At 71.7% G+C, this 111,642-nt stretch carries 117 protein-coding genes and 2 pseudogenes (1 of these 119 cut by a window edge); 81 read left to right on the top strand and 38 right to left on the bottom strand.

Annotation, left to right across the window (positions count from 1 at the left end; all coding sequences use genetic code 11):
* Positions 1–792, bottom strand: partial view of a hypothetical protein gene (locus AC07EG_RS14050; protein ID WP_478253465.1) — the 5' portion only. 339 nt of this gene lie to the left of the window's left edge; the window shows 792 of its 1,131 coding nt (coding positions 1–792); the start codon lies at positions 790–792; its stop codon lies beyond the left edge, outside the window.
* A 328-nt stretch (positions 793–1,120) separates the two neighbouring features.
* Here AC07EG_RS14050 and AC07EG_RS14045 point away from each other — a divergent pair, with 328 nt between their 5' ends.
* Complete coding sequence (locus AC07EG_RS14045) at positions 1,121–1,669, top strand: RNA polymerase sigma factor (protein ID WP_478253464.1); 549 nt, start codon at positions 1,121–1,123, stop codon at positions 1,667–1,669.
* Here AC07EG_RS14045 and AC07EG_RS14040 read toward each other — a convergent pair.
* Positions 1,658–2,824 carry a pyridoxal phosphate-dependent aminotransferase gene (locus AC07EG_RS14040; protein ID WP_478253463.1) on the bottom strand — a complete coding sequence of 389 codons (1,167 nt, stop codon included), beginning with the start codon at positions 2,822–2,824 and terminating at the stop codon, positions 1,658–1,660. The genes AC07EG_RS14045 and AC07EG_RS14040 overlap by 12 nt on opposite strands.
* A gap of 29 nt (positions 2,825–2,853) precedes the next feature.
* On the opposite strand from AC07EG_RS14040, the gene AC07EG_RS14035 reads away from it, so the two are divergent.
* Positions 2,854–4,140 (top strand): DUF445 domain-containing protein, encoded by a 1,287-nt coding sequence (locus AC07EG_RS14035; RefSeq protein ID WP_478253462.1) that lies wholly within the window; start codon positions 2,854–2,856, stop codon positions 4,138–4,140.
* 358 nt (positions 4,141–4,498) lie between these two features.
* Here the strand turns inward: AC07EG_RS14035 and AC07EG_RS14030 are convergent, their stop codons facing one another.
* Positions 4,499–4,975: a CGNR zinc finger domain-containing protein gene (locus AC07EG_RS14030; protein WP_478253461.1), complete on the bottom strand. Its 477-nt coding sequence runs from the start codon at positions 4,973–4,975 to the stop codon at positions 4,499–4,501.
* Between the two features lie 77 nt (positions 4,976–5,052).
* On the opposite strand from AC07EG_RS14030, the gene AC07EG_RS14025 reads away from it, so the two are divergent.
* The 3 genes from AC07EG_RS14025 to AC07EG_RS14015 are packed head-to-tail and all read left to right on the top strand — an operon-like array spanning position 5,053 to position 6,503.
* Complete coding sequence (locus AC07EG_RS14025) at positions 5,053–5,418, top strand: VOC family protein (RefSeq protein WP_478253460.1); 366 nt, start codon at positions 5,053–5,055, stop codon at positions 5,416–5,418.
* Between the two features lie 41 nt (positions 5,419–5,459).
* Positions 5,460–5,867 (top strand): TFIIB-type zinc ribbon-containing protein, encoded by a 408-nt coding sequence (locus tag AC07EG_RS14020; protein ID WP_478253459.1) that lies wholly within the window; start codon positions 5,460–5,462, stop codon positions 5,865–5,867.
* Positions 5,868–6,503, top strand: a complete 636-nt coding sequence (locus tag AC07EG_RS14015) for an AAA family ATPase (protein WP_478253458.1) — start codon at positions 5,868–5,870, stop codon at positions 6,501–6,503.
* Here the strand turns inward: AC07EG_RS14015 and tgmC are convergent.
* Positions 6,492–7,643, bottom strand: a complete 1,152-nt coding sequence (gene tgmC, locus AC07EG_RS14010) for an ATP-grasp peptide maturase system methyltransferase (protein ID WP_478253457.1) — start codon at positions 7,641–7,643, stop codon at positions 6,492–6,494. The genes AC07EG_RS14015 and tgmC overlap by 12 nt on opposite strands.
* A gap of 144 nt (positions 7,644–7,787) precedes the next feature.
* Here tgmC and AC07EG_RS14005 point away from each other — a divergent pair, with 144 nt between their 5' ends.
* The 6 genes from AC07EG_RS14005 to AC07EG_RS13980 all read left to right on the top strand — a co-directional run bounded on the left by AC07EG_RS14005 (position 7,788) and on the right by AC07EG_RS13980 (position 12,225).
* Entirely contained in the window at positions 7,788–8,168 is a 381-nt protein-coding gene (locus AC07EG_RS14005) for a helix-turn-helix domain-containing protein (protein WP_478253523.1), read from the top strand.
* Between the two features lie 2 nt (positions 8,169–8,170).
* Positions 8,171–8,872: a hypothetical protein gene (locus AC07EG_RS14000; protein ID WP_478253456.1), complete on the top strand. Its 702-nt coding sequence runs from the start codon at positions 8,171–8,173 to the stop codon at positions 8,870–8,872.
* Between the two features lie 82 nt (positions 8,873–8,954).
* Positions 8,955–9,251, top strand: coding sequence for a DUF2516 family protein (locus tag AC07EG_RS13995; protein ID WP_478253455.1), 297 nt, complete (start codon positions 8,955–8,957; stop codon positions 9,249–9,251).
* A gap of 123 nt (positions 9,252–9,374) precedes the next feature.
* The gene (locus AC07EG_RS13990; protein ID WP_478253454.1) at positions 9,375–9,917 is read left to right on the top strand and encodes a YbaK/EbsC family protein; all 543 of its coding nucleotides are present in this window, start codon (positions 9,375–9,377) and stop codon (positions 9,915–9,917) included.
* On the top strand, positions 9,914–10,921 hold the full coding sequence (locus tag AC07EG_RS13985; protein WP_478253453.1) for an ornithine cyclodeaminase family protein: 1,008 nt from the start codon (positions 9,914–9,916) through the stop codon (positions 10,919–10,921). Before AC07EG_RS13990 ends, AC07EG_RS13985 begins: the two co-directional genes overlap by 4 nt.
* A complete protein-coding gene (locus AC07EG_RS13980; protein WP_478253452.1) occupies positions 10,918–12,225 on the top strand; it encodes an aromatic amino acid lyase in 1,308 nt (435 codons plus the stop codon). Before AC07EG_RS13985 ends, AC07EG_RS13980 begins: the two co-directional genes overlap by 4 nt.
* On the opposite strand, the gene AC07EG_RS13975 is transcribed toward AC07EG_RS13980, so the two are convergent.
* Complete coding sequence (locus AC07EG_RS13975) at positions 12,179–12,913, bottom strand: ABC transporter permease (RefSeq protein WP_478253451.1); 735 nt, start codon at positions 12,911–12,913, stop codon at positions 12,179–12,181. The genes AC07EG_RS13980 and AC07EG_RS13975 overlap by 47 nt on opposite strands.
* Complete coding sequence (locus tag AC07EG_RS13970) at positions 12,910–13,593, bottom strand: ABC transporter permease (RefSeq protein WP_478253450.1); 684 nt, start codon at positions 13,591–13,593, stop codon at positions 12,910–12,912. The genes AC07EG_RS13975 and AC07EG_RS13970 overlap by 4 nt, the downstream gene beginning before the upstream one ends.
* A 118-nt stretch (positions 13,594–13,711) precedes the next feature.
* On the opposite strand from AC07EG_RS13970, the gene AC07EG_RS13965 reads away from it, so the two are divergent.
* From AC07EG_RS13965 to AC07EG_RS13950, 4 genes are all read left to right on the top strand, one after another.
* The gene (locus tag AC07EG_RS13965) at positions 13,712–14,629 is read left to right on the top strand and encodes an ABC transporter substrate-binding protein (protein ID WP_478253449.1); all 918 of its coding nucleotides are present in this window, start codon (positions 13,712–13,714) and stop codon (positions 14,627–14,629) included.
* 74 nt (positions 14,630–14,703) lie between these two features.
* The gene (locus AC07EG_RS13960; RefSeq protein ID WP_478253448.1) at positions 14,704–15,135 is read left to right on the top strand and encodes an SRPBCC family protein; all 432 of its coding nucleotides are present in this window, start codon (positions 14,704–14,706) and stop codon (positions 15,133–15,135) included.
* 3 nt (positions 15,136–15,138) lie between these two features.
* Complete coding sequence (locus AC07EG_RS13955; protein ID WP_478253447.1) at positions 15,139–16,137, top strand: NADP-dependent oxidoreductase; 999 nt, start codon at positions 15,139–15,141, stop codon at positions 16,135–16,137.
* On the top strand, positions 16,130–16,369 hold the full coding sequence (locus tag AC07EG_RS13950; protein WP_478253446.1) for a glutaredoxin domain-containing protein: 240 nt from the start codon (positions 16,130–16,132) through the stop codon (positions 16,367–16,369). The genes AC07EG_RS13955 and AC07EG_RS13950 overlap by 8 nt, the downstream gene beginning before the upstream one ends.
* Here the strand turns inward: AC07EG_RS13950 and purU are convergent.
* From purU to AC07EG_RS13930, 4 genes are read right to left on the bottom strand one after another with little or no spacing between them, the layout of a single operon-like run.
* On the bottom strand, positions 16,366–17,232 hold the full coding sequence (purU, locus tag AC07EG_RS13945; protein WP_478253445.1) for a formyltetrahydrofolate deformylase: 867 nt from the start codon (positions 17,230–17,232) through the stop codon (positions 16,366–16,368). The genes AC07EG_RS13950 and purU overlap by 4 nt on opposite strands.
* A complete protein-coding gene (locus AC07EG_RS13940; protein WP_478253444.1) occupies positions 17,205–17,834 on the bottom strand; it encodes a DedA family protein in 630 nt (209 codons plus the stop codon). The genes purU and AC07EG_RS13940 overlap by 28 nt, the downstream gene beginning before the upstream one ends.
* A gap of 52 nt (positions 17,835–17,886) precedes the next feature.
* Positions 17,887–18,684: a class I SAM-dependent methyltransferase gene (locus tag AC07EG_RS13935; protein ID WP_478253443.1), complete on the bottom strand. Its 798-nt coding sequence runs from the start codon at positions 18,682–18,684 to the stop codon at positions 17,887–17,889.
* The gene (locus AC07EG_RS13930; RefSeq protein WP_478253442.1) at positions 18,666–19,163 is read right to left on the bottom strand and encodes a DUF2505 domain-containing protein; all 498 of its coding nucleotides are present in this window, start codon (positions 19,161–19,163) and stop codon (positions 18,666–18,668) included. Before AC07EG_RS13930 ends, AC07EG_RS13935 begins: the two co-directional genes overlap by 19 nt.
* A 25-nt stretch (positions 19,164–19,188) precedes the next feature.
* Here AC07EG_RS13930 and AC07EG_RS13925 point away from each other — a divergent pair, with 25 nt between their 5' ends.
* The 8 genes from AC07EG_RS13925 to AC07EG_RS13890 all read left to right on the top strand — a co-directional run bounded on the left by AC07EG_RS13925 (position 19,189) and on the right by AC07EG_RS13890 (position 27,846).
* A complete protein-coding gene (locus AC07EG_RS13925) occupies positions 19,189–20,262 on the top strand; it encodes a UDP-N-acetylmuramate dehydrogenase (protein WP_478253441.1) in 1,074 nt (357 codons plus the stop codon).
* A 103-nt stretch (positions 20,263–20,365) separates the two neighbouring features.
* Positions 20,366–21,544, top strand: a complete 1,179-nt coding sequence (locus AC07EG_RS13920) for a L,D-transpeptidase (RefSeq protein WP_478253440.1) — start codon at positions 20,366–20,368, stop codon at positions 21,542–21,544.
* 10 nt (positions 21,545–21,554) lie between these two features.
* Positions 21,555–22,385: an alpha/beta fold hydrolase gene (locus AC07EG_RS13915; protein WP_478253439.1), complete on the top strand. Its 831-nt coding sequence runs from the start codon at positions 21,555–21,557 to the stop codon at positions 22,383–22,385.
* Positions 22,386–22,414: 29 nt separating this feature from the next.
* Positions 22,415–23,710, top strand: coding sequence for a D-inositol-3-phosphate glycosyltransferase (gene mshA / locus AC07EG_RS13910; protein ID WP_478253438.1), 1,296 nt, complete (start codon positions 22,415–22,417; stop codon positions 23,708–23,710).
* Positions 23,707–24,219: a type III secretion system chaperone family protein gene (locus AC07EG_RS13905; protein WP_478253437.1), complete on the top strand. Its 513-nt coding sequence runs from the start codon at positions 23,707–23,709 to the stop codon at positions 24,217–24,219. The genes mshA and AC07EG_RS13905 overlap by 4 nt, the downstream gene beginning before the upstream one ends.
* A 55-nt stretch (positions 24,220–24,274) precedes the next feature.
* Positions 24,275–25,204 carry a DUF4349 domain-containing protein gene (locus AC07EG_RS13900; protein WP_478253436.1) on the top strand — a complete coding sequence of 310 codons (930 nt, stop codon included), beginning with the start codon at positions 24,275–24,277 and terminating at the stop codon, positions 25,202–25,204.
* Between the two features lie 806 nt (positions 25,205–26,010).
* Positions 26,011–26,754 carry a phosphoglyceromutase gene (locus tag AC07EG_RS13895; RefSeq protein ID WP_478253435.1) on the top strand — a complete coding sequence of 248 codons (744 nt, stop codon included), beginning with the start codon at positions 26,011–26,013 and terminating at the stop codon, positions 26,752–26,754.
* Between the two features lie 180 nt (positions 26,755–26,934).
* Positions 26,935–27,846: a GNAT family N-acetyltransferase gene (locus AC07EG_RS13890; RefSeq protein WP_478253434.1), complete on the top strand. Its 912-nt coding sequence runs from the start codon at positions 26,935–26,937 to the stop codon at positions 27,844–27,846.
* A gap of 69 nt (positions 27,847–27,915) precedes the next feature.
* Here the strand turns inward: AC07EG_RS13890 and AC07EG_RS13885 are convergent, their stop codons facing one another.
* Both AC07EG_RS13885 and AC07EG_RS13880 read right to left on the bottom strand, forming a co-directional pair.
* Positions 27,916–28,809: a hypothetical protein gene (locus tag AC07EG_RS13885; protein ID WP_478253433.1), complete on the bottom strand. Its 894-nt coding sequence runs from the start codon at positions 28,807–28,809 to the stop codon at positions 27,916–27,918.
* On the bottom strand, positions 28,806–29,432 hold the full coding sequence (locus AC07EG_RS13880) for a DNA-binding response regulator (RefSeq protein WP_478253432.1): 627 nt from the start codon (positions 29,430–29,432) through the stop codon (positions 28,806–28,808). Before AC07EG_RS13880 ends, AC07EG_RS13885 begins: the two co-directional genes overlap by 4 nt.
* Positions 29,433–29,498: 66 nt before the next feature.
* Here AC07EG_RS13880 and AC07EG_RS13875 point away from each other — a divergent pair, with 66 nt between their 5' ends.
* From AC07EG_RS13875 to AC07EG_RS13815, 13 genes and pseudogenes are all read left to right on the top strand, one after another.
* Complete coding sequence (locus AC07EG_RS13875) at positions 29,499–30,353, top strand: oxidoreductase (RefSeq protein WP_478253431.1); 855 nt, start codon at positions 29,499–29,501, stop codon at positions 30,351–30,353.
* Positions 30,354–30,460: 107 nt separating this feature from the next.
* Positions 30,461–31,672, top strand: coding sequence for a sensor histidine kinase (locus AC07EG_RS13870; protein WP_478253430.1), 1,212 nt, complete (start codon positions 30,461–30,463; stop codon positions 31,670–31,672).
* Positions 31,669–32,358, top strand: coding sequence for a response regulator (locus AC07EG_RS13865; protein WP_478253429.1), 690 nt, complete (start codon positions 31,669–31,671; stop codon positions 32,356–32,358). The genes AC07EG_RS13870 and AC07EG_RS13865 overlap by 4 nt, the downstream gene beginning before the upstream one ends.
* Before the next feature lie 60 nt (positions 32,359–32,418).
* A complete protein-coding gene (locus AC07EG_RS13860) occupies positions 32,419–33,417 on the top strand; it encodes a Ppx/GppA family phosphatase (RefSeq protein ID WP_478253428.1) in 999 nt (332 codons plus the stop codon).
* Complete coding sequence (locus AC07EG_RS13855) at positions 33,414–35,009, top strand: hypothetical protein (protein WP_478253427.1); 1,596 nt, start codon at positions 33,414–33,416, stop codon at positions 35,007–35,009. The genes AC07EG_RS13860 and AC07EG_RS13855 overlap by 4 nt, the downstream gene beginning before the upstream one ends.
* Before the next feature lie 12 nt (positions 35,010–35,021).
* The gene (locus tag AC07EG_RS13850) at positions 35,022–35,813 is read left to right on the top strand and encodes a sugar phosphate isomerase/epimerase family protein (RefSeq protein ID WP_478253426.1); all 792 of its coding nucleotides are present in this window, start codon (positions 35,022–35,024) and stop codon (positions 35,811–35,813) included.
* Between the two features lie 67 nt (positions 35,814–35,880).
* Positions 35,881–36,800, top strand: a pseudogene (locus tag AC07EG_RS13845) (proline dehydrogenase family protein).
* Complete coding sequence (locus AC07EG_RS13840) at positions 36,797–37,618, top strand: thioesterase family protein (RefSeq protein ID WP_478253425.1); 822 nt, start codon at positions 36,797–36,799, stop codon at positions 37,616–37,618. The pseudogene AC07EG_RS13845 and the gene AC07EG_RS13840 overlap by 4 nt, the downstream one beginning before the upstream one ends.
* Positions 37,619–37,641: 23 nt before the next feature.
* Entirely contained in the window at positions 37,642–38,448 is an 807-nt protein-coding gene (gene proC / locus AC07EG_RS13835) for a pyrroline-5-carboxylate reductase (protein WP_478253424.1), read from the top strand.
* A 205-nt stretch (positions 38,449–38,653) separates the two neighbouring features.
* Complete coding sequence (locus AC07EG_RS13830; RefSeq protein WP_478253423.1) at positions 38,654–38,875, top strand: helix-turn-helix domain-containing protein; 222 nt, start codon at positions 38,654–38,656, stop codon at positions 38,873–38,875.
* A gap of 119 nt (positions 38,876–38,994) precedes the next feature.
* A complete protein-coding gene (locus AC07EG_RS13825) occupies positions 38,995–39,096 on the top strand; it encodes a 30S ribosomal protein bS22 (protein WP_017986394.1) in 102 nt (33 codons plus the stop codon).
* A gap of 323 nt (positions 39,097–39,419) precedes the next feature.
* The gene (locus AC07EG_RS13820; RefSeq protein ID WP_478253422.1) at positions 39,420–40,469 is read left to right on the top strand and encodes an NAD-dependent epimerase/dehydratase family protein; all 1,050 of its coding nucleotides are present in this window, start codon (positions 39,420–39,422) and stop codon (positions 40,467–40,469) included.
* Positions 40,466–41,539, top strand: a complete 1,074-nt coding sequence (locus AC07EG_RS13815; RefSeq protein ID WP_478253421.1) for a lysophospholipid acyltransferase family protein — start codon at positions 40,466–40,468, stop codon at positions 41,537–41,539. The genes AC07EG_RS13820 and AC07EG_RS13815 overlap by 4 nt, the downstream gene beginning before the upstream one ends.
* Before the next feature lie 74 nt (positions 41,540–41,613).
* Here AC07EG_RS13815 and AC07EG_RS13810 read toward each other — a convergent pair whose 3' ends face one another.
* The 3 genes from AC07EG_RS13810 to AC07EG_RS13800 are packed head-to-tail and all read right to left on the bottom strand — an operon-like array spanning position 41,614 to position 44,427.
* Positions 41,614–42,603 (bottom strand): HAD family hydrolase, encoded by a 990-nt coding sequence (locus tag AC07EG_RS13810; RefSeq protein ID WP_478253420.1) that lies wholly within the window; start codon positions 42,601–42,603, stop codon positions 41,614–41,616.
* A gap of 59 nt (positions 42,604–42,662) precedes the next feature.
* The gene (locus AC07EG_RS13805) at positions 42,663–43,706 is read right to left on the bottom strand and encodes a DUF5667 domain-containing protein (protein WP_478253419.1); all 1,044 of its coding nucleotides are present in this window, start codon (positions 43,704–43,706) and stop codon (positions 42,663–42,665) included.
* Positions 43,707–43,746: 40 nt separating this feature from the next.
* On the bottom strand, positions 43,747–44,427 hold the full coding sequence (locus AC07EG_RS13800) for a sigma-70 family RNA polymerase sigma factor (RefSeq protein WP_478253418.1): 681 nt from the start codon (positions 44,425–44,427) through the stop codon (positions 43,747–43,749).
* A 151-nt stretch (positions 44,428–44,578) separates the two neighbouring features.
* Here AC07EG_RS13800 and AC07EG_RS13795 point away from each other — a divergent pair, with 151 nt between their 5' ends.
* The 3 genes from AC07EG_RS13795 to AC07EG_RS13785 are packed head-to-tail and all read left to right on the top strand — an operon-like array spanning position 44,579 to position 47,996.
* Complete coding sequence (locus AC07EG_RS13795; protein WP_478253417.1) at positions 44,579–46,180, top strand: AMP-binding protein; 1,602 nt, start codon at positions 44,579–44,581, stop codon at positions 46,178–46,180.
* A 10-nt stretch (positions 46,181–46,190) separates the two neighbouring features.
* Positions 46,191–46,427: a glutaredoxin family protein gene (locus AC07EG_RS13790; protein ID WP_478253416.1), complete on the top strand. Its 237-nt coding sequence runs from the start codon at positions 46,191–46,193 to the stop codon at positions 46,425–46,427.
* Positions 46,428–46,484: 57 nt separating this feature from the next.
* Complete coding sequence (locus AC07EG_RS13785) at positions 46,485–47,996, top strand: molybdopterin-dependent oxidoreductase (protein ID WP_478253415.1); 1,512 nt, start codon at positions 46,485–46,487, stop codon at positions 47,994–47,996.
* 38 nt (positions 47,997–48,034) lie between these two features.
* On the opposite strand, the gene AC07EG_RS13780 is transcribed toward AC07EG_RS13785, so the two are convergent.
* From AC07EG_RS13780 to AC07EG_RS13760, 5 genes are read right to left on the bottom strand one after another with little or no spacing between them, the layout of a single operon-like run.
* Positions 48,035–48,727, bottom strand: coding sequence for a hypothetical protein (locus tag AC07EG_RS13780; protein ID WP_478253414.1), 693 nt, complete (start codon positions 48,725–48,727; stop codon positions 48,035–48,037).
* On the bottom strand, positions 48,724–49,041 hold the full coding sequence (locus tag AC07EG_RS13775) for a type VII secretion target (protein WP_478253413.1): 318 nt from the start codon (positions 49,039–49,041) through the stop codon (positions 48,724–48,726). Before AC07EG_RS13775 ends, AC07EG_RS13780 begins: the two co-directional genes overlap by 4 nt.
* 58 nt (positions 49,042–49,099) lie before the next feature.
* Complete coding sequence (locus AC07EG_RS13770) at positions 49,100–49,288, bottom strand: hypothetical protein (RefSeq protein WP_478253412.1); 189 nt, start codon at positions 49,286–49,288, stop codon at positions 49,100–49,102.
* Complete coding sequence (locus AC07EG_RS13765; RefSeq protein ID WP_478253411.1) at positions 49,285–49,575, bottom strand: YbaB/EbfC family nucleoid-associated protein; 291 nt, start codon at positions 49,573–49,575, stop codon at positions 49,285–49,287. The genes AC07EG_RS13770 and AC07EG_RS13765 overlap by 4 nt, the downstream gene beginning before the upstream one ends.
* A 36-nt stretch (positions 49,576–49,611) precedes the next feature.
* Positions 49,612–52,281 carry an AfsR/SARP family transcriptional regulator gene (locus AC07EG_RS13760; protein WP_478253410.1) on the bottom strand — a complete coding sequence of 890 codons (2,670 nt, stop codon included), beginning with the start codon at positions 52,279–52,281 and terminating at the stop codon, positions 49,612–49,614.
* Positions 52,282–52,549: 268 nt separating this feature from the next.
* On the opposite strand from AC07EG_RS13760, the gene AC07EG_RS13755 reads away from it, so the two are divergent.
* The 15 genes from AC07EG_RS13755 (at position 52,550) to AC07EG_RS13685 (ending at position 66,961) form a co-directional block, all read left to right on the top strand.
* Positions 52,550–53,362 (top strand): redox-sensing transcriptional repressor Rex, encoded by an 813-nt coding sequence (locus AC07EG_RS13755; RefSeq protein WP_478253409.1) that lies wholly within the window; start codon positions 52,550–52,552, stop codon positions 53,360–53,362.
* Positions 53,359–54,681, top strand: coding sequence for a glutamyl-tRNA reductase (locus AC07EG_RS13750; RefSeq protein ID WP_478253408.1), 1,323 nt, complete (start codon positions 53,359–53,361; stop codon positions 54,679–54,681). The genes AC07EG_RS13755 and AC07EG_RS13750 overlap by 4 nt, the downstream gene beginning before the upstream one ends.
* Positions 54,678–55,619, top strand: coding sequence for a hydroxymethylbilane synthase (gene hemC, locus AC07EG_RS13745; protein WP_478253407.1), 942 nt, complete (start codon positions 54,678–54,680; stop codon positions 55,617–55,619). Before AC07EG_RS13750 ends, hemC begins: the two co-directional genes overlap by 4 nt.
* Before the next feature lie 57 nt (positions 55,620–55,676).
* Entirely contained in the window at positions 55,677–57,209 is a 1,533-nt protein-coding gene (locus AC07EG_RS13740) for a bifunctional uroporphyrinogen-III C-methyltransferase/uroporphyrinogen-III synthase (protein ID WP_478253406.1), read from the top strand.
* Between the two features lie 178 nt (positions 57,210–57,387).
* Positions 57,388–58,359, top strand: coding sequence for a porphobilinogen synthase (gene hemB / locus AC07EG_RS13735; RefSeq protein ID WP_478253405.1), 972 nt, complete (start codon positions 57,388–57,390; stop codon positions 58,357–58,359).
* Positions 58,360–58,369: 10 nt separating this feature from the next.
* Complete coding sequence (locus tag AC07EG_RS13730) at positions 58,370–58,810, top strand: hypothetical protein (RefSeq protein WP_478253404.1); 441 nt, start codon at positions 58,370–58,372, stop codon at positions 58,808–58,810.
* Positions 58,807–59,265, top strand: coding sequence for a hypothetical protein (locus tag AC07EG_RS13725; protein WP_478253403.1), 459 nt, complete (start codon positions 58,807–58,809; stop codon positions 59,263–59,265). Before AC07EG_RS13730 ends, AC07EG_RS13725 begins: the two co-directional genes overlap by 4 nt.
* Positions 59,258–59,602 carry a hypothetical protein gene (locus AC07EG_RS13720; RefSeq protein WP_478253402.1) on the top strand — a complete coding sequence of 115 codons (345 nt, stop codon included), beginning with the start codon at positions 59,258–59,260 and terminating at the stop codon, positions 59,600–59,602. Before AC07EG_RS13725 ends, AC07EG_RS13720 begins: the two co-directional genes overlap by 8 nt.
* 31 nt (positions 59,603–59,633) lie before the next feature.
* Positions 59,634–60,935 (top strand): glutamate-1-semialdehyde 2,1-aminomutase, encoded by a 1,302-nt coding sequence (gene hemL, locus AC07EG_RS13715; protein WP_478253401.1) that lies wholly within the window; start codon positions 59,634–59,636, stop codon positions 60,933–60,935.
* Positions 60,932–61,558 (top strand): histidine phosphatase family protein, encoded by a 627-nt coding sequence (locus AC07EG_RS13710; protein ID WP_478253400.1) that lies wholly within the window; start codon positions 60,932–60,934, stop codon positions 61,556–61,558. Before hemL ends, AC07EG_RS13710 begins: the two co-directional genes overlap by 4 nt.
* Complete coding sequence (locus AC07EG_RS13705; protein ID WP_478253399.1) at positions 61,555–62,121, top strand: TlpA family protein disulfide reductase; 567 nt, start codon at positions 61,555–61,557, stop codon at positions 62,119–62,121. Before AC07EG_RS13710 ends, AC07EG_RS13705 begins: the two co-directional genes overlap by 4 nt.
* 47 nt (positions 62,122–62,168) lie before the next feature.
* On the top strand, positions 62,169–62,942 hold the full coding sequence (locus AC07EG_RS13700) for a cytochrome c biogenesis CcdA family protein (protein ID WP_478253398.1): 774 nt from the start codon (positions 62,169–62,171) through the stop codon (positions 62,940–62,942).
* Positions 62,939–64,594, top strand: coding sequence for a cytochrome c biogenesis protein ResB (resB, locus tag AC07EG_RS13695; RefSeq protein ID WP_478253397.1), 1,656 nt, complete (start codon positions 62,939–62,941; stop codon positions 64,592–64,594). Before AC07EG_RS13700 ends, resB begins: the two co-directional genes overlap by 4 nt.
* A 2-nt stretch (positions 64,595–64,596) precedes the next feature.
* A complete protein-coding gene (gene ccsB / locus AC07EG_RS13690) occupies positions 64,597–65,580 on the top strand; it encodes a c-type cytochrome biogenesis protein CcsB (RefSeq protein ID WP_478253396.1) in 984 nt (327 codons plus the stop codon).
* Positions 65,581–65,632: 52 nt separating this feature from the next.
* Positions 65,633–66,961 (top strand): MinD/ParA family ATP-binding protein, encoded by a 1,329-nt coding sequence (locus AC07EG_RS13685; protein ID WP_478253395.1) that lies wholly within the window; start codon positions 65,633–65,635, stop codon positions 66,959–66,961.
* A gap of 32 nt (positions 66,962–66,993) precedes the next feature.
* Here AC07EG_RS13685 and AC07EG_RS13680 read toward each other — a convergent pair whose 3' ends face one another.
* Positions 66,994–67,182 carry a hypothetical protein gene (locus AC07EG_RS13680; protein WP_478253394.1) on the bottom strand — a complete coding sequence of 63 codons (189 nt, stop codon included), beginning with the start codon at positions 67,180–67,182 and terminating at the stop codon, positions 66,994–66,996.
* A 147-nt stretch (positions 67,183–67,329) separates the two neighbouring features.
* Positions 67,330–67,539, bottom strand: a complete 210-nt coding sequence (locus tag AC07EG_RS13675) for a BldC family transcriptional regulator (protein ID WP_209663863.1) — start codon at positions 67,537–67,539, stop codon at positions 67,330–67,332.
* Positions 67,540–67,715: 176 nt separating this feature from the next.
* Between AC07EG_RS13675 and AC07EG_RS13670 the strand changes: the two genes are divergently transcribed.
* From AC07EG_RS13670 to cds1, 3 genes are read left to right on the top strand one after another with little or no spacing between them, the layout of a single operon-like run.
* Positions 67,716–68,189: an Lrp/AsnC family transcriptional regulator gene (locus AC07EG_RS13670; RefSeq protein ID WP_478253393.1), complete on the top strand. Its 474-nt coding sequence runs from the start codon at positions 67,716–67,718 to the stop codon at positions 68,187–68,189.
* Positions 68,190–68,215: 26 nt separating this feature from the next.
* Positions 68,216–68,488: a DUF4229 domain-containing protein gene (locus AC07EG_RS13665; RefSeq protein ID WP_478253522.1), complete on the top strand. Its 273-nt coding sequence runs from the start codon at positions 68,216–68,218 to the stop codon at positions 68,486–68,488.
* Complete coding sequence (gene cds1 / locus AC07EG_RS13660; RefSeq protein WP_478253392.1) at positions 68,485–69,564, top strand: L-cysteine desulfhydrase Cds1; 1,080 nt, start codon at positions 68,485–68,487, stop codon at positions 69,562–69,564. The genes AC07EG_RS13665 and cds1 overlap by 4 nt, the downstream gene beginning before the upstream one ends.
* On the opposite strand, the gene AC07EG_RS13655 is transcribed toward cds1, so the two are convergent.
* Genes AC07EG_RS13655 through AC07EG_RS13640 form a run of 4 tightly spaced genes read right to left on the bottom strand, consistent with a single transcriptional unit; the run spans position 69,561 to position 73,681 of the window.
* Positions 69,561–70,436 (bottom strand): 1,4-dihydroxy-2-naphthoate polyprenyltransferase, encoded by an 876-nt coding sequence (locus AC07EG_RS13655; protein ID WP_478253391.1) that lies wholly within the window; start codon positions 70,434–70,436, stop codon positions 69,561–69,563. The genes cds1 and AC07EG_RS13655 overlap by 4 nt on opposite strands.
* A gap of 44 nt (positions 70,437–70,480) precedes the next feature.
* Complete coding sequence (locus AC07EG_RS13650) at positions 70,481–71,587, bottom strand: hypothetical protein (RefSeq protein WP_478253390.1); 1,107 nt, start codon at positions 71,585–71,587, stop codon at positions 70,481–70,483.
* Positions 71,588–71,642: 55 nt separating this feature from the next.
* Positions 71,643–72,758 carry an o-succinylbenzoate--CoA ligase gene (gene menE / locus AC07EG_RS13645; RefSeq protein ID WP_478253389.1) on the bottom strand — a complete coding sequence of 372 codons (1,116 nt, stop codon included), beginning with the start codon at positions 72,756–72,758 and terminating at the stop codon, positions 71,643–71,645.
* Positions 72,758–73,681 carry a 1,4-dihydroxy-2-naphthoyl-CoA synthase gene (locus AC07EG_RS13640; protein ID WP_478253388.1) on the bottom strand — a complete coding sequence of 308 codons (924 nt, stop codon included), beginning with the start codon at positions 73,679–73,681 and terminating at the stop codon, positions 72,758–72,760. Before AC07EG_RS13640 ends, menE begins: the two co-directional genes overlap by 1 nt.
* Before the next feature lie 57 nt (positions 73,682–73,738).
* Between AC07EG_RS13640 and menD the strand changes: the two genes are divergently transcribed.
* Positions 73,739–75,403 (top strand): 2-succinyl-5-enolpyruvyl-6-hydroxy-3-cyclohexene-1-carboxylic-acid synthase, encoded by a 1,665-nt coding sequence (gene menD, locus AC07EG_RS13635; RefSeq protein ID WP_478253387.1) that lies wholly within the window; start codon positions 73,739–73,741, stop codon positions 75,401–75,403.
* 308 nt (positions 75,404–75,711) lie between these two features.
* On the opposite strand, the gene AC07EG_RS13630 is transcribed toward menD, so the two are convergent.
* Positions 75,712–76,464: a LamB/YcsF family protein gene (locus AC07EG_RS13630; RefSeq protein ID WP_478253386.1), complete on the bottom strand. Its 753-nt coding sequence runs from the start codon at positions 76,462–76,464 to the stop codon at positions 75,712–75,714.
* A 113-nt stretch (positions 76,465–76,577) separates the two neighbouring features.
* On the opposite strand from AC07EG_RS13630, the gene AC07EG_RS13625 reads away from it, so the two are divergent.
* Positions 76,578–78,149 (top strand): M1 family metallopeptidase, encoded by a 1,572-nt coding sequence (locus AC07EG_RS13625; protein WP_478253385.1) that lies wholly within the window; start codon positions 76,578–76,580, stop codon positions 78,147–78,149.
* A gap of 60 nt (positions 78,150–78,209) precedes the next feature.
* Complete coding sequence (locus AC07EG_RS13620; protein WP_478253384.1) at positions 78,210–78,704, top strand: DUF3592 domain-containing protein; 495 nt, start codon at positions 78,210–78,212, stop codon at positions 78,702–78,704.
* Between the two features lie 609 nt (positions 78,705–79,313).
* On the opposite strand, the gene AC07EG_RS13615 is transcribed toward AC07EG_RS13620, so the two are convergent.
* Entirely contained in the window at positions 79,314–80,192 is an 879-nt protein-coding gene (locus AC07EG_RS13615; RefSeq protein ID WP_478253383.1) for an inositol monophosphatase family protein, read from the bottom strand.
* Positions 80,193–80,337: 145 nt separating this feature from the next.
* On the opposite strand from AC07EG_RS13615, the gene AC07EG_RS13610 reads away from it, so the two are divergent.
* The 18 genes from AC07EG_RS13610 to nuoN all read left to right on the top strand — a co-directional run bounded on the left by AC07EG_RS13610 (position 80,338) and on the right by nuoN (position 100,796).
* On the top strand, positions 80,338–81,456 hold the full coding sequence (locus AC07EG_RS13610; RefSeq protein WP_478253382.1) for a glycosyltransferase family 4 protein: 1,119 nt from the start codon (positions 80,338–80,340) through the stop codon (positions 81,454–81,456).
* Positions 81,457–82,563, top strand: a complete 1,107-nt coding sequence (locus tag AC07EG_RS13605) for a glycosyltransferase (protein WP_478253381.1) — start codon at positions 81,457–81,459, stop codon at positions 82,561–82,563. It begins immediately after the preceding gene.
* 17 nt (positions 82,564–82,580) lie between these two features.
* Positions 82,581–83,285 carry a demethylmenaquinone methyltransferase gene (locus AC07EG_RS13600; RefSeq protein WP_478253380.1) on the top strand — a complete coding sequence of 235 codons (705 nt, stop codon included), beginning with the start codon at positions 82,581–82,583 and terminating at the stop codon, positions 83,283–83,285.
* Complete coding sequence (locus tag AC07EG_RS13595; RefSeq protein WP_478253379.1) at positions 83,282–84,565, top strand: geranylgeranyl reductase family protein; 1,284 nt, start codon at positions 83,282–83,284, stop codon at positions 84,563–84,565. The genes AC07EG_RS13600 and AC07EG_RS13595 overlap by 4 nt, the downstream gene beginning before the upstream one ends.
* Positions 84,566–84,966: 401 nt before the next feature.
* Positions 84,967–85,389, top strand: coding sequence for an NADH-quinone oxidoreductase subunit A (locus AC07EG_RS13590; protein ID WP_478253521.1), 423 nt, complete (start codon positions 84,967–84,969; stop codon positions 85,387–85,389).
* A 9-nt stretch (positions 85,390–85,398) separates the two neighbouring features.
* Entirely contained in the window at positions 85,399–85,947 is a 549-nt protein-coding gene (locus AC07EG_RS13585; RefSeq protein ID WP_478253378.1) for a NuoB/complex I 20 kDa subunit family protein, read from the top strand.
* 5 nt (positions 85,948–85,952) lie between these two features.
* The gene (locus AC07EG_RS13580; RefSeq protein ID WP_478253377.1) at positions 85,953–86,711 is read left to right on the top strand and encodes an NADH-quinone oxidoreductase subunit C; all 759 of its coding nucleotides are present in this window, start codon (positions 85,953–85,955) and stop codon (positions 86,709–86,711) included.
* On the top strand, positions 86,708–88,102 hold the full coding sequence (locus tag AC07EG_RS13575) for an NADH-quinone oxidoreductase subunit D (RefSeq protein ID WP_478253376.1): 1,395 nt from the start codon (positions 86,708–86,710) through the stop codon (positions 88,100–88,102). The genes AC07EG_RS13580 and AC07EG_RS13575 overlap by 4 nt, the downstream gene beginning before the upstream one ends.
* Positions 88,099–88,968 (top strand): NADH-quinone oxidoreductase subunit NuoE, encoded by an 870-nt coding sequence (gene nuoE / locus AC07EG_RS13570; protein ID WP_478253375.1) that lies wholly within the window; start codon positions 88,099–88,101, stop codon positions 88,966–88,968. Before AC07EG_RS13575 ends, nuoE begins: the two co-directional genes overlap by 4 nt.
* Before the next feature lie 9 nt (positions 88,969–88,977).
* Positions 88,978–90,258, top strand: coding sequence for an NADH-quinone oxidoreductase subunit NuoF (gene nuoF / locus AC07EG_RS13565; RefSeq protein ID WP_478253374.1), 1,281 nt, complete (start codon positions 88,978–88,980; stop codon positions 90,256–90,258).
* Positions 90,255–92,717, top strand: a complete 2,463-nt coding sequence (locus AC07EG_RS13560; RefSeq protein ID WP_478253373.1) for an NADH-quinone oxidoreductase subunit G — start codon at positions 90,255–90,257, stop codon at positions 92,715–92,717. The genes nuoF and AC07EG_RS13560 overlap by 4 nt, the downstream gene beginning before the upstream one ends.
* Positions 92,714–94,045, top strand: coding sequence for an NADH-quinone oxidoreductase subunit NuoH (nuoH, locus tag AC07EG_RS13555; protein ID WP_478253372.1), 1,332 nt, complete (start codon positions 92,714–92,716; stop codon positions 94,043–94,045). The genes AC07EG_RS13560 and nuoH overlap by 4 nt, the downstream gene beginning before the upstream one ends.
* Positions 94,032–94,559, top strand: coding sequence for an NADH-quinone oxidoreductase subunit NuoI (nuoI, locus tag AC07EG_RS13550; RefSeq protein ID WP_478253371.1), 528 nt, complete (start codon positions 94,032–94,034; stop codon positions 94,557–94,559). Before nuoH ends, nuoI begins: the two co-directional genes overlap by 14 nt.
* A complete protein-coding gene (locus tag AC07EG_RS13545) occupies positions 94,556–95,422 on the top strand; it encodes an NADH-quinone oxidoreductase subunit J (protein WP_478253370.1) in 867 nt (288 codons plus the stop codon). Before nuoI ends, AC07EG_RS13545 begins: the two co-directional genes overlap by 4 nt.
* A complete protein-coding gene (gene nuoK, locus AC07EG_RS13540; protein WP_113695753.1) occupies positions 95,419–95,718 on the top strand; it encodes an NADH-quinone oxidoreductase subunit NuoK in 300 nt (99 codons plus the stop codon). The genes AC07EG_RS13545 and nuoK overlap by 4 nt, the downstream gene beginning before the upstream one ends.
* A gap of 67 nt (positions 95,719–95,785) precedes the next feature.
* Positions 95,786–97,681, top strand: coding sequence for an NADH-quinone oxidoreductase subunit L (gene nuoL, locus AC07EG_RS13535; protein WP_478253369.1), 1,896 nt, complete (start codon positions 95,786–95,788; stop codon positions 97,679–97,681).
* Positions 97,678–99,228, top strand: a complete 1,551-nt coding sequence (locus AC07EG_RS13530; RefSeq protein ID WP_478253368.1) for an NADH-quinone oxidoreductase subunit M — start codon at positions 97,678–97,680, stop codon at positions 99,226–99,228. Before nuoL ends, AC07EG_RS13530 begins: the two co-directional genes overlap by 4 nt.
* Entirely contained in the window at positions 99,228–100,796 is a 1,569-nt protein-coding gene (gene nuoN, locus AC07EG_RS13525; protein WP_478253367.1) for an NADH-quinone oxidoreductase subunit NuoN, read from the top strand. Before AC07EG_RS13530 ends, nuoN begins: the two co-directional genes overlap by 1 nt.
* Before the next feature lie 51 nt (positions 100,797–100,847).
* On the opposite strand, the gene AC07EG_RS13520 is transcribed toward nuoN, so the two are convergent.
* Positions 100,848–101,867 carry a CU044_5270 family protein gene (locus tag AC07EG_RS13520; protein WP_478253366.1) on the bottom strand — a complete coding sequence of 340 codons (1,020 nt, stop codon included), beginning with the start codon at positions 101,865–101,867 and terminating at the stop codon, positions 100,848–100,850.
* Positions 101,860–102,450, bottom strand: coding sequence for an RNA polymerase sigma factor (locus AC07EG_RS13515; protein ID WP_478253365.1), 591 nt, complete (start codon positions 102,448–102,450; stop codon positions 101,860–101,862). Before AC07EG_RS13515 ends, AC07EG_RS13520 begins: the two co-directional genes overlap by 8 nt.
* A gap of 116 nt (positions 102,451–102,566) precedes the next feature.
* Between AC07EG_RS13515 and AC07EG_RS13510 the strand changes: the two genes are divergently transcribed.
* A complete protein-coding gene (locus AC07EG_RS13510; RefSeq protein ID WP_478253364.1) occupies positions 102,567–103,496 on the top strand; it encodes a serine hydrolase in 930 nt (309 codons plus the stop codon).
* On the opposite strand, the gene AC07EG_RS13505 is transcribed toward AC07EG_RS13510, so the two are convergent.
* From AC07EG_RS13505 to AC07EG_RS13470, 8 genes are all read right to left on the bottom strand, one after another.
* Positions 103,475–104,512, bottom strand: a complete 1,038-nt coding sequence (locus tag AC07EG_RS13505; protein WP_478253363.1) for a hypothetical protein — start codon at positions 104,510–104,512, stop codon at positions 103,475–103,477. The genes AC07EG_RS13510 and AC07EG_RS13505 overlap by 22 nt on opposite strands.
* Positions 104,505–105,620 carry a hypothetical protein gene (locus AC07EG_RS13500; protein WP_478253362.1) on the bottom strand — a complete coding sequence of 372 codons (1,116 nt, stop codon included), beginning with the start codon at positions 105,618–105,620 and terminating at the stop codon, positions 104,505–104,507. The genes AC07EG_RS13505 and AC07EG_RS13500 overlap by 8 nt, the downstream gene beginning before the upstream one ends.
* Positions 105,613–105,930 carry a hypothetical protein gene (locus AC07EG_RS13495; RefSeq protein ID WP_478253361.1) on the bottom strand — a complete coding sequence of 106 codons (318 nt, stop codon included), beginning with the start codon at positions 105,928–105,930 and terminating at the stop codon, positions 105,613–105,615. Before AC07EG_RS13495 ends, AC07EG_RS13500 begins: the two co-directional genes overlap by 8 nt.
* The gene (locus AC07EG_RS13490) at positions 105,927–106,460 is read right to left on the bottom strand and encodes a YbaB/EbfC family nucleoid-associated protein (protein WP_478253360.1); all 534 of its coding nucleotides are present in this window, start codon (positions 106,458–106,460) and stop codon (positions 105,927–105,929) included. The genes AC07EG_RS13495 and AC07EG_RS13490 overlap by 4 nt, the downstream gene beginning before the upstream one ends.
* Before the next feature lie 61 nt (positions 106,461–106,521).
* A complete protein-coding gene (locus AC07EG_RS13485) occupies positions 106,522–107,271 on the bottom strand; it encodes an ESX secretion-associated protein EspG (protein ID WP_478253359.1) in 750 nt (249 codons plus the stop codon).
* A 5-nt stretch (positions 107,272–107,276) separates the two neighbouring features.
* Complete coding sequence (locus tag AC07EG_RS13480; protein WP_478253358.1) at positions 107,277–108,530, bottom strand: PPE domain-containing protein; 1,254 nt, start codon at positions 108,528–108,530, stop codon at positions 107,277–107,279.
* Positions 108,530–109,159 carry a DUF3558 domain-containing protein gene (locus AC07EG_RS13475; RefSeq protein WP_478253356.1) on the bottom strand — a complete coding sequence of 210 codons (630 nt, stop codon included), beginning with the start codon at positions 109,157–109,159 and terminating at the stop codon, positions 108,530–108,532. The genes AC07EG_RS13480 and AC07EG_RS13475 overlap by 1 nt, the downstream gene beginning before the upstream one ends.
* Positions 109,160–109,588: a hypothetical protein gene (locus AC07EG_RS13470; RefSeq protein WP_478253355.1), complete on the bottom strand. Its 429-nt coding sequence runs from the start codon at positions 109,586–109,588 to the stop codon at positions 109,160–109,162.
* Between the two features lie 370 nt (positions 109,589–109,958).
* Here AC07EG_RS13470 and AC07EG_RS13465 point away from each other — a divergent pair, with 370 nt between their 5' ends.
* On the top strand, positions 109,959–110,957 hold the full coding sequence (locus AC07EG_RS13465; protein ID WP_478253354.1) for a polyprenyl synthetase family protein: 999 nt from the start codon (positions 109,959–109,961) through the stop codon (positions 110,955–110,957).
* 82 nt (positions 110,958–111,039) lie between these two features.
* Positions 111,040–111,642: pseudogene (locus AC07EG_RS13460) on the top strand (hypothetical protein); the annotation flags it as partial.

The following is a 111,642-nucleotide window of genomic DNA, read 5'->3' as shown; positions in this document are numbered from 1 at the left end:
CGCCGGAGCGGCCCGGACGGGCTCGGCCACCTCGACCGTGGTTTCGCCGGTCTCACCGGCAGCAGCCTTCTGCAGCGCCGCCAGCACCTCGGGCGCGGCCACCGTGCCGGTGGTGCCGCGCGAGTCCGCGGTGACGGGCGCGGGCCAGGCGTCGACGCCGTTGTCCAGTTCGGGCAGGGTCACCACGGCGTCGGGACCGGGGCAGTGGTCGATCGGCCGGATGATCGGCGCGAGGATCGGCTTGAGCACCGCGTCGCCCACCGAGCCGACCGTGGTGGTGACGGTGGTGGTGACCGCGTCGAGCACCCCGCCCACGGTGTCGACCAGCCCGCCGAGCAGGCCACCGGACGGCTTCGGCGCGGCGGGGACCTCCGCTTCGGCGGCCATGGTGGTCACGGCGGCCATGGGGGCCATGGTGGTCATGGGGGCCATCACCTCGCTCGCCGAGGTGACCGGTGGCGCGGTGTACTTGGTCTTCTTCGCCGGCTGGGCCGGCGGAACCGGCTCGGGCTCGGGCTGTGGTCCGGCCACCGGTTCGGGGGCGGCCGGTTCGGCGGCGTGGGCCTCGGTGCTCGCCGGGCTGGCCGGGCTCGCCGTGGTGACCGCGGCCGTGGTGGTGGTCTGGCCGGTGCCGCTGGTGGTGGTGCTGCTGTCGTCGGCCTGGGCGACCGAACCGAAGGCGAGGGTGAGCGCGGCGCCCGCGACGGTGAGCCCGGCGGTGACCAGCGCGCGGCGCGTGAGCGCGGCGAAGGCGGAGCGGTGCTCCGGGTTCGTCGTGCTCTGCACCGCCATCACCACCGTCCTGGCCCGGGTACCCGGAAGATCGTCGGTTCGCTGGGGACGGGGGAAGCGATCGCTGCGACGGACCCCCGGGTTCGCCTTATTTCTAGCATTCGTGTGCAGTGTTTCATCCCGATCGCAGGCGATCCACCCCGGAAGGCGGAACGAAGCCACCGGCACTGGTGGCTCTCCGTGGACCGTCGATCACACACCGTTGATCACCTGATCGTACCGAGTGTAACTACCCGATCCGGTTCCCGGCCCGCATTTCCCGGATCCGGCCCGCCGAGCGTGTCGTCTGATCCGCCGGACGTCATCGGCCCGCGGAAGGGGGAGCACGGTGTCCGGATTGGACTTCGGCGGCGTGGTGCCGCGGGCGCGCACCGGCGAACGCGGTGCGCTGGACCTGCTGGCCCGCGCCTGCTTGCGGCTGGCGCTGCGGGTCGCGCGGGCCCACCGGCTCGGCGACGCCGACGCCTGGGACGTCGGCCAGGACACCTGGCTCGCGCTGGCCGCCCGCCTCGGCACCGTCCGCGAACCGGCGCGGCTGCCCGGCTGGCTGGTCACCACCGCCCGCCGCCACGCGCTGCGCCTGCTCGCCTGCCGCCGTCGCGAAGTGCTCTGCGTGCTGCCGGACCGCCCCGACGCCGCGCCGACCCCGGAAGCCCAGGTGCTCGACGTCGAGCGGCGGCGCGCCTTCTGGGGCCTGGTGCGGCGGCTGCCGGACCGGCACCGGCTGCTGCTGTGCCTGCTCGCCGACCGCCCCGAGCTGACGCACGCCCAGCTCGCGGCCGCACTGGGCATCGCGACCGGCAGCGTCGGCCCGCTGCGGCGGCGGTGCTTCGACCGGATGCGCCGGTTGTGCGTCGCTGAAGGGTTACACCGATAACTTGTGCAGGCGTTCGATCGCCTCGTCGAGCACCTCGTCCCGTTTGCAGAACGCGAACCGCAGCACGTGCTGCCACTCGTCCGGGTGATCGGTGAACACCTTGACCGGCACGGCCGCCACGCCCACCCGTTCCGGCAGCTGCCAGGCCAGTTCGGCGGCGTCGGTGAAGCCGAGCGGCCGGACGTCGGCGCAGATGAAGTAGGTGCCCGCGCTGGGCCGCACGGCGAACCCGGCCTCGGCCAGCCCGGCGGCGAGCCGGTCCCGCTTGCCAGCCAGCGACGTGCGCAGCTGTTCCACCCAGTCCAGCTCGTGCTCCAGCGCGTAGGCCACGGCGGGCTGCAGCGGACCGCCGGAGACGAAGGTGATGAACTGCTTGGCCGCCTTCACCGCGCCCACCAGTTCCGGCGTCGAGCAGACCCAGCCGATCTTCCAGCCGGTGCAGTTGAACGTCTTCCCGGCGCTGGAGATGGCGACCGTGCGCTCGCGCATCCCGGGGAAACCGGCCAGCGGCAGGTGCTCGGCGTCGTCGAAGACCAGGTGCTCGTAGACCTCGTCGGTGATGGCGAGCAGGTCGTGCCGCACGCAGAGGTCGGCGAGGGCGGCCAGTTCGGCGCGGGTGAACACGGTGCCGGTCGGGTTGTGCGGGGAGTTGACCAGCACCGCGCGGGTCTTCGGGGTGATCGCGGCGCGCACGGCCTCGGGGTCCAGCGCGAACCGGCCGTCCCGCTCGACCAGTGAGACCACCCGGCGGGTGGCCCCGGCGAGCGCGACGGCGGCGGCGTAGGAGTCGTAGTACGGCTCGATCACGATCACCTCGTCGCCGGGCTCGGTGAGCGCCAGCAGGCTGGCCGCGATCGCCTCGGTGGCGCCGGCCGTGACGAGGATCTCGCGGTCGGGGTCGTACTCGAGGCCGTAGCGGGCGCGGTGGGCGCTGATCGCGCGGCGCAGCTCCGGCCGCCCGGGGCCCGGCGGGTACTGGTTGGCGCCGCCGAACAGGGCGTCCTTGGCCGCGTCGAGCATCGCGGCCGGGCCGTCGGTGTCCGGGAAGCCCTGGCCGAGGTTGACCGCGCCGGTGGACACCGCCAGCGCGGTCATCTCGGCGAAGATGGTCGAAGTGAACGGCTGCAGGCGTGGGACGAGAGCTGGTTCGCGCACGAGGGTGAATCTTCACGGAGAATGGCGGTGTGGAGCAACTGACGACACCCGCTGATCCCCCGGGTGGGCTGGCAGGCGAGGCGGCCAAGCGCGCCGGGTTGCGGAAGATGAAACTGGTCGCGCTGTCCTTCCTGGGTGGCGCGTTCGTGCTCTTCCTGCTGTCGAGCTGGGCGCAGTCGGCGGGCTGGCCGGGGTGGGTCGGGTACGTCCGGGCGGCCGCCGAGGCGGGCATGGTCGGCGCGCTGGCCGACTGGTTCGCCGTCACCGCGCTGTTCCGGCACCCGCTGGGGATCAAGATCCCGCACACGGCGATCATCCCGAACAAGAAGGACGTGCTGGGCAAGAGCCTCGGTGAGTTCGTCGGCAGCAACTTCCTGTCCGAGGCGGTGGTCCGGGACAAGCTGCGCCGGGTCGGCATCGCCTCGCGGTTCGGGGGCTGGCTTTCGCAGCCGGAGAACGCCGAGCGGGTCACCTCGGAGCTGGCCACGGTGCTGCGCGGGGCGGTGACCGTGCTGCGGGACGACGACGTGCAGGCGGTGGTCGAGCAGGCCGTGGCGAAGCGCCTGCTGGACCGGCCGTGGGGACCGCCGCTGGGCAGGCTGCTGGCCTCGGTGTTCGCCGACGGGGCGCACCACAAGCTGGTCGACCTGCTGTGCGACCGCGGGTACGAGTGGGTGCGGGACAACCACACGTCGATGCTGCGGGTGGTCTCGGACCGGGCGCCGAGCTGGTCGCCGAAGTTCGTCGACGAGATGCTGGCGGACAAGGTCTACGGCGAGGTGCTGTCGTTCGCCTGGGCCATCAAGACCGACGTGAACCACCCGATGCGGTTGTCGCTGGACAAGTTCCTCGCGGAGTTCGCGCAGGACCTGCAGACCGATCCGAAGACGATGGAGCGCGCGGAGCAGGTCAAGCAGCAGGTGATCGAGCACCAGGAGGTGCAGAAGCTGATCGGCTCGGCGTGGGCGACGGCGAAGGGCATGCTGCTGACCGCCGCCGAGGACCCGTCGAGCGAACTGCGCAAACGCGTGCGCGACGGCCTCCTGAGCCTGGGCGAGAAGCTGGTCACCGACGACGCCCTGCGGGCCAAGGTCGACGGCTGGATCGAGGGTGCGGCGGCCCACGTGGTGCTGAACTACTCGACCGAGATCACCACGATCATCACCGACACCGTGGAGCGGTGGGACGCGGAGGAGACGTCGCGGAAGATCGAGCTGCAGGTGGGACGGGACCTGCAGTTCATCCGGATCAACGGCACGGTGGTGGGGGCGCTGGCCGGGCTGCTGATCTACACGCTGGCGCAGGTGCTGTTCTAGGTTCGCGGGGGCTTCCGGGGGAGCGCGGCGCCCACCGGCGGTCCGCGAGGTCGCCCGAACGCGGTCCGGCGCCTGAACGGGGCAGCCCGCGGAGTTTCGACTCGCAAGTCAGCTGGGTGAGCTGAGGCTGCTGCGCGAACCGGGGTCACTGAGGCGTGCGGTTCGAGTGGTGGGAGCGGGGCGGCTGCGGTGAGCTGGGTGCCGGCACCGAACCAGGCTGGGTGAGGACGGTGTTTCCGCCGGCCTCACCCGAGTGGTCGTTGAGAGCCGTCTGGGGGGCGTTTCTCACCCGGAGTTATCCACAGAAAGCCGAGTTATCCCCCGGGTTGTCCACAGGGGTGGACAATGTGGTACGGCCTCACGGCCGGGGGGTGCTGCGCCGGCGCCAGGCCCGCGCCTTCTCCCGGTTTCCACAGGCGCTCATCGAGCACCACGAACGCGAACGGTTCCGCGAGCGGTCGTAGAACGCCCACCGGCAGTTGCCCGCGGGGCAGATCTTGATCCGCTCGAACTCCCCGAGCAGCGAGAGCCGGGCCGTGGCGGCCAGCACCGAGCCGATCGCCGTGTCCGCCACCAGCGCCGCCCCCGCCGGGGTCACTTCCACGCGCACGGGCGCGTCGAACGCACCGCCCGCGGCCTCCGGGTCCCCGGCCACCGAGCGCAGGGACGAACGGGCGGCCCGCGCCTCCCCCACCGGGCCCGGCCGCAGGTCCCGCGCCGCCGCCCAGGCCCGCCACGCGTCCGCGGTTTCCAGCGCGTCGGCGCCCGAATCGACGTCGAGGGTGTTGAGGAAGTCGAGCACCAGCGTGACGTCGGCTTCCGTGGTGGTGCGCACACACCCAGTGTAGGTTGTGACCTCCGGCACTAACCGCCATAATGGCAACGCTGGTTACTCCAACGGGAAGGAACGCCATGACCACCGCGGTACCCGCCTTCGGCTCGGTCGTGCTCGACTGCGCCGACGCGCCCGAACTGGCCACCTTCTACGCCAGGCTGCTCGACTGGCCGGACGCCGACGGCGACGAGCGGTGGATGAGCCTGCCCAACCCGGTCGGCGGCCCCAAGATCGAGTTCCAGCGGGTGGCCGACTTCCGCGCCCCCGAGTGGCCGTCCGCCAAGAAGCCGCAGCAGTTCCACCTCGACCTGACCGTGACCGACCTGGAAGCCGCGCACGAGCGCGCGCTGCGCCTCGGTGCCCGCCTGCTCGACGACAGCAACGACGCCTTCCGCGTCTACGCCGACCCGGCCGGCCACCCGTTCTGCCTCTGCGCGTGTTGAGGCTCACCCATGCGGGGGCGGTTATGCGTAGGCTGTGACACGTGATTTGTCCGAAGTGCCAGAACCAGATGAGGACGCTCGACAAGAACGGCGTCCACCTCGAACAGTGCGACGGCTGCCGCGGCATCTTCCTCGACCGCGGTGAACTCGAGCAGATCGTCGCGGCCGAGGGCTCCTACTACAGCGGCCACGGCGCCCCGCCGCCGTACGGGGGAGGCCACGCACCGCGCTACGGCGACTCGCCGAAGCCGTTCCGGGGCGGGCACGGGGATTCGCCGAAGCCGTTCCGCGGTGGACACGGTGACTCGCCGCGGCCGTACGGCGGTCACGGTTACTCGGACTCGCCCCGCGGTTACCGCGGCGGGCACGGTTACGGCGACTCGCCGCGTGCCTACGGCGGGCACGGCCACAAGCGCCGGAAGAGCTTCCTCGAGAACCTCTTCGACTGAGTGCTCGACCTGAAGATCTGCCCGGGGTGCGGTGACCGGGACGACCACCCGGTCACCACCACCCGGCAGCTGGAGTGCGCCCGCTGCGGCCACCGCTGGACCTTCCGCCGGTTGCCGTTGTTCGCGCTCACCGGGCCCAGCGGCGCCGGCAAGTCCACCGTCGGACCGCGGCTGGCCGCGCGGCTGGGCAGCCGGGTGGTCGCGCTGGAGCAGGACGTGCTCTGGACCGGGGTGCTGCGCGAGAGCTCGCCGGACGGCTACGGCACCGGCGCCTTCCGCTCCACCTGGCTGCGGATGGCCGCGATGATCCACCAGAGCGGGCGCCCGGTGGTGCTCTGCGGCACGGTCGCGCCCCCGGAGTTCGAGCCGCTGCCCGAACGCGCCTACTTCGACGGCATCCACTACCTGGCGTTCGTCGCCGAACCGGAGGCGCTGGCCAAGCGCCTGCGCGCCCGGCCGGCCTGGCGGGAGTGGGACGAGCCGCGGATCGCGGAGATGCTGGAGTTCAACGACTGGCTCCGCGGCTCGGCGGCCACCCTGGACCCGCCGGTGGAGTTGTTCGACACCACCGGCGCCACCATCGACGAGGCCGTGGACCACGCCTGCGCCTGGGTCGAGGCGCGGCTACCCGGCTAGCGGCCACCGGTGCGGGCTGTCCGGGTCGTCCAGCCAGAACTCCTGGTGGTCGCCGTCGACGGTCACGCCGAACCGCGCGCGACCCGGTTTGCCGAGCTTGCGCCAGCGGACGCGGGCCTGCTCGGCGAGGTCCCACAGGTTCCGCGGTCCGCCCTGCGCCACCACGTACCGCCCGTGCTGCTCGGTGTGCCGCACCCACGAGCCGTCCGGGTGCAGCAGGTAGACCACGCCCGCGTCGCCCGGGTACGCCGGGAGGACGCCCGCCAGTTCCAGACCGGCGAAGAACTCCAGCGGGCTCGACGGGCTGAGCACCGCGGACACCGGCAGCGAGGTCCGGTGCCGCTTGCGCGGTTCGGCGTCGCGCACCTCCGCCAGCAGGGTGTCGGGGTCGGTGAGCCGGTGGGCCCGCAGCGGCATGAACCGGCCGTCCTGCGGCAGCACCCGCCCGTGCGCCCTCGTGCCCTCCTCGGCGACCAGGCGCACCAGACCGGCGCCGATCGGCCGGTTCAGCGTGGTGAGCACCAGTCCGCCCGGCCGGGTCTGCGCCACCCAGGCCGGCGGGATGCCGGAGACCGCGCAGGTGCACAGCACGCGGTCGTACGGGGCACCGCCGGGCAGGCCGAGCGCGCCGTCGCCGGTGACGCACTCCGGCTGGTACCCGGCTGCGGCGAGGGCGGCGGTGGCCGTGCGCACCAGTGCTCCGTCGATGTCCACAGTGGACACGTTCGCGTCGCCGAGGCGGTGGCACAGCAGGGCGGTGTTGTACCCGGTGCCGGTGCCGATCTCGAGCACCCGCGTGCCGTCGGTGGTGCGCAGCTCCTCGAGCATGATCGCCATGATCGTGGGCATGCTGGAGGAGCAGGTCGGCGTGCCGGGCACCGCGCCGCCCGCCCGCGCCCGGTCCCAGGCGGACTCGTCGCCGTCGAGCTGGGTGACCAGCACCTGGTCGGTGTAGACGTGGTCGAGCCAGTCGTCGTCCCCGCGGGCCACCGCGCGCCAGCCACCGCCGGTCGGCACGAAGAACCGGCTGAGGAAGGTCTCCCGGGGCACCGAGCCGAACGCGGCGAGCCAGGCGGGCTCGTGCAGCGCACCCGACCGCCGCATCCGGGAGGTCAGCGCGGCACGCCGGTTCAGGGCCATCGACCCAGGTTAACGCGGTGAGGCAGAGCTCACCCGATGGTTGCAAGCAGAGTGCTTGCAATAGCTAGCACCGCGGCGTAGCGTCGGTGGTGTCGAGAGGAGGGGTTCGGGCGGATGACCGACCAGGGCGAGCACAGCAAGCCGATGGAGAAGGTCGCGGACATCGCTTCCGACATCGGCGAGTACATCCGCCAGCAGCGCAACAGCGCGAAGATCTCGCTGCGCCAGCTGTCGAAGCTCGCCGGGGTGTCCAACCCGTACCTCAGCCAGATCGAGCGCGGCGTGCGCAAGCCGAGCGCGGAGATCCTGCAGCAGATCGCGAAGGGCCTGCGCATCTCCGCCGAGGCGCTCTACGTGCAGGCCGGAATCCTCGACCTGCCGAAGGGCGGCCCGGTCGGCGACGCCATCCGCGCCGACACCGAGCTGACCGAGCGGCAGAAGCAGGTCCTGCTCGACGTGTACGAGTCGTTCCGCCGAGAGAACCGCGTGGCGGAGGCGACCGCCAAGCCACCAGCCGAGGAGTGAGCATGAGCACCCCCACCACCAACCGCACCGAAGAAGCCCGCAAGAACCTCAACACCGCGCTGGAGCAGGTGCGCACCCCGCTGCTCGCCGCGCTGGGCGCGGGCAACCTGGCCGCCGAAGCCGTGGCCGACGCGGTGAACAAGGCCAAGGCCCGGGTGAGCGAGAGCAGCGAGACCGCCCGCAAGAACCTCGAGGAGCTGCCCCACGACGTGGAGAGCCTCCGCGAGAAGCTGGACCCGGCCGAGCTGCGCAAGGTGATCGACGAGTACACCGAGGCCGCGCTGAAGCTGTACCACAAGCTGGCCGAGTCCGGTGAGCAGGCGTGGGACCGCTTCGCCGCCCAGCCGCAGGTCAAGAAGGCCATCGACCAGCTGGAGGAGGCCGTGCACACGGCGTCCGAGCGCGTCGAGGGCGTCAGCGTCGAGACCCGTGAGCGCGTCGAGGACGTGCTGGGCAAGGTGACCCGCAAGACCCGTTCCGTGGGTGAGAAGACCGCCCGCCGGGTGGAGCGGGTCGCCGACGAAGCCGCCGAGACCGTCGAGGAGTTGGGCGACGACGTGGCGCACGAGGTCCGCAGCGCGAGCCGCAAGGCCGCCAATCGCACCTCGCCGAAGCCGGCCGCCACCCCGCGCGGGACCACCGCCACCGGCAGCGGCACCGCCAAGAAGAGCAGCAACTCCGCGACCCCGAAGACCGACAAGTAGGGTCACCGGTCCCCATCGGGCCCCGGCACCCGCGAGGTGCCGGGGCCTGAGCCGTTCGCCCGGTTTGCCGTACCCTGGCAGCGTGCCGTTAATCGCAGCCTGGATCGTCGACATCATCCACTGGGCCGGGGTGGTGGCGGGCGCGTTCGCCTTCCTGCACTCGCTGACCCAGCGGGCCGACGCCTACACCGCGGCCGACCGCAAGACCAAGCCGATCTGGATGGCCATCACCGGCGGCAGCACGGCGGCCATGGCGTTGTTCGGCTTCTACGGCCCCGGCATGATCTTCTGGCTGGCCGGGCTGGTCGCCTCCCTGGTCTACATAGTGGACGTCCGGCCGAAGCTGATCGAGGTCCAGCGCGGCGGCCACAACTGGTGAACAGTCTGGCCGGCCCCTCGCCCACCGCCGCCCTCAACGGACGCGCTTCGCGCGGCTAGTCTGGCCGGCCCCTCGCCCGCCGCCGCCCTCAACGGACGCGCTTCGCGCGGCTAGTCTGGCGGGGTGACCCAGACCTGGACGATCGCCGGTTCCCTGTCCGTCGAACCGGCTGCGCAGCGCACCGAACTGCTCGCCGAGCCCGTGGCCGAGGCACTGGCTGCGATCGACGGGCAGGTGGGCGTCGCCGCCATCGATCCCGAGCTCGCCGACACCGCCGCCTTCTGCGAGGCGTACGGCTCCCCGCTCGCCGCCTCCGCCAACTGCGTGGTGGTCTCCGGCAAGCGCGCCGGCGAGGTCCGCTACGCCGCCGCGATGGTGCTCGCCACCACCCGCGCGGATGTGAACAACGTCATCAAGCGCCGCCTCGACGTGCGCAAGGCCAGTTTCGCGCCGATGGCCGAGGCGGTGGAGCTGACCGGCATGGAGTACGGCGGCATCACCCCGGTCGGCCTGCCGGGGGGCTGGCCGATCCTGGTCGACCGGGCCGTGGCCGAGGCACCCGAGCTGGTGATCGGCAGCGGCATCCGCGGCAGCAAGCTGCTCGTGTCCGGGGCGCTGCTCGCCGCCCTGCCCGGTGCGGAGGTCATCGAGGGCCTGGGCAGGTGACCCCGGTCTGGCTGCGCTACCTCAACGCCGCCGACATCGATTCGCTCGGCGTGACCGGCGCGGACATCGTCGGCGCGGTCGAGGACGTGCTGCACGACCACGGCAACGACCGCGTGGTCTTCGAGCCGCGCACGCACCTGGTGCCCGACAACGGTGGCAAGGGTCACTTCAACGTGCTGCGCGGGCACCTGTCGGCGCAGCGGGTCAGCGGAGTCAAGGTGGTCGGCGACTTCGTCGGCAACTTCGAGCGCGGGCTGCCCAGCGAAATGGCGTTGATCCTGCTGCTCGACCCGGACACCGGGATGCCGAGGGCGATCGTCGACGGCACCATGATCACCGACGCGCGCACCGGTGCGATGACCGCGGTCGGCGCGAAGCACCTGGCGCGCCGGGACGCCGGGGTGCTCGGGCACATCGGTGCGCGGGGCACCGCCTGGTGGAACGTGGTGCTGCTGGACTCGCTGTTCGACTTCGCCGAGATCCGGGTGACCAGCAAGCGGCCGGAATCGCGCGAGGCGTTCGGGGAGCGGTTGAGCAAGCACCTCGGCAAGCCGGTGCGGGTGCTCGACAACGCGGCGGACACCCTGGACGGCGCGGACATCATGGTCGAGGCGTCCCGGCTGGTCGAACCGGAACCGCTGGTGCGCAAGGAGGTCCTGCGCCCGGGCAGCTTCCTGGTGCCGTACGGCACGATCAGCGCGCTGGAACTGGACCTGCTCGACGCGGTGGACAAGGTCGTGGTGGACAACTGGCGTGAATCGCGTTCGGGGAACCCCCGGTTCGGGGCGTTGCGGCCGCAGCTCGACGCCGGGCTGCTGACCGAGGACCGGGTGCACGCCGAGATCGGCGAGGTGGTGGCCGGCAAGCGACCCGGCCGGGAGCACGACGGCGAGCGCATCCTGTTCTGGCACCGTGGACTGTCCACAACGGACCTTTCCGTGGCGAACATGATCCTGGAGCGCGCCGAGGCCGCCGACGTCGGCACCATGCTGCCGTACCGATGATCACCGCTCCGGAGGACCTCGACGCCGCGGCGATCATCGCGGTGGCCGAAGGGAAACGGGTCGATCTGGCGCCCGAGCTGCTGGCGTCGGTGGCGGCGAACCGCGCACGGGTGCTCGACGCGCTGACCACCGCCGCCCGCCCGGTCTACGGGGTGAACACCGGCATGGGGCGCATGGTCGACGTGGTGCTCTCCGCCGAGGCGCAGGCCGGGCACCAGCGGCGGCTGCTGATCGGCCGGGCCGTCGGCGGACCGCCGTGGCTGCCGGAACGCGACGTCCGCGCGTTGTTCGCGGTGCGGCTGCGTGGCCTGCTGCTGCCGTCCACCGGAGCGAGCGCCGAGGCCGTGTCGTTCCTGGTGGACCGCCTCGGCGACGGGTTCGTCCCGGCCGTGCCGCGGGACGGGATCGGTTGTGCGGGCGAGATCATCCCGTTGAGCCACGCCTTCCAGACCTTTCTCGGCATCGGCCGAATGCTCGACGGGCGGTCGGCGGCGGACGCGCTCGCGGATCGGGGTGCCGAGCCGTACGCACCCGGTCCGAAGGAGGGGCTGACCTTCATCCAGGGCGCACCGCTCGCCACCGCGCACGCGATCCTCCGTGGGGCCGAGGCGAGCCGGGTGCTCGACCTGGTCGAGGCGGCGGAGTTCCCGGTGCGGCCGGGCGTCGTGCAGCCGCCGGTCTCCGTGCGGGTGGGGGCGCGGGCGGTCGCCCATGCCCGGCGGGTGCTGGCCGAGTTGGCGGAGGAGGTCGAACGCACCTTCGCCGTCACCGATTCGCCCGCCCACGTCGGCGGCGAGTTCGTCTCCACGGACGCCTTCCACGCCGTGGACCTGGGCCTGCGGATGGACGCGGTGAGCGCGGCGCTCGCGCACGTCGGGGAGATCGGCGTGCAGCGGCTGCACCGGCTGCTCGACGAGCGCTTCAGCGGGCTGAACCCGCAGCTGGCCGTGGACCCCGGACCGCAGGCCGGGCTGACGCCGCTGCACAAGCGGGCCGTCGGTGAACTGCACGCGCTGCGACGGCTCACCACCCCCGCCACGCTCGGCTCCATCGACACGTCCGGCGGTCAGGAGGACGTGCAAGCGTTTGCGTGTGCGGCCGGGGAGCAACTGCGGGAGGCCGTCGAGCGCCTGCTGACGATCACCGCCTGTGCGCACATCGGCCTGTCGCAGGCGGCTTTCCTGCGTGGTGGACCGAGCCCGCTGATCGAACCGCTGACCGAGGACCGGCCGCTGGGGCCGGAGGTCGAACGGCTGGTCAGGCGGTGGTCGCCTTGGCGCGACCCGGCAGTTCGGTCCGGCTGACCCGCAGCCCGCGCGGCACCGAGAACCGGGTGATCAGCGAGAACGCGGCTTCGCAGGCCAGCGCGAGCACGATCACCGCGATCCCGCCGCCGAGGATTTCGCCGTAACCGCCGGCGCCCTGCGCGAAGCCGTCGACGATGTAGCGCCCGAGGCCGCCGCCGTCGTTCACGATCGCGCCGATCGCCACGGTGGCCACCAGCTGCAGGAACGCCACGCGCGCCCCGGCCAGCACCACCGGCAGGGCCAGTGGCAGTTCGATGCGCAGCATGAGCTGGCCCTCGGTGTACCCGGTGCCGCGAGCGGCGTCCACCGGCGCCTGGTCGAGGCTGCTCACCCCGGCGTAGGTGTTGGTGAACAGCGGTGGCAGCGCGAGCGCGACCAGCGCGACCAGCAGGGGCCAGAAGGTGGTGTCCACCTCCCAGCGGCTGGCCAGGAACCAGCACAGGATGATCAACCCGAAGCTCGGCACCGCGCGGCCGATGTTGACCGCGCTGGAGGCGAGGAACGCGGCCCGGCGGTAGTGCGCCAGCCACAGCGCCAGCGGAATGGTCAGCACCGCGGCGATCACCAGCGACAACACGGAGAAGGTCAGGTGCTCGACCGTGCGGTACGGGATGCCCGCCGGATCGGTGAAGCTCCAGCGGCCAGGTTGGCCGAACCAGGCGGCGAGCTGGTCGAACACGGTCATCGGCCGGCCTTCCGCGTCCAGGGCGCGAGTGCGCGTTCGCTCAGCCACAGCAGCAGGTCGACCAGCACGGCGAGCAGGATGGACAGGCCGATGCCGACGATGATCGCGGTCGGGTTCGGCGTGGTGGTCTGGATGCCCTGGCGGATGAAGAAACCGAGGCCGCCCATGCCCAGCATGGAGGTCACGGTGACCAGGCCGATGGTGGTCACCGCGGCCACCCGCAGCCCGGCGATCACCACCGGCAGCGCCAGCGGCAGCTCCACCCGGAACAGCAGGTCCGCCCTGGTGAAGCCCATGCCGACGGCGGCTTCGCGGACCTCGGCCGGCACCTGCCGCACACCGGTGACGATGTTGCGGACCAGGATGAGCAGCGTGTAGGTGGCCAGCGGGATGACCGCGGTGGTGAACGACAGCCCGGTGAACGGCACCAGCAGCGCGAAGGCGCCGAGGCTGGGGATCACGTACAGCGCTCCGGCCGCGCTCAGCGCCACCGGGTAGAACCAGCGCCAGCGCAGGGAGAGCACGGCCAGTCCGACGGAGAGCACCAGGCCGGCGCCGAGCGCGGTGGCGGTCAGGGAGAGGTGCTCGGTGAAGCGGGTGACGATGTTGTCCGCGTTGCGCTCGACCCAGCGCCATTCGAAGATCGGCCGGTCGCTCTGAGCTGCGAAGGGTGTTCGCACCGCGTGAGCCTACCCCGAACGGGTGCGTGTTCTCGGCTGCTGGAAGCCGATCCCGGGATGTGGATGGGTGTCGTGGCAGCCGGTTAGCGTGGCCTCCTCCGGATGAAAAGGACTTCCCATGCGCAGGACACTCCGACTGGCTGCCGTGCTGGCTGCCGCCACCCTCGGCCTGGCCGCCTGCGGCGGCGGTGGCGGTGATGGAGCCGCGCCCGCCGCCGAGAGCAAGGGCGGCGCGCCGATCGTGCTCGCGTCGTTCAACTTCACCGACAGCGTGATCCTCGCCGAGCTGTACGGCGCGGCGTTGGAGGCGAAGGGCTATCCGGTGGAGCGCAAGCTGAACATCGGCTCGCGGGAGCTGATCTACCCGTCGCTGCAGAAGGGCGAGCTGCAGTTCATCCCCGAGTACCAGGGCGCGGCGATCGTCAACGGCTTCAACGAAACCGCGCCGAAGGACGCCGCCTCCGAGCACGCCAAGCTCGCCGAGCTGTTCGCGCCGTCGAACATCGGGCTGCTGGACTACGCGCCCGCCGAGAACAAGAACACCTACCTGGTCAAGGCCGAGCTGGCGCAGCAGCACGGGCTGAGCAAGATCAGTGATCTCAAGCACGTGCCGAACGTGGTGATGGCCGGTGGGCCGGAGTGCGAGAAGCGGTCGACCTGCTTCGCCGGGTTCCGCGACACCTACGGCATCGACGCCACCTTCCAGGCGGTGCAGGAGGCCGGGCCGCGGGTGGAGCAGCTGCGCTCGGGCGCGGTCACGGTGATCCCGGTGGACTCGGTGAACCCGCTGGTCGGCGATCCGGCGTTCAAGGCGCTGGAGGACGACCTGGCGATCGTGCCGACGGAGAACGTGGTGCCCGCGGTGGCGAAGAAGGTGCTCGACGAACGCGGCCCCGACTTCGCCGCGGTGGTCAACGCGGTCAGCGCGAAGCTGACCACCGAGGAACTGCGGAACCTGAACAAACTGGTCGACTCCGACGGTGAGCTCCCGGCCGATGTCGCGAAAGAGTGGCTGGCCGACCAGGGGCTGGTTTAAGGGGCAGAATGGGCCTCGGACCCGTGACCTCGCCGCCGCGCCGGAGGCGCGGCCAAAGGAACAGGAGTGAACTGATGGGGAAGGTCACCGCCACCGCGGAGCGCAAGATCGACGCGCCGGTGGAGAAGGTGCGGCAACTGGTCGCCGACTACACCGCGCGGCCGAAGATCCTCACCGAGCAGTACCGCGACTACCAGGTGGTCGAGGGCGGCAACGGCGCGGGCACGGTGGCCAGGTGGAAGCTGCAGGCGACCTCGAAGCGCGTGCGCGACGTGGCGGCCACCGTTTCCGAACCCGAGCCGGGCACCCTGGTGGAGACCGACGCCAACTCGACCATGGTGACCACCTGGACCGTGCGCGAGGTCGGCCAGAGCAGCCTGGTCCGGATCGAGACCAGCTGGTCCGGGGCCGGCGGCATCGGTGGTTTCTTCGAAAAGACCTTCGCGCCCGCCGGGCTCAAGCGGATCTACGGCGGCGTGCTGGAAAACCTGGAAAAAGAGGTCTGAGCCTTGACCGCGACCGAAATCCGGCTCGCCGCCCGCCCGCACGGGCGGCCGACGCACGCCGACTTCTCCATCGTGGACACCGACGTCCCGTCGCCGGGACCGGGCCAGTTGCTGGTGCGCAACGAGTTCATCAGCGTCGACCCGTACATGCGCGGCCGGATGTCGGAAGCCAAGTCCTACGCGGAGCCGTACGAACTGGGCAAGGTGATGCACGGCGGCGCCGTCGGCGAGGTCATCGAGTCCACTGTGGAGGGATTCGCGGCCGGGGACAAGGTGGTGCACCAGCTCGGCTGGCGCACCCACGCCGTGGTCGACGCGAAGAAGGCGGCGAAGGTGGACGCCGGGCTGGCGCCGCTGAGCACCTATCTCGGCGTGCTCGGCATGACCGGCTTCACCGCCTGGGCCGGGCTGCACGAGATCGCGCACTTCACCGCCGACGACTCGGTGTTCATCTCGGGCGCCGCGGGTGCGGTCGGTTCGGTCGCCGGTCAGCTGGCGAAGCTCGGTGGGGCCGAGCGGGTGGTCGGCAGCGCGGGTTCGGCGGAGAAGGTCCGGTACCTGACCGAGGAACTCGGTTTCGACGCCGCGTTCAACTACAAGGACGGTCCGGTCGCCAAGCAGCTGGCCGAGGCCGCGCCCGACGGCATCGACGTGTACTTCGACAACGTCGGCGGTGAGCACCTGGAAGCGGCGATCGAGTCGGCGAACCTGCACGCGCGGTTCGCGGTGTGCGGGATGATCTCCACCTACAACGACACCGAAGCCGTGCCCGGCCCGCGGAACCTGATGAAGATCGTCGGCAAGCGGCTGAACATCCACGGTTTCCTGGTCGGCGACCACTACGCCAAGCAGCCGGAGTTCGTCGCCGGCGTGGCGCCGCTGGTCACCTCCGGGCAGTTGAAGTACCGCGAAACCGTGGTCGACGGGATCCGCCAGGCCCCGCAGGCGTTCATCGACCTGCTGGGCGGCGCCAACACCGGGAAGATGCTGGTCCGTGTCTGAACTGATCGTGTACGGGGCGGGCTGGTGCCCCGATGTCCGCCGGAGCCGCACCCTGCTGGACCGCGAGGGCGTGGCGTACCGCTACGTCGACGTGGAAGCCGACGCCGAGGCGGAGGCCAGGGTGCGGGCGCTGCAGGACGGCGCCCGCCGCATCCCGACCGTCGTCTTCGACGACGGCTCGTTCCTGGTCGAACCCTCCGACGAAGCGCTCGCCGCCCGCTTGACCAGTTAGAAGACCACGGTCCGGTTGCCGTGCACCAGCACCCGGTTCTCCAGGTGCCAGCGCAGGCCCTTCGCCAGGGTGAACTTCTCGATGTCACGGCCCTTGCGCACCATGTCGGTGACCGAATCGCCGTGGCCGACGCGGATGACGTCCTGTTCGATGATCGGCCCGGCGTCCAGGTCGGCGGTGACGTAGTGGCAGGTCGCGCCCACCAGTTTCACGCCGCGGGCGTGGGCCTGGTGGTACGGCCGCGCGCCGATGAACGACGGCAGGAAGCTGTGGTGGATGTTCAGCGCGCGCCCGGCCCACGCTTCGCAGAGGTCCGCGGGCAGGATCTGCATGAACCGCGCCAGCACGACCGCGTGCGGGTCGTGGGCGTCGACCAGCCGCCGCACCTCGGCGAACGCCTCCGCCTTGCCGTCCGCCGGGAACGGCACGTGGTGGAACGGGATGCCGTGGGCGCGGGTGATGTCGGCGAGCGAGTCGTGGTTGCCGATCACCGCGCTGACGTCCACGTCCAGCTCCCCGGAGGCGACCCGGCCGAGCAGGTCGTAGAGGCAGTGCCCCTCCTTCGAGACCAGGATCACCACGCGGCGGCGCTCGGCGGTGTCGGCGACCGTCCAGTCGGTGTCGCTGCCCAGTGAGCGCGCCACCCCGGCGAACCGGGCACGCAGTTCGTCGACGTCGAACGGCAGCGAGTCGGCCCGCACCTCCTGCCTGGTGAAGAACCAGCCCGTCTCCGGGTCGGTGTGGTAGGCGGCCTCGACGATCCAGCCACCCGCCTCGGCGAGGAAGGCGGCGATGCGCGCGACGATCCCGGTGCGGTCGGGACAGCCGAAGGTGATCACGTATCTGCGTTCTGGGGCTGGCACGGTTGCCCATCCTTCCCCGTGCGCGCCAGCGGGGCGCGGCGGGCCACCTCCAGCACCGCCACCACGAGAAGCCCCAGCCCGGAGGCCAGGAGCAGCCCCTTCAGCGGTTCACCGCCGAACTGGGCCCCGCCGAGGAAGCCGAGCAGCACGCTGTACACCGCCCAGATGGCTGACCCCAGCGCGTCCAGCGCGGCGAACCGCCGCAGCGGGTAACGCGTGGTGCCGGTGGCCAGCGCGGTCGCCACCCGGCCGCCGGGCAGGTACCGCGCGCCGATGATCAGCAGCGCGCCGCGCTCGGTCACCTTGCGCTCGGCCCAGGCGTACCGGCGGGCGCCCTTCTCGCCGCGCCGCAACCGGGAGACCACCGCGGGCCCCGCCGTGCGGCCGATGGTGTGGCCGAGCAGGTCACCGCCGAACGCCCCGGCCGCGGCCACCAGGGTCAGCAGCGCCAGCTTGCCGAAGTCGGACCCGACCAGCACCGCCAGCCCGACCACCGCCGTCTCGCTCGGCATGAACGGCAGCAGCGCGTCCAGTGCGGACACCGCGAAGACCAGCAGCCACAACCACGGCGACCCGAGCGCGGCCTGCAGGAATTCGAGCACGCCCCCATCGTCGGCGGCGGTGGTGAAGCGCCGGGATGATCGGGGTGAACATTCAGCGGGGTGCGACGCTCGAATAGGGCACGGTCACCTCACCCCACCGCCAGCGCGGCCACCGGTCGAGCACCGGCCAGCGGGCGGCGAGCAGCCGCACCGCCTCGGCCCAGCGGGCCCGGGCGCCGAAGGCCCGGTGCCCGGCGGCGGTGTCCCAGCAGGCGTCGAACAGCGAGAGGAACTCGTGCACCGGCTCCCCGGGCACGTTCCGGTGGATCAGCGACTTCGGCAGCCGTTCCGCGACGCCGGACGGCCGGTCCAGGTGCGCCGCGTGGCAGGAGAGGGTGAGGGTTTCCGGGCCGGCCGCGGACAGGGTGACCCACGCGCACCGCCGCCCGATCTCGTCGCAGGTGCCCTCAACCAGCAGCCCGCCGGGCGCCAGCTGGTCCAGCACGGACTGCCAGGCCCGCGGCACCGCCGACTCGTCGTACTGCCGCAGCACGTTGAACGCCCGGACCAGCACCGGCCGCGTCCCGGCCAGTTCGAACCCGCCACGCCGGAACTCCAGCCACGGCGGCTCGGCGGCGGCCGCGGCGGCGGCCACGCGCTCGGGGTCCAGTTCCAGCCCCAGCACCCGCACGTCCGGGCGGACCGAGCGCAGCCGCCGCACCAGTTCCACCGTGGTCACCGGTGACGCGCCGTAACCCAGGTCGACGACCAGCGGATCTTCCGCCGCCCGCAGCGCGGCGCCGATCGACGGCGTGCCGGTCAGCCAGCGGTCGATGCGGCGGAGGCGGTTCGGATTGGTGGTTCCCCTGGTTGGTGCGCCGACCGGGACGGTCAGCCGTCCGCGAGCCACTTCGCGGTGAACTCCGCTTCCCGCACCAGCAGCTTCGTCACCTGCTCGGCGATCACCTGCTCCAGCTTGCCGCCGACCAGCGGGATGCGCACGCGCACCTCACCGCTGGTGATCAGCGTCGCCCCGGTGCCGTTCGGCACCAGTTCGGTGCGCGCGGTGATCTCCCCCGGCACGCCCTGCACGGTCGCCTTCGCGGTGCCGGTGTAGCGGTCGCCGGTGTGCTCCCACACCTGCTCGCGGTGCACGATCAGGTCGCCCCGGTGGATGGTCCGGACCGCCTGCGGCAGCTCCTCCGCGCCGATGCCCTGGACCAGCTTGTACGCCGCCCGGTGCTCGTCGGCGGTGTGCTCCGGCAACCCGGCGTGCTTGCCGCCCAGCAGGTCGAGGCGGGCGAGCAGGGCCTCTTCGGCCGACTGCGCGTCGTAGACCTCGTCCACGCTCTGCGCGAACTCCGCGCGGTGCTCGATACGGGATGCCATGAGCGGGACAGTACCGTTCGAGGGCGTGAGCACTCTCGAAACTCCCACCCAAGCGGGCCTGAGCGAGCACACCACCCTGCGCCTCGGCGGCCCGGCGCGCCGCTTCGCCGAGGCCGCGACCAGCGGTGACCTCATCGACGCGGTGCGGGCCGCGGACGCCGCCGGTGAGCCGCTGCTGCTGCTCGGGGGTGGCTCCAACCTGGTCGTCGCCGACGAGGGCTTCGACGGCGCGGTGCTCAAGATCGCCACGAAGGGCCGCTCCTTCCGGCAGGACGGCCCGGTGGTGCACGTCACCGCCGAAGCGGGGGAGAACTGGGACGACTTCGTCGAGTGGACGGTGCGCACCGGCCTCGGCGGCCTGGAGTGCCTTTCCGGCATCCCCGGCCTGGTCGGCGCCACGCCCATCCAGAACGTCGGCGCCTACGGCTTCGAGATCGGCGACCTGCTGCGCTCGGTGCGCCTGCTCGACCGCCGCACCGGTGACGTGCGCACGCTCAACAAGGAGCAGCTGCGGCTGGGCTACCGCACCAGCGTGCTCAAGGGCACCGACCACGGTGTGGTCCTCTCCGTCGACGTCGACCTGCACGGCGACGGCCTGTCCAGCCCGATCCGGTACGCCGAACTGGCCAGGGAGCTCGGGGTGGACATCGGCGCCAGGGTGCCCGCCGGCACCGTGCGCGAAGCCGTGCTGGAACTGCGCCGCGGCAAGGGCATGGTGCTCGACCCCGCCGATCACGACACCTGGAGCGCCGGTTCCTTCTTCACCAACCCGATCCTGCCGGAAGCCCGCGTCGCCGCGGTGCTGACGCGGATCGCCGAGGTGGTCGGCGAAGACGTGCCGGTGCCGCAGTACCCGGCCGACAACGGCGTGAAGCTGTCCGCGGCGTGGCTGATCGAACGCGCCGGTTTCGGCAAGGGGCACCCCGGCCCCGGAAGCCGGGTTTCCTTGTCCACCAAGCACACCCTGGCGCTGACGAACCGCGGCGCGGCCACCACGGCCGACCTGCTGGCGCTGGCGCGTGACGTGCGCAACGGGGTTGAGAAGAGCTTCGGCGTGGAACTCCACCCCGAACCCCTGCTGATCAATTGCGAGCTGTGAGCTGGGCCACGAGCAACCGCGGGCGGTCCGGCGGCGTCTAGGGGACGAGTGGGTTCTCCCAGCGGGCAGGGACCGGGGAGGACCGGGGACATGGAGGTGTGCGGTGTTCGAACGGCGGAAGGTCCTGCGAGCGGCGGTGGTGACCCCGGTGGTGCTCTCGCCCATCGCGCTGGCCGCCTGCTCCGGTGACGAGGGCGGCGGAACCGGTACCAGCGGTGGTGAACCGCCCGCGGCGGCCCCGCCGAAGGCCGTGCTCACCGCCGAACCCGCCGCGGACGCCAAGGACGCACCGGTGGCCAAGCCGGTGACCGTGCGGGTGACCGACGGCACGCTGACCGAGGTCAAGCTGACCAACTCCGACGGCAAGGCGGTCGAGGGCGCGCTCAACCCGGAGAAGACCATCTGGACCAGCTCCGAGCAGCTCGGGTACGGCAAGTCCTACACCTACGCGGCGAAGGCCACCGGCAGCGACGGCAAGCCGGTGGAGCTGGCCGGGAAGTTCGACACCGTCAAGCCGGCCAAGGTGATCCGCGCCACGCTGAACCCCGGTGACGACGCCGAGGTCGGCGTCGGCATGCCGATCAGCGTGAAGTTCGAGGCCGCGGTCGGCGACCGCAAGGCCGCGCAGGCCGCGCTGGAGGTCAAGACCTCGAAGCCGGTCGAGGGCGGCTGGGCCTGGCTGTCCGACCGGCAGGTGGACTGGCGGCCCAAGGAGTACTGGCCGGCCGGCACCGAGGTCGAGGTCTCCGCCAAGCTCTACGGCGTGGACCTGGGCAAGGGCGTCTACGCCAAGGCCGACGTGACCACGAAGTTCAAGATCGGCCGCAACCAGGTGGTCAAGGTGCACACCCCGGACCACGTGATGAAGGTCTACCGCGACGGGTCCGAGCACGCGAGCTACCCGTGCAGCAACGGCAAGGACGCCGACCCGAACCTGAACACGCCCAACGGCACGCTGATCGTGATGACCAAGGAACCCACCTCGATCTTCGACAACGCGCGCTACGGTTACACCAACGTCAAGAAGAAGTGGTGCTGCCGCATCTCCAACCACGGCGAATTCATCCACGAGAACGAGGAGAACCGCGGCAACATCGGCAAGGCCAACACCTCGCACGGCTGCGTGAACCTGCTGGAAGCGGACGCCAAGGCGTACTTCGACTCGGCGCTGATCGGCGACCCGGTGGAGATCACCGGCTCGAAGGCGGATATGCCGACGACCTCCGATGTGATGGACTGGTTGCTCGACTGGAAGACTTGGCAGTCCAAGTCGGCGATCTAAGGACCGGCCCTTGCTCACCGAAGTCATCGGTGCCGGGGGCGTGCGGCTCGGCCTGCGCGTAGCGGGTGCGGCGAACGCCTCGGCCATCGTTTTTGTGCACGGCTGGGCGCAGTCGTCCCTGGCCTGGTCGGCGCAGCTGGCCGATGCCGGGCTGAGCAGCCGCTACCGGCTGGTGGCGGTGGACCTGCGCGGGCACGGCAACTCCGACGTGCCCGCGCTCGGCTACGACGACCCGCGGGCGTGGGCCGAGGACCTGGCCGCGGTGCTCGACTTCGCCGGGGCGGGCGCGCCGGTGCTGCTGGTCGGCTGGTCCTACGGCGGCCTGGCGATCACCGACTACCTGCGGGTGCACGGCACCACCAACGTCATCGGCGTGGTGCTGGCCGGGGCGATCACCGAGATCGGCCGGAACCGGCCGGGTGGCCGCATCGGCCCGGCCATGCGAGCCGCGTTGCCCGCCGCCCTGTCCGACGACCCCGCCGAGGCCGTGCCCGCGTTGAGCGCGCTCTGCGACGGCATGTCCACGCGGCCGGTGGACGGCCCGTTCACGCAGTCGCTGCTCGGCACCAGCCTCTCCGTGCCGCCCGCGGTGCGTGCCGCGTTGTTCCGCCGCGACGTGGACAGCTCCGTGGTGCTCGGCGGCCTCGACGTCCCGGCCCTGGTCATCCACGGTACGGAGGACCGGGTGGTGGATCTCTCCGCGTCGGAATACGCGGCGGGGAAGATAGCGGGTGCCCGAACGCGTTGGATGCCAGGGACAGGGCACCTTCCGTTCGTCGAGGCGGCCGCGGAGTTCAACTCGGCGCTCGATCAGTTCGCCGGCGAACGCTTCGCCCACTGAGCCGCGCGGAGTGAACAAGGAGCGACCACGTGACGGTCACGTTGCACAGGGCCACGCGCTGGCCACGCCGGGTGGCGGTGTTGTCGGTGCACACCTCGCCGCTGGAGCAGCCGGGCACCGGTGACGCCGGTGGGATGAACGTCTACATCAGCCAGACCGCCACCGAGATGGCCCGTCGCGGGATCAACGTCGAGGTGTTCACCCGCGCCACCTCCTCCGACCAGCCGCCGGTGGCCGAGCTGACGCCGGGGGTGCTGGTCCGGCACGTGCCCGCGGGCCCGTTCGAACCGCTGGGCCGGGACGAGCTGCCCGCGCAGCTGTGCGCGTTCACCTCGGGCGTGCTGCGGGCCGAGGCGTTCCACGAGCCGGGGCACTACGACGTGATCCACTCGCACTACTGGCTGTCCGGGCAGGTCGGCTGGCTGGCGCGCGACCGCTGGGGCGTGCCGCTGGTGCACACCGCGCACACGCTGGCCAAGGTGAAGAACGCCGCGCTCGCCGAGGGGGACACCCCGGAGCCGCGGACGCGGGTGATCGGTGAGGAGCAGATCGTCGCCGAGGCCGACCGGCTGGTGGCGAACACCGCGGTCGAGGCCCGGGAGCTGGTCAGCCTGTACGGCGCGGCACCGAGGGCGGTGCACACCGTGTCGCCGGGTGTGGACCTGGACCGCTTCACCCCCGGGTCGAAGGAGGCCGCGCGGCGGTCGCTCGGCCTGCCGCGGGACGCCGTGGTGCTGGCGTTCGCCGGGCGCATCCAGCCGTTGAAGGCACCCGACGTGCTGCTGCACGCGGCCGCGGCCATGCTGCGGCGCGACCCCGGGCTGGCCGACCGGCTGGTGGTGCTGATCGTCGGCGGGCCGTCGGGCAACGGGCTGGAGCAGCCGAGGGCGCTGCGGGAGCTGGCGGTCACGCTCGGCATCGAGCGGCAGACGCGGTTCCTGCCCCCGCAACCCGGTCCGGCGCTGGTGGAGGTTTACCGGGCGGCCGACGTGGTAGCCGTGCCCAGTCACAACGAGTCGTTCGGGCTGGTGGCGGTGGAGGCGCAGGCCTGCGGCACGCCGGTGGTGGCGGCCGAGGTCGGCGGGCTGCCGGTGGCGGTGGCGCACGGGGTCTCCGGACTGCTGGTGCCGACGCACCGCGCGCGGGACTGGGCCGGGGCACTGGCCTCGGTCGCGCTGAAGCCGGAGCGGCACGAGGAGCTGGCGGCGAACGCCGTGCAGCACGCGCGCCGCTTCTCCTGGCGGCGCACCACCGACGCGTTGCTCGACGCCTACGCCGAGGCGGCGGTGTCGGTCGACGCGTTGCGGACGGAGGTAGCGGTTTGACCGTCGACGGTGTCATCAAGTCCACTTTGGACGCTGCGGGCCTGGAGTACGAGCGCAAGGGGGACGGCAAGTACTTCGTCACCCTGCCGGGGACCAAGAAGCTGCAGACCAACTGCTGGCTGGTGGCCGGTGAGCACGCCTTCTCGGTGGAGGCGTTCGTCTGCCGCCGCCCGGACGAGGCGCACGAAGAGGTCTACCGGTACCTGTTGCGCCGCAACGCGAAGCTGTATTCGGTGCACTACACGGTGGACGCCATCGGGGACATCTACCTGGTCCGCAGGCTGGCGCTGGACGCGGTGACCGAGGCCGAACTGGACAAGATCCTCGGGCAGGTGCTGGAGGCCGCCGACGGCGACTTCAACACGCTGCTGGAGATCGGCTTCGCCACCTCGATCAAGCGGGAGTGGGACTGGCGGGTCTCGCGCGGGGAGTCGCTGGCGAACCTGCAGGCGTTCAAGCACCTGGTGGAGCCGGAGCAGGTGTCGACCGGACCGGTGACGGATTCGTGATGCCCGGCGTGCAACTGTCCTGACCCGGTGACCCGTCTACTCGCCCATGAAGCGCATGGGACAGAGACGTTATGCGACAGCGGCGCTCGTGCTGGGGGCCATGGTGCTGGGCGGGTGCACCGCCGAGAAGTCGGGGTCGACCGGGAGTTCGGCGCCGGAGGTGGCGGCGCCCGCCGCGCCTGCTGCGCCGAACGCCAAGCCGGGCACCGCGCCGGACCAGGGCGAGGCCAAGCCGCGGGCGGGTGAGCCCGCGCCCGCGGACGGGGTGCCGTCCGGGCAGGCGGTGGCGATCACCGACCGGAAGCTGGCGCGCACGGCGCAGTTGTCGATCAGCTCGCCGGATGTCGCCGGGACGGTGCAGAAGGCGACGCAGATCGCCGTCGCCGCGGGTGGTTACACCGGGCAGGAGCGCACCGACGACAAGCAGGCTTCGCTGAGCATCGTGGTGCCCGCCGAGAAGCTGGACCAGGTGCTGGCCGAGTTGTCCGGCACCGGCGAGAAGGTGCTGCGGCGGGAGTTGCAGACCAAGGACGTCACCGAGGAGGTGGTGGACGTCGAATCGCGGCTGACCACGCAGCGGGCCAGCGTGGAACGGGTCCGGGCGCTGCTCGGGCAGGCGGGTTCGATCAGCGAGATCACCTCGATCGAGCGCGAGTTGACCGAGCGGGAAGCGGAGCTGGAGTCCCTGCAGGGGCGCCAGAAGGCACTGGCGGGGAGCGTGGCGATGGCGACTGTTTCGCTGACCGTGAGCACGGTGGCCGGGGGTCCGGCCACGGTCGAAGAGGACCGCGGTTTCGTCGGCGGCCTGGCGGGTGGCTGGGACGCCTTCCTCGACTTCGGCAGCGGGCTGCTGACGGTGCTGGGTGCGGTCCTGCCGTTCGCGGTCCTGCTGGGGGTGCCGCTCTACCTGGCGGTGAGGTACTTCCTGCGGCGCCGGACCGCGGCTGCTCCTGCGGCTCCGGTGGTGCCGTCGGAGAATTCCTGAACCACCCCGGTTTGCCAGTGTGACTACGGCGGGGATCGAGTTGTCAAGGCGGGAAAGATGCCTTGACGACTCGATCCCCGCCGTGTTTTGGCTTTGGACCGGGATGGGGCAGGTGAGGTCAACTCTGCTGTTCGCTTCCCGCTCCCGGCTTCCGGTTCGCATCCGGGTTGGGGCAAGCTGTCTCGCCCTGCTTCGGTGAGGTGGCGAAGCCACGAACCTTGCGAATGCCCCGGTCACCATGCTGGTTCACACTCGACGTGCCCAGCGCCCGCCAGGGTGAGGAGCTCGCACCGTGGGGGTCCGGGGGCTCGGCCCCCCGGGTCGGCACCCGGACCGCCGCGCGCGGGGAAGTGGCGAAGCCACGAACACGCGCGCAGGAAGGCGGGACGGCTCGAGGGAGGGGGGAGTCGCGAACTCGAGCCGCCCCGCATAACGTTCCCGCCGCTAGTGGACCCGGTGACGAGGGGGGTGCCAACGGGGCCGGCGGGGCCGCAGCTCGGCAGGGGGGAGACGAGCTGCGTCCTTGACCGCTCAGGCCGGGGAGTGCGTGGAATCCAGCCGAGCGAGTCGATAGCCAACTTGGCAGAAGCGGGTCTGTAATCACAAGACTACTGGCTACTCCATTCGAGTGAACTTCTTCCACTGGGCTAACTGCCTGCAGTTCAGCGGGCAACTAAAAGCGGACCTGCGTGTCATCGACGGCATTCGGGTGTACGTCTACCCGGCGGTAATGAACTTTGGGTAGAACCCTGTTCACCACGCACCCGAGGGTGACCGCCCGGGGACCGGCTGGCAGGCTGACCACCATGGCCGATCTAGGGACCTTGGTGCTCCTCCGACACGGGCAGAGCACGTGGAATGCGGAAAACCTGTTCACCGGCTGGGTGGACGTGCCGCTGTCCGAGCAGGGCGCCGCGGAGGCGAAGCGCGGTGGGGAGTTGCTCGCCGAGGCGGGGCTGCTGCCCGACGTGGTGCACACCTCGCTGCTCCGCCGGGCGATCTCGACCGCGAACCTCGCGCTCGACGCCGCGAACCGGCACTGGATCCCGGTCCGCCGGGACTGGCGCCTCAACGAACGCCACTACGGCGCGCTGCAGGGCAAGAACAAGAAGCAGACGCTGGAGCAGTTCGGTGAGGAGCAGTTCATGCTCTGGCGCCGGTCGTACGACACCCCGCCGCCCGAGATCGACCCCGCCGACGAGTACAGCCAGGCCGGGGACGCGCGCTACGCCGGTATCGACGCGCCGCTGACCGAGTGCCTCAAGGACGTGGTCGAGCGGTTCGTCCCGTACTGGGAGGCCGAGATCGTGCCGGACCTGCGGGCGGGCAGGACGGTGCTGGTCGCCGCGCACGGGAACTCGCTGCGGGCGCTGGTCAAGCACCTCGACGACATCTCCGACGCCGACATCGCCGGGCTGAACATCCCCACCGGCATCCCGCTGCGCTTCGACCTGACCGAGGACCTGAAGCCGATCACCGCGGGCGGCACCTACCTCGACCCGGAAGCCGCCGAGGAGGCCGCGGCCGCGGTCGCCAACCAGGGGCGCTGACAAATGGCTTGACGGGCGTCACGGACCTCGGGATACGGTGTCCGTGACGCCCGCTGGGACGAGGAAGAGGTGAGAACGATGAGTCCGACCCGATTCAGCGTTCCCGCCGCCACCGGGCGTCGTCAGCTTGCCGACCGCTGACCGGGAGCGCGTCCTGCACCGCTCTCGAAAGGCAGTTACTTGACCGACCTGGTCACCCGCCCGCTCCGCGCGGGCGAAGGTTCCCTGTTCGACACCCTCGACGTGCCGCAGCTGGTCGGGTTCGGCGTCTTCGGCCGGAACTTCGCCGAGATGTGGGCCAAGGGCGAATACCGCCCGGACTGGACCTGGGTCGCCCTGCGTGAGGGGCGCGTCGTCGCCCGTGCCGCGTGGTGGGGCGGGCCCGAGGACACCGAGCCGGTGGCACTGGACTGGTTCGACTTCACCGAGCACGAGGCGGGCGTGGCCTTGTTGCGTACGGCCGGGCTCACCGCGGAGTACGAGCTGGCGTTGCCCGCGGACTGGCGGTCGCGCCCGGAGGTCGCCGCCGCCCGGCAGGCCCGCATCGACGCGGCGGTCGACGCCGGGATGCGCCCGCTGGTCGACCGGTTCCGCTACACCTGGAACCTCGACGACGGCCTGCCCGACCGGCCCGGCCGCCTGGACTTCCGGCCGAACCCGGACGACGGCGCGTTCCACGCCGTGCTCGAACGCGTCCACGAGGGCACGCTGGACGCCCACGCCCAGCGAGCCATCGCCCGGGGCGGCCTGCAACAAGCCGCCGACGAGGAACTCGGGTTCCTCCGCTGGCTGCCCTCACCCCGCGAGTGGTGGCGCCTGGCCTACACCCCCGGCGGTGAACTGGCCGGCCTCACCGTGCCGGGCCGCAACTACTCCGGCGCCGTGGTCGGCATCATCGGCGTGGTCCCGGCACACCGCGGCCACGGCTACGGCTACGACCTGCTGGTCGAATGCACCCACCTGCTGGTCGAGGCAGGCGAAACCCGGGTGCTGGCCGCCACCGACGTCGGCAACAAGCCCATGGCCGCCGCGTTCGCCCGAGCCGGCTACCCGGTGACGCAGGAACGCGCCGTCCTGGAGTGGCCGGGGTGAGCGGCAGCCCCAGCTTGTTCCGGGCGGTTGGCGTCGCACCCAGCTGCCGGTGTCCGTAGCGGGCCCGGCTCAGGCGACCGGGAGCTGCTCGAGGGCGCGGAACCGCCAGCCTTCGGGCAGCCGGACCAGGTCGAACCGCAGGCGTGAGACCTTTTCCGTGGGTTGGGCGCCGCCGTTGGACACCGTGGTCTTCACCACGGCCAAGCCGGTCACCAGGTTCGGCTCGGCCGCCTTCGCGGCGACTGCCGGGTCCGGTGCGACGGTCACCTGGGTGCGTTGTTCGCGCACCGCCTGCGCGACGCGCGGCTGGGACTGGCGCAGCTGCGTCAGCATCGGCTCGGTGACGACCGTCAGCTGGCGGGCCAGCGAGCCCTCGACGTCGTTGCCGTCGACGGCCAGCAGGGTGACCAGGCCGGAGCGCGCGGCGGCCAGTGCGGAGTCGCGCGCTTCGGCGACCGGGCCGCCCGGCGACGCCGGGATGGGTGCCGGTGAGGGGTTGGCCACGATTTCGGCGAGGCGCCACGTGCCGCCGTCGCGCTGGGCGAGCGCCAGCACCGCCGCCCCGGAACTGTTGGTCTGCCCACCCGGGATCCGGGTGCTGGTCTGGTCGAGCATCAGCAGCACCCTGGCCGAACTCGCGGACAGCTCGGCCACCGCGGCGTCGGCGACCTCGGTGGTGAGCCGCGCCCCGGCGTCGCGCACCGGCCCCAGCAGGGTCACCACCTGCGCTTCCGCCAAGCCGGTCAGGTGCCGTTCCGCGGCTGCGGTCTGACCGGCCGGATCGGCCGGGTCGAAGCTGAACACCGCCTCGATCGCGGTCCTCGACGCGGTCAGCACGTCCTCGGTGGCGGCGGTGTCGACCAGCGCCAGGTTCGACGGAACGGGCGGCGGCGCGGGCGTGCCCGGCACCGCCTGCGTGCACCCGGCGAGCAGCGCCAGGCACAGCAACGGCCAAGTCCTCAAAGCAACCCCAGTTCTCCCGCGCGGACCCCGGCCTGGAACCGCGAAGTGGCACCCAGCGCGTCCATCAGTTCGGCCACCCGCCGCCGGTAGGTCCGCAGGCCCAGACCGAGCGAGCGGGCCGCGGTCTCGTCCTTGCAGCCGGACGCGAGCATGTCCAGGATGCGCGGCGCCAGCGCGCGGATCTCCGCCACCCGCGCGTCGAACACGGCCAGTTCGGTCGCGCCGCGCCAGGCCGCCTCGAACAGCGACACCACGCCCTGCACGGTCTCCTCGCCGGTCAGCACGCTGTACGCGCGACTGCCCGCGACGGGGTCACCGGCCAGGACGACCACCCGCCGGTCCAGGATGATCGTCTCGTTGATCTCGTCCGCGCTGATCCGGACGTCGGCGCCGAGGCGCACCAGCTCGGCGAGGTGCCCGGAGGCGGCCCGGTCCAGCAGCAGCGCCGGCCGGTAGATCTTCCGCACCCGCTTCGCCCGGTAGTCGCCGGTCGGCGCGGGGCCGTGGCGGGACGCGGCGAAGGTGTTGAGGTCGGCGGCGGCGCAGGCCACCTCGGTGGCGCCCGCGAACAGGTGCGCGGTGCGCGCGAACAGCTCTTCCTCACCCTTGACCACGGTGATCACCGCCCAAGTCTGGCAGCAAGTTGCCGAAGGTGGCCGGAGAATCGACGACTCCGCAGGCTGGGGGCCATGACGATCTCCCAGACCTGGAAACTCGGCGACCGGCTCGTGCACCGGCTCGGCTTCGGGGCGATGCGCCTGGCCCTCGGGCCGAACGGCGCCGAACGCGACCCCGAGGAAGGCGTGGCCGTGCTGCGCCGGGCCGTCGAACTCGGGGTGGACCACCTCGACACGGCCGCCTTCTACTTCCACGGCAGCGTGTCCGCCAACGAGCTGATCCGGCGTGCGCTCGCCCCCTACCCCGACGACCTGGTCATCGCCACCAAGGTCGGCCCCAGCCGGAACGCGGCGGGCGAGCACCAGCCGGAAGCCCGGCCCGAGCAGTTGCGCGGGCAGGTCGAGCAGAACCTGCGTGAACTCGGCCGCGACCACCTCGACCTGGTCTACCTGCGGATCGGCCAGTCGCTCGACCGCGGTTCCGGCTCGCTGGCCGACCGGTTCGGCGTGCTCGCGGAACTGCGCGAACAGGGCCTGGTCCGGCACCTCGGCATTTCCAACGTCGGCCGGGAACACCTGGCCGAGGCGAGCGGGATCGCCCCGGTGACCGCCGTGCAGAACTGGTATGGACTGTCCAAACGGGAGGACGACGACCTGCTGGACGCCTGCGCGGAACGGGAAATCGCCTTCGTCCCGTTCTTCTCGGTGCAGAGCGGTGCCCCCGGCGGTGCGGTCGCCGAGGTCGCCGCCGCGCACGGCGCCACCGAGGCGCAGGTCCTGCTCGCCTGGACCCTGCACCGGGCACCGAACGTGCTGGCCATTCCGGGCACCGGCAGCGTCACGCACCTGGAGGAAAACGTCGCCGCAGCGGCGGTCGAACTCGGAAGGGAGGAACTCGATCGACTGAATTCGGCTACGAAAGCGTGAACAAGCACTGAAGCAGGCGCGAACAAACCGCCCAAAGGTGTCGCGGGCGTCACGACGAGGCAATCAGCACTAGGCCGAACGGCCACCTTCCTGCTTACGATTCCCCCGTGACCGTGCCTGCTTCACTCGTTTTGGCCATCGGTGCACTCGTGGTCGGCGCGGTTGCCGGATTCGTCGCGGCCTCGCTGCGCCGCCGCCGGGCCGTGCGCCGCCGCCCGGCCGGCCCCACCGTGGCCGAGCTGCTGTCCCGCCTGATCCACTCCTCGAACAACGGGGTGGTGGTGCTCAACCGGTTCGGCGACATGGTCTTGCACAACCCGCGTGCCGAGGAACTCGGCCTGGTCCGGGACAACCGGGCCGATGCCAGGGCGCGCAAGGCCGCCGAGCAGGTGGTGGAGACCGACGACCCGCTGGAGATCGACCTCTCCCCGCTGGAGACCCGCGGCCGCCAGCCGGAGGCCGTGCTGGGCCAGGTGCGCCCGCTCGGCGACGGCTTCACCGCGGTCGAGGCGGTGGACCACTCCGACGCGGTCCGGCTCGAAGCCACCCGGCGGGACTTCGTGGCCAACGTCAGCCACGAGCTGAAGACCCCGGTCGGGGCGATCGCGCTGCTCACCGAAGCCGTGCTCGACGCCGCGGAGGACACCGCGGAGGTCCGCCGCTTCGGCGGCAAGATCCTGCGTGAATCGACCCGGCTGGGGCAGCTGGTGACCGAGCTGATCGCGTTGTCGCGGCTGCAGGGCGCCGAGCGGCTGCCCGACCTCAACGTGGTCGAGGTGGACGCGGTGGTGCGGGAGGCGCTCGGCCGGGTGCGGCTCTCGGCCGAGTCCGCCGAGATCGCGGTGACCACCGACCAGCCCAGCTCGCTGCTCATCGAGGGCGACCGCACGCTGCTGGTCACCGCGTTGTCCAACCTGCTGGAGAACGCGATCAACTACTCCTCGCCGGGCAGCCCGGTCTCGGTCAGCCGCCGGCTGGTCGACGGCGCGGTCGAGATCGCGGTGACCGACCGCGGCATCGGCATCGAGGAGGCGGACCAGCAGCGGGTGTTCGAGCGCTTCTACCGCGCCGACAAGGCCCGCTCGCGGGCCACCGGCGGGACCGGCCTCGGCCTCGCCATCGTCAAGCACGTGGCCGCCAACCACGGCGGTGAGGTGCGCCTGTGGAGCAGCCCCGGCACCGGCTCCACCTTCACCCTGCGCATACCCGCGCACACACCGGAGAACGGCCGGCCGGCCGGCCGGGCCGAAATTCCCCCCGAGCGGAGTTCCCGCCTCGTGGTTGCCCAGGACGCCACCGATCATGGAGGACAGTTGTGACCAGGGTGCTCATCGTCGAGGACGAGGAGTCGTTCGCCGACCCGCTGGCCTTCCTGCTGCGCAAGGAGGGTTTCACCGCCGCGGTGGCCACCACCGGCCAGCAGGCGCTGGAGGAGTTCGACCGCAACGGCGCCGACATCGTGCTGCTCGACCTGATGCTGCCGGGCATGAGCGGCACCGACGTGTGCAAGCAGCTCCGCCAGCGCTCCGGCGTGCCGGTGATCATGGTGACCGCGCGGGACAGCGAGATCGACAAGGTGGTCGGCCTGGAACTGGGCGCCGACGACTACGTGACCAAGCCGTACTCGGCGCGCGAGCTGATCGCGCGGGTGCGCGCGGTGCTGCGGCGCGGTGGGGAGCCGGGCGCCGAGGGTGAGCTGGCGCCGCTGGTGCTGGCCGCCGGCCCGGTGCGGATGGACGTCGAGCGGCACGTGGTGACCGTGGACGGCGAGGAGGTCTCGCTGCCGCTGAAGGAGTTCGACCTGCTCGAGTACCTGCTGCGCAACGTCGGCCGGGTGCTCACCCGCGGCCAGCTGATCGACCGGGTGTGGGGCGCGGACTACGTCGGCGACACCAAGACGCTGGACGTGCACGTCAAGCGGTTGCGGTCGAAGATCGAGCCGGACCCCGGTTCCCCGCGGCACCTGGTCACCGTGCGTGGTCTCGGCTACAAGTTCGAGTCATGATCTCGGTTTAATCTCGGTTGCCGACCAGCGGGTCTGCTCCGGCGGGTACCGTTTACCCCCGTGCGCCTTGGGGTCCTCGACGTCGGTTCCAACACCGTCCACCTGCTCGTGGTGGACGCGCACCGTGGTGCCCACCCGCTGCCGATGCACTCGGAGAAGACCGTGCTGCGGCTCGCCGAGCAGATCACCCCGTCCGGTGACCTGAGCAAGGCGGGCGCGGACGACCTGGTGCGCGCGGTGGAGTCGGCGAAGGCGGCGGCCGCGCGGCTGGACTGCCGCGAGGTGATGGCCTTCGCCACCTCGGCCGTGCGCGAGGCGAAGAACTCGGCCAAGGTGCTGCGGAAGGTCACCGAGGAAACCGGCGTCGACCTGCAGGTGCTCACCGGGGTGGACGAGGCGCGGCTGACCTTCCTCGCCGTCCGCCGCTGGTTCGGCTGGTCGGCGGGCAAGCTGCTGGTGCTCGACATCGGCGGTGGCTCGCTGGAAGTGGCGATGGGCATGGACGAGGAGCCCGAGCTGGCCGAGTCGCTGCCGCTGGGGGCCGGGCGGATCACCCGCACCCGGTTCAAGAACGACCCGCCGAGCCGGTCCGAGCTGATCGCCACCTCCGCCTGGCTGGAGGAGCAGCTGGCCGGGCTGGCGAAGAAGGTGGCGAAGCTGGGGCTGCCCGACCGGGTGGTGGCCACCTCGAAGACCTTCCGCTCACTGGCCAGGCTGACCGGTGCGGCGCCGTCGGCGGACGGACCCCGGGTCCGCCGCGCGCTCACCGCCACCGCGTTGCGGCAGCTGATCGCGTTCGTCTCGCGGATGCCGTCCGGCGATCTGGCGCAGCTGGAGGGGGTCAGCGCCGGCCGGGCCCACCAGCTGGTGGGCGGGGCGCTGGTGGCGCAGGCCGCCATGCGAGCTTTGTCACTGCAGGAACTCGAGATCTGCCCGTGGGCGTTGCGGGAGGGAGTGATCCTGCGGCGGCTGGACCATTCCAACGGTGCCGAGCACACTGCACTGGGCGGACGGGGACTGGACTTCGACGACGGGCGACAGGCACGGTGGAAGGGATGACCCAAGACAGCGGTGGCGAGCAGCACCAGAAGACGGTGGCCGAACTGCTCGCCCAACACGGTGGCCAGGGCGGTGGCTCACGCCGCCGTCGTCGTCGTGCCGATGACGAGGAAGAAGCTCCGCGGCGCGACATCAGCGACACCGCTCCGCAGGCGATCATCGAGCGCGTCCAGGGCGACACCCCGCCCCCGGCGAACCGGCGCAACGGCGCCCCCCGCCGCTCCGGCTCGCGGCACGACTCGGGCGCGCTGCCGCGCCCGCCCCGGCAGGACTCCGGCGCGCTCCCGCGGCCCCCGCAGCAGCCGCCCCAGGATTCCGCCGCGTTGCCCCGGCCCCCGCAGGAGTCCGGCGCGCTGCCGCGGCCCCAGGATTCCGCTGCTTCGCCGCGACCGCAGGAGTCCGGCGCGTTGCCCCGGCCGCAGGATTCGGCCGCGCTGCCGCGCCCGCCCCAGGAGTCGGGTGCCTTGCCGCGGCCGCAGGATTCGGCGGCGCTGCCGCGGCCCCCGCAGGAGTCGGGTGCGCTGCCCCGGCCGCCGCAGGACGAGCTGCCCGCGCGGGCCCCGCGCCGTCGTGGGGCCCCCGAGGCCGAGTCCCCGGTCGACCCGCCCACCCGGCGCGTTCCGGCCCGGGGTCGCCGCCAGCCACCCCCCGCTGCGGCGCCGCCACCCGGCGCCCTCTCCGCCCGCCTGGACGGGCTGGACGAGGCCGAGGCCGCCCCACCGGCCGAGCCGGAGCCCGGCCCGCCGCCGACCGGCGGTTACCCGGTGCCGCCGCGTGCCCCGCGCCGTCGTGGCGGGCCGGTCCGCCGTCCCGTGCCGCCGAAGCAGGAGGACCACACCGAGCAGATCCCGGTGGTGCCAGACGAGCCGGAAAGCGGCCCGCCGAGCGGCTACAGCAGCGGTTATTCGAGCGGGTACGCCAGCGGTTACTCCAGCGGGTTCACCCCGCGCCCGCCGCAGCCGCCGGAACCGGCCCCCGACGAGCCGCCCGCCGGCCTGGCGGGCTGGCGCGAGCGCCGGGAGCAGGCGCGCCTGGAGGACACCCAGGCCGCGATGACCCCGGTGGACGACGACGACCCGTACGCCAGCGGTGAGTTCGCCTCCGGCCGGTTCAGCACCGGTGACTTCGAAGCCGTGCAGCGGCCGGTCGCCGGGGAACTCGGCGGGAACGCGTACGCCGACGACTTCGACGAGCCGCCCCGCCGCATCCGCTCGGCCGAGTACGACGACAGCTTCGAAGCCGAGATCGACGAGCTGGACGACCCGTACCACGGCGTCGCCGGGGTCGAGGCGCTGGACGGTGCCGATGACGACCTGCACGAGGAGGCGTCGCCCGGCAAGCAGTGGCTGGTGATGGCCGCGCAGCTCGCGCTGGGCGTGATCGGCGGCGCCGGGGTCTGGCTGGGCTTCAACTGGCTGTGGGGCAGGCTGCCCGCCGCCGCGCTGATCGCCGCGCTGGTGGTGATCGTCGCGCTGGTCTGGATCGTCCGGAAGATCCGCCGCGCCGACGACCTGCAGACCACCGTGCTGGCCGTGCTGGTCGGCCTGGTGGTCACCGTGTCCCCCGCCGCCCTGCTGTTGTTGTCCAAATAGGACAATGCTGGCGTGACGATCCCGATCGGCCTGTCCACCGCTTCGGTGTGGCCGCTGAAAGCCGGGGCGGGCTTCGAGCTCGCCGCCGACCTCGGTTACGACGGGGTCGAGGTGATGGTCTGGGTGGACCCGGTCAGCCAGGACGTGGCGGCGCTGCGCCGGTGGTCGCGGTCCACCGGCGTGCCGGTGCTGTCGGTGCACTCGCCGTCGCTGCTGATCACCCAGCGCGTGTGGTCACCCGATCCGGTGGTCCGGCTGCGGAAGAGCGTGGAGGCCGCGCAGGAACTCGGGGCGCGCACGGTGGTGGTGCACCCGCCGTTCCGCTGGCAGCGCCGCTACGGCGACGGTTTCGCCGACCTGGTCGCCGAGCTGGAGGACGCCAGCGGGGTGGCCATCGCGGTGGAGAACATGTTCAAGGTGCGGCCGCCGGGGCGGAACCGGGACGCGCGCTTCTCCGCCTTCCGGCCGTCCATCGACCCGACCGACGTCGGCTACCGCCACTACACGCTCGACCTGTCGCACACCGCCGCCGCCGGGATGGACCCGCTCGCGCTGGCCGAGCGGATGGGGGCCGGGCTGACCCACGTGCACCTGGCCGACGGCACCGGCGTGCCCAAGGACGAGCACCTGGTGCCCGGCCGCGGTGGGCAGCCGTGCGCCGAACTGCTCGAACTGCTGCTGCGCACCGGGTTCGACGGCCAGGTGGTGCTGGAGGTGAACACCCGGCGGGCGGCCGAACCCCAGCGGCGGGTCAAGGACCTCGCCGAAGCGCTGCTGTACGCGCGCCTGCACCTCGGCCAGTGAGGTCCAAGATCAACTTCACCGGCTCGGCGGTTCGGTTTCCCGGAGCCGAACCCGTAAGGTTCCCGGCGTGAACCCCCTGCGCTCCACGATCCTCGCCGCCGCGGGCAGCGACCGGCTGCGCCGGCTCGTGGCCACCGCGCCGGGCACGCGCGGGGTGGTCCGGCGCTTCGTCGCCGGGGAGGACCTCGACCGCGCCGTCGCGGTGGTGCGCGAGCTGGCCGACGACGGCCTGTCCGCCACCCTGGACCACCTCGGCGAGCACACCACCGACACCGAGCTGGCCGAGCGCGCCGTGTCGACCTACGTGGCGCTGCTGGACCGGCTGCACGACGAGGGCCTGGCGCCGCACGCGGAGGTCAGCGTCAAGCTGTCGGCCGTCGGGCAGCAGCTGGACCCCGGGCTGACGCTGGACAACGCCGCTCGCATCTGCGCCGCCGCCGAGCGGTGCGGCACCACGGTGACGCTGGACATGGAGGACCACACCACCACCGACGCCACCCTCGGCACGCTCGCGGAACTGCGCCGGCGGTGGCCGTGGGTGGGTGCGGTGCTGCAGTCGTACCTGCGCCGGACCGAGGCGGACGCGGTCGCGCTGGCCGGTTCGCGCGTCCGGCTGTGCAAGGGGGCGTACGCGGAGCCGGAATCGGTCGCCTACACCACCGCGGCCGAGGTGGACCGCAGCTACGTGCGCGCGGCGAACGCGCTGCTGGCGGGCGGCGGCTACCCGATGTTCGCCACCCACGACCCGCGGCTGGTGGCCGTCCTCGGGGAGCGGGCGCGCTGGTACGGGCGGGAAAGGGCACCTACGAGTTCCAGATGTTGTACGGGATCCGGCCGGCGGAGCAGCGCCGGCTGGCTGGGGAGGGGGAGACCGTGCGGGTGTACGTCCCGTTCGGACAGCAGTGGTACGGCTACCTGATGCGGCGGCTGGCCGAGCGGCCCGCGAACCTCGGCCTCTTCCTGCGCGCGCTGGCCAGCCGTTCGTGAGCGCAGCAGAGGAGGCCGTGCCGTTCGGCGCGGCGGTTTCCACCCGCTCGCTCGGGGACGGCACCTTCACCGCCGACCTGCGGCCGGAGTGGGCGATCGGCACCCACCCGCACGGCGGGTTCCTGCTGGCCCTGCTGGCCAGGGCCGCGCAGGCGTCGCTGGCCGAACGCGGTGAGGCGCAGGCCGAGCCGCTGGTGGTCAGCGCCGAGTTCCTGCACCCACCGGCCATCGGCCCGGTGCTGCTGCGCACCGAACTGCACAAGCTGGGCCGCCGCGCCACGGTCGTCGGCGTGCGGCTGGAGCAGCGCGGGCGCAGTTGCGTCGAGGCCAGGGTGACCACCGGCAAGCTGCCGGTCCGGCGGCCGGAGTGGACCGACGTGCCGCCGATCCCGGCCGAACCCCCGCCGGGGGCGATCCCGGTCGGCGGCACCACCGCCGAAGGCGCGTTCAACCTGGCGAAGGCGTGCGACGTGCGGCTGGACCCGGCGACCGTCGGCTACCTGGCCGGGCGCACCTCGGACGCGCCGCGCGTGCGGCTGTGGGTGCGGCCGCGCACCGGGCAGCCGGACCCGCTGTTCGCCCTGCTCGCCGGGGACGTGAACCCGCCGGTGGTGTTCAACCTCGGCAGGCTGGGGTGGACGCCGACGGTGCAGCTGACCGCGTTGATCCGCTGCCGCCCGGCCCCCGGCTGGCTGCGCGTGCAGGTCGACTGCCGCGCCGTGCACGAATCCTGGTTCGACTCGGACGCCACCGTGCTCGACTCCGCCGGCCGGCTGGTCTGCCAGGCGCGGCAACTCGCCCTGGCCCCGGGCCCCTGAGCCGGCGCGGTGATAATCGGGGCATGGCTGTCATCGCGGTGCTCGGAGCGGGCAAGATCGGGGAGGCCCTGCTGTCGGGGCTGCTGCACGGCGGGCGACGGCCCGGTGAGCTGCTGTTCACCGAGCGGTACCCGGAGCGCGTCGACGAGCTGACCCAGCGCTACGGCGTGCGCGGGGTCGACGTGCCCGAGGCCGCGAAGCTGGCCGACGTGCTGATCGTCGCGGTCAAGCCGCAGGACATCGAGCCGCTGCTGGACGAACTGGGGCCGCTGCTCCGGCCGGAGACGCTGGTGGTGTCGCTGTGCGCCGGGCTGCCGACGGCGTTGTACGAGCGGCGGCTGGCCGAGGGCACCCCGGTCGTCCGGGTGATGCCGAACACACCGATGGTGGTCGGCGAGGCGATGAGCGCGATTTCACCCGGTCGGTACGCCACCGCCGACCACTTGGCGCTCGTCGAGGAGCTGCTGGCGTGCGTGGGCAGCGTCGTCCGGGTGCCGGAATCGCAGCAGGACGCGGTCACCGCGTTGTCCGGCTCCGGCCCGGCCTACTTCTTCTTCCTGGTCGAAGCCATGATCGACGCGGGCATCCTGCTCGGGCTGCCGCGCAACATCGCCGAGAAGCTGATCGTGCAGTCGGCCGTCGGCGCGGCGAAGATGCTCGCGGAGACCGGCGAGCATCCCGTCACCCTGCGTGAGGCCGTCACCTCCCCGGCGGGCACCACCATCAACGCCATCCGCGAACTGGAGAACCACGGCGTCCGCGCGGCCCTGCTCGCGGCCATCGAAGCAGCTCGGGACCGGTCGGTGGAACTGGGCAGGGCCCACGACTGACCTGCCCCGGGTGGGGGGATTCGCCCACCCGGCTGGCCAGCAAACGGGCGAATGTTGGCGATATCGGGCCTGGTTGGCGCCATTTCCGGTGACAGGCGTCGCATTAGTCCCACCGGCACCGCTACTCTCGCTAGAAGCACGTGCGTGTCGGTACCGCCGGTGGGGAAGCCGCGCGGCGCGACACGTGTCGAAGGACGCGGTGACTATGCCGACGAAGAAGAAACAAGAAGAACCAACAACAACACCACGCCAGGTCCAGTTCCTGACCGTCGCCGAGGTGGCCACGCTGATGCGGGTCTCCAAGATGACCGTCTACCGCCTCGTGCACTCGGGTGAACTCCCGGCTGTCCGGGTGGGGAAATCGTTCCGGGTGCCGGAGAAGGCGGTGCACGAATACCTGGACAGCGCCTACTACGACGTGGGATGACACCTCCCCCGCCGACCGGTCGCCCTCCGGCCACCGGTAACCTAGTAGGCCGCTCGTCCTTGTTGCGCCGAAGACCGCGCCGGGCCGGGTGATCACTGACGAGAGGTTAAGGAGCACCTGTGGGCTCGGTCATCAAGAAGCGCCGCAAGCGCATGTCCAAGAAGAAGCACCGCAAGCTGTTGCGCCGCACGCGGATGCAGCGTCGCAAGCAGGGCAAGTGAGCGGCGAACCACAGGTTCCATCGGCTGCGCGCCCAGCGCAGCGAACGGCCCGTCCGGCTCAGCCGGGCGGGCCGCCGCCATTCGTGTGGTCTGTCCCCGGAATCGGTTGAGCGGCGTTAACAGCAGGTAAGAGGCCTTCCGGCCCGCTCGCGGCGGGGTAACATCTCGGGTGCGCCAGCGCGATACGGTCTGATGGAAACCCGGGGCGCCACCCCCGGAGCCCCGAAAGGTGCCAGAGCCAGCCGCGCACTGAGTGACAGCGTCCGGAGCTGCGGCTGTCCACCCGTGAACAGATGCCCGCACACACCCGTCCAGGGGGCCGAATGCCGTCCAAGATCGTGCTCGTCACCGGAGTCGGTGGGGAACTGGGCGGGCGACTGCTCGCCCGCCTCGGCTGCAACCCCGACTTCGAGCGCGTGATCGGCGTCGACACCACCTCACCGGCCAAGTCCGTGCTCCAGCGCATGGGCCGCGCCGAGTTCGTGCGCGCCGACATCCGCAACCCGCTGATCGCCAAGGTGATCAGCACCGCCGGGGTGGACACCGTGGTGCACGCGTCCACCACCTGCCACCCGGCCGCCCCCGGTCGCCGCACGGCGATCAAGGAGGTGAACGTGATCGGCACCATGCGGCTGCTCGCCGCGTGCCAGCGTTCGCCGAAGGTCCGCAAGCTCGTGGTGAAGTCCTCCGCCGCGGTCTACGGCGCCAGCTCGCGCTCGCAGGCGGTGTTCACCGAGGACTCGGAACTGATCCCCACCTCGACCAGCGGGTACGCCAAGGACGCGGTCGAGATGGAGGGCTACGTGCGCGGGCTGTCCCGCCGCCGCCCCGACATCATCGTCACCATGGCGCGGTTCACCAACCTGATCGGCCCCGAGGTCGACACCGTGCTCTCGCGCTACTTCTCGCTGCCGGTGGTGCCGACCGTGCTCGGGTACGACGCGCGGATGCAGCTGCTGCACTCCTCCGACGCGCTCGCCGTGCTGGAACAGGCCACCATCGAGGACAAGCCCGGGGTGTTCAACGTCGGCAGTGAAGGGGTACTCACCCTGTCGCAGGCCATTCGCCGGGCGGGCCGGGTCGAGTTGCCGATGCCGCGCGGTGTGATGCCGTCGGTCGGGCGGATGCTGCGCGGGGCGCGGCTGGTCGACTTCTCCGCCGACCAGGTGCGGCTGCTGAACTTCGGCCGGGTGGTGGACACCACGAAGCTCAAGCAGGAGTTCGGCTACGTCCCGCGCTGGACCACGCGGGAGGCGTTCGACGACTACGTGCAGGGGCGCGGCCTGCGGCCGGTGCTCGACGGGCCGCGGCTGGCCAAGCTGGCGAGCAAGGTGGCCGTCGCCGCCGTCACCGGTCAGGCCGGCGGGCGATGAGCCGCGCGGACGGGGTCAGGGAGACCAGAAGGGAAGGCAGGGCGCAGGAAGTGACCACGAGCACGAGCGCGCAGGTGATTCCGCTGCACGGACCGGGCCGGGAGAAGGCCCCCGACGCTTCGGCCGCGGTTCCCCGGCCGGAGGGCGCCGCGGAGGAAGCGACCAGGCTCACCGACGCGCCGATCTTCCCGTTCCCGACGGCGCGGCCGTCGGTCGACGAGGTCGAGGCCGAGCTGCCGAACGCGCTGGTCAACCTGCTGAAGTTCGTGCGCAACCGGCTCACCGGCGACTACGTCGTCGACGAGTTCGGGTTTGACGCCGAGCTGACCGACGCGCTGCTGATGCCGCCGTTCCGCCTGCTGTACGAGAAGTGGTTCCGGGTGAGCACGCACGGCGTGCACAACCTGCCGGTCGACGGCGGTGCGCTGCTGGTCAGCAACCACTCGGGCACCATCCCGCTGGACGCGCTGATGACCGCGGTCGCCGTGCACGACGAGCACCCCGAGCACCGGCACCTGCGTGGGCTGGGCGCCGACCTGGTGTTCCGGATGCCGCTGGTGGGTTCGCTGGCGCGCAAGTCGGGGCAGACGCTGGCCTGCAACCCCGACGCCGAGCGGCTGCTGCGCGCCGGTGAGCTGGTCGGCGTGTGGCCGGAGGGGTTCAAGGGCATCGGCAAGCCGTTCTCGTCGCGGTACAAGCTCCAGCGCTTCGGGCGCGGCGGTTTCGTTTCGGCGGCGATGCGGGCCGGTGTGCCGATCATCCCGTGCTCGATCGTCGGCGCCGAGGAGATCTACCCGAAGATCGGGGACGTCAAGCTGCTGGCGCGGTTGCTGGGGCTGCCGTACTTCCCGGTGACGCCGTTCTTCCCGCTGCTGGGGCCGCTGGGCGCGATCCCGCTGCCGACGAAGTGGCACATCGAATTCGGCGAGCCGATCCGCACGGACCAGTTCGGCCCGGACGCCGAGGACGACCCGATGCTGGTGTTCAACCTCACCGACCAGGTGCGGGAGTCGATCCAGCAGACCCTGTACCGGCGCCTCGCGCAACGCCGGAGCGTCTTCCGGGACTGACCCGGTTGCCCCTTGCGGGTGCCTGCCCGGGTGGCGGCGTGCGGCTCGTGTGCCCGAGCGAGCGGTTCCGGGGTTCAGCGGCGCCGGTAAGCCAGGCCCGCGGCGACCGCCCCGGCGACCGCGCCCGCGCCCAGGACCGAGGGCACGCCGATCTTGGCGGCCTTCCGGCCCGTGCGGAAGTCGCGGATTTCCCAGCCCCGGGCCCGCGCGACCTCCCGGAGGCTCGAGTCCGGGTTCACCGCGACCGAGGTGCCCACGGCCGACAGCATCGGGATGTCGTTCGACGAGTCCGAGTACGCGGTGCACCGGCGCAGGTTGAGACCTTCGCGCGCGGCCAGCGCCCGGACGGCGTGTGCCTTCGCGCGCCCGTGCAGCAGGTCGCCGACCAGCCGTCCGGTGTAGACGCCGTCCACGCTTTCGGCGACCGTGCCGAGCGCACCGGTCAGGCCCAGCCGCCGCGAGATGATCGCGGCCAGTTCCACCGGGGTGGCGGTGACCAGCCAGACCCGCTGCCCGGCGTCCAGGTGCATCTGCGCCAGCGCCCTGGTACCGGACCAGATCTTCTCGGCCATCAGCTCGTCGTAGATCTCCTCGCCGACGTCGACCATCTCCTGCACCGTGCGACCGGCCACAAAGGACAGGCCCTTTTCGCGGTGGGACTTGATGTCGTCGTGGTTCTCGCGGCCGCCGATCCGGAACTTCAGCTGCTGCCAGGCGAAACCGGCCAGGTCGGAGGTGGTGAAGAAGTTCCGCGAGGCCAGCCCGCGGACGAAGTGGAAGATCGACGCGCCCATCATCATCGTGTTGTCCACGTCGAAGAAGGCGGCGGCGGTCAGGTCGGGCGGGGCGGCGGCAGCGGGCGGCTCGACCTGGTCGACCTCGGCCGGACCGGCGACCGGCTCCGGCGGCACCACCCCGGCGGCCAGGTCCTGCGCGGGCACGGTCAGGACGGCGGACGGAGCCTGCTCCATCGCGACGGCGGCCTCGGCGGAGGCCTCACCGGCCATCTCCGCGAGCCGCTCAAGCTCCTGACTCTTGTCCTTCCCCCACCGCGCCACGCTCACCGCCTCCGAATCGTGGGAAACGCCTGTGCACAGGGTAGCGAGCCGGGGTGGCCGACGGGTTACCAGCCGACCCTCACCTCGGGCAATCCCGGCAGCAGTGGGGGAAGTCTCAGCAGTTCACCAGGTGGCGGCGGGGTGATCGGCGGCCGGGGGCGGACCACCGGCGGCGGTACCTCCGTCACCGGCGGTGCCGGTGCGCCCGGTTCGACGAGCACCGGCGTGGCGGTTTCCGGGCGGTGGTCCACCGGCGGGCTGGTCACCACCCGGGACCCCGGCCGGTCGGCCGGCACCCGTGCCGGTTCCCCTGGTTCCGCGGTGACCGGCGGCACCGGATCGGCCTGCCCGCAGCCGCCCGCGGCGGGCAGCGCGCCCAGGTCGTCGTGCTGCCCGGAGGTGATCTGGTAGCAGGCCATCCGCCCGGCGAGCGCCGACGCGCGCTGGTCGACCCGGCCGACCAGGGCGACAGCGTTGTCATAGGCGGTACCGGCCCCGTCCGGCACCCGCGGCCGCAGTTCACCCAGCAGCCGCGACTGCTCGGCGGCCCAGCCCCGGAGGCCGGTCAGCTGCACGCCGGAGGTGCCGGTGGCGACCGCGGTCAGCTCGGCGGTGCCCAGCCGGGCGGCCTCGCCGAAGCTGTCCAGCGCGGTCCGGAACTCGACGGCCCCGCCGCCGCTGATCTGCCGCAGTTCCGCGAGCCTGGCCTCGGCGTGGTGCAGGCGCTTGCCCGCGCGGGCCTCGTCGTCGAAGGTCAGCCCGACCGCGGCGGTCTCGCCCGCCAATTTCACGCCGTAGAGGGAATCTCCGGGCAGGGCGTCGGCGGCGAGCACCACACCGAGACCACCCAGCACCAGCACCCCGGCGAGACCACCCGCCACCGCGGGGCCCAGGCGCATCCGGCGGCGCGGCGGGGCGGGCGGGTCCGGGCGCGCGGCGATGGCCGCGGCGATCCGCGCCTTCGCCGCCGGATCGGGCGAAGCCGTGCTGCCGAGCCGGCGCAGTTCGCCGACCAGGTCGAGTTCGCGGCGGAACTCGTCGTCACCCGACGACGGGTCCTCCACAGCACGCGCGAACCGGTCGTGGTCGCGCTCCCACGGCAACTTCACGGCTGGCTAACGAACAGCCGGCGACGACAGTTACGGAGAACTACCGCAAACCACTCGGCAGGAGCTGGGCCAGCCGCCGGACCGCCCGGTGCTGCAGCGCCTTGATGGCGCCTTCGTTGCGGTTCATGATCTCCGCGGTCTCGGCCACCGAGAGCCCCTGCATGAACCGCAGCAGGATGCATTCGCGCTGGTCACTGCCCAGCTGGTCGATGCAGCGGAACAGCTCGGAGCTGGTCGCGCGGCTGATCACCTGCTGCTCGGGACCCGCCGGGGCCTGCGCGGTGGCCCCGGGGAACGGGCTGGCGCCGCCCTCGGACACCTCGTCGGTGACCACTTCGAGCCGGAACCGGCTGGACTTGACGTGGTCGAGGATCAGGTTGCGGGCGATGGTGACGAACCAGGCGCCGACGTCCCGGCCCTGGTAGCTGACCGAGGTGATGCGGCGCAGGGCGCGCAGGAAGGTCTCGCTGGTCACGTCCTCGGCCAGGTCGCGGTCGCCGAGGCGGAACAACACGTACCGGTAGACCATGTCCACGTACCGGTCGTAGAGCTTGCCGAAGGCGCCCGCGTCACCCTGCTGGGCGGCGTGCACCAGGTCCCAGGCTTCGGCTTTGACGGCTTCGGCCTGCGCGGTGCGGTGCCCGGCGGCCTCGCGGCGGCTCGGCACGCCCGCGACGGCGAACGGCGGTGTTCCGCCGGCCACAGCGACTTGCAGGCCCATCGTCTTCGCACCTCCCAGGCCCTTTGCCGAGCCTTCGAGTGATCAACACCACCCCCAGGACCAGTGCAGCATACGTGTTGTTACCGCGAAGTAGGTAGTGGTGTTCCGCAGACTTGAGGCCCACGAACGGGTGATATCCCCGGTACGGGGGATGGGGATGACAGACTGGCTACGGTGTGGGTCCGCACGCGGAAGGGGTTGGGATTTGTCGTCCGAACAGGGGAATCTTCAGGGCCACCGGGGCGCGGCCGTGGCCGCGGGCAACGTCTCGGCGCTGGTTTCCGCGGCCGCCGGCCGCTGGCCGGATTCGCTCGCACTGATCGATTCAGGAAGCGGCCGGAAGCTGACCTGGGCCGAAGTGGACCAGGCCGTGCACGCCGAAGCGCGGCGCCTGCTCGACGCCGGGCTGTCCGCGGGCGACCGGGTGGTGCTGCGGCTGCCGACCTCCTGCGCCTTCGCGGTGGCGTTGTTCGGTGTGCTCCGCGCGGGTGGCATCGCCGTGCCGCTGTCCCCGCAGGCCCCGGACGCCGAGATCCAGCCGCTGCTCGAGCACTGCGGCGCGAAGCTGCTGATCAGCCACGACCCCGGGGCCGAGGAGGTGCCGGAGGGCGTCACCGTGCTCACCGCCGGTGACTGCGCGGCCGACGGTGAGCCGGTCGAGCCGATCGGGTCCGGTGAGGACACCGCCGTGGTCTCCTACACCTCCGGCACCACCGGCCCGCCGCGTGGCGTGATGCTGTCGCACCGGGCGCTGCTGGCCAACGTCGAGCAGATCTCCTCGATCCGGCCGCCGGTGCTGGAGCACTTCGACCGGGTGTTCATCGCGATCCCGCTGTTCCACGTCTACGGGCTGGGCCCGGGGCTGCTGCAGTCGGCTTCGGCGGGCGCCACCGTGCTGCTGTCCGAGCGGTTCGACGCGCGGCGCGCGCTGGCCGACTGCACCGAGTACCGCGTCACCTCCATCGTCGGGGTGCCCGCGATGTACGCCGAGTTCGCCGCGCTGGACGCCGACGAACTGGGTGCCGGGTTGAGCACCGTGCGCCGGATGACCTCGGGCGCGGCCCCCCTGCACCCGAAGGTGCTGGCGGCCATCCGGTCGGCCACCGGCCTGGACGTCTACGAGGGCTACGGGCTGACCGAGGCGGCGCCGGTGGTGACCACCACGCTGGTCACCGGTTACCCCAAGCCCGGTTCGGTCGGGCGCCCGCTGCCCGGGGTGGAGCTGCGGCTGGTGGACAGCGACGGCTCGGCCGGGCCGGTGCTGTCCGATCCCGAGGACCTGGTGGACAGCTTCGACGAGGAGGACGGCGGCACCGGGCTGGTCGCGCTGCGCGGCGCGAACCTGTTCTCCGGTTACTGGCCGGACGGCGCGCACGGCCCGGACGCCGAGGGCTGGTTCCGCACCGGCGACGTCGGTTACCTGGACACCGACGGCGACCTGCACCTGGTCGACCGCGCCAACGACCTGATCATCGTCAACGGGTTCAACGTGTACCCGAACGAGGTGGAGACGGTGATCGCCGAACTGCCCGAGGTGGTCGAGGCGGCCGTGGTCGGGGTGCTCGACGAGCGCAGCGGTGAGGCGGTGAAGGCGGTCGTGGTGGTCGCGCCGGGTGCTTCGCTGTCCGCGCAGCAGGTGGTCGACCACTGCGCCGGGCGGCTCGCCGGGTACAAGATCCCGCACACCGTGGAGTTCGCCGAGAGCCTGCCGCATTCGGCGACCGGCAAACTGCGGCGGCTGCGGCTCCGGTAGGAAAGGTGCCATGGCGCAGGAAGTGACGGTCGTGACCAGGCAGGGGTGCTCGGCGTGCGTGCGCGCGGAGGCCGACGTGGCGCGCATCTGCGGTGAGCTGGGCGTGGCCTGGAAGACCTTCGACGTGGACAGCGACGCCGAGTGGCGGGCCGAGTACGGCGACCGCGTGCCGGTGATCCTGATCGACGGCGACGAGCACGGGTACTGGTCGGTCGAGGAGGACCGGTTGCGCGCGGCGCTCGCGTAAGGCATCCGTAAGGGCGTCCCGGCGGACTTCCGGTGTCGCGCCGACGACGATGGGGGCATGCGCACCAGCCCTTCCCGCGTCCACGCGGCCGCGATCGGAGTGGTCGCCGTCGGCGCGGCCGCCGCGGCCGGGCACCTGCTCTCCGCGTTCCTGGGGCGGAACTCGTCCCCGGTGGTCGCGGTGGGTGCCACCATCGCGGAGTTCTCGCCGAGCTGGCTGACCGAGTTCGGCAAGGACACCTTCTACCTCCACGACAAGCTCGCGCTGTTCGTCGGCATGGGCCTGGTGATGCCGGCGCTCGCGGCGGTGGCGGGCCTGCTTTCGCGGCACTCGCGGACGCCGGGGCTGGTGCTGATCGGGTTCTTCGGCGTGCTCGGGGTGCTGGCCGTGCTGCGGCGGCCGGACCTCGGGCAGCTGGCGGTCCTGGCGCCGCTGGTCACCTTGCTGACCGGGTGCTGGGTGTTCTCGTGGCTGCACGGGCGGGCTTCGCGGGAGGAGTTCGACGGTGGCGGGCTGAGCCGGCGGGGGTTCCTGGTCGCCGGGGCCGGTGCCGGGGTGGCCGCGATCGCCGGTGAGGTGATCGGCGTGAGCCGGGACGCGGAGGTTTCGCGGACCGCCGTCGGCGAGCTGGTGCCCGCCCGGCCCGCACCACCGATCCCGGCCGACGCCGACTTCAGCAAGCTCGGCACGCCCGCGTTCCGCACGCCGAACGCCGAGTTCTACAAGATCGACACCACGCTCGCGCTGCCCCAGGTGCGGGCCGAGGACTGGCGGCTGCGGGTGCACGGCCTGGTCGACCGCGAGGTGAGCTTCGGTTACGCCGACCTCCGCGGCCGTCCGCTGGTCGAGCGCGCGGTGACGTTGTGCTGCGTGTCCAACGAGGTGGGCGGGGACCTGATCTCCACGGCCACCTTCGTCGGCGTCGACCTGCGGGACCTGCTCCTGGAGGCGGGTGTGCGGCCGGGGGCCGAGCAGCTGTACTCCACCAGCGCCGACGGCTGGACCTGCGGCACCCCGCTCCCGGCGGTGCTCGACCCGGGGCGCGGCGCGATGCTGGCGCTCGGCATGAACGGCGAACCGCTGCCGGTCAAGCACGGCTTCCCGGCCCGGCTGGTGGTCCCCGGGTTGTACGGCTACGTGTCGGCCACCAAGTGGGTCACCGACCTGGAGGTGACCACCTGGGCGGCGCGGCGGGCGTACTGGCTGGACCGGGGGTGGTCGCGGGAGGGGCCGGTGAAGACCCAGTCGCGGATCGACGTGCCGAAGCCGTTCTCCACGCGGGCGGCGGGGAAGACGGTGGTGGCCGGGATCGCCTGGGCGCAGCACACCGGCATCGAGCGGGTCGAGGTGCGGCTGGACCAGGGCCCGTGGCGGCCTGCCACGCTGACCGCCGAGGTGAACGCGGACACCTGGCGGATGTGGTGGGTGGAGCTGGACGTGCCGCCGGGGCCGCACCGGGTGTCCTGCCGGGCGGTGGACCGGTCCGGTCAGGTGCAGACCGGCGAGGTCGCCGGCACCGTGCCGGACGGCGCCACCGGCTGGCACTCGATCTCGATCACGGCTGCCTAGGCGCCGCCCGGCGGGCCACGACCGTTGGGCGGGTGCCCCTAGTCCGGGGTGGCGCCGGACGGTCCGGGCTGAGGCGCCCCGCCGGACCGGGAACCGCTGTCGGGGCCGCTTTGGGCGGCGCCGCTGCCGGGGCTTTGCTGACCGGCTCCGGCTTCGGCGTTGCCCGTCACCCCGGCTTCGCTGACCGCCTCGGTCAGCTGCGTGAACTCGTCCCGCAGGCGCTGCACCTCGCTCTGGAAGCGTTCCGCGAGCCGGATGACCTCGTCGACGGCCTTGATGACGTGGTCCTCGGCCTCAGCCGACGCCGAACCGCCCGTCACCTCGTGCGCGGCCGTGGCGGCGGCGTTCGCCACCCCGGTGATCTGGTTCGCGGCCTGGGTGACCAGCCGGTCCAGCTGCCCGGCCAGCTCCGCGATCCGGTCGGCGAACAGCGCCACCCCGGCCCGGTCCTGCTCCAGCTCGGCCAGTTCGCCGCGGGCCGCGTCCAGCGCCTCGGCGGTGCCCTCGCCTTCGCTGCCCCCCAGCTCGGCGATGTCCGACTTCTGCTGCTCGATCGCCTTGTCCAGGTCGGTCAGCGAAGTGCGGAGCTGGTCGGCGTAGGCGGTGATCGCCTGCGGGTCGCAGTCGACGTGCTGGAGGACTTCGACCGGATCGGCGGCGCCGAGCTGCTTCGCCGCCGCGGCCAGTGGCTGGCAGGCGGCGACGGCCTGGTCCAGTGCGGGGTGCGTCATGCCCGGCCTCCCGCGGCCCGCAGGTCGTCCCGGCTTTCGGAATCGGCGCGGTCGTACTCGTCGGCCGCGGTGTCGAGCTTCCCGGCGAACTCCCCGATGCGCGTGTGCCGCGTGCGCAGCCGGTCCAGCCGCTGCCCGACGGCCGCCTCGATGTCACGGGCCAGTTCCGGCCCCGGCCCCGAGATGCCGAAGGCCGCGATGGGCACTTCGGCCGCCGAAATCGCCCGCACCGCCGTGCCGACGAACTCACCGCTCTCGCGGAATCCGGCGGCCGTGCGGCGGATCCTCCCGGTGTCGACGCGGAATCCGGTCATCGTGTCCCCCTTCGTGCTGGTGCGGCCCAGCGTGCCCGCCGCCGCTTTCCCGGCGCTTTCACCGCGGCGGCAGGTCGAAGGAGGGCACCAGCCAGGTGGACGGCGGCTCGTCGCCGTCCTGGTTCGCCGCGACCCCGGCCGGGGGAACCGGCTCGGCACCGTCCGCCCGGACCCACACCGGTTTCCCGGCCGACGGCACCCGGACCGGCAGCGGCTCCCCGAGGTGCGCGCGGACCCAGGTGCTCATCCGAGGTGGTGGGCGCGGCGTGCCGCGGTCAGTTCGGCGGCGGCGCGCTGGGCGACGGTGGTGGCCTGGAGGATCGCGTTCGCCAGCGTCCTGGCGTCGACCTTGCGCACCAGCGTCGCGTTCACCGACACCGCGACCACCTTCCCGCCCGCGTCGGCCTCCACTTCGACCAGCTCACCGCGGTCCCGCGCGGTGACGGTGCGCTGCGCGAGGTCCTTCCGCAGGGCCAGCAGGCCCTCGTCGGCGCGGTTGTTCCTGGCGGCCAGCGCGCTCAGCGAAGAGACCATGGCGCCAGCCTGCCCGGTGCCGCTTTCAAGACGGTTTCACCCGATTTCCGCGAGCAGCTCCCGCACGCCCGCGGCTTCCGGATCGCCCTGCCTGGTGAACGCCTCCAGCGCCTCACGCAGGTACTCGCGGGCCTCGCCGTCGCGGCCCATCGAGTGCAGGGCCGAGCCGATGCGGGCCTGGAACCGCGCGACGCGCCAGTCCTCGCCGAGCGACCGGCTGATCTCCAGCGCCTCCCGGTACGGCTCCAGCGCGCGTTCCGGCGCCCCGGCGTCGCGGTGCAGGTCACCCAGCGTGCAGAGGGTGAAGCGGCGGGCGGGGACGTCGGCCGCGCGGCGGTGCACGTCCATCGCCGCACGCAGGTACGACTCGGCCTCGGCGAAGGACCCCAGCTGCCGGTACACGTCGCCGAGGTTGTTCAGGCAGTAGCCCTCGCCCCGCGGGTCGCCGAGTTCGCGGAACCGGCGCATGCCCTCGCGGTAGCACTCGGCGGCCTCGACGAACCGCTTCGCGTTGTCGTAGGCCACGCCGAGGTTGTTCTGGTTCCACGCCCCGGCGAGCCCCTGACCCGTCTCGTCGAACAGCTTCGCGGCCTCGACGTGGCATTCGATCGCCCGTTCCCGGTCGTGCAGGTCGTCGTAGGCGACACCGAGGCCGTTGAGCATGTGCGCGCGGCCGGCCGCGTCGGCGACGGCGAGCGCGGCCCGGTGCGTGCCGAACCAGTCGTCCCACTGGCGGCAGGAGAAGAAGTACATCAGCAACGCGGAGGCCAGCTGCCAGGCGATCGTGGCGTGCCCGCGGGCCACGGCGTCGCGCACGGCCGCGCTCAGGTTCGGCCGTTCCAGGTCGAACCAGGCCAGCGCCGCGTCGCGGTCTTCGAAGGCGGGCAGGTGCGGCGGCGCGTCGACCGCGTCCGTCCACATCGGACGGGCGTGCGGGTCGAGCACGGCCCGCGCGTTGATCGCCGAGTGCAGGTACCAGCCGAGGATCCGCCGGGTGGCGGCGTCGTCCTCACCGGCCGATTCACCGGCGTACGCCCGCAGCAGGTCGTGCATGGCGTACCGGCCGTCGGCGCTCGCCTCGACCAGGTTCGCCCGCCGGAGCTGCCCGAGCGCCCGCCGTGCGGTGCGCAGATCGGTCTCCGCCAGCGCGGCGACCGCCTGCTCGCCGGTGTCGTGCCCGGGGTGCAGGCCGAGCAGCCGGAACACCCGCGCGGCCTCGGCCGGCAGGTGGTGGAACGACCAGGAGAACGCCGAGCGGACCGCGGCCCGCGGATCACCGTCGGCGTCGAGCAGGTCGAGCCGCGCCCGCTCGTCGGCCAGCTCCTCGACCAGCGCGGCGATACCGCGGGACGGCCGGTCGCGCACGGACTCCGCGGCGATCCGCAGCGCCAGCGGCAGCCGCGCGCACAGTTCGATCAGCTCCGCCGCGGCCGCCGGTTCGGCGTCGACCCGGTCGCCGGTCAGCTCGCGGAGCAGGGTGAGCGAGGCCGCCGCGGGCAGCCGGTCCAGCGCCAGCCGCCGGGCGCCGTCCAGGGTGACCAGGCCGGTCAGCGTGTCGCGGCTGGTGACCAGCACCACGCAGGAGCCGCTGCCGGGCAGCAGCGGGCGCACCTGCTCCGCGGTCCTGGCGTTGTCCAGCACGATCAGCAGCCGCCGTCCGGCCACCAGCGTGCGGAACCGGGCCGCGCGCTCGGCGAGCACCGGGGTCAGCGCGGCGCCGTCCACGCCGAGCGCCCGCAGGAACCCGGCCAGCACGTCCGCCGGATCGGCGGGCTGGTCCGGGCCGTAGCCGTGCAGGTCGGCGTAGAGCTGGCCGTCGGGGAAGCGCTCCCGCGCGCGGTGGGCCCAGCGCAGCGCGAGCGCGGTCTTGCCCGCCCCCGCGGTGCCGGTGACCACCGACAACGGGGCGAGTTCGTCCAGTTCGGCGAGTTCCGGCTCCCGGCCGGTGAAACCACGCACCCGCGCCGGGAGCTGGGCGGGCACCGGCGTCGCCTCGGCGGGTCCGGTCTCGCGGCCCTGGAGGATGGCCTGTTCGAGGTCACGCAGCTCGGCGCCCGGTTCCAGGCCCAGTTCGGCCCGCAGCACCCGGCGGGTGGCCCGGCAGGCGGCGAGCGCTTCGGCCTGCCTGCCACCGCGGTGCAGCGCCCGGATGAGCAGGGCCTGCAGCCGTTCGCGCAACGGGTGCGCCCCGGCCAGCGCGCCGAGTTCCCCGACCGCCGACAGGTGCCGCCCGGCCGCCAGTTCCGCCTCGAACAGCGTCTCCAGCAGGTTCAGCCGGATCTCGGCCAGCCGTCGCGCCTCGTCCGTGAGCAACGGCACGTCGAGCCCTTCGAACGGCGTGCCCCGCCACAGGTCCAGGGCTTTCCTGGCCAGCCCGGGGTCTTCGGCGGCCTCGGCGGCGAGTGATTCGAATCGCTCCGCGTCCAGTTCCCCCGGCAGCACGCGGAGCAGGTAACCGCCGGAATCGAAGCGCAGGCGGTCCGGTTCGAGCAGCCCGCGCAGCCGGTGGACGTGCAGCTGGAGCTTCGGCGCGGCCCGCCGGTCGGCGCCGCCACCCCACAGCGCGTCACCCAGCTGGTCCACGGGGACCAGGCGGTTCGCCCTGGTCAGCAGCACCCCGAGGAGGATCCGCTGCAGCTTCCCCGCCGGTGCCGCCGACCCGGCACCGCGGCGGACGCGCAGCGGGCCGAGCACCTCGAATTCCATCTGGTCACCCCCTGATCGCCAGTGTGACCTGGAACACCGGTGCCCGGGGACCGTTTTCGGTGGGTGGAAACGCCCGTCCGACGGGCGGGTAACCTCGTTCCAGTGGCTCTACCAGTCACTTTGTGCATGCGTTCACAAGTGGCTACCGTAGTGCCATCGCCCCGCGCGGCGCCGGGTATCGAACACCGTAGCGCCCGCCGGGTCAAGGGTTGATTTTTCAGCCCCGTTCCAGCAACAGGTCCGACCGGTGTTGACGAGGAGATCAGGCGTGGTCGCACAGCGGGGCCGCCGAGGTGGCGCGGCCAGGCAGGCGGACACCCCGGACGCCGACAACGCCCCCACCGCCGAGATGCCGGCGGTGCCCGACGCACCGGTCAACGGCAACGGCCCCGACCCGGTCCGCGCCAGGAACATCCCCGAGGCCGCCGTCGCCCGCCTCGCCGTCTACCTGCGGGTGCTCTCCGCGATGGCCGAGCAGGGCGCGACCACGGTGTCCAGCGAGGAGCTGTCCGCGGCGGCCGGGGTCAACTCGGCGAAGCTGCGCAAGGACCTGTCCTACCTCGGTTCCTACGGCACCCGCGGCGTCGGCTACGAGGTCTCCGTGCTGGTCGGCCACATCGAGCGCACGCTCGGGCTGACCCGCAAGCACAAGGTGGCCGTGGTCGGCATCGGCAACCTCGGCCACGCGCTGGCCAACTACGGCGGTTTCCCCGGCCGCGGTTTCCCGGTGGAGGCGCTGTTCGACCTCGATCCCGACCTGATCGGCGTGCCGGTCGGCGGGCTGCCGGTGTCGCACCTGGACGAGATCCCGGAGGTGTGCGCCGAACGCGAGATCTCCATCGGCGTGATCGCCACCCCGCCGACCGCGGCGCAGTCGGTGTGCGACCGGCTGGTGGCCGGTGGCGTGCAGTGCATCCTCAACTTCGCGCCGGTGGTGCTCCAGGCTCCACCGCACGTCGAGGTGCGCAAGGTAGACCTGGCGGTCGAGCTGCAGATCCTGTCGTTCCACGTGGCGCGCAGGGCCGACGAAGAAGCAGGTGTCAACGGCGTGGCGAACAACGGCATGGTGGTGCGATCGTGAGCATTCTGGCCATCGGGCTCTCCCACCGGACCGCGGACCTGACCACGCTGGAGCGGGCCGCGGTGCCCGCCGCCGAGCTGGGCAAGGTGCTGCACGAGCTGCAGCAGGCACCGCACATCGCCGAGGTCATGGTGCTGTCCACGTGCAACCGCATCGAGGTCTTCGCGGTGGTCGACGCCTTCCACGGCGGGCTGTCCGACGTCTCCGCGGTGCTCGCGCGCCAGGCCGGGGTCGAACCGGCCACGCTGTACGAGCACCTGTACGTGCACTACGCCGGTGCCGCCGTCGAGCACATGTTCTCGGTGGCCGCCGGGCTGGACTCGATGGTGATCGGCGAGTCGCAGATCCTCGGCCAGGTCCGCACCGCCTACGCCACCGCCCGCGAGGCGGGCACCGTCGGCCGCGTGCTGCACGAGCTGACCCAGACCACGCTGCGCGTCGGCAAGCGCGTGCAGACCGAAACCGGCCTCGGCGAGCTGGGTGCTTCGGTGGTGTCCGAGGCGCTGCGTGCCGCCGGTGAACTGGCGGGCAAGCACGCGCTGGTGGTCGGCGCCGGTTCGATGGGCGCGCTGACCGGGTCCCACCTGCGCAAGGCCGGGATCGGCTCGATCACCGTGGCCAACCGCACCACCGCCAACGCCCGGCGACTGGCCGCCTCGATCGCCGAGCAGGGCGTGCCCGCCACCGCCGTGGCGATGAGCGAGCTGGCCGCCGCGGTGGCCGAGGCCGACGTCGTGGTCACCAGCACCGGTGCCGCCGACGCCGTGCTCGATCCCTCCCACGTGCTCCCGCGCGACGGCCGTGAGCTGGTCGTCTGCGACCTCGGGCTGCCGAGGGACGTCGACCCGGCCGTCGGTGAGCTGCCCGGGGTGCGGGTGGTCGACCTGGAGACCGTCCGCCGCCGGATGAGCGCGGCCACCGGCACCTCCGAGACCGACCGGCAACTCGCCAAGGCCACCGGCATCGTGCTGGACGAGGTGCGCGAGTACCTCGCCGGTCAGCGCAGCGCCGAGGTCACCCCGACCGTCACCGCCCTGCGCAAGCGGGCCGCCGAGGTGGTCGACGCCGAACTCCTGCGGCTGGACAACCGGCTGCCGGAGCTCGACACCGCGGTCCGCGAAGAGCTGGGCCGCACCGTCCGCCGCGTGGTGGACAAGCTCCTGCACGCGCCGACCGTGCGCGTGAAGCAACTCGCCGGACAGGACGCCGGGACCGACTACGCCAGCGCGCTGCGCGAGCTGTTCGAGCTGGACCCCGCCGCGCCGCAGGTGGTCGCGCGCCCGTCCGACACTCCAGAGAACAACGGTGAACCCCAGTGAGCAGGACCATCAGGATCGGCACGCGCGGCAGCAAGCTGGCGCTGGCCCAGACCGGAACCGTGGCGCAGGCGCTGGAAGCCGCCGGCGCCACGGTCGAACTGGTCACCATCTCCACCCCCGGCGACCGCTCCAGCGCGCCGATCGCCCAGATCGGCATCGGCGTGTTCACCTCCGCCCTGCGCGACGCGCTGACCGCCGGGGAGATCGACGTCGCGGTGCACTCGTACAAGGACCTCCCCACCGCACCCGCGCCGGGGCTGGAGATCGCCGCGGTCCCGCCGCGCGCCGACCCGCGGGACGCGCTGATCGCCCGTGACGGCCTGACCCTCGGTGAACTGCCGCCGGGGTCGACGGTCGGCACCGGCTCGCCGCGGCGCACCGCGCAGCTGCGCGCGCTCGGGCTCGGTTTGGAAATCGTGCCGATCCGGGGCAACATCGACACCCGCATGGGCAAGGTGAGCAGCGGTGAGCTCGACGCCGTGGTGCTGGCCAGGGCCGGACTGGCCCGCGTCGGCAGGCTCGCCGAGATCACCGAGACGCTGGACCCGATCCAGCTGCTGCCCGCCCCGGCCCAGGGCGCGCTGGCGGTGGAGTGCCGCGCCGACGACACCGAGGTCGAACGGCTGCTGCGGACCACCTTGGACGACGAAGCGACCCGGCTCGCGGTGACCGCGGAACGGGCCATGCTGGCCGCGCTCGAAGCCGGGTGCAGCGCCCCGGTCGGGGCGCTGGCCGAGGTGGTGGAGGACCTCGACGAGAACGGCTCGGTGATCGAGCGGGTCTCGCTGCGGGGTACCGCCGCCGTCGCCGGGGACGGCGACGCGGTCGACATGCTGCGGGCTTCCGCGGTGGCGAGCAAGGCCGACGCGGCGAAGCTCGGCCGGGAACTGGCGGCCGAGCTGCTCGATCTCGGCGCCGGTGCGCTGACCGCCAACTGATTCTCGTTCTCCCCCGTGGAGAACCGCATGCCAGGCAAAGAGGAGAGAGACGTAGAGATGACCCCCGCGCGCAAGACCACCGGGCGCGTCGCCTTCGTGGGCTCGGGCCCCGGCGACGCCGGCCTGCTGACCGTCCGCGCCCAGGAACTGCTGGGCAAGGCCGAGGTCGTGGTGACCGATCCGGACGTACCCGCCGGTGTGCTGGCCTCCGCCCACCCCGACGCCGAGGTGCGCCCCGCGGTGGGGGACCCGGCCGAGGTGGCGAAGGACCTGGTCAACGAGGCCAAGTCGGGGCGGCTGACGCTCCGGCTGGTGGCCGGTGACCCGCTGACCCAGCCCGCCGCGGTGGCCGAGGTGCAGGCCGTGGCCAAGACCACCGCCGTGTTCGACGTGGTGCCCGGGGTTTCGCCCGGCGCGGCCGTGCCCGCCTACGCCGGTGTCGCGCTCGGTGGCACGCACACCGAGGTCGACGTGCGGTCCGAGGTCGACTGGGCGGCGCTGGCCGCCACCCCCGGCCCGCTGGTGCTGCACGCCACCTCCAGCCACCTCGCCGAGGCGGCCGGTGCGCTGACCGAGCACGGGCTGGCCCCGGCCACCCCGGTCGCGGTGACCTCCAACGGCACCATCAACACCCAGCGCACGGTGGACTCGACGCTGGCCTCGCTCTCCGCCGACGCCGGTGAGCTGGTCGGCCCGCTGGTGGTCACCGTGGGCCAGGCCGCCGGGCAGCGCTCGAAGCTGTCCTGGTGGGAGTCGCGCGCGCTGTACGGCTGGAAGGTGCTGGTGCCGCGCACCAAGGAGCAGGCAGGCGACATGGCCGACCGGCTGCACAGCCACGGCGCCACCTCGCACGAGGTGCCGACCATCTCGGTCGAGCCGCCGCGCAGCCCGGCGCAGATGGAGCGTTCGGTCAAGGGCCTGGTCGACGGCCGGTACCAGTGGCTGGTGTTCACCTCCACCAACGCGGTGCGCGCGGTGTGGGAGAAGTTCGAGGAGTTCGGGCTGGACGCGCGGGCGTTCTCCGGGGTGAAGATCGCCTGCGTCGGTGAGGCGACCGCGGCGAAGGTGCGCTCGTTCGGCATCATCCCCGAGCTGGTGCCGTCCGGGGAGCAGTCCTCGGAGGGGCTGCTGGCCGAGTTCCCGCCGTACGACGACGTGCTGGACCCGGTCGACCGGGTGCTGCTGCCGCGGGCGGACATCGCCACCGAGACCCTGTCGGCCGGGCTGCGCGACCGCGGCTGGGAGATCGACGACGTGACGGCCTACCGGACCGTCCGGGCCGCCCCGCCGCCCGCCGACACCCGCGAGATGATCAAGACCGGTGGCTTCGACGCGGTGTGCTTCACCTCGTCGTCGACCGTCCGGAACCTGGTCGGCATCGCCGGCAAGCCGCACACCCGCACCCTGGTGGCCTGCATCGGCCCGAAGACCGCGGAAACGGCGACCGAGTTCGGCCTGCGCGTGGACGTGCAGCCGGAGGTCCCCAACGTGACGGCACTGGTCGACGCCCTCGCCGCGCACGCCGCCCGCCTGCGTGCCGAAGGCGCCCTGCCGCCGCCGCGCAAGGCCAAGCGCGCCCGCCGCTCGTAACGGCTCTTCGGCAACGGCGGCCCCCTCCCACCGGGAGACGGGCCGCCGTTGTGCATTCCGGGGTATTTGGTGACGTAATGTCAGATAAAGCGCCGGAGCATTTTCTGACAATTCGTCAGAATGCGTTTCCGGCCGGGGCGGAAATGCGCGGAGAACAACGAGGAGTACCGTCGAAGGGGTGTTTCCCGAGCATCGTCCCCGCCGGTTGCGTGTGTCTCCCGCGATGCGGCGCCTCGTCAGCGAGACCACGCTCCGGCCGCGGCAGTTGGTCCTGCCGATGTTCGTGGCCGAGGGGGCCGACGCGCCCCGCCCGATCGCGAGCATGCCGGGCGTGGTCCAGCACACCCGCGATTCCCTGCGCAAGGCGGCGGTGGAGGCCGTGCGCGCCGGGGTCGGCGGGCTGATGCTGTTCGGCATCCCCCAGCACCACGACGCCATCGGGTCCGGGGCCACCGACGAGAACGGCATCCTCAACGTCGCCCTGCGCGACCTCAGGGCCGAACTCGGCGACGAGACCGTGCTGATGGCCGACACCTGCCTCGACGAGTTCACCGACCACGGCCACTGCGGTGTGCTCGACGCGAACGGCGCGGTCGACAACGACGCCACCCTGGAGCGCTACGCCGAGATGGCGCTGGCGCAGGCCCGGGCCGGGGCGCACCTGCTCGGGCCGAGCGGCATGATGGACGGCCAGGTCGGCGTGATCCGCCGGGCGCTGGACGACGCCGGGTTCACCGACACCGGCATCCTCGCCTATTCCGCCAAGTACTCGAGCGCTTTCTTCGGCCCGTTCCGCGAGGCCGTCAATTCGCAGCTCAAGGGCGACCGCAAGACCTACCAGCAGGACCCGGGCAACGCGCGTGAAGCCTTGCGCGAGATCGAGCTGGACGTGGCCGAGGGCGCCGACATGGTGATGGTCAAGCCCGCGCTGGCCTACCTGGACGTGGTGCGCGCCGCCGCCGAGGTCTCCCCGGTGCCGGTCGCCGCGTACAACATCTCCGGTGAGTACGCGATGGTCGAGGCCGCCGTGGCGAACGGCTGGCTGGACCGCCGGGCCACCGTGCTGGAGGTGCTGACCTCGATCCGCCGCGCCGGGGCGGACGTGATCCTGAGCTATTGGGCGGCCGAAGCGGCGCACTGGCTGGACTAGAGTCTGCGCGGTGACCCCACCCAAGGCGTTGCCGCAGCCGGTGAAGACGGCCTGGTACCTCTGGATCGCCGCCGCCGTGGCGATGGTGCTCGGCGGCGTGGTCTCGCTGTTGCTGGAACAGCGCTACGTCGAGCAGGCCACCGCCCAGCTCAACGGGCAGCCGATCAAGCCGGAGCAGATCGCCGGCGGGGTGCACAGCATGCTGTGGACCTTCCTGGTCGGCGCGCTCGTGTTCGCCGTGTTGTTCCTGCTGTTCGCGTGGAAGGCCAAGGACGGCACGCGCTCGGCCCGCACCGTGCTGACCGTGCTCGCCGTGGCCACCGTGGTCTTCCAGGCGTTGTTCTTCAGCAACGAGGTGAAGCTGCTGGCGTGCGCGTTGACCGTCGCCGCCACGGTCTGCCTGTACCTGCCCAGCGTCCGCGACCACTTCCCGAAGCTGCCGAAGTCGTGACCGGGGCACGGGTGGTGCTGGACGAACCGGGGGCCGGTGGTGCGCCGCTGCTGTGGGGGCCCGGGTTCGCGCTGGCCGGGTTCCTGCTCGAACTGCTGGCGGGCGGTCCGGTGCACACCGTCGAATGGGTGCTGGTCGGGCTCGCGCTGCTCGGCGTGACGATGCTCTGGGTGTACGCCCGCCGCCGGTTCCTCAGCGTCAAGGTGACCACCGAAGCGCTGTGGCAGGGCCGCGAAAGCCTGGACGTGGGCAGGATCAGGGAACTCGACGACGTCGGCACGCCGGTCGGCGCGAAGGTGCTCGGCGGCGGCCCGGCGGTGCCCCGCAAGTTCGAGGACCTGCCCCTCCGGCTCGACGACAACACCGTGGTGATCGCCTGGGCGCGCGACGCGGCCGCGTTGCGTGAGGCGTTGCGCAGGGTCACCGGCATCGTGAGAGAGTCAGACGGTGAGTGAAACCGAGCCGGCACCCGGGCGGCTGCACCAGCCGCGGCGCGCGATCGTGGCCGTGGCCGAAGTGGTGCTCGCCGGGCTCGCGCTCTGGGCGGCGACGCTCGCCTGGGCCGCGTCGATCAGCAACGTGCGCCTGCGGGCGTCGGACGGCGCGGAGCTGACCTCCGTGCACTACGCGGGCAACTGGGTCCTCGCGGCCGTCGCACTCGGCCTGGTGGCCGCCCTGCTGGTGGTCGACGCGGTGCGCCAGACGGCGCTCGCGCTGCGCACCCGGCCGCGCGGGGGCAAGCCGAAGACCGGGGCCGAGGTGACGGCGGAGTCACAGCCCGCCCCGGGCTGACCACCCGATCTGCTCTGTCAGACTGGCCGGTGTGACAGTCGAACAGTCCAAGGAATGGTTCGCGCGCGCGTCGGCCGCCACCCCCGGCGGGGTCAACTCGCCGGTGCGCGCGTTCAGCGCGGTCGGCGGAACGCCGAGGTTCATGGTTCGCGGCGAGGGCGCCTACCTCTGGGACGCCGACGGCACCAGATACGTCGACCTGGTGTCCTCGTGGGGGCCGATGATCCTCGGGCACGCCCACCCCGCGGTGGTCGAAGCCGCCCGCGAGGCCGCGAGCAGCGGGCTGTCCTTCGGCACGCCCACCATCGGCGAGGTCGAGCTGGCCGAGGAGATCATCGGCCGGGTCGAGCCGGTGCAGCAGGTGCGGCTGGTGAACTCCGGCACCGAGGCGACGATGAGCGCCATCCGGCTGGCCCGCGGCTTCACCGAGCGCACCAAGATCATCAAGTTCGCCGGCTGCTACCACGGGCACGTCGACGCGCTGCTCGCGCAGGCGGGCTCCGGCGTGGCCACGCTCGGGCTGCCCACCTCGCCCGGCGTCACCGGCGCGCAGGCCGCCGACACGATCGTCCTGCCGTACAACGACATCGACGCGGTGCGTGCCGCGTTCGCGGACAACCCCGGCGAAATCGCCGCGGTCATCACCGAGGCCGCCGCCGGCAACATGGGGGCGGTCGCCCCGGACCAGGGCTTCAACGCCGCGCTGCGGGACACCGCGCACGAGCACGGCGCGCTGCTGATCATGGACGAGGTGATGACCGGGTTCCGGGTCAACGCCGCCGGCTGGTTCGGCATCGAGGGCGTGCCCGGTGACCTCTACACCTTCGGCAAGGTGATGTCCGGCGGCCTGCCCGCGGCGGCGTTCGGCGGCCGCGCCGAGGTGATGGCCCGGCTCGCGCCGACCGGCCCGGTCTACCAGGCGGGCACGCTGTCCGGGAACCCGGTGGCGGTGGCCTCGGGCCTGGCCACCCTGCGCCACGCCGACGACGCGGTCTACCGCGCGCTCGACGCCAACTCCCAGCGCCTCGGCGCCCTGTTCACCCAGGCGCTCACGGCCGCCGGGGTGGCGCACCACGTGGCGTACGCGGGCAACCTGGTCAGCGTGTTCTTCACCGAGCAGCCGGTGCGGAACTACCACGACGCGACCACCGCCGAGACCTGGCGCTTCCCGCCGTTCTTCCACGCCCTGCTCGACCGCGGCGTCTACGCGCCGCCGAGCGCCTTCGAGGCGTGGTTCGTCAACGCCGCCATGGACGACGCCGCGTTCGAGCTGATCGAAGCCGCGCTCACCCCGGCGGCGGAGGCCGCCGCGGCCGCGAAGCAGGTCTCATGACGACGATCGTGCACGTGCTCCGCCACGGCGAGGTGCACAACCCCGGCGGCATCCTCTACGGCCGCCTGCCGGGGTTCCGGCTGTCCGAGCGCGGGCAGCGGCAGGCGCTCACCGTGGCCGAAGCGCTGGCGAACCACCAGCTGGTGCACGTGGTGGCGTCCCCGCTGCAACGCGCGCAGGAGACCGCCGCGCCGATCGCCGACGCCCACCGGCTCGACGTGACCACCGACGAGCGGCTGATCGAGGCGGGCAACCTGTTCGAGGGGCAGCGGGTCGCCGTCGGTGACGGTGCGCTGCGTGAGCCGAAGCACTGGCCGAAGCTGCACAACCCGTTCAGGCCGTCGTGGGGTGAGCCGTACATCGAGATCGCGCACCGGATGCTCGGCGCGATCCACCGCGCCCGCACCGAGGCCGAGGGCTTCGAGGCGTTGTGCGTCTCGCACCAGCTGCCGATCTGGACGCTGCGGCGGTTCCTGGAGCGCCGCCCGCTCTGGCACGACCCGCGGCAGCGGCAGTGCTCGCTGGCCTCGCTGACCAGCCTGGTCTTCGAGGGCCCCCGGCTGGAGCGGATCGTCTACAGCGAGCCCGCCGGGTACACCGATCCGAAGGTGACCGGGGCATGAGGAAGCTCACCGCCGCGCTCGCCGGGCTGGTGCTGCTGGCGGGCTGCTCCACCGGCTCGGACGCGGTCACCCGCGGCACCAACTTCGAGTTCGTCTCCCCGGGCGGCCAGGTCGACATCACCTACGAAGGCGACCAGCGCAAGCCGCTGCCGCCGGTGTCCGGTGAGGACCTGATGGCCGAGGGCAAGCAGCTCGCGGTGGCCGACTTCCCCGGCAAGGTGGTGGTGCTGAACCTGTGGGGTTCGTGGTGCCCGCCGTGCCGGACCGAGGCGCCGGAGCTGGAGCAGGTGCAGCGCGAGGTGCCCGGGGTGCAGGTGCTCGGGCTGGACGTCCGCGAGGACAACCGGAACGCCCCGCAGGACTTCATCCGCAACCACGGGATCACCTATCCGTCCATCTACGACCCGCCCGGCCGGTCGCTGCTGGCGCTGAAGGGATATCCGCGCAACGCCGTGCCGTCGACGATCGTGCTGGACAAGCAGCACCGGGTGGCCATGGTGTTCCTGCGCGGCCTGCTGGCGAGCGATCTGACCCCGGTGGTGCAGCGCCTCGCGGCGGAGTAGTGCCAGGCCGGTAGGTTCACGGGTTTTTCACTCTCTACCCTGAACGGGTGGACCCAGTGACCGAGCTAGCGACCTCCGGTCCGCTGCTGCTCGCCGCCGGGGTGGCCCTGCTGGCCGGGGCGGTCTCGTTCGCCTCGCCGTGCGTGGTGCCGCTGGTGCCCGGCTACCTCGCCTACCTGTCCGCCCTGGTCGGCGCGGACGCACCCGCGGTCAGCCCGGACGAGGCGCCGAAGAGGGGCCGCTACGCCGTGGTCGGCGCGGCCGGGTTGTTCATCCTCGGCTTCACCGTGGTGTTCACGCTCGGCCTCGGCAGCCTCGTCTGGATCTCCGACGCCCTGCTGCTCAACCAGGAGCTGCTGCAGCGCATCGGCGGCGTGCTCACCATCGCCATGGCGCTGGTCTTCCTCGGCCTGATCCCCGCGCTGCAGAAGGACATCCGCTCGCACCGGGTGCCGCGCGGCGGGCTGTGGGGCGCGCCGCTGCTCGGCGCGGTCTTCGGCCTCGGCTGGACGCCGTGCATCGGGCCCACGCTGACCGGGGTGCTGGTGCTGGCCAGCTCCACCGGTGACACCGCGGCCCGCGGCTTCCTGCTGATCCTGCTCTACTGCCTCGGCCTCGGCCTGCCGTTCCTGCTGATCGCGCTGGGCGCCCGCTGGGCCGTGCGCGCCACCGGCTGGCTGCGCCGCAACGGCCGCCGCGTGCAGGTCTTCGGTGGCGCGCTGCTGCTCGTGGTCGGGGTGCTGCTGGTCACCGGGCTGTGGGGCGAGCTGGTCGGCTGGCTGCGGGTGGCGTTCGTCAACGAAGTGGAGCTGCCGCTGTGACGCTCACTGCGGATTCCTCGGACGCGCCGCCGAAGGGCCCGTACCGCGAGACCCCGGGCCGGCGGGTGCTGGCCTTCGTCCGCAACACCTGGCGCGGCCTGACCTCCATGCGCACCGCGTTGATCCTGCTGTTCCTGCTGGCGCTCGCCGCGCTGCCCGGTGCCCTGCTGCCGCAGCGCGCGCTGAACGCGCCGAAGACCGAGGAGTACATCGCCAACCACGGCTGGTGGGGCGAGCTGCTCGACGCGACGCAGTTCTTCGAGGTCTACTCCAGCGTCTGGTTCTCCGCGATCTACCTGCTGCTGATGGTTTCGCTGGTCGGCTGCCTGGCCCCGCGCAGCGTCGACTACGTCCGCGCGATGCGGGCCAAGCCGGTGCTCACCCCGCGCCGCCTCGGCCGCATGCCGCACCACCACCACTTCGAGACCGACGCGACCCCGGACGAGATCGCCGCGGCCGTCCGAACGCGACTGCGTGGCTGGCGCAGGGCCGAGCGCGAGGAGGCGGGCGGCGTCCGCACGATCAGCGCGGAACGCGGTTACCTGCGGGAGACCGGCAACCTGCTGTTCCACTTCGCCATGCTCGGGCTGATCGTGTTCTTCGCCATCGGCAAGATGTTCGGCTACGAGGGCCAGGTCACGGTGATCGCCAACGGCTCGCAGTTCTGCAACTCCGGCATCTACGCCTACGACGCCTTCGACCCCGGCCTCCAGGTGGACGGCACCGAGCTGAACCCGTTCTGCGTCAAGGTGAACAAGTTCACCGCGGAGTACACCGAGCAGCTGCAGCCGATCCACTACCAGGCCGACGTCGAGTACCAGGCGGGCGAGGACCTGCAGACCGGCGCGTGGCAGCCGTACCAGGTGCGGATGAACGAGCCGCTGCGCATGGGCGAGGACCGCGTCTACGTGCTGGGTTACGGCTACGCGCCGAAGTTCACCGTCACCTATCCCGACGGCACCACCCGCACCCAGGCCATCCAGTGGCGCCTGGTGGACCCGGCCACCATGCTCTCCGAGGGCGCCACCAAGTTCGACCCGCCCGGCATCCCCGACACCGACGAACGCCGGAAGAAGCAGCTGGCGATCACCGGCCTGTTCGCGCCGACCGCCTTCGTGCACGGCAACGTGCTCACCTCGTCGAGCCCGGTGCTCACCGAACCCGGGGTCGCGGTGGACGTGCTGCGCGGTGACCTCGGCATCGACTCCGGCCGCGGCCAGTCCATCTTCGAGGTCAACCAGTCCATGGTGGACAGCGGGCGGCTGGTGAAGGTGGCTCGGGAGAACCTGATGCTGGGCCAGGAACTGACCCTGGACGACGGCACGAAGATCCGCTTCGACGGGGTGGAGAACTACGCCTCGCTCCAGGTCTCGTACGACCCGACGCAGGTGTGGGTGCTGGTCTGCGCGATCGCCATGCTGGTCGGGCTGGTCGGCTCGCTGCTGGTGAAGCGGCGCCGGTTCTGGGTGCGGATCACCCCGCCCGCCGAGGGCGCCGAGCTACGACGTACTGTAGTAGAAGTGGGTGGCCTGGCCAGGACGGACCAGGCCGGCTACGGCGAGGAGTTCAACCGGATCGCGGTCTCGCTCCACAGTGCTGAGCACGGGGGACGACCCCCGGACCCCCGGGAAAAGCCGGAGAAGAAGGACTAAGGATGGTCAACGAGACTTTGTCGCAGTACAGCGACCTGTCCTACACCACAGCCGTCGCCGTGTACGTGCTGGCGATGATGTTCTTCCTGGTCGAACAGTCCTTCGGGCGCAAGGGCAGGCAGGCCGCCCAGCGCACCAGGGAGCGGGCCGCGGCGCTGGTCGGCGGCGGGGGCACCGCCGTGCTGGCCACCACCGTGCCGCCCGCCGGCGACGAGGCCGCTGGCCGCCGCGAGCGGGCCGAGCGGATCGGCCGGATGGGCGTCGCGCTGACCGTGCTCGGCGTGCTGCTGCACCTGGCCGCGCTGGTGCTGCGCGGGGTCGCCACGCAGCGCGTGCCGTGGGGCAACATGTACGAATACATCATGGCGGTCTGCCTGGTCGCCGTGGCCACCTGGCTGGTGGTGCTGCGCAAGTCCGACATCCGCCACCTCTCGGCGTTCGTGCTGCTGCCGGTGGTCATCCTGATGTTCGTCGGCGGCACCATGCTCTACGCCGTGGCGGCGCCGGTGCAGCCCGCGCTCCAGTCGTACTGGCTCGTCATCCACGTGTCCGCGGCCATCGTGGCTTCGGGGGTGTTCCTGGTCCCCGGGGTGGCCAGCATCTTCTACCTGATCCGCGGCAGGCACGAGAAGAACCCGGCGAAGTTCGCCCGCTTCGGTCCCAAGCTGCCCGCGCTGGAGGTGCTGGACCGGGTCGCCTACCGGACCACCGTGTTCGCCTTCCCGGTGTTCACCTTCGGTGTGCTGTGCGGGGCGGTGTGGGCCGAGGCGGCGTGGGGCCGGTTCTGGGGCTGGGACCCCAAGGAGACCGTGGCCTTCATCGCCTGGGTCATCTACGCGGCCTACCTGCACTCGCGGGCCACGGCCGGCTGGCGCGGCAACCGCGCGGCGTGGATCAACGTGCTGGGCTTCGCCGCCACGGTGTTCAACCTGTTCTTCATCAACCTGGTGACCACGGGACTGCACTCCTACGCCGGGGTCGGCTGACATCGGCTACCGTCGTGCGGGTACGACGTGAGGGAGTGGAGGGACCGCGACGGTGACCGGACCTGACGAGGCGACGCGGCAGCCGGAACCGGGGGACGAGCCCACGCAGTGGCAGCCCGCGCCCCAGCCGCCGCCCGCCGCACCCCAGCCACCCCCGGCTGCGCCCCAGCCGCCCCCGGCGGAGGACCAGGCGCACTTCTCCGAGGAGCGCACCGACTCGGCACCGCACCCGGCGACCTCCGGGCCGTACGAGGTGCCGCAGGCGCAGCCGGTGCCGCCCTACCAGCGGCCCTACGCCGACCCGTACGACCAGCAGCTGCCGCCGCTGCACCCGCAGCCGCAGCAGTACGGGCAGCACCCGCCGTTGCCCCCGCTGCCGCAGCCGCAGTCCCCGACCGGGCCGCCCGCGCCCCAGCTGCCGCCGGGCATGCTGCCGCAACCGCAGCACGGCAGGCCGCTGCCGGGGGACGACCTGACCACCGCGCACCTGGTGAAGCCGAGCAGGCGGCGGCCGCAGTCCGGCTGGCGCAAGGCGCTGTACGTGGGTTCGGGCAAGCTGATCAACCCGGGGGAGAGCCCGGCGGACCGGCGGCGCCGCGAGCTGATCGCGCAGGTCAACCAGCCGCTGCGGGGTTGCTACAAGATCGCCATGCTGAGCCTGAAGGGCGGCGTGGGCAAAACCACGACCACCACCACGCTCGGCGCCACCTTCGCGTCGCTGCGCGGTGACCGGGTGGTCGCGGTGGACGCCAACCCGGACCGCGGCACGCTGTCGCAGAAGATCCCGATCGAGACCACCGCCACCGTGCGCCACCTGCTGCGGGACGCGGACAAGATCACGCGCTACAGCGACGTCCGGTCGTACACCTCACAGGGTTCGAGCCGGCTGGAGATCCTGGCCAGCGAGCAGGACCCGGCGGTGTCCGAGGCGTTCTCCGAGGACGACTACCGCCGCACGGTCAACCTGCTGGAGCACTTCTACAACATCGTGCTCACCGACTGCGGGACCGGCTTGATGCACTCGGCGATGAAGGGCGTGCTCGACGTCGCCGACGCACTGGTGGTGGTCTCGTCCGGCTCGGTGGACGGCGCGCGCAGCGCCTCGGCCACCCTGGACTGGCTGGATGCGCACGGTTACGGCGACCTGGTGAAGCGCTCGGTCGCGGTGATCAACTCGGTGCGCCCGAAGGGCGGCTCGGTCGACCTGGACAAGCTGGCGGCGCACTTCGCCGCCCGGGTGCGGGGGGTGTGCCGCATCCCGTTCGACACGCACCTCGAAGAAGGCGCGGAAATCGAGCTGGACCGCCTCCAGGCCGACACGCGGCTGGCCCTGCTGGAGCTGGCCGCCACCGTCGCGGACGGCTTCGCCATCGAACGCTGACCTCCCGACCGGGCCGGGGGCAAAGCGCGGCTTTACTTCTTCTCGTCGTCGTCGCGACTGCGCTTGCGGTGCTGCTCGGAGAGGCCGCGGAGGAAATCCGGGTCGTCATCGGGGGCGACGCGGGGCTGTGACGAGGGGACTCCGGGGCGCGGGGCGCCGAGCGTTCGCCACAGGACGACGGCGACCGTCAGGGCCCCGATCGCCGCGAGCAGGTAGAGCATGCTCGATCCCTTCAGGCAGTGATGCGCGGATGTGCTTCCCCCGAGGTTAACCCTTTTGCCGGGTTTGCGGGTGCGACGGCCCCCGCTCCGTGAAAAGCGAACGGGGATGTCGTGAGACATCCCCGTTGGTTCGCCCGGCTTCCCCCGTCAGCGGCGGGTCGGCTCGCTGGCGTCGGTGGTCAGCTCGGCCAGCAGCTCGTTGACTTCGGCTTCCCGGAAGCGGCGGTGCCCGCCCGGGGTGCGGATGGAGCCGATCCGCCCGGCGGTGGCCCAGCGGGTCACGGTCTTCGGATCGACTCGGAACAATGCGGCGACCTCACCCGGGGTGAGCAGTCGGCCTCCGACGGTCGCGGTCACTTTCCGCCTCCTTCACGACCTCGCGGCTATACCGGTAGGTGCCTAGCCGTCTCTCAACGGCGCAATCGTCGCACTTACCCCGGCAGGTACTCGAACGGTTGTCGAAGAGTAAAGAGGTAGTAAGGGACGAAACGCTCGGTTCGGACACGACGACCCGGTGGCTAGGGTGACCCGCTATGGACGCACTCGATCGCAGGATCATCGCCGCGCTGCGGCTCAACGGGCGGGCGACCTACGCCGAGCTGGGGCGCAACGTCGGCCTGTCGGCGTCCTCGGTGCACGAGCGCGTCGGCAAGCTGGAGGCCGCCGGGGTGATCACCGGCTACCACGCGGTGGTCGACCCGAGCACCGTCGGCCTCGGCGTGACCGCGCTGGTCGGCATCCAGCCGACCGACACCGCCGCCGACGACGACGTCGCCGAGGCGCTCGGCAGCCTCAGCGAGGTGGAGAGCTGCTACGCCGTGGCCGGTGACGAGGCGTTCGTGGTCAAGGTCCGGGTGTCCACGGTCGACGAACTGGAGCGCACCCTCGGCAGGCTCCGCCGCATCGACGGCGTGGCCCGCACCCGCACCACCGTGGTGCTCTCGACCCGCTTCGAGGGCAGGCCCAACAACGAAGGGCTGGAAGAGCCCGCCGAAGATGGCGCGTAACCTGCATAGACGTGAGTGACGCTGCGATGCCCGGCCACCTGGGTCGAGACCTGACGTTGTACCTCCTCGCCCGCTTCGGGCTGGTGGCCGCGGTCGCCGCGCTCCTGCTGGTGGTCAACGTGCCGCTGCTGGTCGCCCTCGCGGTCGGGCTGGTGGTCGGCCTGCCACTGGGCCTGCTCGCCTTCCGCGGGCTCAACACCCGCGTCACCGCCCAGCTGGCCAAGCGCAACGAGCACCGCGCCCGCGAGCGCGCCAAGCTGCGCGCCCAGCTGCGCGGCGATGCGGGCGGGGCGGAATGAGCCCGCAGAACCGCGCGTGGGCCCGGGAGGCCGTGCGCATCCTCGAGGCCGACGCCAACCGCAGCGCCGACACCCACCTCAAGGTCTTCCCGCTGCCCCCGGAATGGGGCGTCGACCTCTACCTCAAGGACGAGTCGGTGCACCCGACCGGCTCGCTCAAGCACCGGCTGGCCCGCTCACTGCTGCTCTACGGCCTGGTCAACGGCCACATCGGCCCGGACACCGTGTTGATCGAGGCGTCCAGCGGCTCGACCGCGGTGTCCGAGGCGTACTTCGCCAGGATGCTCGGCCTGGAGTTCGTCACCGTGGTGCCGCGCAAGACCAGCCCGGAGAAGGTGGCGCTGATCGAGTTCTACGGCGGCCGCTGCCACTTCGTCGACGTCCCGGCCGAGATGTACACCGAGGCCGAGCGGCTGGCGGCCGAGTGCGGCGGGCACTACCTCGACCAGTTCACCTACGCCGAGCGCGCCACCGACTGGCGGGGCAACAACAACATCGCCGAGTCGGTGTTCGCGCAGCTGCGGGCCGAGCGGCACCCGGTGCCGTCCTGGATCGTGGTCGGCGCGGGCACCGGCGGCACCAGCGCCACCTTCGGCCGGTACGTGCGCTACCGGCGGCACACCACCAAGATCGCCGTGGTCGATCCGGAGAACTCGTCGTTCTACGGTGCCTGGGAGACCGGCGCGCTGGACTACGGGACCGGGATGCCGTCCCGGATCGAGGGCATCGGGCGGCCGCGGTGCGAACCGTCGTTCGTGCCGAGCGTGATCGACGAGATGTTCCAGGTCCCGGACGCGGCGTCGATCGCGGCGATCCGGCTGCTGCGCGAGCACACCGGGTACTGGGCCGGTGGGTCGACCGGGACCAGCCTGTACGGGGCGTTCAAGCTGATCTCGCGCATGGTGTCGGAGGGGCAGGCGGGCAGCGTGGTGACCCTGCTGTGCGACGGCGGTGACCGCTACTCGCACACCTACTACAACGACGACTGGGTGGCCGGCCAGGGCTTCGACCTGGCCCCGCACCGAGCCGCGATGGAAGAGTTCCTGGTCAGCGGAAAGTTTCTGCCGCCGAGCTAGATCAGGACCAGCGCCAGGCAGGTGAGCACGGCCCAGGCGAGCATGGCCAGCCCGGTGTCCTTGAGCGCCGGGATCAGGCCGGGGCCGGTGGCGCCGGAGCGGATGGCGCGCACCGGGCGGATCAGCAGGGCGCCGGCCAGCACGCCGATCACCAGCCGCGGATCGGTGAAGCCGCCGAGGGCGAAGCTGAGCACGAACGGCACGGCGACCAGCACCAGGTAGAACCGCCGCGTGCCCTCGTCACCGAGGCGGACGGCCAGCGTGCGCTTGCCGGAGGTGACGTCGGTCGGGATGTCGCGCAGGTTGTTCGCGGTGAGCACGGCGGTGGAGAAGCAGCCGATGGCGACCGCGCAGGCGAGTGCCTCCCAGCTGATCCGGCCCGCCTGGATGTAGACCGTGCCGAGCACGGCGGCCAGGCCGAAGAACACGAAGACGGCGACCTCGCCGAACCCGTGGTAGCCGTACGGCCGCCGCCCGCCGGTGTAGAACCAGGCGCCGAGCAGGCACAACGCGCCCATCGCCAGCAGCCACCAGTACCCGCTGGCGGCGATGAGCACCAGCCCGAGCACCCCGGCGAGGCCGAGCGAGGCCAGCGCCGCGGCCAGCACCGCCTTCGGCTTCGCCGTGCCCGAGCCGACCAGCCGCAGCGGCCCGACCCGGTCGGCGTCGGTGCCGCGGATGCCGTCGGAGTAGTCGTTGGCGTAGTTGACCCCGACGATCAGCGCCAGCGCCACGCCGAGCGCGAGCAGCGACCGCCACCAGGAGAACGCCCCGAGCGCCGTCGCCGCGCCGATCCCGGCGACCACCGGTGCCACCGCGTTCGGCAGCGTCCGCGGCCGCGCCCCCTCGATCCATTCGGTCAGCGTCGCCATGCCGATCATTCTCGCCGCCGACGCGAAGGGGCCCGGCGCGGGGTTCAGCAGGGGCCGGGGGCCTGCGCCACCTTCACGTACGCGCCCGAGACGTACATGCCCGGCGCCAGCCGGTACCAGCGGTCGTCGGTGCCTTCCGTGCCCGGCACGGACTCACCCGGCGCCGCGCACTCGAGGCGGATCTGGGCGTGCCGCGCGGCCAGGCCGACCTGCGGTTGCGAGCTGTGCGGCCCGGTGCGCACGTTCAGCGAGTCGTAGGAGGTCACCGTGCCCCACGGCCCGCCGCCGGTCCACTGGTAGGTCACCTGCACCCAGGCGTTCGTCTTCAACTTGAGCCCGTCCCAGAAGGTGCCGTCGGCCAGGTCGATGCCCGCCGGGTTGAGCACCTCGCGGCCGAACTCGTCCTTCCCGCCGTTGTGGCCCTGCTGGTAGGCCGCCTGCGCCTGCGGCAGCCCGCGCGGCAGTTCGCGCCAGCTCGCGCGGTCGGCGTTCCAGTAGTCGTCCTTGGTGTTCCACGGGCCGACGTCCCACACCGGCGCCCATTCGCACCGCGTGTGGTCGGTGGTGCAGACCTTCACCGAGTAGTTCCCCTGCCCGCGCCCGGCGAGCCCGCGCCGCGACGGCAGGGCCACGAAGTGGTCGCGCTGCACGATCTTGTGCCCGTTGGCGGTGGTCCCGCCGACCAGTCCCTCCCGGGTGGCGAACACCCGGTAGGTCGCCGCCGCGGTGGGCTCGGTGCGCTCGGTGCCGCTCCGCCACGCGGTCAGCCCGAGCGGCCCGAGCGCCACCCCGGTGGACCCCGGCAGCACCAGCCGCGCCTGCACCGACCGCGTCGCGTCCGGCAGCGCGGCGGGCGTTCCCGGTGCCGTCTCGATCCATTCGGACCACCGGCCGTCCGCCCGCAACCCCCGTACGTCGACCGGAACACCCGGCGTGCCGGTGTCCAGCCGCACGGTGTCCACATCGGACTCAAGTTGCTTGACCGGCAGTTCCTCGACGCGCAGCGGAAGGGCGGTGCCCGGCAGCGGGTCCAGTCGCGCGCCTGGCGGATCGACCGTCCAGCTGACCGGGCCCCCGGCCACCGCCGGCGTGGTCAGGAGGCTCAGCGCGAGCAGCACGCACGGCACCAGCACCCGGGTTCTGTTGATCACGGAAAGTCAGCAAAAGGGACTTTCCGTACAGTGTCAAAGCGAGGACCCGACCGGGTCAATCGTGTTTGAAAAGCGCCCGGACGCCACTACGGTCCACCTTCCCCGGGCCGCGGAGCGGGAGTTCGCCCAGCGTGAGGAACCTTTTCGGGACCGCCGCCGCGCCGGCTCCGGCACGCACGAGCGCGCGGAGGTCGTCCTCCGGAAGGGTGACGCCGGCGGGGACGACGGCGGCCACCACGGCCTCGCCCCACTCCGGGTCCGGCACCCCGACCACGCACGCCGCCCGGACCGCCGGGTGGGCCAGCAGCGCCCGCTCCACCGCGGCCGCGGGCACCTTCACCCCGCCGGTGTTGATCACGTCGTCCGCGCGGCCGAGCACCTCCAGCCGCCCGCCGGTGAACCGGCCGAGGTCGCTGGTGGTGAACCATCCGTCCACAAAGGACTCCGCGGTCAGTTCCGGGTTCAACCGGTAGCCGTGCGCCAGCACGCCACCGGCGATCTGCACCCGGCCGCCCGCGGTGAGCCGGATGTCCACCCCGGACAGCGGGACCCCGGCGTAGACGCAGCCGCTGGCGGTTTCGCTCATGCCGTACGCGGGCACCGCGGTGATCCCGGCGTCGGCCGCGCGCTCGGCGAGCCGCGGGTCCAGCGCCGCCCCGCCCAGCACGATGGCGTCCAGCTTGGCCACCTCGCCGGTCACCGCCGGACCGGCTTCCACCAGTCGTGACAACTGGGTCGGCACCAGTGCGCTGTAGTGCGGCCCCGGCCGCCGGACCAGTTCGCGCACGCCGTCGGCGAAGTCCGCGGCCCGGAAACCGGTACTGGAGTCGAGCACCACCGGGGTGGTCCCGGCCAGCATCGACCGCACCAGCACCTGGAGGCCGCCGATGAACTGCGGTGGCGTCGCGAGCAGCCACCGCCCCGGCCCGCCGAGCCGCTCGTGCGTGGCTTCGGCCGACGTGCGCAGGGCGTGCGCGGAGAGCAGCACGCCCTTGGGTGCGCCGGTCGAGCCGGAGGTGGCGATGATCACCGCGGTGCCGTCCTCGACCGGCAGGTCCGGGCGCATCGCTTCGGCCAGCGCCGGATCGCCGACCGGCAGCACCGCCGGACCGCCGTCCAGCGCGTCGGCCAGCGCTCCCGGCAGCTCGGCGAACTCGGTGACTACGCGCATCAGTAGTAGTACGGGTAGCCCGACCAGTCCGGCTCGCGCTTCTGCAGGAAGGAGTCGCGGCCCTCGACCGCCTCGTCCTGCATGTAGGCCAGCCGCGTGGTCTCCCCGGCGAACAGCTGCTGGCCGACCAGGCCGTCGTCGATCAGGTTGAACGCGTACTTGAGCATGCGCTGCGCGGTCGGCGACTTGCCGTTGATCTCCCACGCCCAGCGCAGCGCTTCAGCCTCCAACTCGGCGTGCGGCACCACGGCGTTCACCGCGCCCATCGCGTGCATCTGCTCGGCGGTGTAGGACCGGCCGAGGAAGAAGATCTCGCGGGCGAACTTCTGCCCGACCTGCCGGGCCAGGTAGGCCGAGCCGTACCCGCCGTCGAACGAGCCGACGTCGGCGTCGGTCTGCTTGAACCGCGCGTGCTCGGCCGAAGCGAGCGTGAGATCGCACACCACGTGCAGCGAGTGCCCGCCGCCCGCGGCCCAGCCCGGCACCACCGCTACCACGACTTTCGGCATGAACCGGATCAGCCGCTGGACCTCCAGGATGTGCAGCCTGCCCGCCCGCGCGGGGTCCACCGTGTCGGAGGTCTCCCCCGCCGCGTACTGATACCCGGACCGACCGCGAATACGCTGGTCACCACCGGAGCAGAACGCCCAGCCGCCGTCCCGTGGCGACGGGCCGTTGCCGGTGAGCAGCACACAGCCGACGTCCGAGCTCATCCTGGCGTGGTCCAGCGCCCGGTACAGCTCGTCGACGGTGTGCGGCCGGAAGGCGTTGCGCACGCCCGGCCGGTCGAATGCGACCCGGACGACGCGTTTGCCTGAGCGGCTCTCCGTGGAACGGTGGTAGGTGATGTCGGTGAAGTCGAACCCTTCGACCTCGGACCACGAGGCGGGGTCGAACAGCTCGGAAACTTGGGCGTCATCCACGCCTGGGAGAATAGGACCCATGCCTATGCGCGCGGACGACCTGCCGGGGGTCAGCCGGTGAACCCGTCGACCGCGCAGGCCAGGGTGATCGTGGACGAACTGGTCCGCAACACCGTTTCCCACGTGGTGCTCTGCCCGGGCTCCCGCAACGCCCCGCTCTCGCTGGCGCTCTACGACGCCGCGTCGAAGGGCAAGCTGCGGCTGCACGTCCGGATCGACGAGCGCAGCGCGGCCTTCCTCGCCCTCGGCATCGCCGCGCGCACCGGCCGCCCGGTCGCCGTGCTGTGCACCTCGGGCACCGCCGCCTCGAACTTCCACCCCGCCGTGCTCGAAGCCGACCGCGCCGGGGTGCCGCTGATCGTGCTCACCGCCGACCGGCCGCCCGAGCTGCGTGCGGCCGGGGCGAACCAGGTCATCGACCAGCGCCGCCTCTACGGCGACGCGGTCCGCTACGGCGACGAGCTGGCGGTCGCCGAACGCCGGGCCGGGCAGAACTCGTACTGGCGCAGCCAGGTCTGCCGGGCGTGGAACGCGGCCTACGGCGAATGGCGCAGTGGTCCGGTCCACCTGAACATCCCGTTCCGCGAGCCGCTGGTGCCGGACGAGGAAGACGGCGAGTGGTACGAATCGCTCGAAGGCCGCCCCGGCGGGGCCCGGTGGACCGAGCTGCCCGATTTCGGTGCGCTGCCCGCGTTCGTGGTGCCGTCGGCGCGGCACGGCCTGGTCATCGCCTGCGACACCGGGGTGGGTGCGGCCAGCGAGTGGGCCGAGCAGCACGGCTGGCCCGTGGTCTCGGAAACCGGCGGCATCGGGCTGACCGGGTCGACCGCGATCGGGGCGGGGGCGTGGTTGCTCGGCGTGCCGGAGTTCATCGAGCGGCACAAGCCCGAGCAGGTGCTCTGCCTCGGCAGGCCGACGGTGTTCCGGCAGGTGCAGGCGCTGCTCTCGGACGCCGACGTGGAGGTGCTGCTGGTCCGGCCGGACTCCGACTGGCCGGCGCCGGCGCACAACGTGCGGCAGGTGGGCCAGTGGTTCGCCGAGCCGACCAAGCCGGCCGACCCCGAGTGGCTGGCGAGCTGGCAGCGCGCCGACGCGGCGGCGAAGGTGGCCGTGCGGGAGGCGCTGGCCGAGGAGCCGTGGCCGTCCGGGCTGCGCCTGGCCGCCGAGTTGGTCGAGGCGCTGCCGGAGGACGCGATGCTGGTGGTCGGCCCGTCGAACCCGACCAGGGACGTCGCGCTGGCCGGTGGCATGCGGCCGGACGTGCTGGTGCACCGCAACCGCGGGGTGGCGGGCATCGACGGCGCGGTGTCCACCGCGATCGGTGCGGCGAGCGTGCACAAGGGCCCGTCGTACGCCCTGCTCGGCGACCTGACGTTCCTGCACGACATCAACGGCCTGCTGACCGGGCCGGCCGAGTACCGCCCGGACCTGACCATCGTGGTGCTGAACGATGACGGCGGTGGCATCTTCACGCTGCTGGAGCAGGGGGCGCCGGAGCACAGTGCCGGGTTCGAGCGCGTTTTCGGCACACCGCACGGGGCTGACCTGAGCGCTTTGTGCGCCGGGTACCGGGTCCCGCACGTGGTCGCCGAGACACTGACCGAGTTCCGGGCAGCTCTGCGGCCGGCGCCGGGGTTGCGGGTGATCGAGGTCCGCGTGGACCGGGCGCGGCACCGCGACCTGCACGCCCGGTTGCGCGCCGCTGTCTCGGCGGCGGTGTGAGCTTCCGTGCGGGTGACCTGCTGCCGCCTGCGTACTGATCTGCTTCAGCCCGCGAGATTGATCTGCTTCCGCTCGCGGGTGCGCTCAGTGCGGCCTGCTCCCGCTCGCGCACTGACCTGCTTCAGTCCGCGAAAGTGGCCGGGTGATCTGCTTCCGCTCGCGCACTGCCCTGCTTAAGCCCGCAGAAGCGTGCGGCTGCCCGCTTCGGCTCGCCGAAGTGCGCGGTGTCAGCCCGCGTGAGTACGCGGGCTGACCCGCTTCAAGCCGCGAAAGCCCTCCCTGCGAGTAAAGCCAGCAATCACCGCGCGTCAGGCGAAAGCACGCGGTGTGATGCCGGCCGCCTCCAGCGCTGCTCGTACCGCCCGGGCGATTTCCACCGCGCCCGGGGTGTCGCCGTGCACGCAGATGGAGCGGGCGCCCACCGTCACCTCCGAGCCGTCGATCGCGGTGATCCGGCCGTGGGTGGCCAGGTCGACACAACGCGCGGCGATCGTCTCGGCGTCGTGCAGCACGGCGCCCGGCGTCCGCCGCGACACCAGGTGCCCCTCGGGCGTGTAGGCCCGGTCGGCGAAGGCTTCGGTCACCGTGGGCAGCCCGGCGGCTTCCGCGGCCGAAAGCAGGGCCGACCCCGGCAGCCCGAGCACCGGCAGCGCCCCGTACCGGCGCACGCCCTCGGCCACACCCCCGGCCTGCGCCTCGTCGGTCACCACGGTGTTGTAGAGCGCTCCATGCGGCTTCACGTAGGCGACGCTCGTCCCGGCGGCGCGCGCGAAGGCGTCCAGCGCGCCGATCTGGTAGGTGATCTCGTCGGCGAGCCGGTCCGGTGGCACGTCCATCCGCTGCCTGCCGAACCCGGCCAGGTCGCGGTAGGACACCTGCGCCCCGATCACCACCCCGCGCTCGGCGGCCCGCTCGCAGGTCGCGCGCATGATGGAGGGGTCACCGGCGTGGAATCCGCACGCGACGTTCGCGCTGGTCACCACGTCGAGCAGGGCCTCGTCGTCGCCGAGCACCCAGATCCCGAAACCCTCCCCGAGATCACTGTTGAGATCGACCGTCAACTGCCCGGTTCGACCGTTCTCAGCAGGCAAGACCCTCCTTTTGGTTGTTCCTCGGGCCCGACCGCGGCGATAGGTTCGCCCGGAGCTAGCCCACGGACACCTGGAGGGTATAGATGCGGCTGAGAACTCGCGCGGGAGCCGGTGCGGTGGCCACCGGTCTCGCCTCGATCCTGCTGGCCTCGACGGCCGGTGCCGCACCAGCGCCGGGCGCGCCGGGCGCGGGCGATCCCTACTACCCGGGTGCGGGCAACGGTGGGTACGACGTCCAGCACTACGACGTCCGGCTGACCTACCAGCCGTCGACGGACCAGCTCTCCGGGCAGACGACCATCCTGGCCACCACCACGCAGGAACTGTCGACGCTCAACCTGGACTTCGCGCTCAAGGTCAGCTCGGTGCGGATCAACAACGCGCCCGCCAAGTTCAGCAAGGACGCCGGCGACCCCAGCGAGCTGGTCGTGCAGCCGGCGAAACCGCTGGCGAAGAACCAGTTCCTGACCATCGTGGTCAGCTACGCCGACACCCCGTCCAAGGTGGTCGTCGACGGCGGCACGGCTTGGCGCAAGACGCCGACCGGCGCCGAGGTGGTGGACGAGCCGTTCAGCTCGGAGTGGTGGTTCCCGGCCAACGACCACCCCACCGACAAGGCCAGCTACGACGTCTCCGTCGAGGTCCCCGACGCGGTTTCCGCCATTTCCAACGGCACCCTGGTGCGCAAGACCAAGCAGCGCACCGGCTGGACGCGGTGGAACTGGCGCAGCACCCAGCCGCAGGCCACCTACCTGACCTTCCTGGCGGTGGGCAACTTCGAGGTGCTCCAGTCGACCACGCCGAGCGGGCAGCCGTTCCTGTCCGCCTACGACCCGGCGCTGGGCGCTTCGCTGCCCGCGGCGAAGGCCAGCATCGAGCGCACGCCCGAGGTCACCGAGTTCCTCGCCACCCGGTTCGGGCCCTACCCGTTCGAGGCGCAGGGCGGGGTGGCGTCCAACGCGATCGGCTTCGCGCTGGAGAACCAGACGCGTTCGGTCTACGGCAACAGCTTCTGGCGCGGTGGTGCGAACACCTCGGTGGTCGCGCACGAGGTGGCGCACCAGTGGTTCGGCGACTCGGTGTCGCTGGGCAAGTGGAGCGACATCTGGCTGAACGAGGGTTTCGCGAGCTACGCGGAGTTCCTGTGGTCGGAGCACAACGGCGAGGGCACCGCCGACGAACTGGCCGAGTACCTCTACAACTACTACCCGGCGGAAGACCCGTTCTGGCAGGTAAAGCCCGGTGACCCCGGTGCGGACAACCAGTTCGACGGCGCGGTGTACGACCGCGGTGCGCTGGCCGTGCACGCTCTGCGCAAGGCGGTCGGCGACGAGGACTTCTTCCAGATCCTGCAGACGTGGCAGGCGCAGAAGAAGGGCACGCACGCCACCATCCCGGAGTTCATCGCGCTGGCGGAGAAGATCTCCGGCAAGCCGCTGTACGACCTGTTCCAGACCTGGCTGTTCACCCCGGGGCGGCCGCAGCTCAGCCCGGCCGGGCAGCAGGCGGCGGCCTCGGCGGCAACCGTGGCGCGGGCCGCGGACGGCGCGCCGGTCGCCCCGAAGTCGTGGGCGAAGATCCAGGCCACGCACGCCGAACTGGCCGAGCACGGGCACGGCCACTCGCACGGCACGGAAGCGGGCCGCGACTTCTAGCGGTGGTGCGGTCGCGGGAGGTCGCCCCGGCTTCCCGCGACCGCGGCTAGGGTGTGCCGTATGTCCCCCAGGAGTGAGAAGCTGCTGCGGATCGGGGTCCGCGTGCTGGTCGGCGTCGCGGCCGTGCTCACCCTGCTGTGCGTGACCCTGTTCTTCGCCGCGGTGCGCAACGACAGCGCGATCGCCGACCACCGCGGCCTCGCCGACGCCGAGGTGCTCTCGGTCTCGTTCGACCGCACGCTGATCCGGTTCGTCACACCGGACGGGGTGGCGCACACGCCTTCGCTGGGCGTGCTCTACCCGGACGGCCTGGAGGCGGGCCAGCTGGTGCGGGTCGAGTACAACACCGAGGACCCGGAACTGGCGCGGGTCGCCGGGCGCACGGCTTCGCTGACCCTGCTGCCGCTGGGGACCACGATCCTGTTCACCTGGCTGGTCGCGGGTCCGGCATGGTGGTTCAGCCGCCGCCTCCTGCGGCGGCCTGCCGCCGCCTCGGGTGCCATCGATTCGGGCGGGGGCTCGGCTTCGGAACGGGTCGCGCGGCCGGACAGCTGACTCCACCCTTCGCTGCCTTCACGTTTCCCGTTCGTGGGGGAGGAGGGCCGGTTGGCGGCCCCTGGAGGGCGGCTGCCGGTGAGCGGCGTGGCGAGCCGAGGGGAGATGTGGAGTGCGACTGAGCGGCTCAGTGGCTAGTCCACTTGGCCACTGGGTCTCTAGCCGATGGTGACCAGGTCTCTGGGCCTCGCGGTGACCAGGTCTCTCGGCCGCTTGCCTTTGAGTGGCTCGATCATTTGGTTGGTTGATCGCCTTCGCTGCTCGGTCACCCGCCAGTTGATCGGCAAGAGCCGAGGGGGCGAAGGTTCGGCCGGTGGCTCAGTGGCCAGACCACTTGACCAGTGGGTCTCTTGACCTCCCGGTGGTTCGGCCATTGCGGCTTGTCGGCCGCCGCCTGAGTCGCTCGGCTGTCCGCCAGCTGATCGACGCGAACCGAGGGTGGGGCGGAGGATTCGTTGAAGTGGCTGAGTGGCTTAGCCACTTAGCCACTTAGCCACTGGACCTCTTGACCACTTGTTCTTGGCGACTCGGCAGCTGGGTCAATTGGTCACCCGGGCCACTCGACTCCCGGTGGCTCCACCACCTGAGCCACCAGCACACTCAGCCCGTTCAGCCGTTCTGCTCGTCCCCCAGCGGAACCCCCGACGTCAGCACCGCCGTGCCTCGCCACCAGTCGAGGACTGCTTCCGCCAAGCCCGGCGCGGCGACCAGCAGGCCATCGGCGGGGAGCGCGTTCCCCGTCCCGTGGCGGTCCAGCACCACGGCGCCCGATTCGATCGCCAGCGCCACCGCCCCGGCCACATCCCACTCGTGGTAGCTGTGCAGCACGGCCGCCCCCGCGTGCCCCAGGGCCACCTGCGCCACCGAGAGCGCCGCCGAGCCCAGTACCCGTACCCCCGCGTGCGCCGCCGAGGCCCGTTCGATGAAACCCGCCATGCCCGGCCAGGCCCCGCCCCGGCCCAGCTCCGTGCAGATGATCGCGCCCGCGGTCGTCCGCACCGGCTCGCCCGGCAACCGCACCGGGGTGCCGTTCGCGCGTGCGCCCCGGCCCCGGGCCGCCGCGTAGATCTGGCCCCGGTACGGATCGGCGACCACGCCGACCACCGGGCCCGAGGAGTCCACCAGCGCCAGGCTGAACGCGCACCACGGCATCCCGGCCACGTAGTTCGCCGTGCCGTCCACCGGGTCGACCACCCACCGGTACTCCGCCACATCCGCACCGAGGTCCGCGCCGAACTCCTCGCCGACCACCGGGACCCCGGGGAACTCGGCGGTCAGCACCCGCCGGGTGTGCCGCTCGAGGATGCGCTCGGTGTCGGTGACCCAGTCGAACGGGGTGTCCCCGGTGGTTTCGGGCCGGGCACCGCGGCCGGCTGTGGCGGTGATCACGTCGGTGGCGTCGTTCGCCAGCCGGCCGGCGACTTCGAGGGCCTTGGACAGCAGCGCGGGCTCGACGGGCCGGGCCGGACGGGACGACAAGAGGGTCACGCCGCTCTAGCATGGCCGCCCCGGGTGACCGGAACCCGACAGCGAGGTGACCGGGCCATGGCGACTTCCCGGCCGAGCCGAGGAGTTCGAACACCGTTGGCCGCCGCGTCACCCGGTGGCCCCGCACGGCTGCCACAGTCCGATCGTGCGTATCGCCATCGTCACCGAAAGCTTCCTGCCGCAGGTCAACGGCGTCACGAACTCCGTGCTGCGGGTGGTCGAGCACCTCCGCGACCGGGCGCACGACGTGCTCGTGATCGCCCCGGGCGCCGGGCCGGAGCAGTACCGCGGCGCCCCGGTGGTCCGCATCCCCGCGCTCGGCCTGCCGGTGGTCAACTCGCTGCCGATCGGGGTGCCGACCAGGACGGTGCTCACCGCGATGGCCGACTTCGGCCCGGACGTGGTGCACCTGGCGTCCCCGTTCGTCGTCGGGGCGCGGGGGCTGGCCGCGGCCCGCCGCCTGCGGGTGCCGTCGATCGCGGTCTACCAGACCGACATCGCCGGGTTCGCCGCCGCGTACGGCCTCGGTCTCGGGGCGAGAGCCGCCTGGCGCTGGGTCCGCCGGGTGCACTCGCGGGCCGATCGCACGCTGGCCCCGTCCAGCGATTCGGTGCGCGAACTCCAGGCGCACGGCGTGCCGCGCGTCCACCGCTGGGGCCGCGGCGTGGACATCGAGCGGTTCTCGCCGTCGCACGCCGACCCGGCGCTGCGCGCCGAACTCGCCCCGAACGGCGAACTGCTGGTCGGTTTTGTCGGACGGCTGGCCCCGGAGAAGGAGGTCGGCCGCCTGGTCGCGCTGGCGGGTGTGCCCGGCATCCGGGTGGTGGTCGTCGGCGACGGCCCCGAACTGGACGACCTCCGCGCCCGCATCCCCGGCGCCGCCTTCCTCGGCGCGAAGTACGGCGACGAGCTGTCCACCGCCTACGCCAGCCTCGACGTCTTCGTGCACACCGGCCCGCACGAGACCTTCTGCCAGGCGGTGCAGGAGGCGATGGCCTCCGGCCTGCCGGTGCTCGCCCCGGACGCCGGTGGCCCGCGTGACCTGGTGCTGCACGGCCGCACCGGCTTCCTGCTGCCCGCCGACCGCGAGCGGTTCGCCACGCAGCTCGTCGCCCGCGTCGAGGAGCTGCGCGATCCCGCGTTGCGCGAACGGCTCGGCACCAAGGCGCGCAGGGTCGTGCTGGGGCGGACCTGGCCCGCGGTGTGCGGGGAGCTGATGGGGCACTACGAGGCGGTGGCCGGCCGGGCGGCCCAGGCGGCCTGAATGCACATCGTCCAGCTGGCGAACTTCTACGGCCCGCGCTCCGGCGGCCTGCGCACCGCGTTGAACCACCTCGGCGCCGGGTACGTCGCGGGCGGGCACGAGGTGACGCTGGTGGTGCCGGGGCAGCGGTACGCCGAGGAGGAACTGCCCACCGGCGTGCGCCGCTGCCAGCTGCCCGCGCCCCGGATCCCGGGCACCGGCGGCTACCGCGCGGTCGATCCCCACCGCGTCCGCGGGGTGCTGCGCGAGCTGCGGCCGGACCGGCTGGAGGTCTCCGACCGGCTGACCCTGCGGGGCATGGGCGACTGGGCGCGGCGCCACGGCGTGCCGAGCGTGGTCATCTCGCACGAGCGGCTGGACCGGCTGCTGGCGCAGTTCCTGGTGCCCGCCCCGGTGGCCACGCGGTGGGCGGACGCGGCGAACCGGCGGATGGCGAACAGCTACGACACGGTGGTCTGCACCACGGCGTTCGCCAGGGCCGAGTTCGACCGGATCGGCGTGCCGAACGTGCACCGCGTGCCGCTGGGCGTCGACCTCCGCGCCTTCGCCCCGCACCGGCGTGACGACGACCTGCGCACCGGGCTGCGTGGCGGCGCCGACGCATTGCTTGTCCACTGTGGACGGCTGTCGCCGGAGAAGCACGTGGAGCGCAGCGTGGACACCGTCGCCGAGCTGACCGAGTCCGGTGTGGACGTCCGGCTGGTGGTCGCCGGGGACGGGCCGCGGCGGCGGGCGCTGGAACGCCGGGCCCGCGGCCTGCCGGTGACCTTCCTCGGCTTCGTCAGCGACCGCGCCGAGGTGGCCAGGCTGCTCGCCTCGGCGGACGTCTCGCTGGCGCCCGGCCCCCACGAGACCTTCGGGCTGGCCGCGCTCGAAGCCCTCGCCTCGGGCACCCCGGCCGTGGTGTCGGCCTCCTCCGCGCTGCGCGAGATCGTGCGGCCACCCGGTGGCGCGGCCGTCGACGACCACGCGGCCGCCTTCGCCGCCGGGGTGACCGGCGTGCTGGACCGCCCCGAACCCGAGCGCCGCGCCGCCGCCCGGTCGCGGGCCGAGCAGTTCACCTGGCCGAGGGCCGTGCGGGGCATGTTGCGCGTGCTCGGCGGGTAGCGCCGTACTGTGGCGGCATGTCCCGAGCCAGCCTCGACAAGGACCCGCGTGAGGTCGCCGCCATGTTCGACGGCGTCGCCGACGGGTACGACCGCGCGAACTCGTTCATGACCTTCGGCTTCGACCGCCGCTGGCGCGTCACCACCTCGCGCGTGCTCGACGCCAAGCGCGGCGAGAAGGTGCTGGACCTGGCGGCGGGCACCGGGGTGTCCACCACGGAGTACGCCGCCAACGGCGCGTGGTGCCTGGCCGCCGACTTCTCCATCGGCATGCTGCGCGCCGGGCTGCACCGGAAGGTGCCGATGGTCGCCGCGGACGCGCTGCACCTGCCGTTCGCCGACGAGAGCTTCGACGCGGCCACGGTCTCCCTCGGCATCCGCAACTTCGTCGACACCGGGGCCGCGCTGCGAGAACTCGCGCGCGTGGTGCGGCCGGGCGGGCGGCTGGTGATCTGCGAGGTGTCCACGCCGACCTTCGCGCCCATCCGGTTCGTCTACCGGAAGTTCATCCTCAAAGCGCTGACCTGGGTCGGCCGCCGTTCTTCGTCCAACCCGGACGCCTACGGCTACCTCGCCGAGTCCATGCTCGCCTGGCCGGCGCAACGCGAGTTCGGGGAGATCATCGCCTCGGCGGGCTGGACCGACGTGGAGTGGATGAACCTCACATTCGGTGTCGTGGCCATCCATCGAGCCACGAAACCGGCCGTACACTCGCGTTCATGACCTCTCTGCAGAAGCACGACGCCGAGGTGATCGTGGTGGGCGCGGGCCCGGCCGGTGCCACCGCGGCCACCTATCTCGCCAGGTCCGGCGTGGACGTGCTGCTGCTGGAGAAGACGGTCTTCCCGCGCGAGAAGGTCTGCGGTGACGGGCTCACCCCGCGCGGCGTGAAGCAGCTGATCGACCTCGGCATCGACACCAGCCAGGACGCGGGCTGGGTGCACAGCCGCGGTCTCCGCATCCTCACCGGCGACCTGACCCTCGAACTCGACTGGCCGGAGCTGACCAGCTACCCGCCGTACGGGGTTTCCCGCACCCGCCAGGACTTCGACGACCTGCTGGCGAAGACCGCGGTCAAGGCGGGGGCGCGGCTGCTGGAGCGCACCACGGTCACCGGCGCGATCACCGACGCCACCGGCCGCGTGGTCGGCGTGGAAGCCAAGACCGGTGAGGAGAAGCGGCCGGTCAGCTACCGCGCGCCGCTGGTGCTGGCCTGCGACGGGGTGTCCGCGCGGCTCGCGCTCAGCGTCGGCATCCAGAAGAACGAGAAGCGCCCGATGGGCGTGGCCGTGCGGCGGTACTACAAGAGCCCGCGGCACGACGACCCGTTCATCGAGGGCCACCTGGAGCTGTGGGACCGCACCGACCCGGCGCGGCCGAAGCTGCTGCCGGGGTACGGCTGGGCCTTCCCGCTCGGCGACGGCACGGTGAACATCGGCCTCGGCATGCTGTCCACCTCGAAGGCCTTCCGCAGCACCGACTACCGCGCCCTGCTGCGGCAGTGGCTCGACGGCACGCCGGAGGAATGGGGCTACCGCGAGGAGAACGCGATCGGCAAGGTCGGCGGGGCCGGGCTGCCGATGGGCTTCAACCGCACCCCGCACTACCGCGACGGGCTGTTGCTGCTCGGTGACGCGGGCGGCATGGTCAGCCCGTTCAACGGCGAGGGCATCTCGGCGGCGATGGAATCCGCGCAGCTGGCCGCCGAATCGGTGGTGCAGGCGCTGGCCCGGCCCGTGGGCTCGTCGCGGGAACGCGCGCTGCAGGGCTACCCGCTGGCCGTCGCGGAGCTGATGGGCGGTTACTACCGGCTCGGCAACGTGTTCGCGAAGCTGATCGGCAAGCCGGCGGTGATGCGGGCCGCGACCAGGTACGGGCTGCGCATCAACACCCTGCTTCCCTTGGTGTACAAGGGGCTTTCCGGTTGCTACGACGCCAAGGGCGGCGATCTGGTCGACCGCCTCATCGCCGCGGCTGCACGCGCGACCCCGAGCCCGCGCTAGCTCGGCGCCGCGTCGAGCCGCGTGTGTTAGCTCACACCGGACAACCCGTGTCACCGCGTCGAATTGGCGCGGTTGCTCCCTTTGACGCAGGTCCCCGCCCCGCGACCCAGTACGGGCGTACCGCTGCCCAGCGGGAAGTTAGGTAAGCCTTATACCACGGGGGATAGCGACAAGGGTGTGACTCGCGTCCTACACTGACGCCGTGCCTTGTGAACCGCTTCACAATTCCGACGGCTTGCTTGTGAACTTTTTCACAAGCTTCCGGCGGAACCGGGCGCCCTGACCACTACCGGTAAGGCTGCCCTTACTCCCGGACGTGTGATCCGGGTCGCCTAGGGTGCGCCACGAGGCACTCAGACCAAGTTCGATCGCAGCGGCGCGGAAGGGATGGACGAACCGTGCTGGCGTTGCAACCACCACACCTCGCGGGACAACTCGCTCAGGGGGCCGCCGCTCCCACACTGGACGCGTACCTCCCGCTGGTCATCCTGTTCGTGCTGGCGATCGCGTTCGCCGTGCTTTCGGTGCTGCTGGGCCCGCTGGTCGGCCCCAGCCGCTACAACAAGGCGAAGCTTTCGGCCTACGAGTGCGGGATCGAACCGTCACCGCAGCCGGTGGTCGGCGGCGGCCGGATGCCGATCGCCTACTACGTCACGGCGATGCTGTTCATCCTGTTCGACATCGAGATGGTGTTCCTCTACCCGTTCGCGGTCTCCGCGGACGCGCTGGGCCTGTTCGGCCTGGTGGAGATCGTTCTGTTCATCGCCACGGTCGGTTTCGCCTACGCCTACGTGTGGCGGCGCGGCGGCCTCGACTGGAACTAGGGGCAAAGCATGGGTCTCGAAGAGAAGCTGCCGAACGGAATCCTGCTGGCCAGCCTGGAGGGCCTGGTCAACTGGGCCCGCAAGAACTCGCTCTGGCCCGCCACCTTCGGCCTGGCCTGCTGCGCCATCGAGATGATGACCGTCGGTGGTTCGCGCTACGACATCGCGCGCTTCGGCATGGAGCGCTTCAGCGCCACCCCGCGCCAGGCCGACCTGATGATCGTGGCCGGTCGCGTGACGCAGAAGATGGCGCCGGTGCTGCGGCAGATCTACGACCAGATGGCCGAGCCGCGCTGGGTGCTGGCGATGGGCGTGTGCGCCTCCTCCGGCGGCATGTTCAACAACTACGCCGTGGTGCAGGGCGTGGACCACATCGTGCCGGTGGACATGTACCTGCCCGGCTGCCCGCCGCGGCCGGAGATGCTGCTCGACGCGATCCTCAAGCTGCACGCCAAGATCCAGGACGAGCCGCTGAACGCCCGGCGCGCGGCGCTGCGCGCGGCCAGCGGGGCCCGCACCGAGCTGATCCCGTCCTCCATCAAGTACGCGAAGAAGTGACGAAGATGCCCGACGAAGAGAAGCCCGTCACCGGCGGAGAACGATCCAGCGCCGAGCGCCCGGATTCGGTGGAGCTGCGGCCCGAGGGCCCGCGCCCGGCCGAACCGGTGGTGGCCGGCCGGGAACGCAAGGGCATGTTCGGTGTTTCCGGCAGCGGGGACACCTCCGGCTACGGCGGCCTGCGGTTGCCGGCGTACTCGCCGGCTCCGGCGGAACGCCCGTACGGCGGCTGGTTCGACGAGTTCGCCGACGAGTTCTTCGCCGCCCTCGGCGAACACGGCGTGCCCGCCGAAGCCGTCCAGCAGGTGACCGTCGACCGCGGCGAGATCACCTTCTACGTGGCGCGCGAGCACCTGGTGGAGATCTGCCGGACCCTGCGCAACGACGGCGGGCTGCGGTTCGAGCTGTGCAGCTCGGTCTCCGGCGTGGACTACGGCGTGGACGTGCCGCAGCGGCTGCACTCGGTCTACCACCTGACCTCGATGACCTTCCGCCGCCGCATCCGGCTCGAGGTGGCGGTGGACGTGGACGACCCGCACATCCCGTCCATCGTCGAGGTCTACCCGACGGCCGACTGGCAGGAGCGGGAGGCCTACGACATGTTCGGCATCGTCTACGACGGCCACCCGGCGCTGACCCGGATCCTGATGCCGGACGACTGGGACGGCCACCCGCAGCGCAAGGACTACCCGCTCGGCGGGATTCCCGTGGAGTACAAGGGCGCGGAGATCCCGCCGCCGGACCAGCGGAGGTCTTACTCGTGAGCAGCACCGAAAAGCTCTCGGACGTCGAAACCGGTACGGACACCTCGCCGTCGGGCTCGGACACCGAGCACCCCCGGCAGGCCTACGCCCAGGAACGCCGCACCACCGAAGGCCCGGTCTACACCGTTTCCGGTGGTGACTGGGACGACGTGCTCTCCGACGCCGAGCACGACGACCGCATGGTCATCAACATGGGCCCGCAGCACCCGTCCACGCACGGTGTGCTCCGGCTGGTGCTGGAGATGGAGGGCGAGACCGTCACCCAGCTCCGCTCGGTCATCGGTTACCTGCACACCGGGATCGAGAAGAACTGCGAATACCGGACCTGGACCCAGGGCGTCACCTTCGTCACGCGGATGGACTACCTGTCCCCGTTGTTCACCGAGGCCGCCTACTGCCTCTCGGTGGAGAAGCTGCTCGGCATCAAGGCGCCGCCGCGGGCGGAACTGCTGCGGGTGCTGCTGATGGAGATCAACCGCATCGGCTCGCACCTGGTCTACATCGCCACCGGCGGCATGGAACTCGGTGCCACCACGGCGATGACGCTCGGCTTCCGCGAGCGCGAAGAAGTCCTGCACCTGCTGGAGCACCTGACCGGCCTGCGGATGAACCACGCGTTCATCCGGCCCGGCGGGCTCGCCCAGGACATGCCGGAGGACTACCAGGAGGCGGTGTCCGCCTTCGTCAAGACGATGGAGGAGCGGCTCCCGCTCTACGACAAGCTGTTCACCGGGCAGCCGATCTGGCGCAACCGGCTCAAGGACGTCGGCTTCCTCCCGGTGGACGCCTGCCTCTCGCTCGGGGTGACCGGGCCGGTGCTGCGCTCCGCCGGGCTGCCGTGGGACCTGCGCAAGACCGAGCCGTACTCGCGCTACGACGAGTTCAAGTTCGACGTGCCGACCTCCACCGACGCCGACTGCTGGGCGCGGTACCTGATCCGCGTCCAGGAGATGCGCGAGAGCCTGAAGATCATCAAGCAGGCGCTGAAGAAGCTGGCCGACGAGGGTCCCGGCCCGGTGATGGTCGAGGACAAGAAGGTGGCCTGGCCGGCGCAGCTGTCGCTGGGCAGCGACGGGCTCGGCAACTCGCTCGAGCACGTCCGCAAGATCATGGGCCAGTCGATGGAGTCGCTGATCCACCACTTCAAGCTGGTCACCGAGGGCTTCAAGGTGCCGCCGGGCCAGGCGTACTCGGCGGTCGAGTCACCACGCGGGGAACTGGGCGCGCACCTGGTCTCCGACGGCGGCACCCGCCCGATGCGCGTGCACATCCGGGAACCGAGCTTCGTGAACCTGCAGTCGATGCCCGCGATGGCCGAGGGCGGGCTGGTGGCGGACGTGATCGCGGCGATCGCGTCGATCGACCCCGTGATGGGGGGAGTGGACCGATGACCTCTTCGACGGAACGCCCGGAGCCGGGCGGGAACTACGCCGACGAAACGCACGTGGCGGCGGGTGGGGACGTGGACGTCCGGGGCATTGCTCCGGAAGGCACCGAGTCCCTCTTGGACACCGTGTCTACTACCGGGCTCGAGGACCCGTTCGGGCCGGACATCGTGGAGAAGGCGCAGCAGATCATCGCGCGCTACCCGGTGAGCCGCTCGGCGCTGCTGCCGATGCTGCACCTGGTGCAGTCGGTGCAGGGCTACGTCACCCAGGAGGGCATCGCCTTCTGCGGGCGGCAGCTGGACCTGTCCGACGCCGAGGTCAGCGCGGTGGCCACGTTCTACACCATGTACAAGCGCCGTCCGTGTGGTGAGCACCTGGTCAGCGTCTGCACGAACACGCTGTGCGCGGCGCTCGGCGGGGACGACATCTACCGCAAGCTCCAGACGCACCTCGGTTCCGAGGACAAGCCGCTGGGGCACGAGGAAACCGCGGGCACCCCCGGCGAACCCGGCTCGATCACCCTCGAGCACGCCGAGTGCCTGGCCGCCTGCGACCTCGGCCCGGTCATCCAGGTCAACTACGAGTACTTCGACAACCAGACCACGGACAAGGCGGTCGCCCTGGTCGACGCGCTGCGGGCGGGCAAGAAGCCGGCCCCGACGCGCGGTGCCCCGCTGACCGACTTCAAGGGTGCGGAACTGCAGCTCGCCGGGTTCTTCCCGGAGGACGAACCGACCTACCGCGCCCACGTGGACGGGCCGTCGCAGGCCGTGGAAACGCTGCGGGGCGCCCAGGTCGCGCAGGAACGCGGCTGGACCGCACCGGTGATGGAAGACGTGCCGCTGCCCGCCGTCGAAGAGAAGAAGTGAGGCAAGCCGATGGCTGACCCCATTACCCCGGTCCTCACCAAGCGCTGGCTCTCGCCGGATTCCTGGCGGCTGGCCACCTACGAGCGGCTCGAGGGCTACACCGCGTTGCGCAAGGCGCTGGCGGGCACGCCGGAGCAGCTGGTCACGCTGATCAAGAACGCGGGCCTGCGCGGTCGCGGCGGTGCGGGTTTCCCGGCCGGTGTGAAGTGGTCGTTCATGCCGCCCAACGAGGACAAGCCGCACTACCTGGTGATCAACGCCGACGAGGGTGAACCGGGTACCTGCAAGGACATCCCGCTGATGATGGCGGACCCGCACTCGCTGATCGAAGGCTGCGTGATCGCCTCGTACGCGATGCGCTCGCACCACTGCTTCATCTACGTCCGCGGTGAGGCGCTGCACTGCATCCGCCGCCTCAACGCGGCGGTGCGCGAAGCCTACGAAGCCGGGTACCTCGGCAAGGACATCGTCGGCAGCGGGTTCGACCTCGACATCACCGTGCACGCGGGCGCGGGCGCCTACATCTGCGGTGAGGAAACCGCGTTGCTGGACTCGCTGGAGGGCCGTCGCGGTCAGCCGCGGCTCAAGCCGCCGTTCCCCGCCGCCGCCGGGCTCTACGCCGCGCCGACCACGGTGAACAACGTGGAGACCATCGCCAGCGCGCCCTACATCGTCAACGCCGGGGCCGACTGGTTCCGCAAGATGGGCAGCGAGAAGTCGCCGGGCCCGAAGATCTACTCGATCTCCGGGCACGTGGAGCACCCCGGCCAGTACGAGTGCCCGCTCGGCACGACCCTGCGCCAGCTGCTGGACATGGCCGGTGGCATGAAGGACGGCATCCCGCTGAAGTTCTGGACCCCGGGTGGTTCGTCCACGCCGATGTTCACCGCGGAGCACCTGGACACCCCGCTGGACTTCGAGGGCGCCGCCGAGGCGGGCTCGATGCTCGGCACCACCGCGGTGATGGTGTTCAACGAGACGGTTTCCGTGCCGTGGGCCGTGATGAAGTGGACGCAGTTCTACGAACACGAGTCGTGCGGCAAGTGCACGCCGTGCCGCGAGGGCACCTACTGGCTGGCGCAGATCCTGGAGCGCATGGTCGAGGGCCGCGGTACCGAAGCCGACATCGACACCCTGCTCGACGTCTGCGACAACATCCTCGGCCGGTCCTTCTGCGCCCTCGGTGACGGTGCGGTCAGCCCGATCACCAGCGGCATCAAGTACTTCCGGGACGAGTTCCTCGCCCTGTGTGAGAGCAACAAGCGCGAACTGGTGGGAGCGCAGGCATGACCATCGCACCCGACAAGCCTTCGACCGAGGAAACCCCGGTTCCCGAGGGCCACGTCAAACTGATCGTCGACGGCGAAGAGGTCATCGCGCCGAAGGGCGAGCTGCTGATCCGCACCGCGGAACGGCTCGGCACGGTGATCCCGCGCTTCTGCGACCACCCGCTGCTCGACCCGGCGGGCGCCTGCCGCCAGTGCCTGGTCGAGGTGGAGATGAACGGCCGCCCGATGCCGAAGCCGCAGGCCTCGTGCACGATGACGGTGGCCGACGGCATGGTGGTCAAGACCCAGCTGACCTCGCCGGTGGCGGACAAGGCGCAGCAGGGCGTGATGGAGCTGCTGCTGATCAACCACCCGCTGGACTGCCCGGTCTGCGACAAGGGCGGTGAGTGCCCGCTGCAGAACCAGGCGCTGGCGCACGGCCGCGCCGACTCGCGGTTCGTCGACCGGAAGCGGACCTTCCCGAAGCCGCTGCCGATCTCCAGCCAGGTGCTGCTCGACCGCGAGCGCTGCGTGCTCTGCCAGCGCTGCACCCGGTTCTCCGCGCAGATCGCCGGTGACCCGTTCATCGAGCTGCTCGAACGCGGGGCGCACCAGCAGATCGGCACCGCCGAAACCGCCGACGTGCTGGACATGGCCTCGCGCACGACCAGCGGGCAGCCGTTCCAGAGCTACTTCTCCGGCAACACCATCCAGATCTGCCCGGTGGGCGCGCTGACCAGCGCCGCCTACCGGTTCCGGTCGCGGCCGTTCGACCTGGTGTCCTCGCCGAGCGTGTGCGAGCACTGCTCGTCGGGCTGCGCCGAGCGCACCGACTTCCGGCGCGGCAAGGTGATGCGCAAGCTGGCCGGGGACGACCCGCAGGTCAACGAGGAGTGGATCTGCGACAAGGGCCGGTTCGCCTTCCGGTACGCCGGGGCCGAGGACCGGCTGCGCCGCCCCATGGTGCGGGACGCGGCCACCGGTGAGCTGGAGGAAGCCTCCTGGACCGACGCGCTGCGCGTGGCCGCCGAGGGCCTGGCGAAGGCCCGCGACGGCCGGGGCGCGGCGGTGCTGCCGGGTGGCAGGCTGACCGTCGAGGACGCCTACGCGTACTCGAAGTTCGCCCGGATCGCCCTGCGCACCAACGACATCGACTACCGCGCGCGGGCCCACTCGGCCGAGGAACTGGACTTCCTCACCGCGCACGTGGTCGGCACCACGCCGGAGACCGGCGTGACCTTCGCGGCCATCGAGAACGCGCCGACCGTGCTGTGCGTGGCCTTCGAGCCGGAGGAGGAGGCGCCGATCGTCTTCCTGCGGCTGCGCAAGGCGGCCCGCACGAAGAAGGCCAAGGTCGTCCACTTGGGACAGTGGACCACGCCCTCGGTGCGCAAGACCTTCGGCGAGCTGCTCGCCTGCGTGCCCGGCGGGGAGGCGGCCGCGCTCGACGCGCTCGCCCAGCACGCGCCGGACCTCGACGAAGCACTGGCCGCCGGCGGTGTGGTGCTGGTCGGGGAGCGCGCCGCCGAGGTGCCCGGCCTGTTCTCCGCGCTGCTGCGGCTGACCGCCCGCACCGGTGCCCGGCTGGCGTGGATCCCGCGCCGGGCGGGCGAACGCGGTGCGGTCGAGGTCGGTGCGCTGCCGACGCTGCTGCCCGGCGGCCGGTCGGTGACCAGCATCGAGGACCGCATCGAGGTGGCCCGCGCCTGGGGCGTGGACGGCCTGCCCGGTGAGCCCGGCCGCGACCTGACCGGCATCCTCGAAGCGGCTGCCGGTGGCCGGCTGGACGGCCTGCTCGTCGGCGGGGTCGAGCTGACCGACCTGCCCGACCCGGAGCTGGCGCGGCGTGCGCTGGCCACCGCGGGCTTCGTGGTCAGCCTCGAACTGCGCGCCAGCGAGGTCACCGAGCACGCCGACGTGGTGCTGCCGATCGCGCCGGCGGTGGAGAAGTCCGGTTCCTACCTCAACTGGGAGGGCCGCCGCCGCGAGTTCGACGTGACCCTCGAAGGCACCGGCGCGCTGCCCGACTGCCGCGTGCTGGACACCCTCGCCGTGGAGATGGACGCCGACCTGTTCACCCAGACCCCGGCCGCCGCGGCGGGCGACCTGTCCCGGCTGGCTCCCCGGCGCGGGGGCACGGCTCCCGAGGTGCCCGCCCCGCAGGCCCCGAAGCCCGGTGCCGGGCAGGCGGTGCTGGCGACCTGGCGGCAGCTGCTGGACAAGGGCTCGCTGCAGGACGGTGAACCGCACCTGGCGGGCACCGCCCGGCCGGTGGTGGCCCGGTTGTCCGCGGCCACCGCGAACGGCATGGAGACGGTGACCGTGTCGACCGAGCGCGGGGCGATCACCCTGCCGGTCGAGGTGGCCGACCTGCCCGACGGCGTGGTCTGGCTGCCGGGCAACTCCGAAGGCTCCCGGGTCCGCGCCGCACTCGCGGCCGGGCACGGCTCGGTGGTCTCGATCGCTGGAGGTGCGCGGTGACCCCGTTCCTGTTCCAGGCCCAGGAGCTGACCCGGGCCGAGATCCTGGCCGACGACCCGTGGTGGCTGGTGCTGCTCAAGGCCGTGGTCATCCTGCTGATCGGCCCGATCCTGACGATCTTCCTGATCGTCTGGGAGCGCAAGGCGGTCGGCCGGATGCAGAACCGGCCCGGCCCCAACCGCGTCGGCCCCGGCGGTTACCTGCAGTCCCTGGCGGACGCGCTGAAGCTGCCGTTCAAGGAACAGATCATCCCGGACACCGCCGACCGCAAGGTCTACTTCCTGGCGCCGGTGCTGTCCGCGGTGCCCGCGCTGGTCGGGCTCTCGGCGATCCCGTTCGGCCCGGAGGTCTCCATCTTCGGTGAGCGGACGCTGCTGCAGCTGGTCGACCTGCCGGTCGGCGTGCTGGTGATCCTGGCCTGCTCGTCGATCGGGGTGTACGGCATCGTGCTGGCCGGCTGGTCCTCCGGCTCGCCGTACCCGCTGCTCGGCGGGCTGCGCTCGGCGGCGCAGGTGATCTCCTACGAGATCGCCATGGGCCTGTCGATCGTCGGCGTGATCCTGTACGCGCAGTCGATGTCCACCAGCGACATCGTCGCCTCGCAGCAGTCCGGCTGGTACTTCTACCTGCTGCTGCCGAGCTTCGTGATCTACCTGATCTCCATGGTCGGCGAGACCAACCGCGCGCCGTTCGACCTGCCGGAGGCCGAATCCGAGCTGGTCGGCGGTTTCCACACCGAGTACAGCTCGATGAAGTTCGCCATGTTCTTCCTCGCCGAGTACGTGAACATGGTGATCGTCTCGGCGTTCGCCACCACGTTGTTCCTCGGCGGCTGGCTCTTCCCGTTCGTCGGCGCCGACCACGCGCTGAACAGCGGCTGGCTGCCGGTCATCTGGTTCATGGCCAAGATGTTCGTGCTGCTGTTCGGCTTCATCTGGCTGCGCGGCACGCTGCCCCGGTACCGCTACGACCAGTTCATGCGGCTGGGCTGGAAGGTCCTGGTCCCGCTGAACCTGGTGTGGATCGTGCTGATCGCCACCATCCGGGCCATCCGCACCACCGACGAGGTGCCGCTGGGCGTGTGGATCGCGGTCGGCGCGGGGGTGGTGCTGGTGCTGGTGGTCATCGCGTTCATGGCGCCGGAGAAGCAGCTCCGCGACGCCGACAGCGTGCCGGTCACCGGCAGCGACTACCCGCTGCCCCCGCTCGACCTCAAGGTCCCCGAGACCACCCCGCGCCAGCGTGCGCTCAGGGCCAGGGAGCGCACGGCGAAGAAGCAACCCGCCGCCGTTTCGGCCGGAAGGGAGAACACCGATGGGGATGCTTGATCCCATCAAGGGCTTCGGCGTCACCTTCTCGATGATGTTCAAGAAGGTGGCCACCGAGGAGTACCCGGAGGCCGGGGCGCCCGCCGCACCGCGCTACCACGGGCGGCACCAGCTCAACCGGCACCCGGACGGGCTGGAGAAGTGCGTCGGCTGCGAGCTGTGCGCGTGGGCCTGCCCGGCGGACGCGATCTTCGTCGAGGGCGGTGACAACACCGACGAGGCCCGCTACTCGCCCGGCGAGCGGTACGGCGCGGACTACCAGATCAACTACCTGCGCTGCATCGGCTGCGGGCTGTGCGTCGAGGCGTGCCCGACGCGGTCCCTGACGATGATCAACTTCTACGAGCTGGCCGACGACGACCGCCAGCGGCTGATCTACACCAAGGAGGACCTGCTCGCCCCGCTGCTGCCCGGCATGGAGCAGCCGCCGCACCCGATGCGCCTGGGCGACAACGAGCAGGACTACTACGTCAACGGGCCGGAGCTGGCCCGCGGGCAGGGGGGCGCGTCATGATCACCGCGCTGCTCGCGCAGGCACCGCCGCTGCCCGAAGCCGTTCCGGTGACCACCGGCGAGACCATCGCCTTCTGGGTGCTGGCCCCGCTCGCGGTGGCCGGTGCGCTCGGCATGATCTTCGCCCGCAACGCGGTGCACTCCGCGCTGTGGCTGGTGCTGACCATGCTCTCGCTCGGTGTGCTCTACATGGTCCAGCAGGCGCCGTTCCTCGGCTTCACCCAGATCATCGTCTACACCGGCGCGATCATGATGCTGTTCCTGTTCGTGCTGATGCTGGTGGGCCGCGACTCCTCGGACTCGGTGGTGGAGGTGCTGCGCGGGCAGCGGCTCGCCGCCGCGCTGCTCGGCGTCGGCATGGCCGGCCTGTTCGCCGCCGCGCTGACCAGGGCGCTCGCCGACGTCACCCCGGCGCCGCTGCTCGACCCGAACACCCCGCAGGGCGGGGCGGCGGGCGGGCTCGGCCGCAAGATCTTCACCGAGTACCTGTTCCCGTTCGAGCTGACCTCCGCGCTGCTGATCACCGCGGCGATCGGCGCGATGGTGCTGGCCTTCTCCGACCGGCACGCCAAGGGCGGCAAGATGTCGCAGAAGGACCTGGTGGTCGCGCGGTTCCGCGGTGAGCACGCCCGGCCTTCGCCGCTGCCGGGCCCGGGGGTGTTCGCCACCGCCAACTCGGTGGCCACGCCCGCGTTGCTGCCGGACGGTTCGGTGGCACCGGAGTCGCTCTCGGAGATCATCGAGTCCACCACCGCCGCGCACTTCGCGGCCGAGCGCAAGCAGGTCGCGGGCGGCGAGCCCGGCCCGGACGCGCACGCGCTGGTCGGCGGCAAGGAAGAAAAGACCGAAGGCGAAGAGAAATGACGCCGACGAACTACCTCCTGCTCTCCGCGTTGCTGTTCTCCATCGGCGCGGTCGGGGTGCTGGTGCGCCGCAACGCGATCGTGGTGTTCATGTGCATCGAGCTGATGCTCAACGCGGTGAACCTCACGCTGGTCACCTTCGCCAGGATCAACGGCAACCTCGACGGCCAGGTGATGGCCTTCTTCGTGATGGTCGTGGCCGCCGCCGAAGTGGTGGTCGGGCTGGCGATCATCATGTCGATCTTCCGCACCCGCCGGTCGGCCTCGGTCGACGACACGAACCTGCTGAAGTACTGAAGGACCCCACCCGTCGCCCACCGCCCCCCTCAACGGAGGCGCTTCGCGCCACTGAAAGGATTTTTGTGTGATCGCATCATCGTGGCTGCTGGTCGCCTTCCCGGCGCTCGGCGCGCTGATCCTGCTGGCCGGGGGCAAGCGCACCGACGCGTGGGGGCACCTGCTCGGCACCGCCACCGTCGCACTGTCCTTCGTGTACGGCCTGGTCCTGTTCTTCGCGAACAGCTTCGACGCGGCCAGCGACGTCAAGCTGTTCTCGTGGATCCCGGTCAACGAGCTGCAGGTGGACTTCGGGCTCCGGGTGGACCCGCTGTCGATGACCTTCGTGCTGCTGATCACCGGCGTCGGCATGCTGATCCACTTCTACTCGGTCGGCTACATGCACGACGACCGCGGCAGGCGGCGGTTCTTCGGCTACCTGAACCTGTTCGTCGCCTCGATGCTGATCCTGGTGCTGGGCAACAGCTTCGTCACGCTGTACCTCGGCTGGGAGGGCGTCGGCCTGGCCTCGTACCTGCTGATCGGCTGGTACCAGGACCGCCCGTCCGCGGCCACCGCGGCGAAGAAGGCGTTCCTGATGAACCGCGTCGGTGACGTCGGGCTGGCGCTGGCGATCTTCCTGATGTTCAAGTACGTCGGCAGCACCGGTTACGCCGAGGTGTTCGCCGCGATCGACCAGATCCCGCCGGGTGCGCTCACCGCGATGGCGATCCTGCTGCTGCTCGGGGCCTGCGGCAAGTCCGGCCAGTTCCCGCTCCAGGCGTGGCTGCCGGACGCGATGGAGGGCCCGACCCCGGTCTCCGCGCTGATCCACGCGGCGACCATGGTCACCGCCGGGGTCTACCTGGTGGCCCGCTCCGGGGCGATCTTCAACGCCACCGAGTCCGGCAGGCTGGTGGTCACCCTGGTCGGCGTGGTCACGCTGCTGATCGGGTGCATCATCGGCTGCGCCTACGACGACATCAAGAAGGTGCTCGCCTACTCCACGGTCAGCCAGATCGGTTACATGATGCTGGCGGTCGGGCTCGGCCCGTTCGGCTACGCGCTGGGCATCATGCACCTGCTCACCCACGGCTTCTTCAAGGCGGGCCTGTTCCTCGGCGCCGGTTCGGTCATGCACGGCATGAACGACGAAGTGGACATGCGGAAGTTCGGCGGGCTGTACAAGAAGATGCCGATCACCTTCGCCACCTTCGGCCTCGGTTACCTCGCGCTGATCGGCTTCCCGTTCCTGTCCGGCTTCTACTCGAAGGACGCCATCATCGAGGCGGCCTTCGGCGCTCCCGGCTGGCAGGGCTGGGTCTTCGGCGGCGCGGCCACCCTGGGTGCCGGGCTCACCGCGTTCTACATGACCCGCCTGGTGATGCTCACCTTCTTCGGCAAGCAGCGCTGGAAGGACATCAAGTCCAGCGATGGGCGCGAGTTCCACCCGCACGAGTCGCCACCGGTGATGACCGTGCCGATGATCATCCTGGCGGTCGGCTCGGTCGCGGCCGGTTTCCTGTTCACCGCGGGCGACTCGCTGGTCGAGTGGCTCACCCCGTCGCTCGGGGTGTTGCAGGAGGCCGAGCACACCGCGCTGCCGCACGGTCTCATCCCGTTCCTGGTGGTCGGCCTCTCCGCGCTCGGCGCACTGGCCGCCTACGTGATCTTCCGCCGCGACACCCCGGTCGAGCGGCCGGAGCGGGTGTCCTTCCCGGTCCGCGCGGCCCGCAAGGACCTGTACGGCAACGCGCTGAACGAAACGCTGGTGGCCCGGCCGGGCATCTGGCTCACCCGGTTCGCCGTGTTCCTGGACAACCGGGGCGTGGACGGGGCGGTCAACGGCCTGGCCGCGGGCCTCGGCGGCGGTTCCGGCAGGCTGCGCCGGCTGCAGACCGGGTTCGTCCGCTCCTACGCGCTGTCCATGCTCGGCGGTTCGTTCGTCGTCATCGCCGCGCTCCTGCTGGTGAGGTTCTCATGACCCTGTTGCTCGTCCTCATCCTGCTGCCGCTGGCCGGCGCGATCGCGGTCACCGCGCTGCGCTCGAACGACCGGGTCGCCACGCTCACCGCGCTGGCCGTCTCGATCGTCGAGCTGGCGCTGATCGTGCCGCTGTGGCTGAGCTACGAACCCCGCGGCGAGCGCATCCAGCAGGCGTCCTCGATGGACTGGATCCCGAACTTCGGCATCCACATCTCCTTCGGCATGGACGGCATCGCGCTGGTGATGATCGCGGTGATCGCCCTGCTGGTGCCGCTGATCATCGGCGGCACCGCGGCGGTGGACAAGCTGCCGAAGGGGCGCAGCGCCGGCGGTTACTTCGCGTTGATCCTGGTGCAGCAGTCGCTGACCATCGCGGTCTTCGCGGCCACCGACGTGTTCCTGTTCTACGTGCTGTTCGAGATCATGCTGATCCCGATGTACTTCCTGATCGGCGGTTACGGCGGGCCGAACCGGCAGTACGCGGCGGTCAAGTTCTTCCTGTACTCGTTCCTCGGCGGGCTGATCATGCTGGCGTCGGCCATCGGCGCCTACTCGATGGCCTCGGACGAACTGGGCCAGGGCACCTTCGACTGGGCCACGCTGGTCTCGGTGGTGCGGGACGCGCCGACCGGCACGCAGATCTGGCTGTTCCTCGGTTTCTTCCTGGCCTTCGCGATCAAGGCGCCGCTGGTGCCGCTGCACACCTGGCTGCCGGACGCGGCCGGGCAGGCGCCGATCGGCGTGGCCGTGCTGCTGGTCGGCGTGCTGGACAAGGTCGGCACCTTCGGGTTCCTGCGTTACTGCATCCCGATGTTCCCCGAAGCCAGTCAGACGCTCGCGCCGCTGGTGCTCACCCTCGCCGTGGCCGGGGTGGTCTACGGCTCGATGCTGGCTGCCGGGCAGTCGGACATGAAGCGGTTCATCGCCTACGTGTCCATCGCCCACTTCGGGTTCATCGCGCTGGGCATCTTCGCCTTCACCGAGCAGGCGCAGGTCGGCTCGGTGTCGTACATGCTCAACCACAGCCTGGCCACCGGCATGCTGATCCTGGTGATCGGCATGGTGATCGCCCGCGGCGGGTCCACCCGGATCGCCGACTACGGCGGCATGGCCAAGGTGACCCCGCTGCTGGGCGGGCTGTTCTTCATCGCCGGGCTGTCCACCCTGTCCCTGCCCGGCACGAACTCGTTCATCAGCGAGTTCCTGGTGCTGCTCGGCTCGTTCGACACCCGCCCGGTGTTCACCATCGTGGCCACGCTGGGCCTGGTGCTCGCCGCGGCCTACGTGCTCTGGCTGTACCAGCGCATCTTCCAGGGTCCGGTGCGCGGTGACGCCCTGATGGGTGTCGGAGGCGGGCCTGGGACGGCGGTGGCGCCGGAGGTCGGCGCCAAGAAGTCCATCCGCGACCTGTCCAAGGTGGAGATCGGCGTGCTGGCGCCGATGGTGGTGCTGATCATCGGGCTGGGCTTCTACCCGAAGCCGGTCCTGGACACGATTACTCCTTCGGTGGAAGCCACGATGTCCGCCGTGCAGGAAGGCAACTGATGCTCGAGGTACTCCTGGCCCAGGATCCGGGCAAGATCTCCGCCCCGGCGATCGACTACGCGGCGATCCTGCCGATCCTGATCATTCTCGGCGCGGCGTGCGTCAGCGTGCTGTTCGAGGCGTTCCTGATCAAGCACCAGCGGTGGTCGGCGCAGGTCATCCTGTCCCTGCTGGCCATCGTGGCGGCCGGGGTCGCGCTGGTCCTCTACGTCCGCGACTCGCCGGAACGCGGCACGACCACGCTGAGCGGGTCGCTCTCGGTGGACAAGCCCGCGTTGTTCCTCTGGGGCACGCTGCTGGCGCTCGGCATCGGCGCGGTGCTGCTGATCGCGGACCGGTCGGTCGAGCCCGGCGGCGCCTTCGTCGCGCAGGCGGCGATCCGGCCGGGCACCTTCCAGGACCGCGCGCAGGTCGGCTCCACCGGGATGCAGACCGAGGTGTTCCCGCTGACGCTGTTCGCGCTCGGCGGCATGCTGGTCTTCACCGCGGCGAACGACCTGCTCACCATGTTCATCGCGCTCGAAGTGCTTTCCCTGCCGCTGTACCTGATGTGCGGGCTCGCCCGCCGCCGTCGCCTCATCTCGCAGGAGGCGGCGGTCAAGTACTTCCTGCTGGGCGCCTTCTCCAGCGCGTTCTTCCTGTACGGCCTGGCGCTGCTCTACGGCTACGCGAACTCCGTGAAGCTGGCCGACATCGCGAACGCCACCGCGGGCACCAACCGGTCGGACACGCTGCTGTTCGCCGGGCTGGGCCTGCTCATGGTCGGCCTGCTGTTCAAGGGCTCGGTCGGCCCGTTCCACACCTGGACCCCGGACGTCTACCAGGGCGCGCCGACGCCGATCACCGCGTTCATGGCGGCCTGCACCAAGGTCGCCGCGTTCGGCGCCATCCTGCGGGTGCTGACCGTCGGCTTCGAGTCGACCAGCTGGGAATGGCGCGGGGTGCTGTGGGGCGTGGCGATCGTGTCGATGGTGCTGGGCGCGGTGCTCGGCCTGACCCAGACCGACGTCAAGCGGATGATCGCCTACTCGTCCATCGCGCACGCCGGCTTCCTGCTGGTGGGCTCGATCGCGATGACCGAGCAGGGCCTGTCCGGCACGCTGTTCTACCTGCTGGCCTACGGGTTCACCACGCTCGCCGCGTTCGGGGTGGTCAGCCTGGTCCGCGACGCGAACGGCGAAGCCACGCACCTGTCGGCCTGGGCCGGGCTGGCCAAGCGGTCGCCGTTGCTGGCCGGGGTGTTCACCTTCCTGCTGCTCGCGCTCGCCGGAATTCCGCTGACCAGCGGGTTCGTCGGCAAGTTCGTGGTGTTCGAGGCGGCGCTGACCGACGGCATGGCGCCGCTGGTGGTGATCGCGCTGGTGGCCAGTGCCGTGGCGGCGTTCTTCTACCTGCGCGTGGTGGTGCTGATGTACTTCTCCGAGCCGTCGCCGGAGGGGCCGGCGGTCACCGTGCCGGGCACCTTCACCACGGTGGCCATCACCCTCGGTGTCATCGTCACCCTGGTGCTGGGCGTCCTCCCGTCGTTCGCGCTGGACTGGGCGGGTGCGGGCGGTTTCGCCAGCTGAGCTTCCACCGGGTGGGGCGCTGCTTTCCTTCGCAGCGCCCCACTCCTGCGTTCAGCGGTCGCCGAGGTCCCGGACGCGGGTGGAGGTGACCGAGAGCAGGCCGAGCACGGTGCCCGGCGGGATCCACGCCTGGGCGGGGTGTGCTCCGGCCACCCGCCGTTCGCCGAGGAAGCGGCCGTTCTCCCGGTCGATCACCAGCTCGCGGCGCTCCCGCCCGCCCGGCACGCCGATGGCGGCACCGACCCGCCCGTCCGGCAGGGTGACGTCGCCGTAGTCCTGGATGCCGTCGAACATCGCCAGCGCCCGGTACCAGCCGGCGTAGCGCTCCTTCGGCAGCACGCCGGAGGCGAGCAGTTCCACGCCTTCGCTGAACGCCGCGCCGGGCTCGGGGGCGTGCTTCCGCAGCCACCCGGCGATTTCCGCCGGGTCGGTCGGTGTGGTGGCGAAGAAGCTCGGGCTCTCGGGGTCCTTCGGTCCGCCGCAGACGACCTTCGGCTTGCCCTTGCGGGGGTAGTGGCCGCACTTTTCCGTCCACCGGCCGGTGTCGTTCCACGGTTCGGGTGGCGGGGTGCCGCCCACCAGCTGTGACGGACCCTCGGCCGTGCGCTCCTCCCGCCACAGCCGCTCGGGTTCGAACGGCACCCACGATTCGATCCGGCGGGTGTGCACCTTCGTGTAGCCGGAGTTCGGCGGGCTGTCGACGACGTCGTCGTCCGCGACGGTGCCGTAGACGGTCGTCTCGGGGATCTGGCCCAGCCGCACCACGTGCAGGTACGCGCCGTCCGGCTGCGGTGCCCCGTCGACGTTGAGATCGGCGGCTCGGTGCAGCAGGGAAGCGGCGGACTGGACCGGCTCGGGTGCCTCCCGGATGACCTGCGTGGTGGTGACCCCCGCGACCACCACGGCCGCCGCGGCCACCGGGAGCAGCCAGCGCCGCCGCCGCGGTGCTCTAGCCGGCGCCACCTCGGCGAACACCCGCTCGCGGACGCCGTCCAGCGCCGGGTCCGCGGTGCGTGCCCGCTGGTGCAGCAGCAACGCCAGCGCCTCGTCGAGTTCGCGCTGGTCACTCATCGAGGGCCTCCTGGGGGTGCTGGGTGAGCAGGGTCTGCAGCCGGTGGCGGAGCCGGTGCAGCCGGGAGCGGACGGTGCTGGCGGGCAGGCCGAGCGCCGCGGCGACTTCGGCGGGTTCGAGCCCCGCCCACGAGGTGAGCAGCAGTACATCGCGTTCCTGCTCGGTGAGTTCGGCGAGCTTGCCCGCGAGCAGGCGCATCCGCCGCTGGGCGTCGACGCGGTCGGCGACCAGCGCGTCGTGGCCGAGGTCGCCGTCGTGGTCGCGGCGGGCGTGGGCGCGGGCGGTGGCGCGCAGGCCGCGGATCTCCTGGCGGACGTGCGTGCGCACGAGGTTGGTGGCGATGCCGTAGAGCCAGCCGCGGATCGGGGCCAGCCGGGGGTCGTAGACGGCCCGCTTGCGCCAGGCGATCAGGAAGGTCTCGGCCACCAGGTCGTCGGCCACGTGCTCGCCGACGCGGCCCGCGAGGTACCCGCGCAGGGGCCGGGCGTAGGTGTCGAAGAGCTGCGCGAAGGCCGCGGGACCGTCCAGCACCGGACGGGTGCCGTCGGCCGACGGAGCGCGGGATTCGCTGATTCTGGCCACGGTACTGGTTGGCCGACGGCGCCCCGGGCGTCCCGCGGCGCGGAGTGCTTAGTGGTACATGTCACAGAACAGCCGGTTTTCGCGAACGCTCACGCCGTTGTTGCCGGAGTACGGGCATGAAAACGGGTGGATCGGTGCTGCTGGTGGGGTTGCTGGCCGGGGCGGCCGCCGCGTTGGTGGTGGTGCCCGGCGCCACGGCACCGCGAGCCGAACCGGTGCCCGTGCTCGAGGCCGGGCCGCCGCCGGTGGAGCCGCCTGGAACCGCCGAGCCGGCTGAGCCGCCTGAGCCGGCCGAGTCGCCTGAGCCACCGGAGCCGCCACCCGGCGCCCCGGCGGAGGCCGTGCCGACGGCGGACGACCTCGCCGCCGCCGCGCCGAACGCGAAGCTCGGCGTGCTGGTCTTCGACCGCGAGTCCGGGAAAACCCTCGCCGAGCACCGCAGCACGGCGAGGTTCACCTCGGCTTCGGTGGTCAAACTGCTGATCGGGCTGGACGCACTGGAAAGCGGTGCCGCCGCACCGTCCACAGTGGAACGCATGCTCGCCCGCAGCGACGACGCCGTGGCCAGCGAGCTCTGGGCGAGCCGCGGCGGTGGTGCCCTGGTCACCCGCTGGGCGAAGCGCATGCGGTTGTCGGCGACCCGGCCGCCGGAGGACCCCGGCCGCTGGGGTGACACCACCGTCACCGCGGCCGACGTCGGGCGGATCTACCGCTACCTGCTCGAACGGGCCCCGGACCGGCTGCGCGAGGTGGTCCTGCGCGGCCTGCGCGGCACCACCGCCACCGGCGCCGACGGCTTCGCCCAGCACTTCGGCATCCCCGACGCCGTCGGCGACCAGCCGTGGGCGGTGAAGCAGGGCTGGGCCTGCTGCCGCCCGCGCCGCCAACTGCACACCACCGGCCTGGTCGGAACGGGTGACCGGTACGTGGTCGTCGTGCTGAGCGACCACCCGGAGTCCGTCACCCACGCCACGGCGGCGAAGCGGATCACCGGCGTGGTCACCGCCCTGCGCCCGCTGCTCGATCAAGCGTTGGCTTCTTCGTAGGCGCCCGGGTGGTAGACCTCGATGAAGCCACGCAGTTCCTTGACCGAGCCCGCGGTGAACGTGTGGTCCAGCCGGTAGGTGCCGTCGGGCCGCAGCCAGTGGTTCCGCATCTCGGGGTGCCGCTGGGCGAACCGCTCGTCGCCGGGCACGATGTCGACGTGGTACTCGTCCTCGTGCGGGCTCACCCGGAAGGCGCCGATCTCCGCCCAGGTCAGTTCGAACGTCGACGCGAACACGTCGCGGTCCCAGGCCGTCTTGCCCACGAACGAGTTCCAGCGCACGCCGACGGCGGTGACCAGCAAGCCGACGAACTTGCCCGGTTCCGCCACCGAGCTCGTCGTGCGCACCGAACCACCACCGAGCAATTCGTCGGGGTACAGGAAGTACGGTCCGAACGGCTTGTCCCCCCAGTAGCCCTGGGCATCGTCCGGTACCGGCGTCGGGATCAGCTTCTGCTGCGGCCCACCCGTTTCGGCGGGGGGCAACGCGGTCGCCCGCACCGGCCCGTCGCAGAACCGGCGGGCTCGTTCCTGCACGGCGTACGCCTCCGGCTCGCTCAACTGGACCTCGGTGGTGTACACGTCACGGGCTCGTCTGCCTGCCCGTGGTTGCCGGAAGAACTCGGCCGGCGTGGTCAGCCGCAACCGGAGTTCGTACCCGTAGGGCGGCTCGAGGAGGTTCAGCGGCCGCAGGAACCGGCGCCGCAACTCGACCCCGGCGACCTCCGCCCACGTCAGCGTCCACCCACCGGTCGGTGCGCTGGCCAGCCGGATGCCCGCCTCGTCCACGAACAGCCGCCACCCGCTGCCCCCGCGGACGCGGACGCGGACGATGTGGGCGATGCAGCCCGCGGCGGCCAGGGTGAACAGGGCCGAGAGCAACCAGTTGTCCAAGGTCGGCGCGAAATCGAGCATGAAGAACGACCCGATCGAGCCGTAGACGAGGATCGCGGCCCCGATGTACCAGCGCTTGAGCCGTCGCTTGGTGCGGTCGGCGATCAGTGCCGGGTCACTCATCGAGGCTGCCGGAGATGCGGTTGCCCCCTCGCGTGGGGAACACGTTCCCCGCCGGGGGGTCGTACACCGACGGTTTCGGCGGCGGGGGCGGTGAGTCGACGACCTTGGTCTCCCGCTTGTCGTGCTCGCGCTTGGCCTCGGATTCGTTCCACGGGCCCTGCTTGTCGTGCTCGGTGCTGCCGGTGCTGCCCGCTTCCTTGACGGAGCCGCCGACGATGGTCTTCCCCATCTCCTTGGCGGTGTCCGTCAGCACCTTCTTGCCGAAACCCTTGGACGCGTCGACCGTCGCGCGGATCAGCACGTCCCACGACCCCTTGGCCATGCCCTTGAGGAAACCCTGCTCGGCGAGGTACCGGGTGGCGTCGTTGAACAGGCTCCGGAGGCTGTCCAGCAGGTCGCGGCCCCGCTGGAGCACCCGCGCGCACCGGGTGAGTTCCTTCGTGCCGGTGTTCGTGCTCTGCACCACCACCGGCATGATCTCCGCCGTCAGCGCGACCGGGTAGGCGGGCGGCGGGTACCTGGCGATGATCATGATGATCTTGGTGCAGACGTCCGCGATCAGGTCGCGGATAATGGTCCGGACCACGTTGAGCACGGTCCGGCAGATGTCGACGAGCGAGGCCACGCCCTTGGCCCCGTCGGAGATGCCGCGGTAGAGGTCGAGGCGGTCCTGGACGAACAGGCGGTACTGGTCCACCGACTGCCCGGTCCAGTCCGCGCAGTCGTTCTTCGTGCTGTCGGCCAGGCTCTGCGCGGTCTCCTGGACGTGCTTGCTGACCTGGTTCCAGGTGGCGGCGGTGAGTTCCAGTTCGTCCTGGTTGCCGGTGACGGCGTCGAGGTAGTCGTTGAGCGGCGAAAGGTGCTCGATCACCCAGCCCAGCCCCATGCTGACCAGCACCTCGACGGGGTTCTTCCCGCCCCTGAGGTTCGTGGCGAGGTCGATCGCGCCGGTGGCGTAGTCGAGCAGGCCCTCGGTCCAGTCGCCGCGGGCGATCTGCTCGGCGCCGCCGATGAAGTCCTGGGCCATTCCGGCGCCCTTGAAGAAGTCCTTGACCGGGGCCTTCGCCGAGCCGAGGTCCTGCTGCGCGTCCTCGGTGATCTCACTCACCGGCTTCCACCTTCTTCAGCAGGCGCTGGATTTCTTCCTCGTCCACGCGTTTGCGCTCGGCCCACTGGCGAACCGCGTCCGCGTGGGCCTGACCGGTTTCTTCGGCCTTGCGCAGGGTTTCGACGGCGTCTTCCATGGCGCTGTTGCACAGCAGGCTGAGCGGGATGCCGAAGACGCCGAACGCGTAGTGGTCGAGTCGCGCCTGGGCGGCGTCGACGGCCGACTTCAGCAGCTGGTGGGTGGCGGCCACGTTCCCGGCGTGGGCGTCGATCTCGTCGGGGTCGGCGTTGAAGCCCTGGTCGCCGTTCATCGGCGGTCGCCTTCGTCGGTGAGGAAGTCGTTGCCGGTGAAGTAGTCGTCGTCGTGGGCGTCTTCGGTGGTCCTGGTGGGACGCGACCGGCGTTCCGGGGGTGGCGGTGCGGGGGTTTCCGGTTCGGCGACGAAGCGGCTGTCCTCGTCCGGGGTGGTGTAGCCGCCTTCGAGGTAGCCGTCCGGTTCCGGTTCCGGGTAGGCCGCGTTGAGCTGGTCGATCAGCTCGGCCATGGTTTCGGTGCCCGCGATGGACGGCACCCCGCCTGCCATCGCGTCGGCGAGTTTGCTCTGCGCGGCTTGCATGGTGCGCAGGATCTGCTGGTCCAGGTCGGCTTTCGCGCGGGCGACGGGGCCGATTTCCAGGCCGGTGAGGTTGCCGGCGTGGTTGACGGTGACCGTGATCTGTCCGTCCTTGCTGCGTTCGCTCACCGAAACCCGCTCGATCTCCGCGCGCATCCGCTCGGCTTTGCGCTGCGTTTCGGCGAGTTTTGCTTCGAAATCGGCGAAGAGCTGGTCAGGGCTCGTCACGCGCGAACCTCCCCTTGTTCACGTCGGTGGTCGTACGGAGTGTGGCATATCGGTGGCGGGCTCAGTGCAGGCTCGCGCCCAGTGAAGCCACCTTTTCGCTCAGCCGGGCTCGATCGCCGGGAATCACGGTGATGTGCGCATTGCCGGGTGTTCCGCTGCTGCTCAACCCGACCCTTCCCGCGTCGATGTCGAGGTAGCTGAGACCAACCGGGGCCTGTTGCCGATTTCCGCGATGATCCCGCCTCGCCGCGTGCAGCAGGCCCGCGCCGTAGTTGGGCACGGCGAATATCTCGTCGAGCTGTTTGGCTTCCTGGCTCTTGCTGCGCTTTTCGTCGTAGATCCCGGATGGGCCGGCGTCGTCCGCTATTTCGTGCCGGGGCACGGTGAACGGCCGGAAGTCGGCGGCCGGGAAGGCCGGGAGGTGGTCGATCAGCAGGGTCGCCGGGTCCTTGCCGCGGTACGGCTTGAGCCAGACGCGCTCGTCCTGGTGCACCACCACGACCGCCGTCCGGTCCTGCGCCGCCACGAGCACTTCGTAACTCTCGTTGCGGGTGCGGAGGTGGGCGAAGTATTCGACCGGCGGCCGGTTGAGCAGGTGGAGCGTGTCCTCGAAACCGTCCGAAAGCCTTTTCCGGTTGGTGAGGCCGAGGTTTTCCAGTTCTTTCCTGGCGGCTTCGTCGAGTTCCGTTTTCGCGGTGGGCGGGACGTAGCGCTCACCACCCGCGAAAACCAGGTGCGGTCGGTCGTATCCGGTCCACCGCATGGCGGCGAGCAGGGTGTTCAGCGAGATTTCGGCGCGGTGCTCGATCACCACGGTCAGGTCGGCTTTCTGGTTTCACCGATGACCGGCGGCGTCGGCTTTTCGATGTCGCCGCCGAAGATCTTGTCCGGATCGGGGCCGAGCAGGTAATCGGGGCGGCGGTGTTCCTTGTCCTCTTCGGCGCGCTGGGCGCCACCCGCGCCCATGGGCCCGAACGGGGTGCCACCGGGTTTGGGTGCGGTGGGCCCGCCACCGCGCACGGGGGCGGCTGGGTTCGGCGTGCCGCCGGGGACACCGCCGACGGTGCGACCAGGCGGGTTGCCGCCCGCGATGGGACCGCCGGGGTTCATGCCGCCCGGACGGCCGTTGACTGCGCCGGGGCCGCCGGGGTTCATGCCGCCGGGGCGGCCGTTGACCGTCCCCGGACCGCCTGGGTTCAGGCCACCCGGCTTGCCGCCGGAGTTCGGCCCGCCTGGAACGCCGTTGAGCCCTGGGCCGCCGGGTTCGAAGCCGCCGGGAGCGCCGGCCTTGAATCCGCCGGTGCCCGGGCCGCCGGGCTGCGGCACCCCGGTGCCGGGCGTGCTGGGCCCCCACTGCCCGCCGCTCGGCGTCGTCGGGGCCTTGACCGGCTGCTCATACGCGGCTGCCGCCTTGGTGCCGTCGTACTGCTGCTGCGTCACCGGCTGGTAACCGTTGCCCGCGGACGTCTTCGGCTGACCACCCCCGACGACGTTCGGTGTGGTGGCGCCCTTCTCGGACTGCTGGGCATTCGCCTCGGCCATGCCGATCGGCGCGCCGGGATCGACGAGCGGGGTGAACGAACTGGGCATCGTGTCGCCGTTGCCCATGCTGGTCGCGTGGTACCCGGCGAAGGCGTCGATGTTCTGCTGGGCCTTGGCCTGCCACTCGCCGACCTTGTTGTTGTAGCTGTTCCAGTTGCCGGTCGTCACCGCCTCGAAGACGTCGGCGGAGGTCAACTCGGGCTTGCTGGCCTCGACGGGCACCACGGTGTTCTTCACCGAGCCGAAGGCGGAGGTCTGGTCCTCGAGCGCGCTGCCCGCCTTCGCCAGCAGGGAGGCGTCCTCGAGGGATGCCTTGGCCAGCGGGAGCGCCGCGTTGGCCGCGTTGGCCCCGGCCTCCCCGGTCCACCCGGCCTGGATCTTGCCCGCCAGCTCGGCGATCTGCTGCGCCCGCTCGGACAGGTTCGAGGTCAGCCCGGACGCGGCGTCCTGGGCCGCGGTCAGCGTGCCCGTTCCCGGGCCGCCGTTCACCTGCTCGTAGATCTGCGCTGCGTTGAGCGGAGCGTTCATCAGCCTGCCCCCTGAATGTTGGCGATGACCATGTCCAGCACCTCGTGCGCGGCTTCACACGGGTCCTTCTTGCCCACGTTCTTCTCCGACAGCCTCACCGTGGCTTCCACCGTCGACCTGTCGGAAGTACCCGCGGCGACGTTGCACAGGCCCTTGGTGGTCTCATCGGTGTTGTTCCAGGCGACCGCCGGGAAACCGCGCACCGGTTGCATCTCCTCGAAGAACCGGTAGTCCGTGCCCTTCTTCCGGTAGATGGCGGTGAGCCCGAGGTTGGTCGTCTTCGGAAAGCCGACCGCGACGAACGCGCCCTGGGTTCCGTAGCTGTGCCAGGCGCAACTCGGACCCGCGGCGTCTTCCGGCTTTTCGGTGACATCCGTGCCCAGCAGGCCGGTGACCTGGGTGTCGTTGAGCGTTTCGCACGGCGTCGCTTCCAGCTTGCCGGTGTCGAGGGCGTTGTCCACCTTCGGGGCACCGAACCCGGGGACTTCCGCCTCCGCGGAGGATTGCGAGGGCTCGACCGCACCGGCGGTCGGCACGGTCGGACTGCCGGGTACGTCGCCGCCCTGACAACCGCTGAGCAGCAGCGCCAGACCGGCTGTCCAGGCCAGGCTTCGAGTGGGTCGGCGCATCTACAGCGAGCCTCCTTGGTTGCCGATTTCAGCTCCGGCACCGGCATCGGCCTCGGCGTACTGCCCGGCGGCCGCGCGGAACTTCTGAGCCTGCGCTCGGCAGTAGTCGATCCGCTCCTTCAGCGTGGCCAAGAGCGTCTCACCTGATTGGCGCACCAGGCGGGCGTTGTCCCCCGAGGCGTACTCGGCACCAGGCCCCTCCACCTGGGCCAGCCAGCGGGCGTGAACCAGGTCCAGCTCATAGGCGGCCGCCAGATCGTCCCATTCCCGGGCGATGGCGTTGAGTTCCGCTGGTTCGAAGGAATAACCACCGGACGGGGTGGTGGCCGCCGTGCCGGTGGCTTGAGCCAGCTCCCCCAATTGTCCGGCGGCTTCCCCGAGTTGGTCCAGGAAACCGCCGGTGGAGGGCGGTGGTGCGGGCGTGGTCAAGATGGGCTCCTCCCCCGAGGCCATCGGCGCCGAACTGTCACCTTCTGGGCGCGCTGCGTGATCCGCGTGCGTCAAAGTAGCACCGGCGGGCCCCGCTTGTGCAGCGTTCAGCCGGACGTGGGCTGCTCGCTTTCACGAGCATCGCGCCTGGCTGTCACCTGGCGGGTGCACTGCGTGATCCAGGTGTCGAAAGTAGCATCCACGCGCTTCGCTTGTTCACCGTTCACCGCGGTTCAGCGGTTTGTCGCGTTCGTCACCTGTGGCGAGTAGCGGGAGGCCACCAGCGGTACCACCCCAGCCATTAGGCTTGGGTGAACCCGTGACCCAGTGCTGAGAGGGCGGAGCCGAAGTGGCAGTGCGTGATGGCGCTATGGAGGACTTGCGCGCGGCCGTCGGCCTGCAGATCGCCGACGAGGGGCTGCTGCGCGAGCTGGCCAGCGGCCTGCGTGACGTGGAGGCCCTGCTGCGCGAGACCGTGCGCAGCGAGGTGCAGGCGGTCAACGACGCGGCGACCCACCTGGTCGAGGCCGGTGGCAAACGCTTCCGCCCGCTGTTCACCCTGCTCGCCTCGCAGTTCGGCGTGGGGGGCCGGGACGCGGTGGTGACCGCGGCCGCCGCGGTGGAGCTGGTGCACCTGGCCACGCTCTACCACGACGACGTGATGGACGAGGCGACCATGCGCCGCGGGGCGCAGAGCGTGAACGCCCGCTGGGACAACACCATCGCCATCCTCACCGGCGACTTCCTCTTCGCGCACGCCTCCCGGCTGGTCGCCGACCTCGGGACCGACGCCGCCCGGATCATCGCCGAGACCTTCGGTGAGCTGGTCACCGGCCAGATGCGGGAGACCGTCGGCCCGCTCGAGGGGGAGGACCCCGTCGAGCACTACCTCTCGGTCATCGCGCAGAAGACCGGGTCGCTGATCGCCACCGCCGGCCGCTTCGGCGGCATGCTGTCGAACGCCCCGGCCGAGCACATCGACGCGCTCCGCCGGTTCGGCGACATCATCGGCACCTCCTTCCAGATCTCCGACGACGTGATCGACATCGCTTCGGCGTCGGAGCAGTCGGGCAAGTCGCCGGGCACCGACCTCCGCGAAGGCGTGCGCACGCTGCCGATGCTCTACGCGCTCGCCGACCCCGCCACCGACCCCCGGCTGGTGGAACTGCTCTCCGGCCCCATCACCGAAGACCACCTCGTCGAGGAGGCCCTCGGCCTGCTGCGTGCCTCTTCCGGACTCGATCGGGCGAAGGACACCCTCGCCGACTACGCTCAGCGCGCGCGGGTCGAGCTGGCTTCTCTACCGGCCTCACCAGCGCGGGACGCCTGCGCGTCGGTCGCCGACTACCTGGTGGCCCGCACCGGTTGAGTGACCCCCGATAGGGGCGTAAGGAAGGCTGCCCGGTCCCGTCACGCAGCGGAGGGGGCCGGAAGGAGGGACGGCGGCGGAGATGTCGATTTTCACGCAGGTCTGGTTGTGGAGCGTGGCGGCGTTCGCGATCGGGGTGCTGCTGACCGTGCTGCTGCTCGTCCTGCCGGCCCGCAAGCAGGTCAGGGAACTGCAGCGGCGGCTCACCGAGGCCGAGTCGGCGCCCCGCGAGCCCACTCGCCAGTTCCCGGCCGGGGCACCGCCGGCTGAGCCCACGCGCACCTTCCCGTCGGAGGGCACCGGTTACCAGCCCGCTTTCGAGGCCGAGGCGACGCGTTCCTTCCAGCCGAACCCGAAGCCGGAGTCCTCGGCGACTGGCTACCAGCCTGCGTTCGAGGATGAGCCGGAGTCGCGGTCTTCGGCGGCGACTGGTTACCGGTCCGCGTTCGGGGATGAGCCGGAGTCGCGGTCCGAGGCGGCTACCAGTTATCAACCCGCCTTCGGGGATGAGCCCGAGCGCCCTTCGGCGGCTGCTGGCTATCGGCCCGCTTTCGAGGATGAATCGGATTCGCGGTCGTCGGCTACTGGTTATCAGCCCGCGTTCGGGGATGAGGCCGAGTCGCGGTCGTCGGCGGCTGCCGGTTATCAGTCTGCGTTGGAGGATGAGTCGGAGTCGCGGTCGTCG

This window comes from Amycolatopsis sp. NPDC045836, assembly GCF_056431745.1.
This window is presented reverse-complemented; position numbering and strand designations above follow the sequence as displayed.

What these genes read in the sequence shown, in the direction of transcription:
- AC07EG_RS14025 (WP_478253460.1), top strand. Translation starts at nt 5,053, where the DNA reads ATGACCACCGCGGTACCCGCCTTCGGCTCGGTCGTGCTCGACTGCGCC.
- tgmC (WP_478253457.1), bottom strand. Translation starts at nt 7,643, where the DNA reads ATGGCCCTGAACCGGCGTGCCGCGCTGACCTCCCGGATGCGGCGGTCG.
- AC07EG_RS14005 (WP_478253523.1), top strand. Translation starts at nt 7,788, where the DNA reads ATGGAGAAGGTCGCGGACATCGCTTCCGACATCGGCGAGTACATCCGC.
- AC07EG_RS14000 (WP_478253456.1), top strand. Translation starts at nt 8,171, where the DNA reads ATGAGCACCCCCACCACCAACCGCACCGAAGAAGCCCGCAAGAACCTC.
- AC07EG_RS13980 (WP_478253452.1), top strand. Translation starts at nt 10,918, where the DNA reads ATGATCACCGCTCCGGAGGACCTCGACGCCGCGGCGATCATCGCGGTG.
- AC07EG_RS13975 (WP_478253451.1), bottom strand. Translation starts at nt 12,913, where the DNA reads ATGACCGTGTTCGACCAGCTCGCCGCCTGGTTCGGCCAACCTGGCCGC.
- AC07EG_RS13965 (WP_478253449.1), top strand. Translation starts at nt 13,712, where the DNA reads ATGCGCAGGACACTCCGACTGGCTGCCGTGCTGGCTGCCGCCACCCTC.
- AC07EG_RS13960 (WP_478253448.1), top strand. Translation starts at nt 14,704, where the DNA reads ATGGGGAAGGTCACCGCCACCGCGGAGCGCAAGATCGACGCGCCGGTG.
- AC07EG_RS13930 (WP_478253442.1), bottom strand. Translation starts at nt 19,163, where the DNA reads ATGGCATCCCGTATCGAGCACCGCGCGGAGTTCGCGCAGAGCGTGGAC.
- AC07EG_RS13900 (WP_478253436.1), top strand. Translation starts at nt 24,275, where the DNA reads ATGGGACAGAGACGTTATGCGACAGCGGCGCTCGTGCTGGGGGCCATG.
- AC07EG_RS13895 (WP_478253435.1), top strand. Translation starts at nt 26,011, where the DNA reads ATGGCCGATCTAGGGACCTTGGTGCTCCTCCGACACGGGCAGAGCACG.
- AC07EG_RS13875 (WP_478253431.1), top strand. Translation starts at nt 29,499, where the DNA reads ATGACGATCTCCCAGACCTGGAAACTCGGCGACCGGCTCGTGCACCGG.
- AC07EG_RS13855 (WP_478253427.1), top strand. Translation starts at nt 33,414, where the DNA reads ATGACCCAAGACAGCGGTGGCGAGCAGCACCAGAAGACGGTGGCCGAA.
- proC (WP_478253424.1), top strand. Translation starts at nt 37,642, where the DNA reads ATGGCTGTCATCGCGGTGCTCGGAGCGGGCAAGATCGGGGAGGCCCTG.
- AC07EG_RS13830 (WP_478253423.1), top strand. Translation starts at nt 38,654, where the DNA reads ATGCCGACGAAGAAGAAACAAGAAGAACCAACAACAACACCACGCCAG.
- AC07EG_RS13820 (WP_478253422.1), top strand. Translation starts at nt 39,420, where the DNA reads ATGCCGTCCAAGATCGTGCTCGTCACCGGAGTCGGTGGGGAACTGGGC.
- AC07EG_RS13815 (WP_478253421.1), top strand. Translation starts at nt 40,466, where the DNA reads ATGAGCCGCGCGGACGGGGTCAGGGAGACCAGAAGGGAAGGCAGGGCG.
- AC07EG_RS13800 (WP_478253418.1), bottom strand. Translation starts at nt 44,427, where the DNA reads ATGGGCCTGCAAGTCGCTGTGGCCGGCGGAACACCGCCGTTCGCCGTC.
- AC07EG_RS13795 (WP_478253417.1), top strand. Translation starts at nt 44,579, where the DNA reads ATGGGGATGACAGACTGGCTACGGTGTGGGTCCGCACGCGGAAGGGGT.
- AC07EG_RS13790 (WP_478253416.1), top strand. Translation starts at nt 46,191, where the DNA reads ATGGCGCAGGAAGTGACGGTCGTGACCAGGCAGGGGTGCTCGGCGTGC.
- AC07EG_RS13785 (WP_478253415.1), top strand. Translation starts at nt 46,485, where the DNA reads ATGCGCACCAGCCCTTCCCGCGTCCACGCGGCCGCGATCGGAGTGGTC.
- AC07EG_RS13780 (WP_478253414.1), bottom strand. Translation starts at nt 48,727, where the DNA reads ATGACGCACCCCGCACTGGACCAGGCCGTCGCCGCCTGCCAGCCACTG.
- AC07EG_RS13775 (WP_478253413.1), bottom strand. Translation starts at nt 49,041, where the DNA reads ATGACCGGATTCCGCGTCGACACCGGGAGGATCCGCCGCACGGCCGCC.
- AC07EG_RS13770 (WP_478253412.1), bottom strand. Translation starts at nt 49,288, where the DNA reads ATGAGCACCTGGGTCCGCGCGCACCTCGGGGAGCCGCTGCCGGTCCGG.
- AC07EG_RS13765 (WP_478253411.1), bottom strand. Translation starts at nt 49,575, where the DNA reads ATGGTCTCTTCGCTGAGCGCGCTGGCCGCCAGGAACAACCGCGCCGAC.
- AC07EG_RS13760 (WP_478253410.1), bottom strand. Translation starts at nt 52,281, where the DNA reads ATGGAATTCGAGGTGCTCGGCCCGCTGCGCGTCCGCCGCGGTGCCGGG.
- AC07EG_RS13740 (WP_478253406.1), top strand. Translation starts at nt 55,677, where the DNA reads ATGACCCCCGCGCGCAAGACCACCGGGCGCGTCGCCTTCGTGGGCTCG.
- AC07EG_RS13710 (WP_478253400.1), top strand. Translation starts at nt 60,932, where the DNA reads ATGACGACGATCGTGCACGTGCTCCGCCACGGCGAGGTGCACAACCCC.
- AC07EG_RS13705 (WP_478253399.1), top strand. Translation starts at nt 61,555, where the DNA reads ATGAGGAAGCTCACCGCCGCGCTCGCCGGGCTGGTGCTGCTGGCGGGC.
- ccsB (WP_478253396.1), top strand. Translation starts at nt 64,597, where the DNA reads ATGGTCAACGAGACTTTGTCGCAGTACAGCGACCTGTCCTACACCACA.
- AC07EG_RS13680 (WP_478253394.1), bottom strand. Translation starts at nt 67,182, where the DNA reads ATGCTCTACCTGCTCGCGGCGATCGGGGCCCTGACGGTCGCCGTCGTC.
- AC07EG_RS13670 (WP_478253393.1), top strand. Translation starts at nt 67,716, where the DNA reads ATGGACGCACTCGATCGCAGGATCATCGCCGCGCTGCGGCTCAACGGG.
- AC07EG_RS13665 (WP_478253522.1), top strand. Translation starts at nt 68,216, where the DNA reads ATGCCCGGCCACCTGGGTCGAGACCTGACGTTGTACCTCCTCGCCCGC.
- cds1 (WP_478253392.1), top strand. Translation starts at nt 68,485, where the DNA reads ATGAGCCCGCAGAACCGCGCGTGGGCCCGGGAGGCCGTGCGCATCCTC.
- AC07EG_RS13655 (WP_478253391.1), bottom strand. Translation starts at nt 70,436, where the DNA reads ATGGCGACGCTGACCGAATGGATCGAGGGGGCGCGGCCGCGGACGCTG.
- menE (WP_478253389.1), bottom strand. Translation starts at nt 72,758, where the DNA reads ATGCGCGTAGTCACCGAGTTCGCCGAGCTGCCGGGAGCGCTGGCCGAC.
- AC07EG_RS13625 (WP_478253385.1), top strand. Translation starts at nt 76,578, where the DNA reads ATGCGGCTGAGAACTCGCGCGGGAGCCGGTGCGGTGGCCACCGGTCTC.
- AC07EG_RS13620 (WP_478253384.1), top strand. Translation starts at nt 78,210, where the DNA reads ATGTCCCCCAGGAGTGAGAAGCTGCTGCGGATCGGGGTCCGCGTGCTG.
- AC07EG_RS13605 (WP_478253381.1), top strand. Translation starts at nt 81,457, where the DNA reads ATGCACATCGTCCAGCTGGCGAACTTCTACGGCCCGCGCTCCGGCGGC.
- AC07EG_RS13600 (WP_478253380.1), top strand. Translation starts at nt 82,581, where the DNA reads ATGTCCCGAGCCAGCCTCGACAAGGACCCGCGTGAGGTCGCCGCCATG.
- AC07EG_RS13595 (WP_478253379.1), top strand. Translation starts at nt 83,282, where the DNA reads ATGACCTCTCTGCAGAAGCACGACGCCGAGGTGATCGTGGTGGGCGCG.
- AC07EG_RS13585 (WP_478253378.1), top strand. Translation starts at nt 85,399, where the DNA reads ATGGGTCTCGAAGAGAAGCTGCCGAACGGAATCCTGCTGGCCAGCCTG.
- AC07EG_RS13580 (WP_478253377.1), top strand. Translation starts at nt 85,953, where the DNA reads ATGCCCGACGAAGAGAAGCCCGTCACCGGCGGAGAACGATCCAGCGCC.
- nuoE (WP_478253375.1), top strand. Translation starts at nt 88,099, where the DNA reads ATGACCTCTTCGACGGAACGCCCGGAGCCGGGCGGGAACTACGCCGAC.
- nuoF (WP_478253374.1), top strand. Translation starts at nt 88,978, where the DNA reads ATGGCTGACCCCATTACCCCGGTCCTCACCAAGCGCTGGCTCTCGCCG.
- AC07EG_RS13560 (WP_478253373.1), top strand. Translation starts at nt 90,255, where the DNA reads ATGACCATCGCACCCGACAAGCCTTCGACCGAGGAAACCCCGGTTCCC.
- nuoI (WP_478253371.1), top strand. Translation starts at nt 94,032, where the DNA reads ATGGGGATGCTTGATCCCATCAAGGGCTTCGGCGTCACCTTCTCGATG.
- AC07EG_RS13545 (WP_478253370.1), top strand. Translation starts at nt 94,556, where the DNA reads ATGATCACCGCGCTGCTCGCGCAGGCACCGCCGCTGCCCGAAGCCGTT.
- nuoK (WP_113695753.1), top strand. Translation starts at nt 95,419, where the DNA reads ATGACGCCGACGAACTACCTCCTGCTCTCCGCGTTGCTGTTCTCCATC.
- AC07EG_RS13530 (WP_478253368.1), top strand. Translation starts at nt 97,678, where the DNA reads ATGACCCTGTTGCTCGTCCTCATCCTGCTGCCGCTGGCCGGCGCGATC.
- nuoN (WP_478253367.1), top strand. Translation starts at nt 99,228, where the DNA reads ATGCTCGAGGTACTCCTGGCCCAGGATCCGGGCAAGATCTCCGCCCCG.
- AC07EG_RS13520 (WP_478253366.1), bottom strand. Translation starts at nt 101,867, where the DNA reads ATGAGTGACCAGCGCGAACTCGACGAGGCGCTGGCGTTGCTGCTGCAC.
- AC07EG_RS13510 (WP_478253364.1), top strand. Translation starts at nt 102,567, where the DNA reads ATGAAAACGGGTGGATCGGTGCTGCTGGTGGGGTTGCTGGCCGGGGCG.
- AC07EG_RS13505 (WP_478253363.1), bottom strand. Translation starts at nt 104,512, where the DNA reads ATGAGTGACCCGGCACTGATCGCCGACCGCACCAAGCGACGGCTCAAG.
- AC07EG_RS13495 (WP_478253361.1), bottom strand. Translation starts at nt 105,930, where the DNA reads ATGAACGGCGACCAGGGCTTCAACGCCGACCCCGACGAGATCGACGCC.
- AC07EG_RS13480 (WP_478253358.1), bottom strand. Translation starts at nt 108,530, where the DNA reads ATGAACGCTCCGCTCAACGCAGCGCAGATCTACGAGCAGGTGAACGGC.
- AC07EG_RS13475 (WP_478253356.1), bottom strand. Translation starts at nt 109,159, where the DNA reads ATGCGCCGACCCACTCGAAGCCTGGCCTGGACAGCCGGTCTGGCGCTG.
- AC07EG_RS13465 (WP_478253354.1), top strand. Translation starts at nt 109,959, where the DNA reads ATGGAGGACTTGCGCGCGGCCGTCGGCCTGCAGATCGCCGACGAGGGG.